At 68.3% G+C, this 97,367-nt stretch carries 123 protein-coding genes, 3 tRNA genes and 1 pseudogene (1 of these 127 only partly in view); 92 read left to right on the plus strand and 35 right to left on the minus strand.

Annotated features, from left to right (window positions below):
• Both AB0H50_RS20165 and AB0H50_RS20170 read right to left on the minus strand, forming a co-directional pair.
• A protein-coding gene (locus AB0H50_RS20165; RefSeq protein ID WP_357454580.1) for a YegS/Rv2252/BmrU family lipid kinase crosses the window boundary here: on the minus strand, positions 1 to 217 show its 5' portion. Its footprint begins 752 nt before the window's first position; only the first 217 of its 969 coding nucleotides appear in the window; the start codon lies at positions 215 to 217; its stop codon lies off the left edge, out of view.
• Positions 217 to 1,791, minus strand: a complete 1,575-nt coding sequence (locus tag AB0H50_RS20170; RefSeq protein WP_357455341.1) for an FAD-binding oxidoreductase — start codon at positions 1,789 to 1,791, stop codon at positions 217 to 219. Before AB0H50_RS20170 ends, AB0H50_RS20165 begins: the two co-directional genes overlap by 1 nt.
• Positions 1,792 to 1,930: 139 nt before the next feature.
• Here AB0H50_RS20170 and AB0H50_RS20175 point away from each other — a divergent pair, with 139 nt between their 5' ends.
• Both AB0H50_RS20175 and AB0H50_RS20180 read left to right on the plus strand, forming a co-directional pair.
• Positions 1,931 to 2,533 carry a TetR/AcrR family transcriptional regulator gene (locus tag AB0H50_RS20175; protein WP_357455344.1) on the plus strand — a complete coding sequence of 201 codons (603 nt, stop codon included), beginning with the start codon at positions 1,931 to 1,933 and terminating at the stop codon, positions 2,531 to 2,533.
• Between the two features lie 14 nt (positions 2,534 to 2,547).
• The gene (locus AB0H50_RS20180; RefSeq protein WP_357454583.1) at positions 2,548 to 4,095 is read left to right on the plus strand and encodes a glycerol-3-phosphate dehydrogenase/oxidase; all 1,548 of its coding nucleotides are present in this window, start codon (positions 2,548 to 2,550) and stop codon (positions 4,093 to 4,095) included.
• Between the two features lie 649 nt (positions 4,096 to 4,744).
• Here the strand turns inward: AB0H50_RS20180 and AB0H50_RS20185 are convergent.
• Positions 4,745 to 5,275: a GNAT family N-acetyltransferase gene (locus tag AB0H50_RS20185; protein WP_357454586.1), complete on the minus strand. Its 531-nt coding sequence runs from the start codon at positions 5,273 to 5,275 to the stop codon at positions 4,745 to 4,747.
• A 417-nt stretch (positions 5,276 to 5,692) separates the two neighbouring features.
• Here AB0H50_RS20185 and AB0H50_RS20190 point away from each other — a divergent pair, with 417 nt between their 5' ends.
• The 4 genes from AB0H50_RS20190 to AB0H50_RS20205 all read left to right on the plus strand — a co-directional run bounded on the left by AB0H50_RS20190 (position 5,693) and on the right by AB0H50_RS20205 (position 10,792).
• A complete protein-coding gene (locus tag AB0H50_RS20190; protein WP_357454589.1) occupies positions 5,693 to 6,880 on the plus strand; it encodes an FHA domain-containing protein in 1,188 nt (395 codons plus the stop codon).
• Positions 6,881 to 7,029: 149 nt separating this feature from the next.
• Positions 7,030 to 9,339 carry an FdhF/YdeP family oxidoreductase gene (locus AB0H50_RS20195; protein WP_357454592.1) on the plus strand — a complete coding sequence of 770 codons (2,310 nt, stop codon included), beginning with the start codon at positions 7,030 to 7,032 and terminating at the stop codon, positions 9,337 to 9,339.
• Complete coding sequence (gene fdhD / locus AB0H50_RS20200) at positions 9,336 to 10,175, plus strand: formate dehydrogenase accessory sulfurtransferase FdhD (protein WP_357454594.1); 840 nt, start codon at positions 9,336 to 9,338, stop codon at positions 10,173 to 10,175. Before AB0H50_RS20195 ends, fdhD begins: the two co-directional genes overlap by 4 nt.
• 89 nt (positions 10,176 to 10,264) lie before the next feature.
• Positions 10,265 to 10,792 carry a hypothetical protein gene (locus AB0H50_RS20205; protein ID WP_357454597.1) on the plus strand — a complete coding sequence of 176 codons (528 nt, stop codon included), beginning with the start codon at positions 10,265 to 10,267 and terminating at the stop codon, positions 10,790 to 10,792.
• 132 nt (positions 10,793 to 10,924) lie between these two features.
• Here AB0H50_RS20205 and mihF read toward each other — a convergent pair whose 3' ends face one another.
• The gene (mihF, locus tag AB0H50_RS20210) at positions 10,925 to 11,239 is read right to left on the minus strand and encodes an integration host factor, actinobacterial type (RefSeq protein WP_068062535.1); all 315 of its coding nucleotides are present in this window, start codon (positions 11,237 to 11,239) and stop codon (positions 10,925 to 10,927) included.
• Between the two features lie 183 nt (positions 11,240 to 11,422).
• On the opposite strand from mihF, the gene AB0H50_RS20215 reads away from it, so the two are divergent.
• Both AB0H50_RS20215 and AB0H50_RS20220 read left to right on the plus strand, forming a co-directional pair.
• Positions 11,423 to 12,034 (plus strand): dihydrofolate reductase family protein, encoded by a 612-nt coding sequence (locus AB0H50_RS20215; RefSeq protein WP_357454600.1) that lies wholly within the window; start codon positions 11,423 to 11,425, stop codon positions 12,032 to 12,034.
• Positions 12,035 to 12,309: 275 nt separating this feature from the next.
• Positions 12,310 to 12,687 carry a nuclear transport factor 2 family protein gene (locus AB0H50_RS20220; RefSeq protein WP_357454603.1) on the plus strand — a complete coding sequence of 126 codons (378 nt, stop codon included), beginning with the start codon at positions 12,310 to 12,312 and terminating at the stop codon, positions 12,685 to 12,687.
• Between the two features lie 64 nt (positions 12,688 to 12,751).
• Here AB0H50_RS20220 and AB0H50_RS20225 read toward each other — a convergent pair whose 3' ends face one another.
• The 6 genes from AB0H50_RS20225 to AB0H50_RS20250 form a co-directional block, all read right to left on the minus strand.
• Positions 12,752 to 13,156 (minus strand): STAS domain-containing protein, encoded by a 405-nt coding sequence (locus AB0H50_RS20225; protein ID WP_357454606.1) that lies wholly within the window; start codon positions 13,154 to 13,156, stop codon positions 12,752 to 12,754.
• Positions 13,157 to 13,385: 229 nt separating this feature from the next.
• Positions 13,386 to 14,666: an ATP-dependent Clp protease ATP-binding subunit ClpX gene (clpX, locus tag AB0H50_RS20230; RefSeq protein WP_067787500.1), complete on the minus strand. Its 1,281-nt coding sequence runs from the start codon at positions 14,664 to 14,666 to the stop codon at positions 13,386 to 13,388.
• 430 nt (positions 14,667 to 15,096) lie between these two features.
• Positions 15,097 to 15,762: an ATP-dependent Clp protease proteolytic subunit gene (locus AB0H50_RS20235; RefSeq protein ID WP_067787453.1), complete on the minus strand. Its 666-nt coding sequence runs from the start codon at positions 15,760 to 15,762 to the stop codon at positions 15,097 to 15,099.
• Positions 15,763 to 15,834: 72 nt separating this feature from the next.
• Positions 15,835 to 16,422, minus strand: a complete 588-nt coding sequence (locus AB0H50_RS20240; RefSeq protein ID WP_357454609.1) for an ATP-dependent Clp protease proteolytic subunit — start codon at positions 16,420 to 16,422, stop codon at positions 15,835 to 15,837.
• Positions 16,423 to 16,720: 298 nt separating this feature from the next.
• The gene (gene tig / locus AB0H50_RS20245; protein WP_357454612.1) at positions 16,721 to 18,085 is read right to left on the minus strand and encodes a trigger factor; all 1,365 of its coding nucleotides are present in this window, start codon (positions 18,083 to 18,085) and stop codon (positions 16,721 to 16,723) included.
• A gap of 150 nt (positions 18,086 to 18,235) precedes the next feature.
• A complete protein-coding gene (locus tag AB0H50_RS20250) occupies positions 18,236 to 18,790 on the minus strand; it encodes an FKBP-type peptidyl-prolyl cis-trans isomerase (protein WP_357454615.1) in 555 nt (184 codons plus the stop codon).
• 133 nt (positions 18,791 to 18,923) lie between these two features.
• Between AB0H50_RS20250 and AB0H50_RS20255 the strand changes: the two genes are divergently transcribed.
• The 4 genes from AB0H50_RS20255 to AB0H50_RS20270 all read left to right on the plus strand — a co-directional run bounded on the left by AB0H50_RS20255 (position 18,924) and on the right by AB0H50_RS20270 (position 27,720).
• Positions 18,924 to 21,395 (plus strand): phosphoketolase family protein, encoded by a 2,472-nt coding sequence (locus AB0H50_RS20255; RefSeq protein ID WP_357454618.1) that lies wholly within the window; start codon positions 18,924 to 18,926, stop codon positions 21,393 to 21,395.
• 130 nt (positions 21,396 to 21,525) lie between these two features.
• On the plus strand, positions 21,526 to 23,274 hold the full coding sequence (locus tag AB0H50_RS20260; protein WP_357455347.1) for a 3' terminal RNA ribose 2'-O-methyltransferase Hen1: 1,749 nt from the start codon (positions 21,526 to 21,528) through the stop codon (positions 23,272 to 23,274).
• The gene (locus AB0H50_RS20265) at positions 23,271 to 25,946 is read left to right on the plus strand and encodes a polynucleotide kinase-phosphatase (protein ID WP_357454620.1); all 2,676 of its coding nucleotides are present in this window, start codon (positions 23,271 to 23,273) and stop codon (positions 25,944 to 25,946) included. The genes AB0H50_RS20260 and AB0H50_RS20265 overlap by 4 nt, the downstream gene beginning before the upstream one ends.
• A gap of 526 nt (positions 25,947 to 26,472) precedes the next feature.
• Positions 26,473 to 27,720, plus strand: a complete 1,248-nt coding sequence (locus AB0H50_RS20270; RefSeq protein WP_357454623.1) for a serine hydrolase domain-containing protein — start codon at positions 26,473 to 26,475, stop codon at positions 27,718 to 27,720.
• 9 nt (positions 27,721 to 27,729) lie between these two features.
• Here AB0H50_RS20270 and AB0H50_RS20275 read toward each other — a convergent pair whose 3' ends face one another.
• Positions 27,730 to 28,122, minus strand: a complete 393-nt coding sequence (locus AB0H50_RS20275) for a DUF1801 domain-containing protein (protein ID WP_357454626.1) — start codon at positions 28,120 to 28,122, stop codon at positions 27,730 to 27,732.
• 192 nt (positions 28,123 to 28,314) lie between these two features.
• Between AB0H50_RS20275 and AB0H50_RS20280 the strand changes: the two genes are divergently transcribed.
• From AB0H50_RS20280 to AB0H50_RS20290, 3 genes are read left to right on the plus strand one after another with little or no spacing between them, the layout of a single operon-like run.
• Positions 28,315 to 28,683, plus strand: coding sequence for a hypothetical protein (locus AB0H50_RS20280; protein WP_357454628.1), 369 nt, complete (start codon positions 28,315 to 28,317; stop codon positions 28,681 to 28,683).
• Positions 28,680 to 29,264 carry a hypothetical protein gene (locus AB0H50_RS20285; protein ID WP_357454631.1) on the plus strand — a complete coding sequence of 195 codons (585 nt, stop codon included), beginning with the start codon at positions 28,680 to 28,682 and terminating at the stop codon, positions 29,262 to 29,264. The genes AB0H50_RS20280 and AB0H50_RS20285 overlap by 4 nt, the downstream gene beginning before the upstream one ends.
• The gene (locus tag AB0H50_RS20290; RefSeq protein WP_357454634.1) at positions 29,261 to 29,980 is read left to right on the plus strand and encodes an ESX secretion-associated protein EspG; all 720 of its coding nucleotides are present in this window, start codon (positions 29,261 to 29,263) and stop codon (positions 29,978 to 29,980) included. Before AB0H50_RS20285 ends, AB0H50_RS20290 begins: the two co-directional genes overlap by 4 nt.
• A gap of 25 nt (positions 29,981 to 30,005) precedes the next feature.
• Here AB0H50_RS20290 and AB0H50_RS20295 read toward each other — a convergent pair whose 3' ends face one another.
• Positions 30,006 to 30,140, minus strand: a complete 135-nt coding sequence (locus AB0H50_RS20295; protein ID WP_357454637.1) for a hypothetical protein — start codon at positions 30,138 to 30,140, stop codon at positions 30,006 to 30,008.
• Between the two features lie 280 nt (positions 30,141 to 30,420).
• On the opposite strand from AB0H50_RS20295, the gene AB0H50_RS20300 reads away from it, so the two are divergent.
• Positions 30,421 to 30,909, plus strand: a complete 489-nt coding sequence (locus AB0H50_RS20300) for an FBP domain-containing protein (protein WP_357454640.1) — start codon at positions 30,421 to 30,423, stop codon at positions 30,907 to 30,909.
• Positions 30,910 to 31,131: 222 nt separating this feature from the next.
• On the opposite strand, the gene AB0H50_RS20305 is transcribed toward AB0H50_RS20300, so the two are convergent.
• A tRNA-Pro gene (locus AB0H50_RS20305) sits at positions 31,132 to 31,208 on the minus strand.
• Positions 31,209 to 31,502: 294 nt separating this feature from the next.
• Between AB0H50_RS20305 and AB0H50_RS20310 the strand changes: the two genes are divergently transcribed.
• The gene (locus AB0H50_RS20310; RefSeq protein WP_357454642.1) at positions 31,503 to 32,816 is read left to right on the plus strand and encodes a hypothetical protein; all 1,314 of its coding nucleotides are present in this window, start codon (positions 31,503 to 31,505) and stop codon (positions 32,814 to 32,816) included.
• On the opposite strand, the gene AB0H50_RS20315 is transcribed toward AB0H50_RS20310, so the two are convergent.
• From AB0H50_RS20315 to AB0H50_RS20325, 3 genes are all read right to left on the minus strand, one after another.
• Positions 32,813 to 33,556: a hypothetical protein gene (locus AB0H50_RS20315; protein ID WP_357454645.1), complete on the minus strand. Its 744-nt coding sequence runs from the start codon at positions 33,554 to 33,556 to the stop codon at positions 32,813 to 32,815. The two genes, AB0H50_RS20310 and AB0H50_RS20315, sit on opposite strands and share 4 nt — an antisense overlap.
• Before the next feature lie 56 nt (positions 33,557 to 33,612).
• A complete protein-coding gene (locus tag AB0H50_RS20320) occupies positions 33,613 to 33,915 on the minus strand; it encodes a helix-turn-helix transcriptional regulator (RefSeq protein WP_357454648.1) in 303 nt (100 codons plus the stop codon).
• A gap of 393 nt (positions 33,916 to 34,308) precedes the next feature.
• Complete coding sequence (locus tag AB0H50_RS20325; RefSeq protein WP_357454650.1) at positions 34,309 to 34,581, minus strand: helix-turn-helix transcriptional regulator; 273 nt, start codon at positions 34,579 to 34,581, stop codon at positions 34,309 to 34,311.
• 130 nt (positions 34,582 to 34,711) lie between these two features.
• Between AB0H50_RS20325 and AB0H50_RS20330 the strand changes: the two genes are divergently transcribed.
• From AB0H50_RS20330 to AB0H50_RS20660, 67 genes and pseudogenes are all read left to right on the plus strand, one after another.
• Positions 34,712 to 34,939, plus strand: coding sequence for a helix-turn-helix transcriptional regulator (locus AB0H50_RS20330; RefSeq protein ID WP_357454653.1), 228 nt, complete (start codon positions 34,712 to 34,714; stop codon positions 34,937 to 34,939).
• Positions 34,936 to 35,232, plus strand: coding sequence for a hypothetical protein (locus tag AB0H50_RS20335; protein ID WP_357454656.1), 297 nt, complete (start codon positions 34,936 to 34,938; stop codon positions 35,230 to 35,232). The genes AB0H50_RS20330 and AB0H50_RS20335 overlap by 4 nt, the downstream gene beginning before the upstream one ends.
• Positions 35,229 to 35,441, plus strand: a complete 213-nt coding sequence (locus tag AB0H50_RS20340; protein ID WP_357454659.1) for a hypothetical protein — start codon at positions 35,229 to 35,231, stop codon at positions 35,439 to 35,441. The genes AB0H50_RS20335 and AB0H50_RS20340 overlap by 4 nt, the downstream gene beginning before the upstream one ends.
• A gap of 178 nt (positions 35,442 to 35,619) precedes the next feature.
• Positions 35,620 to 35,751 carry a hypothetical protein gene (locus AB0H50_RS20345; protein ID WP_357454662.1) on the plus strand — a complete coding sequence of 44 codons (132 nt, stop codon included), beginning with the start codon at positions 35,620 to 35,622 and terminating at the stop codon, positions 35,749 to 35,751.
• Positions 35,748 to 36,008, plus strand: coding sequence for a hypothetical protein (locus tag AB0H50_RS20350; RefSeq protein ID WP_357454665.1), 261 nt, complete (start codon positions 35,748 to 35,750; stop codon positions 36,006 to 36,008). The genes AB0H50_RS20345 and AB0H50_RS20350 overlap by 4 nt, the downstream gene beginning before the upstream one ends.
• A 113-nt stretch (positions 36,009 to 36,121) precedes the next feature.
• Positions 36,122 to 36,496, plus strand: a complete 375-nt coding sequence (locus AB0H50_RS20355) for a hypothetical protein (protein ID WP_357454668.1) — start codon at positions 36,122 to 36,124, stop codon at positions 36,494 to 36,496.
• The gene (locus tag AB0H50_RS20360; RefSeq protein ID WP_357454671.1) at positions 36,493 to 36,672 is read left to right on the plus strand and encodes a hypothetical protein; all 180 of its coding nucleotides are present in this window, start codon (positions 36,493 to 36,495) and stop codon (positions 36,670 to 36,672) included. Before AB0H50_RS20355 ends, AB0H50_RS20360 begins: the two co-directional genes overlap by 4 nt.
• Positions 36,669 to 37,043 carry a hypothetical protein gene (locus AB0H50_RS20365; protein WP_357454674.1) on the plus strand — a complete coding sequence of 125 codons (375 nt, stop codon included), beginning with the start codon at positions 36,669 to 36,671 and terminating at the stop codon, positions 37,041 to 37,043. The genes AB0H50_RS20360 and AB0H50_RS20365 overlap by 4 nt, the downstream gene beginning before the upstream one ends.
• Positions 37,043 to 37,315, plus strand: a complete 273-nt coding sequence (locus tag AB0H50_RS20370; protein WP_357454677.1) for a hypothetical protein — start codon at positions 37,043 to 37,045, stop codon at positions 37,313 to 37,315. The genes AB0H50_RS20365 and AB0H50_RS20370 overlap by 1 nt, the downstream gene beginning before the upstream one ends.
• Entirely contained in the window at positions 37,315 to 37,575 is a 261-nt protein-coding gene (locus AB0H50_RS20375) for a hypothetical protein (RefSeq protein ID WP_357454680.1), read from the plus strand. Before AB0H50_RS20370 ends, AB0H50_RS20375 begins: the two co-directional genes overlap by 1 nt.
• A complete protein-coding gene (locus AB0H50_RS20380; protein ID WP_357454683.1) occupies positions 37,572 to 38,402 on the plus strand; it encodes a PD-(D/E)XK nuclease-like domain-containing protein in 831 nt (276 codons plus the stop codon). Before AB0H50_RS20375 ends, AB0H50_RS20380 begins: the two co-directional genes overlap by 4 nt.
• Entirely contained in the window at positions 38,399 to 39,646 is a 1,248-nt protein-coding gene (locus tag AB0H50_RS20385; protein ID WP_357454686.1) for a hypothetical protein, read from the plus strand. The genes AB0H50_RS20380 and AB0H50_RS20385 overlap by 4 nt, the downstream gene beginning before the upstream one ends.
• A gap of 122 nt (positions 39,647 to 39,768) precedes the next feature.
• The gene (locus tag AB0H50_RS20390) at positions 39,769 to 40,122 is read left to right on the plus strand and encodes a hypothetical protein (protein ID WP_357454689.1); all 354 of its coding nucleotides are present in this window, start codon (positions 39,769 to 39,771) and stop codon (positions 40,120 to 40,122) included.
• 737 nt (positions 40,123 to 40,859) lie between these two features.
• Positions 40,860 to 41,132: pseudogene (locus tag AB0H50_RS20395) on the plus strand (DNA translocase FtsK); the annotation flags it as partial.
• A complete protein-coding gene (locus AB0H50_RS20400) occupies positions 41,129 to 41,365 on the plus strand; it encodes a hypothetical protein (protein WP_357454692.1) in 237 nt (78 codons plus the stop codon). The pseudogene AB0H50_RS20395 and the gene AB0H50_RS20400, both read left to right, overlap by 4 nt.
• The gene (locus AB0H50_RS20405) at positions 41,362 to 42,324 is read left to right on the plus strand and encodes a phage Gp37/Gp68 family protein (RefSeq protein ID WP_357454695.1); all 963 of its coding nucleotides are present in this window, start codon (positions 41,362 to 41,364) and stop codon (positions 42,322 to 42,324) included. The genes AB0H50_RS20400 and AB0H50_RS20405 overlap by 4 nt, the downstream gene beginning before the upstream one ends.
• Positions 42,325 to 42,681, plus strand: a complete 357-nt coding sequence (locus tag AB0H50_RS20410; RefSeq protein ID WP_357454698.1) for a hypothetical protein — start codon at positions 42,325 to 42,327, stop codon at positions 42,679 to 42,681. It abuts the gene before it with no gap.
• A complete protein-coding gene (locus AB0H50_RS20415) occupies positions 42,682 to 43,911 on the plus strand; it encodes a hypothetical protein (RefSeq protein ID WP_357454701.1) in 1,230 nt (409 codons plus the stop codon).
• Positions 43,904 to 44,296, plus strand: coding sequence for a hypothetical protein (locus AB0H50_RS20420; protein WP_357454704.1), 393 nt, complete (start codon positions 43,904 to 43,906; stop codon positions 44,294 to 44,296). The genes AB0H50_RS20415 and AB0H50_RS20420 overlap by 8 nt, the downstream gene beginning before the upstream one ends.
• Positions 44,289 to 44,873, plus strand: coding sequence for a hypothetical protein (locus tag AB0H50_RS20425; protein WP_357454706.1), 585 nt, complete (start codon positions 44,289 to 44,291; stop codon positions 44,871 to 44,873). The genes AB0H50_RS20420 and AB0H50_RS20425 overlap by 8 nt, the downstream gene beginning before the upstream one ends.
• Positions 44,866 to 45,114, plus strand: coding sequence for a hypothetical protein (locus AB0H50_RS20430; RefSeq protein WP_357454709.1), 249 nt, complete (start codon positions 44,866 to 44,868; stop codon positions 45,112 to 45,114). Before AB0H50_RS20425 ends, AB0H50_RS20430 begins: the two co-directional genes overlap by 8 nt.
• Positions 45,101 to 45,316 (plus strand): hypothetical protein, encoded by a 216-nt coding sequence (locus AB0H50_RS20435; protein ID WP_357454712.1) that lies wholly within the window; start codon positions 45,101 to 45,103, stop codon positions 45,314 to 45,316. Before AB0H50_RS20430 ends, AB0H50_RS20435 begins: the two co-directional genes overlap by 14 nt.
• Positions 45,313 to 45,546 carry a hypothetical protein gene (locus AB0H50_RS20440; RefSeq protein ID WP_357454715.1) on the plus strand — a complete coding sequence of 78 codons (234 nt, stop codon included), beginning with the start codon at positions 45,313 to 45,315 and terminating at the stop codon, positions 45,544 to 45,546. Before AB0H50_RS20435 ends, AB0H50_RS20440 begins: the two co-directional genes overlap by 4 nt.
• A 359-nt stretch (positions 45,547 to 45,905) precedes the next feature.
• Positions 45,906 to 46,175: a hypothetical protein gene (locus tag AB0H50_RS20445; RefSeq protein WP_357454718.1), complete on the plus strand. Its 270-nt coding sequence runs from the start codon at positions 45,906 to 45,908 to the stop codon at positions 46,173 to 46,175.
• A 3-nt stretch (positions 46,176 to 46,178) separates the two neighbouring features.
• On the plus strand, positions 46,179 to 46,391 hold the full coding sequence (locus AB0H50_RS20450) for a hypothetical protein (protein WP_357454721.1): 213 nt from the start codon (positions 46,179 to 46,181) through the stop codon (positions 46,389 to 46,391).
• The gene (locus AB0H50_RS20455) at positions 46,388 to 47,347 is read left to right on the plus strand and encodes a hypothetical protein (RefSeq protein ID WP_357454724.1); all 960 of its coding nucleotides are present in this window, start codon (positions 46,388 to 46,390) and stop codon (positions 47,345 to 47,347) included. The genes AB0H50_RS20450 and AB0H50_RS20455 overlap by 4 nt, the downstream gene beginning before the upstream one ends.
• A 310-nt stretch (positions 47,348 to 47,657) precedes the next feature.
• Positions 47,658 to 48,425 (plus strand): hypothetical protein, encoded by a 768-nt coding sequence (locus AB0H50_RS20460; protein ID WP_357454727.1) that lies wholly within the window; start codon positions 47,658 to 47,660, stop codon positions 48,423 to 48,425.
• Positions 48,426 to 48,458: 33 nt separating this feature from the next.
• Positions 48,459 to 49,253, plus strand: coding sequence for a hypothetical protein (locus AB0H50_RS20465; protein WP_357454730.1), 795 nt, complete (start codon positions 48,459 to 48,461; stop codon positions 49,251 to 49,253).
• A 160-nt stretch (positions 49,254 to 49,413) separates the two neighbouring features.
• Entirely contained in the window at positions 49,414 to 49,581 is a 168-nt protein-coding gene (locus AB0H50_RS20470; protein ID WP_357454733.1) for a DUF6374 family protein, read from the plus strand.
• A gap of 130 nt (positions 49,582 to 49,711) precedes the next feature.
• Complete coding sequence (locus AB0H50_RS20475) at positions 49,712 to 50,476, plus strand: DNA methyltransferase (RefSeq protein ID WP_357454736.1); 765 nt, start codon at positions 49,712 to 49,714, stop codon at positions 50,474 to 50,476.
• A tRNA-Met gene (locus AB0H50_RS20480) sits at positions 50,467 to 50,538 on the plus strand. The genes AB0H50_RS20475 and AB0H50_RS20480 overlap by 10 nt, the downstream gene beginning before the upstream one ends.
• A gap of 128 nt (positions 50,539 to 50,666) precedes the next feature.
• Positions 50,667 to 50,897, plus strand: coding sequence for a hypothetical protein (locus tag AB0H50_RS20485; protein ID WP_357454739.1), 231 nt, complete (start codon positions 50,667 to 50,669; stop codon positions 50,895 to 50,897).
• Between the two features lie 141 nt (positions 50,898 to 51,038).
• Positions 51,039 to 51,344, plus strand: coding sequence for a hypothetical protein (locus AB0H50_RS20490; RefSeq protein ID WP_357454742.1), 306 nt, complete (start codon positions 51,039 to 51,041; stop codon positions 51,342 to 51,344).
• Positions 51,344 to 51,607 (plus strand): hypothetical protein, encoded by a 264-nt coding sequence (locus AB0H50_RS20495; RefSeq protein ID WP_357454745.1) that lies wholly within the window; start codon positions 51,344 to 51,346, stop codon positions 51,605 to 51,607. The genes AB0H50_RS20490 and AB0H50_RS20495 overlap by 1 nt, the downstream gene beginning before the upstream one ends.
• A gap of 108 nt (positions 51,608 to 51,715) precedes the next feature.
• Positions 51,716 to 52,318 carry a hypothetical protein gene (locus AB0H50_RS20500; protein WP_357454748.1) on the plus strand — a complete coding sequence of 201 codons (603 nt, stop codon included), beginning with the start codon at positions 51,716 to 51,718 and terminating at the stop codon, positions 52,316 to 52,318.
• Positions 52,311 to 52,667 carry a hypothetical protein gene (locus tag AB0H50_RS20505; RefSeq protein ID WP_357454751.1) on the plus strand — a complete coding sequence of 119 codons (357 nt, stop codon included), beginning with the start codon at positions 52,311 to 52,313 and terminating at the stop codon, positions 52,665 to 52,667. The genes AB0H50_RS20500 and AB0H50_RS20505 overlap by 8 nt, the downstream gene beginning before the upstream one ends.
• Positions 52,660 to 52,854 (plus strand): hypothetical protein, encoded by a 195-nt coding sequence (locus tag AB0H50_RS20510; protein ID WP_357454754.1) that lies wholly within the window; start codon positions 52,660 to 52,662, stop codon positions 52,852 to 52,854. The genes AB0H50_RS20505 and AB0H50_RS20510 overlap by 8 nt, the downstream gene beginning before the upstream one ends.
• Positions 52,854 to 53,168, plus strand: a complete 315-nt coding sequence (locus AB0H50_RS20515; RefSeq protein ID WP_357454757.1) for an HNH endonuclease — start codon at positions 52,854 to 52,856, stop codon at positions 53,166 to 53,168. The genes AB0H50_RS20510 and AB0H50_RS20515 overlap by 1 nt, the downstream gene beginning before the upstream one ends.
• Before the next feature lie 268 nt (positions 53,169 to 53,436).
• Positions 53,437 to 53,907, plus strand: coding sequence for a hypothetical protein (locus tag AB0H50_RS20520; RefSeq protein ID WP_357454760.1), 471 nt, complete (start codon positions 53,437 to 53,439; stop codon positions 53,905 to 53,907).
• Positions 53,908 to 53,990: 83 nt separating this feature from the next.
• Positions 53,991 to 54,377: a hypothetical protein gene (locus AB0H50_RS20525; protein WP_357454763.1), complete on the plus strand. Its 387-nt coding sequence runs from the start codon at positions 53,991 to 53,993 to the stop codon at positions 54,375 to 54,377.
• Entirely contained in the window at positions 54,361 to 56,139 is a 1,779-nt protein-coding gene (locus AB0H50_RS20530) for a hypothetical protein (protein ID WP_357454766.1), read from the plus strand. The genes AB0H50_RS20525 and AB0H50_RS20530 overlap by 17 nt, the downstream gene beginning before the upstream one ends.
• A gap of 26 nt (positions 56,140 to 56,165) precedes the next feature.
• Positions 56,166 to 57,596: a phage portal protein gene (locus tag AB0H50_RS20535; RefSeq protein WP_357454768.1), complete on the plus strand. Its 1,431-nt coding sequence runs from the start codon at positions 56,166 to 56,168 to the stop codon at positions 57,594 to 57,596.
• Between the two features lie 6 nt (positions 57,597 to 57,602).
• Positions 57,603 to 58,640 (plus strand): hypothetical protein, encoded by a 1,038-nt coding sequence (locus tag AB0H50_RS20540; protein WP_357454771.1) that lies wholly within the window; start codon positions 57,603 to 57,605, stop codon positions 58,638 to 58,640.
• On the plus strand, positions 58,633 to 59,220 hold the full coding sequence (locus AB0H50_RS20545) for a hypothetical protein (protein WP_357454774.1): 588 nt from the start codon (positions 58,633 to 58,635) through the stop codon (positions 59,218 to 59,220). The genes AB0H50_RS20540 and AB0H50_RS20545 overlap by 8 nt, the downstream gene beginning before the upstream one ends.
• Before the next feature lie 15 nt (positions 59,221 to 59,235).
• On the plus strand, positions 59,236 to 59,607 hold the full coding sequence (locus AB0H50_RS20550) for a capsid cement protein (protein WP_357454777.1): 372 nt from the start codon (positions 59,236 to 59,238) through the stop codon (positions 59,605 to 59,607).
• A gap of 15 nt (positions 59,608 to 59,622) precedes the next feature.
• On the plus strand, positions 59,623 to 60,531 hold the full coding sequence (locus tag AB0H50_RS20555) for a major capsid protein (RefSeq protein ID WP_357454779.1): 909 nt from the start codon (positions 59,623 to 59,625) through the stop codon (positions 60,529 to 60,531).
• Positions 60,528 to 60,878, plus strand: coding sequence for a hypothetical protein (locus AB0H50_RS20560; RefSeq protein ID WP_357454782.1), 351 nt, complete (start codon positions 60,528 to 60,530; stop codon positions 60,876 to 60,878). Before AB0H50_RS20555 ends, AB0H50_RS20560 begins: the two co-directional genes overlap by 4 nt.
• 3 nt (positions 60,879 to 60,881) lie before the next feature.
• Entirely contained in the window at positions 60,882 to 61,277 is a 396-nt protein-coding gene (locus AB0H50_RS20565; RefSeq protein ID WP_357454785.1) for a Gp19/Gp15/Gp42 family protein, read from the plus strand.
• A 119-nt stretch (positions 61,278 to 61,396) separates the two neighbouring features.
• Positions 61,397 to 61,645: a hypothetical protein gene (locus AB0H50_RS20570; protein ID WP_357454788.1), complete on the plus strand. Its 249-nt coding sequence runs from the start codon at positions 61,397 to 61,399 to the stop codon at positions 61,643 to 61,645.
• On the plus strand, positions 61,645 to 62,013 hold the full coding sequence (locus AB0H50_RS20575; protein WP_357454791.1) for a hypothetical protein: 369 nt from the start codon (positions 61,645 to 61,647) through the stop codon (positions 62,011 to 62,013). Before AB0H50_RS20570 ends, AB0H50_RS20575 begins: the two co-directional genes overlap by 1 nt.
• Positions 62,010 to 62,504, plus strand: coding sequence for a hypothetical protein (locus AB0H50_RS20580; RefSeq protein ID WP_357454794.1), 495 nt, complete (start codon positions 62,010 to 62,012; stop codon positions 62,502 to 62,504). The genes AB0H50_RS20575 and AB0H50_RS20580 overlap by 4 nt, the downstream gene beginning before the upstream one ends.
• Positions 62,505 to 62,571: 67 nt before the next feature.
• Positions 62,572 to 63,477, plus strand: coding sequence for an Ig-like domain-containing protein (locus AB0H50_RS20585; RefSeq protein ID WP_357454797.1), 906 nt, complete (start codon positions 62,572 to 62,574; stop codon positions 63,475 to 63,477).
• A gap of 79 nt (positions 63,478 to 63,556) precedes the next feature.
• Positions 63,557 to 63,988 carry a hypothetical protein gene (locus AB0H50_RS20590; RefSeq protein ID WP_357454799.1) on the plus strand — a complete coding sequence of 144 codons (432 nt, stop codon included), beginning with the start codon at positions 63,557 to 63,559 and terminating at the stop codon, positions 63,986 to 63,988.
• 77 nt (positions 63,989 to 64,065) lie between these two features.
• Complete coding sequence (locus AB0H50_RS20595) at positions 64,066 to 64,422, plus strand: hypothetical protein (RefSeq protein ID WP_357454802.1); 357 nt, start codon at positions 64,066 to 64,068, stop codon at positions 64,420 to 64,422.
• On the plus strand, positions 64,423 to 68,601 hold the full coding sequence (locus AB0H50_RS20600; RefSeq protein ID WP_357454804.1) for a transglycosylase SLT domain-containing protein: 4,179 nt from the start codon (positions 64,423 to 64,425) through the stop codon (positions 68,599 to 68,601). It abuts the gene before it with no gap.
• The gene (locus AB0H50_RS20605) at positions 68,598 to 69,509 is read left to right on the plus strand and encodes a hypothetical protein (protein WP_357454807.1); all 912 of its coding nucleotides are present in this window, start codon (positions 68,598 to 68,600) and stop codon (positions 69,507 to 69,509) included. The genes AB0H50_RS20600 and AB0H50_RS20605 overlap by 4 nt, the downstream gene beginning before the upstream one ends.
• Positions 69,506 to 71,212, plus strand: coding sequence for a hypothetical protein (locus AB0H50_RS20610; RefSeq protein WP_357454810.1), 1,707 nt, complete (start codon positions 69,506 to 69,508; stop codon positions 71,210 to 71,212). Before AB0H50_RS20605 ends, AB0H50_RS20610 begins: the two co-directional genes overlap by 4 nt.
• 11 nt (positions 71,213 to 71,223) lie before the next feature.
• The gene (locus AB0H50_RS20615; RefSeq protein WP_357454813.1) at positions 71,224 to 71,748 is read left to right on the plus strand and encodes a hypothetical protein; all 525 of its coding nucleotides are present in this window, start codon (positions 71,224 to 71,226) and stop codon (positions 71,746 to 71,748) included.
• A complete protein-coding gene (locus tag AB0H50_RS20620; RefSeq protein ID WP_357454816.1) occupies positions 71,732 to 72,511 on the plus strand; it encodes an N-acetylmuramoyl-L-alanine amidase in 780 nt (259 codons plus the stop codon). Before AB0H50_RS20615 ends, AB0H50_RS20620 begins: the two co-directional genes overlap by 17 nt.
• Complete coding sequence (locus tag AB0H50_RS20625) at positions 72,508 to 72,729, plus strand: hypothetical protein (RefSeq protein WP_357454819.1); 222 nt, start codon at positions 72,508 to 72,510, stop codon at positions 72,727 to 72,729. Before AB0H50_RS20620 ends, AB0H50_RS20625 begins: the two co-directional genes overlap by 4 nt.
• Complete coding sequence (locus AB0H50_RS20630; protein ID WP_357454821.1) at positions 72,729 to 73,016, plus strand: hypothetical protein; 288 nt, start codon at positions 72,729 to 72,731, stop codon at positions 73,014 to 73,016. The genes AB0H50_RS20625 and AB0H50_RS20630 overlap by 1 nt, the downstream gene beginning before the upstream one ends.
• Complete coding sequence (locus tag AB0H50_RS20635; protein ID WP_357454823.1) at positions 73,017 to 74,156, plus strand: hypothetical protein; 1,140 nt, start codon at positions 73,017 to 73,019, stop codon at positions 74,154 to 74,156.
• Complete coding sequence (locus AB0H50_RS20640) at positions 74,156 to 74,758, plus strand: hypothetical protein (RefSeq protein WP_357454826.1); 603 nt, start codon at positions 74,156 to 74,158, stop codon at positions 74,756 to 74,758. The genes AB0H50_RS20635 and AB0H50_RS20640 overlap by 1 nt, the downstream gene beginning before the upstream one ends.
• A 3-nt stretch (positions 74,759 to 74,761) precedes the next feature.
• Complete coding sequence (locus AB0H50_RS20645; protein WP_357454829.1) at positions 74,762 to 75,088, plus strand: hypothetical protein; 327 nt, start codon at positions 74,762 to 74,764, stop codon at positions 75,086 to 75,088.
• A complete protein-coding gene (locus tag AB0H50_RS20650) occupies positions 75,085 to 75,414 on the plus strand; it encodes a hypothetical protein (protein WP_357454832.1) in 330 nt (109 codons plus the stop codon). Before AB0H50_RS20645 ends, AB0H50_RS20650 begins: the two co-directional genes overlap by 4 nt.
• Positions 75,415 to 75,470: 56 nt before the next feature.
• Positions 75,471 to 75,815: a hypothetical protein gene (locus AB0H50_RS20655; RefSeq protein WP_357454834.1), complete on the plus strand. Its 345-nt coding sequence runs from the start codon at positions 75,471 to 75,473 to the stop codon at positions 75,813 to 75,815.
• Positions 75,815 to 76,924, plus strand: coding sequence for a hypothetical protein (locus tag AB0H50_RS20660; protein ID WP_357454837.1), 1,110 nt, complete (start codon positions 75,815 to 75,817; stop codon positions 76,922 to 76,924). The genes AB0H50_RS20655 and AB0H50_RS20660 overlap by 1 nt, the downstream gene beginning before the upstream one ends.
• Here the strand turns inward: AB0H50_RS20660 and AB0H50_RS20665 are convergent.
• The 5 genes from AB0H50_RS20665 to AB0H50_RS20685 all read right to left on the minus strand — a co-directional run bounded on the left by AB0H50_RS20665 (position 76,917) and on the right by AB0H50_RS20685 (position 78,828).
• Positions 76,917 to 77,393 (minus strand): hypothetical protein, encoded by a 477-nt coding sequence (locus AB0H50_RS20665; protein ID WP_357454840.1) that lies wholly within the window; start codon positions 77,391 to 77,393, stop codon positions 76,917 to 76,919. The genes AB0H50_RS20660 and AB0H50_RS20665 overlap by 8 nt on opposite strands.
• Positions 77,394 to 77,483: 90 nt before the next feature.
• Positions 77,484 to 77,663 carry a hypothetical protein gene (locus tag AB0H50_RS20670; RefSeq protein ID WP_357454842.1) on the minus strand — a complete coding sequence of 60 codons (180 nt, stop codon included), beginning with the start codon at positions 77,661 to 77,663 and terminating at the stop codon, positions 77,484 to 77,486.
• 183 nt (positions 77,664 to 77,846) lie between these two features.
• Positions 77,847 to 78,023, minus strand: a complete 177-nt coding sequence (locus AB0H50_RS20675) for a hypothetical protein (protein WP_357454845.1) — start codon at positions 78,021 to 78,023, stop codon at positions 77,847 to 77,849.
• A complete protein-coding gene (locus tag AB0H50_RS20680; protein WP_357454848.1) occupies positions 78,020 to 78,229 on the minus strand; it encodes a hypothetical protein in 210 nt (69 codons plus the stop codon). The genes AB0H50_RS20675 and AB0H50_RS20680 overlap by 4 nt, the downstream gene beginning before the upstream one ends.
• Complete coding sequence (locus AB0H50_RS20685; protein ID WP_357454851.1) at positions 78,226 to 78,828, minus strand: MarR family winged helix-turn-helix transcriptional regulator; 603 nt, start codon at positions 78,826 to 78,828, stop codon at positions 78,226 to 78,228. The genes AB0H50_RS20680 and AB0H50_RS20685 overlap by 4 nt, the downstream gene beginning before the upstream one ends.
• On the opposite strand from AB0H50_RS20685, the gene AB0H50_RS20690 reads away from it, so the two are divergent.
• Entirely contained in the window at positions 78,717 to 79,937 is a 1,221-nt protein-coding gene (locus AB0H50_RS20690) for a helix-turn-helix domain-containing protein (RefSeq protein WP_357455384.1), read from the plus strand. The genes AB0H50_RS20685 and AB0H50_RS20690 overlap by 112 nt on opposite strands.
• Here AB0H50_RS20690 and cutA read toward each other — a convergent pair.
• The 7 genes from cutA to AB0H50_RS20725 all read right to left on the minus strand — a co-directional run bounded on the left by cutA (position 79,918) and on the right by AB0H50_RS20725 (position 82,789).
• A complete protein-coding gene (cutA, locus tag AB0H50_RS20695) occupies positions 79,918 to 80,247 on the minus strand; it encodes a divalent cation tolerance protein CutA (RefSeq protein WP_357454854.1) in 330 nt (109 codons plus the stop codon). The two genes, AB0H50_RS20690 and cutA, sit on opposite strands and share 20 nt — an antisense overlap.
• Before the next feature lie 22 nt (positions 80,248 to 80,269).
• Positions 80,270 to 80,557: a hypothetical protein gene (locus tag AB0H50_RS20700; protein WP_357454857.1), complete on the minus strand. Its 288-nt coding sequence runs from the start codon at positions 80,555 to 80,557 to the stop codon at positions 80,270 to 80,272.
• 21 nt (positions 80,558 to 80,578) lie between these two features.
• Entirely contained in the window at positions 80,579 to 80,803 is a 225-nt protein-coding gene (locus AB0H50_RS20705) for a DUF6221 family protein (RefSeq protein ID WP_357454859.1), read from the minus strand.
• Positions 80,800 to 80,982, minus strand: a complete 183-nt coding sequence (locus AB0H50_RS20710; protein WP_357454861.1) for a hypothetical protein — start codon at positions 80,980 to 80,982, stop codon at positions 80,800 to 80,802. Before AB0H50_RS20710 ends, AB0H50_RS20705 begins: the two co-directional genes overlap by 4 nt.
• Positions 80,979 to 82,022, minus strand: a complete 1,044-nt coding sequence (locus AB0H50_RS20715) for an alpha/beta hydrolase (protein WP_357455349.1) — start codon at positions 82,020 to 82,022, stop codon at positions 80,979 to 80,981. Before AB0H50_RS20715 ends, AB0H50_RS20710 begins: the two co-directional genes overlap by 4 nt.
• Complete coding sequence (locus AB0H50_RS20720) at positions 82,022 to 82,552, minus strand: hypothetical protein (RefSeq protein ID WP_357454864.1); 531 nt, start codon at positions 82,550 to 82,552, stop codon at positions 82,022 to 82,024. The genes AB0H50_RS20715 and AB0H50_RS20720 overlap by 1 nt, the downstream gene beginning before the upstream one ends.
• A gap of 163 nt (positions 82,553 to 82,715) precedes the next feature.
• Positions 82,716 to 82,789, minus strand: a tRNA-Gly gene (locus AB0H50_RS20725).
• Between the two features lie 705 nt (positions 82,790 to 83,494).
• Between AB0H50_RS20725 and AB0H50_RS20730 the strand changes: the two genes are divergently transcribed.
• Entirely contained in the window at positions 83,495 to 84,451 is a 957-nt protein-coding gene (locus AB0H50_RS20730; protein WP_068062495.1) for a GGDEF domain-containing protein, read from the plus strand.
• Positions 84,452 to 84,509: 58 nt separating this feature from the next.
• On the opposite strand, the gene AB0H50_RS20735 is transcribed toward AB0H50_RS20730, so the two are convergent.
• A complete protein-coding gene (locus AB0H50_RS20735) occupies positions 84,510 to 85,310 on the minus strand; it encodes a DNA-formamidopyrimidine glycosylase family protein (protein ID WP_357454867.1) in 801 nt (266 codons plus the stop codon).
• 14 nt (positions 85,311 to 85,324) lie between these two features.
• Positions 85,325 to 85,798 carry a ribose-5-phosphate isomerase gene (locus AB0H50_RS20740; protein WP_068062489.1) on the minus strand — a complete coding sequence of 158 codons (474 nt, stop codon included), beginning with the start codon at positions 85,796 to 85,798 and terminating at the stop codon, positions 85,325 to 85,327.
• Between the two features lie 529 nt (positions 85,799 to 86,327).
• On the opposite strand from AB0H50_RS20740, the gene AB0H50_RS20745 reads away from it, so the two are divergent.
• Positions 86,328 to 87,224: a M48 family metallopeptidase gene (locus AB0H50_RS20745; protein ID WP_357455352.1), complete on the plus strand. Its 897-nt coding sequence runs from the start codon at positions 86,328 to 86,330 to the stop codon at positions 87,222 to 87,224.
• A 48-nt stretch (positions 87,225 to 87,272) separates the two neighbouring features.
• Here the strand turns inward: AB0H50_RS20745 and AB0H50_RS20750 are convergent, their stop codons facing one another.
• Positions 87,273 to 87,914 (minus strand): disulfide bond formation protein DsbA, encoded by a 642-nt coding sequence (locus AB0H50_RS20750; protein WP_357454870.1) that lies wholly within the window; start codon positions 87,912 to 87,914, stop codon positions 87,273 to 87,275.
• 190 nt (positions 87,915 to 88,104) lie between these two features.
• On the opposite strand from AB0H50_RS20750, the gene AB0H50_RS20755 reads away from it, so the two are divergent.
• From AB0H50_RS20755 to AB0H50_RS20770, 4 genes are all read left to right on the plus strand, one after another.
• Positions 88,105 to 89,337, plus strand: a complete 1,233-nt coding sequence (locus AB0H50_RS20755) for an FAD-dependent oxidoreductase (RefSeq protein ID WP_357454873.1) — start codon at positions 88,105 to 88,107, stop codon at positions 89,335 to 89,337.
• 106 nt (positions 89,338 to 89,443) lie between these two features.
• The gene (locus tag AB0H50_RS20760) at positions 89,444 to 89,845 is read left to right on the plus strand and encodes a YciI family protein (RefSeq protein ID WP_357454876.1); all 402 of its coding nucleotides are present in this window, start codon (positions 89,444 to 89,446) and stop codon (positions 89,843 to 89,845) included.
• Positions 89,846 to 89,847: 2 nt separating this feature from the next.
• Positions 89,848 to 91,074 carry a DUF6596 domain-containing protein gene (locus AB0H50_RS20765; RefSeq protein ID WP_357455355.1) on the plus strand — a complete coding sequence of 409 codons (1,227 nt, stop codon included), beginning with the start codon at positions 89,848 to 89,850 and terminating at the stop codon, positions 91,072 to 91,074.
• A gap of 162 nt (positions 91,075 to 91,236) precedes the next feature.
• Entirely contained in the window at positions 91,237 to 91,776 is a 540-nt protein-coding gene (locus tag AB0H50_RS20770) for an NUDIX domain-containing protein (RefSeq protein WP_357454879.1), read from the plus strand.
• A 6-nt stretch (positions 91,777 to 91,782) separates the two neighbouring features.
• Here AB0H50_RS20770 and AB0H50_RS20775 read toward each other — a convergent pair whose 3' ends face one another.
• On the minus strand, positions 91,783 to 92,613 hold the full coding sequence (locus AB0H50_RS20775; protein WP_357454882.1) for a phosphoribosylaminoimidazolesuccinocarboxamide synthase: 831 nt from the start codon (positions 92,611 to 92,613) through the stop codon (positions 91,783 to 91,785).
• A gap of 332 nt (positions 92,614 to 92,945) precedes the next feature.
• Between AB0H50_RS20775 and pepN the strand changes: the two genes are divergently transcribed.
• Positions 92,946 to 95,534 carry an aminopeptidase N gene (gene pepN, locus AB0H50_RS20780; protein WP_357454885.1) on the plus strand — a complete coding sequence of 863 codons (2,589 nt, stop codon included), beginning with the start codon at positions 92,946 to 92,948 and terminating at the stop codon, positions 95,532 to 95,534.
• Positions 95,535 to 95,726: 192 nt separating this feature from the next.
• Here pepN and AB0H50_RS20785 read toward each other — a convergent pair whose 3' ends face one another.
• The 3 genes from AB0H50_RS20785 to AB0H50_RS20795 all read right to left on the minus strand — a co-directional run bounded on the left by AB0H50_RS20785 (position 95,727) and on the right by AB0H50_RS20795 (position 97,234).
• Positions 95,727 to 95,927 carry a DUF6186 family protein gene (locus tag AB0H50_RS20785; protein ID WP_357454888.1) on the minus strand — a complete coding sequence of 67 codons (201 nt, stop codon included), beginning with the start codon at positions 95,925 to 95,927 and terminating at the stop codon, positions 95,727 to 95,729.
• On the minus strand, positions 95,924 to 96,340 hold the full coding sequence (locus AB0H50_RS20790; RefSeq protein WP_357454891.1) for a hypothetical protein: 417 nt from the start codon (positions 96,338 to 96,340) through the stop codon (positions 95,924 to 95,926). Before AB0H50_RS20790 ends, AB0H50_RS20785 begins: the two co-directional genes overlap by 4 nt.
• A gap of 90 nt (positions 96,341 to 96,430) precedes the next feature.
• A complete protein-coding gene (locus tag AB0H50_RS20795) occupies positions 96,431 to 97,234 on the minus strand; it encodes an NAD(P)H-binding protein (protein ID WP_357454894.1) in 804 nt (267 codons plus the stop codon).
• Positions 97,235 to 97,367: the final 133 nt, after the last annotated feature.

Raw genomic sequence — 97,367 nt, forward strand, 5'->3', positions numbered from 1 at the left:
CGTCGGGGCGAGCCGCGGGATCCGGATTCGCCAGCGAATCACGTACCAGCCGAACGGATTCGGCCGCCGACGGCGCCCGGACCTCGGTGACCTCGACGCCGCGCTCGGCGAGCCGGGCGATGGCCACCGTCGCGGTGTCGTGTCCCTTGCCCGCGCCGGACAGCCGGTTCGTGACGACCAATGCGGAGCGGACACTGCTCGACGCCTCGCGGTTCATCAGATCAGTTTCCCAGGGTTGAGGATGCCCGCGGGGTCCAATTCCCGTTTCACCGCGCGCAGCACCCGGATGCCGAGCTCGCCGACCTCGGTGGGCAGCCAGGGCCGGTGGTCGGCGCCGACCGCGTGGTGGTGGGTGATCGTGCCGCCCGCGGCCATGATCGCGTCGCCCACCGCGCGTTTGGCGGTCTGCCACTGCGCGATCGGATCGTCGAGCTGCTTGGCGACGACGGTGAAGTACAGCGAAGCGCCGGTCGGATAGGTATGCGAGATGTGGCACATCACCAGCGCGGGCGTGCCCTGCGCACCGAGCGAATCGGTCAGCGCCGCAGTCGTTTTCGCCTTGAGCTCGGCGACGTTGGACCAGGTCGTCGCGGTCTCGAGGGTCTCGCACAGCACTCCGGCATCGAGCAGCGCGTCGCGCATGTAGGGTGCGGCGAACCGGCCGTGCTCCCATTCGCGGGCGGGCTGTTCGCCGAGCGCGGTGCCGCCCGCGGCTGCCAGCAGCGCGGTCGCCTCGGCCGAGCGGGCCGCGACGTGCTCCGCGCTGCCCTCGAAGGTGGTGATCGCGAGGCAGCCCGACACCGCTTGGCCGCCGATGTCGCCCGAGCGGGCCAGGTTCATTCCGGTCTCGGCCTCGTCGGAGAGCCGGAGCACCGTCGGGGCCGCGCCCGCCTGCACCACGGCGCGCAGCGCGGCAGCGCCGCTGGCGAAGTCGGGGAACGACCACGCCTGGTAGGCGGTGGTTTCTGGGAGCGGGTGCACGCGCAGCGTTACCTCGGTGATCACGCCGAGCGTGCCCTCCGAGCCGACGAACAGCTCGCGCAGGTCCGGACCGGCGGCGGAGGCGGGCGCGCGACCCAGCTCCAGCGAGCCGGTCGGCGTGGCGATCTTCAGTCGCTGCACCATGTCGTCGAACCGGCCGTATCCCGCCGATGCCTGACCGGAGGATCTGGTCGCCGCGAAACCACCGATGCTGGCGAACTCGAAGCTCTGCGGGAAGTGCCCGAGCGAAAGTCCTTGCGCGGCGAGCAGTTCCTCGGCCCGTGGTCCGGTGAGACCCGCGCCGAGGGTCGCGGTGCCGCTGACCGGGTCGACTTCGCCGATCGAGTCGATGCGGCGCAGGTCGAGGGCGATGACGGTGTCGAATTGCCCGCGCACCGGGTCGACGCCGCCGACCACGCTGGTGCCGCCGCCGAAGGGCACTACCGCAATGCCGTGCTCGGCGCAGTAGGCCAGCACCGCGAGCACCTGCTCGTGGTCGGCGGGAAAGACGATGGCGTCGGGAGCATCCTGCGGCTCCTCGGCTCGGCGGCGCAGCAAATCGAGGGTGCTCTTGCCGCCCGCGCGCCGCAACCGATCGTGATGGTCGGCCGACACATTGTCCGCACCGACCACCGCGACCAACCCGTCCCGCTGCGCCTGCGTCAGCGCCGACGGGCGGAGTGGCACGTCACCCTCATCGCGTCGCGCCACCGGTTCGCCGGACACGCCGAAAACCTGCGCGAGCAGGCCGCGGATCTGTGCCGAAAGTGGCTTGTGTCCGGCCGGGATACCCCAGGCGTCCCACACCATACTCGGTACCTGCGCGTGCGCGCCCGGCTTTGCCGCGGGCCCGGAATGCCCGCCTTCGTGCTGCGTCTCGACCATGCGTTACAGTTTGACATAGACTGTCAAGCAGTAACTGCCCGTCCCCGCACTCAGCCCGGTGGTGATTCACGTGACCGACGACCCGGACGCCGAACTTTCGGCCATCGACCTGGCGATCTTCGACGCCGCGCGCGCCTGCGTCGAGGAGTTCGGGGTCCGCCGGACCACGCTCACCGAGGTCGCGCGCCGCGCGGGCGTCAGCAGGCCGACCGTATATCGCCGGTGGTCCGACACCGGCGCACTGGTCGCCGAACTACTGGTGCGCGAACTGCGCGGCATTCTCACCGCCGCCATGCCCGAGGCGGGGCCCGCGCGGACGCGGCTGGTAGAGGGCGTGGTCGAAGGCGCGGGGATGGTGCGCTCGAACCCGTTGTTCGGCAAGATCTTTCGCACCGATACCGACCTGATGCTGACCTATGTGTTCGGCAGGCTCGGCCGCAATCAGCGCATCCTCATCGAGCTGTTCGCCGCCGCGATCGAAGACGGCCAGGAGGACGGCTCCATCCGGCCGGGCGATCCTCGCCAGCTGGCCACCATGATGCTGCTGATCGTCCAGTCCGCGGTGCAATCCGCGGGAACCGTCGCGCCCATGCTGCCCGCCCCCGAGCTGGATACCGAACTGGCCCGCGCCATCGACGGCTATCTCCGCCCCGGCGACTCCGAATGACGAAAGGCTTTGCCATGACCAATGATCCGGCGACCCACGGGGATTCCGCGCTCAATGCCGAGCGCCGCGCGCGCGAGCTGCGCGCTCTCGGCGACGGCGGCGAGATCGACGTGCTGGTGATCGGCGGCGGCGTGACCGGAGCGGGCGCCGCGCTGGACGCCGCCGCGCGCGGGCTGCGCACCGTACTGGTGGAACGACACGACCTGGCATTCGGCACCAGCCGGTGGAGTTCGAAGCTGGTGCACGGCGGTCTGCGATATCTGGCGAGCGGACGGATCGGGATCGCGCACGAGAGCGCGGTCGAGCGCGGCATCCTGATCGGCACCACCGCACCGCATCTGGTGCGTCCACTGCCGCAGCTGGTGCCGCTGCTGCCGAATGTCGGTGCGGCGCAACAGGCCTTGATCCGCGCGGGCTTCCTGGCCGGCGATGCGTTGCGGCGCGGCGCAGGCACGCCGGCCGCGACACTGCCGCGGTCGCGACGGGTCGCCGCCGCGGAGGCGCTGCGCTTGGCCCCGACCGTGCGCCGGGCAGGTCTGCGCGGCGGGCTCGAGGCATGGGATGGACAACTGGTGGACGACGCGCGGCTGGTCGTCGCGCTGGCCCGCACCGCGGCCGCCCATGGCGCGACCGTCCTCACCAGGGTGGAAGCAGTCGACGTGACCGGGGATTCGGCCACGCTGCGCGACACCCTTTCCGGCGAGACCCTTTCTGTGCGCGCCCGAGCCGTCGTCAACGCCACCGGCGTGTGGGCCGACCAGGTCGACTCGAGCATCGAACTGCGACCGAGCCGGGGCACCCACCTGGTGTTCTCCGCCGAGTCCTTCGGCGGGCTCAGCGCCGCGCTGACGGTGCCGGTTCCCGGCAGCACCAGCCGGTTCGTCTTCGCCTTCCCCGCCGCGCACGGCCGGGTCTACCTCGGCTTGACCGACGAAGACGCGCCGGGCCCGGTGCCCGACGAACCGCAGCCCACCGAGGCCGAGGTGGACTTCTTGCTCGGAACCATCAACACCGTGCTGCGAGAACCGTTGACGCACACCGATATTCGCGGCCGGTACGCGGGCTTGCGTCCCTTGCTGAAGACCGCCGACGGCAGCACAGCCGACATCTCCCGCGAGCACGCGGTGCTGACCTCTCCGGTCGGCGTGATCACGATCGTCGGCGGCAAGCTCACCACGTACCGCCGGATGGCCGAGGATGTCGTCGACGCGGCGGTGCGCCACGCCCGCCTCGCCGCGGCGCCTTGCACGACCAAACGGCTGCCCCTGGTCGGCGCGGTCTCCGGTGCGGCACGCGATCGCCTCGCCGCGGCCCCGCTGCTGGTGGAACGCTACGGCAGCGAAGCGCCCGCCGTCGCCACTCTCGCCAACCTCGACCCGGCCCTGCGCGAGCCAGTCGCCCCCGGGATGGACGTCATCGGAGCCGAATTCGCCTTCGCCCTCTCCCACGAGGGCGCGCTACACGTCGACGACCTGCTCGATCGACGCACCCGCATCGGCCTGGTTCCCGAGGACCGCGCCGCCGCCATGCCCGCGGCCACCGCGGCCCTCGCCACGACCTGATCGTCAGGCGATCTGGGGTGTACGGCCCTCGCACATCCAGGGCAAGGCAATTGCGGTGCCTGTATGCTGGAGCTCGTCACGCTAGTGATGCCGAGAGGGTGGAGCGTCGGCTTCCGACGACGCCCCACCCGGTGGGTCAGATAGCCCGCGCTCGGCGGACCAGGACGAGTGCCCCGGCGGTCACGACAGCAACGGCCAAGATGATGCCGTAATCGACCGGGGCCTCACTCTTTTCCCGGCGATGTTTCGCCATTCCCCACCACCTCCTCCCTGGGCGCGGTGTCTGGACCAATGTCCACCGCCCCTCGGCAGGAGGTGAGCACACCTTACGTCAGGCCACCAACCGGAAGCATTGGCCCCCAGGCGATCCCGGCGCACCAACCGATGCGGGCGACAACGCCGATCCGGATGTGTAGCGGGCTACGCTCGCACTGCACTCGGTCGCGTCAGGCGAAGGGGGCGCATGGAGTCGTCCAGATCCGACAGGATCCAGCGGTTGCCCTCGCCCGCGTCCAGCGGAAGCAGGTCGAGCGGCGTTCTGCCAGGCCGCACCGGATCGGGCGCGGCCGAAAACCGGTGTCCTGCCGGTGGCCATGCACCTGATGCGGGGATTTCCGCACATCAGCGATGGGCTCTCTCTAACGAAAACTCAGTCGAAGACCCACGTGTCGAGTTCGGCCCGCATGCAGGCGCGAGGCCAGCGGTCGAGTCCGTGCTCGGCTTCGGCGGTGCGCAGGGCGCGAAGGCCCGGCGTCTCCTCGGCCGCCGACAAGTACCGGAAGCCGAGGCGCTCGTAATACGGACCGTTCCACGCCACCTCGGTGAACGTGGTGAGGGTGAGGATGGCGGGCAGCCCGTTGGCCTGTGCCCAGCGGACGGCGTGGTCGATGAGTCGCTTGCCGAGGCGTCGCCCGGCGTGCCCCGGGTCGACCGAAACCTGATCGACGTGCGCGTTACCGTCGACGATGCCGAGGACCAGATAGGCGATCGGCCGGTCGGCGGCGTCGGTCGCGACCCAGGCCCGCCCGGCCCGCTGGAATTCGCGCAGCGTGGCGAGCGTCGGCGGCTCGTCGTCGGCGACGGCCGTCATGCCGATCTCGGCGAACGGTTTTCCGGCCGCCCGTTCGATGTCTCGCAGAACGGGCAGGTCGGTCTCGGTCGCCGGTCTGATAGATCGCATGGAGGGAGTATCGCCGGATCGTCGGGCGAAGTCGCGTGATTTCCATGCCTGCCCACGACGACGCGCTCGGTGCGTGTCCCGGGATCCACGCGGAACCGCTCGCCGAGCCGATCAGCAGGGGTTCCTCAGGGACTGGAGGGCGCGAGTGTCCGAAGGGTGAAATCCCCGCCCGTCACGTGATCGCGACGACAGCGGCGAGCCCGAGAACACTCGACGGCCGCGAAGTCGGCTAGATCACGCCCGACCGATCCGCAAGGTGCCCGACTTCGCCCGACTCTGCGCGCTGCCCTGCGGATTCCCCGGCCGGAACGACCGGTCGGGCGATTCCCAGCGGTCCCTTCCTGTCCCGATGCGCCCCATCACGTCCTGTGCAAGCCTCTATGCTGGACGCCGGTAGTGCGCGGGAAGGAGGCGCGGGTGCGCAAGAACCCGTCGACCATAGGAATCGCGCCGGGCGATGGTCTGATTGCACGCTTCGGCGCGGTGGTGGTGTATCTCGCGGGTGAAACCGCTTCCACCGACCGGATTCTCGGTGCCATCGAGGCCGTCGCCGAGGGCGATCATCCGGGGGCCGCGATCGCCCAGCGGCTGGCCGCCGTGGTGTTCGGCAGCGGCTCCGAGCCGCCGCCGTTCGGCGTGGTCGCCCCGACCGACGATGGCACGGTCATCCTGCTGCGCGGACCGGTCGCCGCCGAGATCCACGGTGCGGAGGGCGCCCGCAGGCTGTCCGGCGCGCGGGCGTTCACCTGGGTGGACGAGATCGTGCGCGAACCGGTGCGCCGGATCACCGTGGGCGCCGACACCGGCGTTCCGATCACTCCGCTGCCCCGTACCGATCTCCGCGCGGGCACCGTCCCCGGCGGTGGCTTCGAATGGCGCGTCGCCGTGCGCAAAGCGGGCGCACCGAAGACTCCGCAGCGCGTCGCCGCCACCGCGACAGCCCTATCCGACGAACCACCGGCGACCGCGCCCGCGGGCTTCGAGGCGCTGACGGACGACTCCGACGACATCCGGAAGGACGCCGACTCCCCCGTCGAGCCGAGCGCCGGATCCGGCCGCCCGCCTACTGCAGCTCGCCCGCAGGACGTCGGTACGAGGGCGATGCCGCTCGCTTGGTCCCAGACCGCCGGATTCGGCTCCGCACGCCCCGAACCCGTTGCCTTGCAGAAGAATCCGGCCACCCACGGGGTTCGCGTCCCGCCGCCGCGCCCGCCGAAGGGCTCGCCGCAGGCCGAAGCCCCGACGGGCGCGCTGGTCTTCGAGGACACCGCGTACCCGCTCGACCGTCCGTACGTCATCGGCCGCAGCCCGACCGCCGACGATTCGGTGCGCAACGCCATCGCGTCGCCGCTGGCGGTGCCGAGGGACCGGCACGTCTCCCGCGTGCACGCCTACGTCTCGCTCAACAGGGGCAAGGTCTTCATCCGCGACGCCTCCACGCCTGCGGGCACCTATGTCGCGGGGCCGGGCACGGACTCTTGGACCCGCATCGGCACCGCGCCCGTCGAGCTGCCGCCCGGTTGGCGCATCCGCATCGGCGAGAAGGTCCTCACCCACAGAGCCGACGAACGTCACCCTGCCACCGCCCAGACGCGTCGTTCCTGAGCGGGTCCTGCGCTTCGCCCGGCCGTTGCTCGGCTCTGCGCCGCGATTCGCCCCGACGAGGTGTCGCACCCCGCGCCGCGGCCTACGATGCGAAGAGCGCGGCAGCAGTCCTGCTGAGACAGTCAGCGTGCGGAGAGGACAATAGGGACATGCATCGACACGGCCCCACCGAGGACATCGATGAATCCGCGCTGACCGTCACCGCGCCCAAAGAGCAGGCCGCGGGCGTCACCGCCGTGGCCGTCGCGCTGAAGCGGTCGGTCGAGGAGATGGGCGTCGTCCGCACCGCCCGCACGCTGGCCAGGGTCAACCAGGTCAACGGCTTCGACTGCCCAGGCTGCGCCTGGCCGGAACCCACCGGACACCGGCGTCCCGCCGAGTTCTGCGAGAACGGCGCCAAGGCCGTCGCCGAGGAGGCAACCCTGCGCACCGTCACGCCGGAGTTCTTCGCCGCCCACTCCGTCGCCGAGTTGGCAGGGAAGTCCGGATATTGGCTCGGTCAGCAGGGCAGGCTCACCCATCCGATGGTGCTGCGCCCCGGTGACACCCACTATTCGCCCATCTCCTGGGACCAGGCGTACCGGGTGATCGCCGATCAGCTGCGCGAGCTGGCCTCACCCGACGAGGCCGTGTTCTACACCTCGGGCCGCACCGCCAACGAGACCGCCTTCCTCTACCAGTTGCTGGTCCGCAGCTACGGCACCAATAATCTGCCGGACTGCTCGAACATGTGCCACGAGTCCTCGGGCGCCGCGCTCATCGGCTCCATCGGCATCGGCAAGGGCTCGGTCTCGATCGACGACTTCGGCAAGGCCGATCTGATCGTCGTCGCGGGCCAGAACCCCGGCACCAACCACCCCCGCATGCTCAGCGCCCTCGCCGACGCGAAGGCCAACGGCGCCAGGGTCGTCGCGGTCAACCCGCTGCCCGAGACGGGGCTGCTCGGCTTCCGCGATCCGCAGACCGTGCGCGGCGTCACCACCGGCGTGGCGATCGCCGACGACTTCCTGCAGATCCGGCTCGGTGGCGACATGGCCCTGTTCCAGGGTCTGGGCAAGCTGCTGTTCGAGGCCGAGGACCGGGCGCCAGGCACCGTCGTGGACCGCGCGTTCGTCGACGCGCACTGCGCGGGCTTCGCCGAATACGAAAGCCACACGCGCGCGGTGGATCTCGACGTCGTCGAAACCGCAACCGGACTGTCGAGGGCGGAACTCGAACGCACGGCGCGGCTGCTCGCCGAATCGCGCAACACCATCATCTGCTGGGCGATGGGCCTCACCCAGCAGGCGCACGGCGTCGCCACCATCGAGGAGGCGACCAATCTGTTGTTGCTGCGTGGCATGATCGGCAAGCCGGGCGCAGGCGTGTGCCCCGTGCGCGGCCACTCCAACGTGCAGGGCGACCGCACCATGGGCATCTGGGAGAAGATGCCCGACTTCTTCCTCGACGCGCTCGACCGCGAGTTCGGCATCACCAGCCCCCGCGAGCACGGCCTGGACACGGTGCATTCCATCCGCGCCATGCGCGACGGCAGGGCCAAGGTGTTCTTCGGCATGGGCGGCAACTTCGTCTCGGCGACGCCCGACACCGAGGTCACCGAGGCCGCGCTGCGCAATTGCGCACTGACCGTGCAGGTTTCGACCAAGCTCAACCGCAGCCACGTGGTGCACGGACGCACGGCGCTGATCCTGCCCACCCTCGGGCGCACCGACAAGGACATCGTGGACGGCGTGAAACAGCATGTGTCGGTGGAGGATTCGATGTCCATGGTGCACCTCTCCACCGGTCGCCTCGAACCCGTCGGCGATCAGCTGCGCAGCGAGGTCGCCATCGTCTGCGAACTGGCCCTCGCGCTGTTCGGCGCGGACCATCCGGTGCCGTGGGCGCGCTACCGGCGCGACTACGACAAGATTCGCGACGCGATCGCGCGCGTGGTGCCCGGTTGCGCCGAGTACAACACCCGGGTCCGGCAGCGCAACGGCTTCGTGCTGCCGCATCCCCCGCGCGACAGCCGCGAATTCCGCACCGCCACCGGCCGCGCCAACTTCGCGGTCAACGAGCTGACCTGGGTTCCGGTGCCGGAGGGCAGGCTCGTGCTGCAGACCCTGCGCAGCCACGACCAGTACAACACCACCATCTACGGCCTCGACGACCGCTACCGCGGCGTGCACGGCGGACGCCGGGTGATCCTGGCGAACGCCGACGACATCGCTGAATTCGGTTTCGCCGACGGCGATCTCGTCGATCTGATCTCGGAGTGGACCGACGGCGTCGAGCGGCGCGTCCGCGCCTTCCGCGTGGTCGCCTACCCGACGCCGCGCGGCAACGCCGCCGCGTACTACCCCGAGACGAACGCGCTGGTACCGCTGGATCACGTTGCGGCGCGGTCCAATACACCCGTTTCCAAGGCAGTGACCATCCGCCTGGAGCGGCACGTGCACGTCGGAGCCGAATCGTGAGCGAGCGGGTTACCGCGCGCCGACGCACGCTGCGCCTCTCCCCGTCCGGGGAGATCCAGCGACCCGACACGCTGGCCGTGGAGGAGCCGCTGGAGATCCGGCTCGGCGGGCGGTCGCTGACCGTCACCATGCGCACCCCCGGCGCCGATGTCGACCTGGTGCACGGATTCCTGTTGAGCGAGAACATCATCGAATCGGCCAAGGACGTGGTGAGCGCCCGCTACTGCGCGGGCACCGACGCGGAAGGCCGCAACACCTACAACGTGCTCGACATCGAGCTGCGCGCCCCCAAGCCCGCCCGCGCCCGCAGCTTCTTCACCACCAGCTCGTGCGGGCTCTGCGGCAAGACCGCCCTCGACGAGGTCAAGGCCCACAGCCGCTACCCGCTCCCGGAGAACGCGCCTGCCGTCGACCCGGCCGTACTCGCAGGCATGCCCGAGACGCTGCGCGCGCGGCAGTCGGTCTTCGACGCCACCGGCGGCCTGCACGCGGCGGGCCTGTTCACCGCCGACGGGACGGTGCTCGCGGTGCGGGAAGACATCGGCAGGCACAACGCGGTGGACAAGGTGCTGGGCTGGGCCCTGCGGGAAAACCGCGTCCCCGCATCCGATCTGGTGCTCATCGTGAGCGGGCGGGCGTCCTTCGAGCTGGTCCAGAAGGCGGTGCTGGCCGGTGTGCCGATGCTCGGAGCGGTGTCGGCGCCGAGCTCGCTCGCGGTCGACCTGGCCGAGGAATCCGGCCTCACCCTGGTCGGCTTCCTGCGCGGCGACACCATGAACGTCTACTCCGGCGCGCACCGCGTGGAGCGGCGATCCACCGCGCGCCCCGCGAGCTGATTCGGCTCGACGCCTATTGCCCGTTACTCGATGTCCGTTCTACCGTGACTGCACGCCCGAACACCCTTCGGCGAGGAACGGAGCGATCGATGCGGATCTCGGTGGAAGGAAAGTCCGGCGGCGTGCGCGTCCGGATGCGTTTCGAGCAGCACCGCCACCGGTGGCTGGCCGTGCGAATCATGTTGGCGATACTGACGTTTCAGGGCGCGGCGGTCGGCCTGTGGGCGGTGCTGGCGCCACACTCCTGGTATACGAGTTTCCCCGGATTCGGGATGCAGTGGGTCGCCGCCGACGGCCCCTACAACCACCACCTGACCGGCGATGTCGGTGCCTTCTTCCTGGCCCTCGCCGCGGTGAGCGGCTTCGCGCTGTGGCGCGGGGGCAGCGCGCTGGCGCAGGCCGCTGGGCTGGGCTGGCTGGTCTTCGCCATCCCGCATGTCATCTACCACGCGTTTCACAAGCCGGACGCGATGAGCGGCGTCAACTTCACGCTGAGCCTGCTCGCGGCCGCGACCCTTTTGGCGCTCGGCGCGGCTTGCCTGCTGGTGACTCCGGTGCAGGCGCCCGACCCCCGGCCCATCGAGTTCCACTTCCCGCGCCGCCGTCCGACGCGCTGAGCACGCCCACCGGAGGTGCCTGGCCGGAGGCGTCGCACGAGAGGCCCGGGCGACCGTCGGCGCGGAGCCGGGTAGGTCGCCTCGGGCGTACTGGCGTGCGCCTCCGGCTCGAGCCAGGTCGCTACGACGCCGTCAGGCGTCGAGGGCCTTGAGCAGTGCCTCGCGCTGCCGGGCGCCCAGGCCGCCGATGCGGCGGTCCTCGGGGATCTCGGCCTGATCCATCAGCTTCGCTGCCTTCACCGGACCGACGCCGGGCAGGGCCTTGATCACCGCCGCCACCTTGGTCTTCTTCACCAGATCATCGGACTCCGCTTTCTTCAGCAGGTCGGCGACCGACACCTTGCCGGCCTTGACCTTGCCGATCAGTTCGGAGCGCGCCTTGCGCACCGCAGCCGCTTTGGCCAACGCCTCGGTGCGCTGCTCGGCGGTCATCGTGGGCAGTGCCATGTCTCCTCCGCTTTCACTCGTCACTCGAACATCTGGTTGACCGCACCGAGTAAACAGCACGGCACCGGCGGCGGACCGCCGACACACCGGTCAAATGTTGCGATGAGTTTTCTGGCGCGTCGCCGTCAGAACAGGTGAACGACACGCGCGACACGCGCGAAACCGACGAAAGGAAGCCCGCTCATGGAACTGTCGCTCACCCAGTTCGTCACCATCGATGGCGTCTGCCAGGCGCCGGGCGGGCCGCGAGAGGACACCGACGGCGGCTTCACGCACGGCGGCTGGACGGCGCCGTACTTCGACGAGGCAGGGGCCGAGTTCGTGAGCGAGGTGTTCGCTCGCGCGGACGCCTTCCTGCTCGGCAGGCGCACCTACGAGATCTTCGCCGGATACTGGCCGGAGCACGACGACCCCGCCGACCCGATCGCCTCGAAACTCAATGCGCTGCCGAAATACGTTGGCACCCATACCCTCGAGCGCGCGGACTGGGCGGGAACCGAATTGCTGCGCGGCGACCTCGTCGAACACGTCGCCGACCTGAAATCCCGCGCGGGGCGCGAACTCCAGATACACGGCAGCGGCAACCTCGCCCGGACACTGCTCGCCGCCGGCCTCGTCGACACCCTCTACCTGCTCACCTTTCCCGTGCTCCTCGGCACCGGCAAACGACTCTTCGCCACCGAGGCCAGCCCCGCCGCCTTCCACCTGACCGACTCCCGCACGACCGCGACCGGCATCCACATCGGTGCCTACCGCATCGCGGGCGCCCCGGAATACGGCACCGTCGGCGAGTAGCGTGGTGTGATCGACGTAACACATCGAGCGACGGGGGCGAAAATAATTACAACGGCACCCGCACGGGACCAAGGTTCAACGGCGAACCAGGGGGAGCAACGGCGCTCCCCATCTCGGGCGCGATTCGTCCACGACGAATCGTCACCGCGTCCCGGCGGGAGCAGGCACAACCGCACAGCGATCCGCATCCCGATGAACGACCTTCGGGCTACCCGGCGCGGGCATGGACTGCTAGCCTCCGAATTGGAACACGTTTCAATTCATCAGGGGTTGACATGACACAACAGATTCGCGATGTCGTCGAGCAGTACGTCAAGCTGGTCGGCACCGGGCCCACGGAATCCATCGTGGAGCTCTACGCGCCCGACGCGACCGTCGAGGACCCCGCGGGCACTCCCGTCCGCCAAGGCCACAACGCCATCCGCGAGTTCTACTCCGTGTTCGACAATCTGGACCGGTCCACAGCGCTGCACGCCGACACCGTGCGAGTCGCGGGCAATCACGCCGCCTTCATGTTCGATGTCGTCACCAAGATCGGCGATCAGCGCTTCACGCTCACGCCGATCGACACGATGGAATTCGACGAGCAAGGCAAGATCATCAGGATGCGCGCCTACTGGAGCCAGGACGACATGCGCGGCGAGCCGATCTGAGCCACCGACGACGACGACGCCGCCCGGGAATCGCAACCCGGGCGGCGTCGTGGTTTCTCCAGAGCTATGCGGCGCCGAGCAGAGCGCCCGCCAGAACGTTCGTCGTCTCGAAGGCGACGTCGTCGGCAGCCACCTGAAGCAGCCGGTCCACGCATGGCGGTCCGGTGACCAGGAGCAGCCTGCCCCCGGCCCGCGCGATGCGTGAGCGCGCCTCGAACAGCACCCGCAGGCCCGCGATGCCGAAGAACGACACCATGGACAGATCGACGACCACGCGAGGCGCGGCCGTGTCGAGCGCACCGATCAGATGTCGACGCAACTCGTCGACGGTGAATTGGTCCACCTCGCCCGCGACGGCGCACAAGGTGATCTCGTCGCTCGGGGAGGTGATCGAAACCCGCACCCGCGCAGCGGGATCGGGCCGATGCGGTCGGACTTCGGTGAGGTGAGTGGAAAGTATGGTCGACATGAGGAACCTGGTCCCGTCGCGCCCGACAGCTCAAACCGCTCCGGGCGATGTGTCGCGCCGGACGCCAGAGGCCCGGAGCTGGGCTGGCTACTCAACCCTGGCTATCGAGTACCCAAACGCTCGAGCCGATACACCTCGAATTACGAGCAAATCTCGACAATTCGGACATTTCTAAAACAAATCCGGGCCCGCGGGACAATTCCCACGGGCCCGGATCTCGACTTCGGAATTACGCCGACTTCTCCCGGCGCTCGGCACGCTGCTGTTTGCGCGGCACGATGGTCGGCAGCACATTGTCGTTGACAGTGTCGGCGTTCACGACCACCTTGGCGACGTCGTCGCGGCTGGGAATGTCGTACATCACCGGCAGCAGGACTTCCTCCATGATGGCGCGCAGACCGCGAGCGCCGGTGCCGCGCAGGATAGCCTGGTCGGCGATCGCCTCCAGCGCGTCCTGGGTGAACTCCAGCTCGACGCCGTCCATCTCGAACAGCCTGATGTACTGCTTGACCAGCGCGTTCTTCGGCTCCGACAGAATCTTGACCAGCGATTCCTTGTCCAGGTTCGTCACCGAGGCGACAACAGGAAGGCGGCCGATGAACTCAGGGATCAGACCGAACTTGATCAGATCCTCGGGCATCACTTCCGCGAAGTGGTCGGTGGTGTCGATCTCGGCCTTGGAGCGCACCTCGGCGCCGAAGCCGATGCCGCGGTGACCGGTGCGGTCGGAGATGATCTTCTCCAGGCCCGCGAACGCGCCAGCGACGATGAACAGCACGTTCGTGGTGTCGATCTGGATGAACTCCTGGTGCGGGTGCTTGCGCCCGCCCTGAGGCGGCACGCTGGCTTGGGTGCCCTCCAGGATCTTCAGCAGCGCCTGCTGCACGCCCTCACCGGAGACGTCGCGGGTGATCGAGGGGTTCTCGCTCTTGCGGGCGATCTTGTCCACCTCGTCGATGTAGATGATGCCGGTCTCGGCCCGCTTGACGTCGTAGTCGGCGGCCTGGATCAGCTTCAGCAGGATGTTCTCGACGTCCTCGCCCACGTAGCCCGCCTCGGTGAGCGCCGTGGCGTCCGCGATGGCGAACGGCACGTTCAGCATCTTCGCGAGGGTCTGCGCCAAGTAGGTCTTGCCGCAGCCGGTGGGGCCGAGCATCAGAATGTTGGACTTGGTCAGCTCGACGGTCTCGCCCCGGCTGTCACGGCCCTTGTCCCCCGCCTGAATGCGCTTGTAGTGGTTGTACACGGCCACGGCGAGGGTGCGCTTGGCGGTGTCCTGCCCGATCACGTAGTTCTCCAGGAACTCACGGATCTCGGCCGGTTTCGGCAGCTCGTCGAGTTTGACCTCGCTGGACTCGGCGAGTTCCTCCTCGATGATCTCGTTGCATAGATCGATGCACTCGTCACAGATGTACACGCCAGGTCCCGCAATGAGCTTCTTGACCTGCTTCTGGCTCTTTCCACAGAACGAGCACTTCAGCAGATCGCCGCCGTCTCCGATGCGCGCCATCTCGTGGGTCCCTACTTCCTTGTCCGCGTGCAACCGTCTGTCCAGGTTGCCAGCAATCCGCCGAACTCGGGTGTAATCGCGAACACTTCGAGTAATTCGGGCGGGTCGAGCTATGCCGTCAACCGAGAGCAAAGGTCCCTAGGTCGACCGTACCCGGTGTGCGCGACGGAGGTCGACAACTCGAGCATGTTTCTCGCCGGGGTTGTGCGAGTTCTCACGACATAGAAACACGTTCCGCTCGTGAGAGGCCGGTCCCGGCATCCGGCCGACCGCCACGGTGTTCGCGCCGTTCGCCACCCTCGCGAACGGTCGATGTCACCGTAGCGGAAGCTGCCGGACAGTGTGTTGTCGGCACGCTGTCCGGCCGGATTCGCCTGACGCACAGCAACTTGCGAGCGATCGCCGGATTCGGCGCCGCCCGCGAGCATCTCTACTTCTGCGCGCTGAGTTTGCGGTAGTCGAACACCGTGTCGATGATCCCGTACTCCTTGGCCTCCTCGGCCGTCAGGATCTTGTCGCGGTCGGTGTCCTTGCGGATGGTGTCCGCGTCCTTGCCGGTGTGCCGGGCCAGCGTGGTCTCCATCAGGCGACGCATGCGCTCGATCTCGGCGGCCTGGATCTCCAGGTCCGACACCTGACCCTGGATGCCACCCTCCAGCGAAGGCTGGTGGATCAGCACGCGGGCGTTGGGCAGGCAGGCGCGCTTGCCGGGGGTGCCGGCGGCGAGCAGCACGGCCGCGGCGGAGGCGGCCTGGCCGAGGCAGACCGTGGCGACGTCGGCGCGCACGTACTGCATGGTGTCGTAGATGGCCATCAGCGAGGTGAACGAACCACCCGGCGAGTTGATGTACATCGTGATGTCGCGGTCGGGATCCAGCGATTCCAGCACCAGCAGCTGCGCCATGATGTCGTTCGCCGAGGCGTCGTCGACCTGCACGCCGAGGAAGATGATGCGCTCCTCGAACAGCTTGTTGTACGGGTTGGATTCCTTGACACCGAAGCTCGAGTGCTCGATGAACGAAGGCAGGATGTAGCGCGACTGCGGCGAGGCAGGCGCGATGCCGGAGAGGCCGGCGCGTGGGTCGATCAGAGCCATTTCGTCTCCAAAGTCTGTGTGTTCAACGACGGTTCACTGACGGGGCGGGCCGGAACTAGTGCGGCCCACCGCTCACTTGGCTGCGCCGTTGGCCTGGTTGGCGTGGCTGATCACGTGGTCGATGAACCCGTACTCGAGGGCATCCTTCGCCGTGAACCAGCGGTCGCGGTCGGCGTCGGCGGTGACCTGCTCCACCGACCTGCCGGTGTGCAGCGCCTGCAGCTCGTTGAGCTCGCGCTTGGTGTGGGCGAACTGCTCGGCCATGATCGCGATGTCGGCCGCGGAACCGCCGATGCCCGCCGAGGGCTGGTGCATCATGATGCGCGCGTGCGGCAGCGCGTAGCGCTTGCCCTTGGTGCCCGCGGTCAGCAGGAACTGGCCCATCGAGGCGGCCAGGCCCATGCCGTAGGTCGCGATGTCGCACTCGGCGAACTGCATGGTGTCGTAGATGGCCATGCCAGCCGTCACCGAGCCGCCGGGCGAGTTGATGTAGAGCGCGATGTCCTTGGTCGGATCCTCCGCCGAGAGCAGCAGAATCTGCGCGCACAGCTTGTTCGCGATGTCGTCGTCCACCTGGGTGCCGAGGAAGATGATGCGCTCCCGCAGCAGGCGCTCGTACACCGAATCACTGAGGTTGAGACCAGCAGTCGCGGATGTCATGACCCCTGCCTGGTTGATTGTCACGGATACCTGCCTTCTCTTCTCACCGGCTTGTCACTGAAAGCTAAACAGCGCTGAGTGCCACACAGCCATCACTGGTTCGTCTGTCACAAACATTAACGAAGAAGGGCGGCACCGAACTCCCGGTACCGCCCTTTCTTCGCTCACAGCGCAACTTCGCTGGCGCTCAGCCGCACTGTGCGCGAGGGCGCGCTGCGATTCTGGTTCACTCGCTACGCTCGCTCACGGCGCAATCACAAAACCACACGGCCGTAATCTGCGCTGCTGTTCCACGGATTTACTCGGCGCTCTCCGCGGCCTCGGTCTCGTCGGCGGAATCCGCAGGCGCGCCGAACATTTCGGCGGTGTCCACGGCGTTGCCTTCGGAATCGGTGACCTTCACCTTACCGACCACACCGGCCAGCGCCTTGCCGCGGCGAACGTCGGCGAACACGGCGCCGAGCTGACCGGCCTGCTGCACCTGCTGGATGAACTGCTCCGGCGACAGGCCGTAGCGCTGCGACTGGAACAGGATCCGCTCGGTGAGCTCCTCCTGGCCGACCTGGGTGTTCTCCGCCTCGGCGATGGCGTCCAGCAGCAGCTGGGTCTTCACCGACTTCTCGGCGGCTTCCTTGGTGTCCTTGTCGAACTCCTCGCGGCTGGAGCCCTGGGCCTCGAGCGCCTCGGCCAGCTTGTCCTCGTCGTGGTCGAAGCCGTGCACGGCGTCGTGCAGCACGGCGTCGATCTCGGCCTGGACGACCTTCTCCGGCAGCGGCACATCGGTCTGCTCCAGCAGCGTCTCCAGGACCTTGTCGCGGATCTCGCCCGCCTGCTGCACCTTCTTGCCCCGCTCGACGCGGCTCTTCAGGTCTTCCTTGAGCTCGTCGAGGGTGTCGAACTCGGAAGCGAGCTGGGCGAACTCGTCGTCGGCCTCGGGCAGCTCGCGCTGCTTCACCGACTGCACCGTCACGGTGATGACGGCATCCTTACCAGCGTGCTCGCCTGCGACCAGCGTGGAGGTGAACTCCTTCGACTCACCGGCCGAGAGGCCGATGATCGCCTCGTCGAGGCCCTCGATGAGCTGGCCGGAGCCGACCTCGTGGGACAGGCCGCTGGTGGCGGCGTCGGCCACCTCCTGGCCGTCCACCGTGGCGGCCAGATCGATGGAGACGAAGTCGCCGTTCTCGACCGCGCGCTCGACGCCGGTCAGGGTGCCGAAGCGCTGACGCAGTGAGGTGAGCTGCTCCTCGATGTCCTCGTCGCCGATGCTGAACGCCTCGACGGTGACCTCGATGTCCTCGTAGCTCGGCAGGTCGATCTCGGGGCGCACGTCGACCTCGGCGGTGAAGGCCAGCTCCTGGCCGTCCTCGATCTTGGTGATCTCGATATCGGGCTGGCCGATGACCTTCACCTCGGAGGTGGTGACGGCCTCGCTGTAGCGGCCTGGCAGCACGTCGTTGACGACCTGCTCGAGGACGGCGCCGCGGCCGAGGCGGGCTTCGAGGAGCTTGGCGGGGGCCTTACCCGGGCGGAAGCCGGGGATGCGGACCTGCTTGGCGAGAGCCTTGTAGGCGCGGTCGAAGTCCGGCTTCAGTTCCTCGAAGGGCACCTCGACATTGATCCGGACCCGGGTCGGGCTCAGCTGCTCGACGGTGCTCTTCACGGACATGCTCCTTGGTTCGTTGTTCTTCGGGTTGAGGCGCGACTCCCAGCGGGGTGCGCGTACGCATCCCTGCCAGGGTAGTTGACCGGCCGATGCGGCCTGCAATCGGTCACGGCGCGGCACCCCCGGTCGTGCCGTGACCGGCCGCGTTCAGTTGCCGACGCCCACCGCGTCGGTGACGAAGACCAGCGTCTCGTTGGGTTTGATGCCGCCGCTGCCCGCGCCGTAGCCCAGGTTCGGCGGGATGATCAGCAGCCTGCGCGCGCCCTGCTGGACACCGACGAGGCCCTGGTCCCAGCCGGGGATGACCTCACCGGCGCCGAGGTCCAGCTGGAAGGGCTTGCCGCGGTCGAACGAGCTGTCCAGCTTCTTCTTGTCCGACCAGGTGACCAGCACGTAGTTCATGGTGAGCGGCTGGCCCGCCACCGCGCCGGGACCGCTGCCTTCCACCAAGTCCTTCGTGATCAGTGTGGTGGGCGGGTCGCAGTCGCCAGGGATGGTCACGATCGGCGTCTCGCCGAAGCCGCCCGTCACCCCGATGTCTTCGGCGGTGCATTCCCGGCCGTACTTCGCCTGCGCGACGGCGCCGGTGCCTGCCGTCGTGGTGGTGGCGGCGGTGTCCTTGTCGTCGGAGCCGCAGGCGGCCAGCGTGAACGCGGCCGCGGCGATGGCGCCGACACCGATGATCCTGCCGAGTGTGTGCATGCGGCGGACCCTAGACCACCGGACGCCCCCGCGCCCAGCGACGCTTTCCGGCCGTGTCGCGGTGTCACGGCAGGGAAACTGGTAATGCCGCCGGTGAGACGGATTTCCCAGCGAGCGTGAGGAGAGTCGGCGAATGACCCAGATGGCCAGTGCCGGGGGCGACACCTCGGCGGACAATGTCGGCGCACAGGGGGGCGTCTCCATCGCGCCACGGCCCTATCGGCTGGACGAGGCGCCCGGCCCGCTGGATCGCGCGGAGCTGACCGCGATCGACGCCTGGTGGCGCGCGGCGAACTACCTCTCCGTCGGCCAGATCTATCTGATGAAGAATCCGCTGCTGCGCGAAGGCCTGCGACCCGAGCACATCAAGCCGCGGCTGCTGGGCCACTTCGGCACGGTGCCCGGGCTGAATCTGGTGTGGGCGCACGCCAATCGGGCGATCCGCCAGCGCGCGCTGAGCGCGGTGTTCGTCGCGGGGCCCGGGCACGGCGGGCCGGGCCCGAACGCGTGCGCCTGGTTGGAGGGCACCTATTCCGAGCTCTACAGCCACATTCCGCGGGATGCCGAGGGCATGGGCGCGCTGTTCGCCCAGTTCTCCTTTCCCGGCGGTGTGCCGAGCCACTGCGCGCCCGAGACGCCCGGCTCCTTCCACGAGGGCGGCGAGCTGGGCTATTCCCTTCTGCACGCCTACGGCGCGGCGCTGGACAATCCGGACCTGACCGTGTTCTGCGTGGTCGGCGACGGCGAGGCCGAGACCGGCCCGCTCGCGGCCAGCTGGCACGCCAACAAGTTCATCAACCCGGGGCGCGACGGCGCGGTGCTGCCGATACTTGCGCTCAACCAGTACAAGATCGCCAATCCGACCATTCTGGCAAGGATTCCGGAGAACGAGCTGGTGGAACTGCTGCGCGGATGCGGCTATCAGCCGATCGTCGTCGCGGGCGACGACCCGGCGACGGTGCACCAGGCGATGGCCCGCGCGATGGACGGCTGCCTCGACCGGATCGAGCGCATCCAGCAGGCCGCAAGGGCAGGCGCCGACGGCGGTCCGGTCAGCTGGCCGATGATCGTGTTGCGCACCCCGAAGGGTTGGACCTGCCCACCGGTCGTCGACGGCGACCCGGTCGAGGGCACCTTCCGCGCGCACCAGGTGCCGCTGCCCGCCGCGCGCGGCAACGATTCGCACCGCCAGGTGCTCGAGCAATGGCTGCGCTCCTACCGGCCGGATGAACTGTTCGACGCCGAGGGCTGCCCGGCGCCGGAACTGCTCGAGCAGGTGCCGGAGGGTGATCGGCGGATGAGCGCGAACCCGGTAGCCAACGGCGGCATGCTCGTTCGCGATCTGCGCCTGCCGGACTGGCGCGATTTCGGCGTCGAGGTGGCCGCGCCGGGCGGCACGAAACACGAGGCCACCCGGGTGCTCGGCGGCTGGCTGCGCGAGGTGACCCGCCGCAATCCGGACAACTTCCTGACCTTCGCGCCCGACGAGCTGGCCAGCAACCGGCTCCAGGACATCCTCGAGGTCACCGGACGCGACTGGCAGGCCCAGATCGGCGAGTACGACGTCGGGCTCGACCGCACCGGCCGGGTGATCGAGGTGCTCTCCGAACACATGTGCCAGGGCCTGCTGGAGGGATATCTCTTGACCGGCAGGCACGGCGTGTTCACCTGCTACGAGGCGTTCATCCATATCGTCGACGCGATGTTCAACCAGCATGCCAAGTGGCTGGACGCCAGCGCGGAGGTGCCGTGGCGGCGGCCCATCGCCAGCCTGAACTATCTGCTGTCCTCGCACGTCTGGCGCCAAGACCACAACGGGTTCACCCACCAGGACCCCGGCTTCCTGGACGTGGTGCTGAACAAAAAGCCCGAGATCGTGCGGGTGTACCTGCCGCCGGACGCCAACACGCTGCTCTCGGTCTACGACCACTGCCTGCGCTCGCGGCACTACGTCAACGTGGTGGTGGCGGGCAAGCAGCCGCAGGAGGATTGGCTGTCGGTCCCCGACGCGGCGATGCACTGCGCGCGCGGCGTCGGCATCTGGGACTGGGCGGGCAACAACGACACTCTCGGCAGCACACCGGACGTCGTGCTGGCGTGTGCGGGCGACGTGCCGACGCTGGAGACGCTCGCCGCCGCGGCGATTCTGCGTAACCTGTTGCCGGACTTACGGGTTCGTGTCATCAACGTGGTCGACCTGATGCGGCTGCTACCCGCCGACGCCCATCCGCACGGTCTGCCGGACAGCGAGTTCGACACCCTGTTCACCACCGATCGTCCGGTGATCTTCGCCTTCCACGGCTATCCGTGGCTGGTCCACCGACTGACCTACCGGCGCACCAACCACGCCCAGATGCACGTCCGCGGATACCAGGAAGAGGGCACCACCACAACGCCTTTCGACATGGTGATGCTCAACGACCTGGATCGCTACCACCTCGTGATGGATGTGATCGACCGGGTTCCCGACCTGCGCGAGAAGGCGGCGGGGCTGCGTCAGGAGATGGTCGACGCCCGCTGGCGGGCGCGCGCCTGGACCAGGGAGAACGGCACCGACATACCGTGCGTCGCGGAGTGGGCCTGGCCCGAACCCGGTCTCCGATAATCGCACAGCGCCGGCCGCCGCGGCCTGTTGTCCACAGGCCGGCGGCCGATCTTTTTGTGCCGTATGGAAATACGTGGCACCTGTGGAAAACTTCCTTGCGGGTGCCGGGCAGGTCGGCGACGATCGCAGCATGCTGTTGACGATCACCTGCACGCGACCCGAGGGCGCGGCCTGGCCCGCGACCGATCTCGGCTTCTTGCTGCACAAGAACCCCGAGCGGGTGCAGGCGTTCGAGCAGTCGTACGGCACCGCGCACGTGGTGTACCCGGAGGCCGATCCGGCGCGCTGCACGGCGGCGTTGGTCCTCGAGGTGGATCCGATCCGCCTGGTGCGCGGACGTTCCCGTGGCACACCGGATTTCAGCCTCGGACAGTACGTCAACGACCGGCCGTACGCGGCGTCGTCGCTGCTGTCGGTCGCGATCGGCGCGGTGTTCCGCACCGCACTGCACGGGCAGTGCAAGGCGCGCCCCGAACTCGCGCTCGCCGCGCTGCCATTGCGCATCGAACTGCCCGCGGTGCCGTGCAAAGGCGGGGCCGAGGTAGCCGAGCGGGTGTTCGCGCCGCTCGGCTGGACCGTGTCGACAACCCCGATCCCCCTCGACCCGGCCTTCCCGGAGTGGGGCGATTCGCACTACCTGCGGCTGGCGCTGAACGGTGAGATGCGGCTCGCCGACGCACTGTCGCACCTCTACGTTCTACTGCCGGTTCTCGACGGCGCCAAGCACTACTGGATGGCCGCCGACGAGGTCGACAAGCTCATCCGCGCCGGCGGCGGGTGGTTGGCCGAGCACCCCGAACGGGGGTGGATCACCCGGCGCTACCTGGCCCGGCGTCAGTCGCTGGTCCGCACGGCGCTGGCGCGCCTGGCGGAGATCGATGAGACGGATCCGGACGAACTCGGCGCGGTGGAGGACTACGTCGAGGCGGAAAACGCGGTGGGCGACACCGTTTCCGGCTCGCCGCTCGACGCACCGGCGAGCGGGTTGCATGACGCGGACTCCGCCGGTTCGCCCGACAATCCAGCGATCCCGGCACGCTCCTCCGGTTCACCAGGCGATCCGCCAGTGCGGACCAGCGCACTCGCCGGGTCCGACACCGCGACCGAGGAGGCCGACGGGCGCGGCCGGTCGCCCGGCGACGGCGCATCCCCAGGTGCGTGTGCCGCAAATTCGATGACGGCCGAGCACGGCGGCGCCGATCCGGACCGCGACGAAGCCGTGGGCCGGGCACCGTCCCTGGCCGTGCAGCGGCGGGCCGCTGTCCTCGCCGCGCTGGCGGAGGTCGGCGCGCGGCGCGTGCTGGATCTCGGCTGCGGTGAGGGCGCCCTGCTGCGAGAGTTGCTGGCGGACAGGATGTTCACCGAGATCGTCGGCATCGACGTGTCGATGCGGGCGCTGCACATCGCCAAGCGCAAGCTGCGGCTGGATCGGATGCCGGAGCGCGCCGCGCGCAGGCTCACCCTGCTCCAGGGCTCGCTCACCTATACCGACGCGCGACTGCGTGGCTACGAGGCCGCGGTGCTGATGGAGGTGATCGAGCACGTCGACCCGCCACGGCTCGGCGCGCTGGAGCACGCCGTATTCACGACGGCCGCACCGCGTTCCGTCGTCGTGACGACGCCGAACTCGGAATACAACACCGCCTACGAGACCCTGCCCGCGGGCACGTTCCGCCACGACGATCACCGGTTCGAATGGACCCGCGCTGAATTCGCCGCCTGGGCGACCGGCGTCGCGCAGCGCACCGGCTACCGCGTCCGGCTGCGGCCCGTCGGCGCCGAGCATCCCGAGTTCGGCGCGCCTACGCAGCTCGCGCTGTTCACCAAGACCGAAGCACCCGGGCCCACCGGCGAGGACACGAAAGGAGCCGCGCGATGACCGAACTATCCATCCCCGAGCTCTCGCTCGTCGTACTCATCGGCAGCACCGGCTCAGGTAAATCCACCTTCGCGCGCAAGCACTTCCCGCCCACCGCGATCGTCTCGTCGGATGCCTGCCGCGGCATCGTCAGCGACGACGAGAACGACCAGTCGGCCACGCCGGAAGCCTTCGCGCTGCTACACCACATCGCGGGCATCCGGCTGCGCCGCGGACTGCGCACGGTGATCGATGCCACGAACGTGCAGCCGCGGGCCCGTCAGGAACTCGTCGCGGTGGCGCGCGCCCACGACGTGCTGCCGGTGGCGATCGTGCTGGATGTGCCGGATTCGTTGTGCCTGCACCGCAATTCGCTGCGCCCGGATCGGTCGCATCTCGCGGCACACGTGGTACACCGTCAGCAGCGCGACCTGCGCCGCGGCCTGCGCGGGCTGGAACGCGAGGGCTTCCGCAAGGTGTACGTGTTGCGCGGGGTCGACGAGATCGACGGCGCGACCCTCGTCGACGAGAAGGCGTGGAACGACAAGCGCGAGCTGACCGGCCCGTTCGATGTGATCGGCGACGTGCACGGTTGCCGCGCCGAACTGGAGACGCTGCTCGGCGAGCTCGGGTACGCCGTGGAGCGCGACGCGGCCGGACGCGCGGTCGGCGCCCGTCATCCGCGCGGACGCACCGCGGTGTTCGTCGGCGACCTGGTGGACCGCGGACCCGATACCCCCGGTGTTCTACGGTTGGTGATGGGCATGGTCGCCGCGGGAACGGCGTTGTGCGTCACCGGTAATCACGAGAACAAGCTGGTGCGCGCCCTCACCGGGAAGAAGGTGACGGTCGCGCACGGCCTTGCCGAATCGCTGAGCCAGCTCGAGGCCGAGGACGAGGACTTCCGCAAGGCGGCGCTCGACTTCTGCCGCGGACTGATCAGCCACTACGTGCTCGATGGCGGCAACCTCGTAGTCGCGCACGCGGGCTTGAAGGAGGAGTACCAAGGCCGCGCGTCCGGCCGGGTCCGAGCGTTCGCCATGTACGGCGAATCCACCGGGGAGACAGATGAATACGGCCTGCCGGTGCGCTATCCATGGGCGCAGGACTACCGCGGCCGGGCCACGGTGCTGTACGGACACACGCCGGTGACCGAGCTGCGCTGGGTGAACAACACGCTCTGCTTGGACACCGGTGTGGTGTTCGGTGGCCGCCTCTCGGCGCTGCGCTATCCCGAGCGGGATCCGGTTTCGGTTCCGGCCGAACAGGTTTGGTACGCACCAACGCGCCCGTTGGCGCCTCCAGAGGCCACCGATACGGTGGCACACCGCGATCCCGGCGTGCTGGATCTCGATGACGTGATCGGCCGCCGCGTCGTGCACACCCGCAGGCACGGCCGCGTCGGCGTGCAGGAGGAGAACGCGGGAGCGGCCCTGGAGGTGATGAGCCGCTTCGCCATCGATCCCCGCTGGCTGGTGTACCTGCCGCCGACGATGTCACCGTGCGCGACCTCGCCGCTGGACGGCTACCTCGAGCACCCGGCCGAGGCGTTCGCCTACTACCGGGGCGAAGGTGTGGACCGCGTGGTGTGCGAGGAGAAGCACATGGGCTCGCGCGCAGTCGTTCTGGTGACCCGCTCGGCCACTGTCGCGCGAGACCGTTTCGGCGTCGAGGACAACGGCACGGGCGCGATCTACACGCGCACCGGCAGGCCGTTCTTCGACGATCCCGCCGCGACGGAGACGTTGCTGGCGCGCGTCCGTGCGGCGGCCGAGGCCGCCGGGTTGTTCGAGGAGCTGCGCAGCGAATGGCTGCTGCTCGACGCGGAGCTGCTGCCGTGGTCGGCGAAGGCGATCGGTCTGTTGCGGTCGCAGTACGCGGCGGTCGGCGCCGCAGCCAAGGCCGCGCTCGACGGCACCGAGGCGGTGTTGACGGCGGTCGCCGCGCGCGGCCACGACGTCACCGAGCTGGCCGAGCGCACCGCGGGCCGACGCGCGGACGCCGCGGCCTTCACCGCCGCCTACGGTCGCTACTGCTGGACGACCGACGGCATGGACGGGCTGCGCCTCGCGCCATTCCAGCTGCTGGCCGCGGAGGGCGTCAACCACGCGACCCGTGATCACGCCTGGCACCTTGCCGTGATCGATCGCCTGGTCGGCGCGGATCCGGAGCTGTTCACGCTCACCCGCCGAATGGTGGTGGACCTGGCGGATCCCGGCGACGAAGCCGCCGCGACGACCTGGTGGACCGAACTCACCGCCGCGGGCGGCGAGGGAATGGTCGTGAAGCCGCTCGACTCTCTGGTCAGGAGCCGAGCGGTCGACCACCCCGGAGCCTGTGCGCACACGAGCGACCGTCCGGATGCCGACGGCAACGCCTCGGTTTCGGACGCTCCGGGGCCAGGTAGTGCCGCGGCTCGGGACGAATCCAGTCGTCTCGTCCAGCCGGGCGTGAAATGCCGTGGACCCGAATACCTTCGGATCATCTACGGCCCGGAGTACCTGCACGAGCCGAACCTGCGCCGCCTGCGTACCCGCGGTCTCGGGCGCAAGCGGTCGATGGCGCTACGCGAGTACGCGCTCGGACTGGAGGCGCTGGACCGCTTCGTCGCGGGCGAGCCGCTATGGCGGGTGCACGAGGCAGTGTTCGCGGTGCTGGCCCTCGAATCGGAGCCGGTGGACCCGCGCCTGTGAACGGCGACGCTCATGCCTCGTCGTCGGAGTGGCCCTGGGCGGCGCCGATATCACTGGCCAAAAGATGTGCGCGCGCAGGTCTCCGCCTGGAGATGGTCAGTGAGCTGACCGCACGGTCGGGTCGGCACTCGGACTTCGCCGACGAGGTCCGGGCCGACGAGGGCAGCGGCCCGTGAACGCGGTGTCACCGGGCCGCTGGCTTCGGTACGCGATCACGGGGGCCGCGACGGCTGGATGACTTCTCGCGTGCGGTCGACGCCTCCCGGGGTGCTGTTCGAGACCCTTTGCCAGCGGTGACCGGCTGCTGATCGCCGCAGGTCGCGGCGGTTGAGTAGGTCCCTCGAGCGGGCATCGAGAAGCGCCGAAGCGTCGAACGGTTCGCGCTGGGTACTCACTCACTCAGCGGGAACGACCGTTGCGGACGAACCATAACCGTCGTTACAGTCTGCTAGCAATGCGCTTGCAAGAGCAAGCGCTGGCATGCGCGGTTCGACCGCGTGCAGCCGACAGACAAAGGAGTCTGACCATGCCTGCTGCCAGCACAGACGGCGCGGAGTACGAGGCCGCCGACGCACGGACGATGCTGATCGATGACCGGTTCACCGGGCTGGCCGCGAAGTTCTTCGGCATGTTCCGCCGCAGGAGCCAGGGCGGCGGCGCGCTTGCGGTCTACCTGGACGGCGAGCCGGTGCTCGACGTGTGGGCGGGCTGGGCGGACCGCGACCGACGCTGGCGAGCCGACTCCATGGCGCTGTCGTACTCGACCAGCAAGGGCGTGGCGGCCACCGTCGCCCATCGGCTCGTCGACCGAGGACTGCTCGACCTGGACTCCCCGGTGGCCGACTACTGGCGCGATTTCGCGTCCAACGGCAAGGCCGACATCACGCTGCGCGACGTGCTGAACCATCGCTCGGGCCTACAACGCATCCGTGGCCTGCTGCCCGATCCTCACGACCTGCTGAACCACGACGCGGTCGCGGCCGCGATGGCGGCTTCCGCGCCGGACCCGTTGCGGCTGCGCGCATCCGGGTATCACGCCATCACCTTCGGCACCCTGGTGGCCGAGATCGCTCAGCGCGCGACGGGGCGCGACTTCACCGACCTGGTCCGGTCGGAACTCGCCGGACCGCTGGGCGAGCGCGACTTCTTCTTCGGCGTCCCCGAACACGAGCGGCCCAGGGTGGCCAAGCTCTCGCCGCGACTCGGCGTCGGCAGGGTCCCGCTCGATCGCCTGATCGCACCGCTCGCGCCGCTGCAACTGGTGTATGCCGCGCGCGGCGCGGTCTACGACGGCTGGGCCGACATGTCGCTCGGCACCCGCCCCTACGACGCGATGATGCCCGGCTGGAACGGCGTGTTCACCGCCCGCGCGCTGGCCAAGATGTACGGCGCGATCGCCAACGACGGCATGGTGGACGGCCGCAGGCTGCTGCGCGCCGAGACGACCCGCCGCCTCGCGGAGATGCCGCCGAACAGCCGCTACGACTACGTGCTCGGCGCGCCGCCGCACTTCGCGCTCGGCTACCACCGCGCCATAGTCGGCCCGCGCCTCACCCGAAGGGCATTGGGCCACTTCGGGATCGGCGGATCCGGTGGCATCGCGTTCCCCGGGCTCGGTCTCTCCGTCGCTTTCGTCACCAATCACCTCGGCAACCACGCCATGTCGGTCGGCGATGCCCGCCTGCCGATGCTGGCCGCCCGTGCCGAGCGCATCGCCCGCACCGCCCGCGGCCGAGACTCTGTTCCGGAAAAGCCGAAGGCTGCGGCAAGCTGACCGGAAGGGTCAGCGGCCCTTCAGTTTTCGCCACCCGCCCGCGCGATTGTCGGCGATGATCCGGCGGAACATGGCCGACAGCGCGCGGGCGTTCACGGTCTCGCCCTCGCGGATGGCGACCGTTCGCGCGGTCTTGTTGTCGTGCCCGCCGGTGATGATGCCCTCCGGATCGGGGACGATGCCCCCGTCGTAGAGGAACACGTTGACGTGGGTTTTCGCGGCGAGCAGCGCGCAGATATTGCCGTCGAGCACGAAGTACGGCTGGACCCTGCGCTTGACGGTCTCCGTGACCTCCGGGTCCGCGGCGTGCACCAGATCGCGGACTTCGCGGCAGATCGTCCGCTGCCAGTCGGGTAGGGCGTCGATGTAGGCATCGACACGCGGGTCGGCTACATAGGACATGTGCCGATCCTGGCACAGATACCGGCCCGCCGACAGGTCCGCGGCGCACGGATGACCCGGCACAGCGCCTCGCCGACGGTGTTGTGCGATCGACGAAATCGAGCACCATTCGACGCAGCGGCACGGCCGGGCGCTGATAGGCTGCTGTGCTCACGACCGTCGTGCCGAGCGACAACTAGGGGGCCGAATCCAGTGCAACCGGAACAGGCACGGGCCGCCGGACTGTTCGACGCCGCGCTGACCGGCGAACTACGCATGTCGGAGCAGACGGCGCTGCGACTCGCCTCCGCCTGCGACGCGCTCCTGGACGGATTGCGGCAGCTGCGCACGGCCGACCTCGGCGAGGTGAACGGCTTTCCCGAGCTGCCCTCCGGCATCGCGCTCGCTCGCGGGTTCGCCGCCAAGGGAAGGGAATTCGCGGATACGCTGTCCGCGCTCCAGGAGGCGACGCTGCGCTACAAAGCCGGATACCTGGCGGCCGGACAGTTGGTGTCCGAAGCCGACGCCGCCCACCGCGCGGCGCTGGAACTGGCCGCCGACCGCTTGGACGACCGCGCATGAACAGCGCGCCCGACCGCGTCGATGCGGCGGCCGACCCGCCGTACGTCACCGATCGGGAGTCCTTCGACGCCTATACCCATCGGGAGATCTGGGAACTCGTGCACGAGGCGCTGCGCCCCGCCGAACTCGGCCGCGTCGCCGAGGGCTGGCAGGCGAGCGCCGAGGCGCTCGACGAGTTGTTCGCGGCGTTCGCGGCCGCAGTGCGCCGCGAATTCGCGGAATGGCACGGTGAGGCGGCCGCGGCCGCGCGCGAATCGACCGAACAGTTCATCCACGCCGGCGCGGCCGTCCGCGACGTCTGCGCCGAGCTGCACCGGCTGATGGAGGCGAATTCCACGGCCGCGCAGGCGATCCGAGACGCCATCGCGCCGCCGCCCGAACCCTACGCACCGAATCCCGACCCGGTGCTGGAGGCCATCGAGGGCGGCCCGCGCAAGATGGCGCACGATATCGCCGCCGCCGAGGCGCTCGCCGACGCCCAGGACACCCTGACCTTCGGCTACAACTCGACCCTCGTGGCGTCCGGCGACGCCGTGCCCGTCTTCGGCACGCCCGATCCGAGCGGTGAGGCCGCGCGGTGAGGTGGGTCTTCTCGCCCGACGAGTTCACCTACGTGTGGTCGGCGGAGACCGGTCTCGACCGTCGCCCCTACCCCATCAACATGGCCTATCGCGGCACCGTCCGCAGCGAGAACGACTGGGACAAACTCAAACTCGCCGAACGCTTCGGGCGCAACGCCGACCCTGACCTGACCGGCGCGCTCACCCTCTGCGCCCGCGGGGACGTCACCACCATCACGGTCTCCGGCGACCGCTACGCGCCGGACGGGCGTGCCGACGAACCCATCCTCGCTTTCGGCGCCACCCACCTGGTGTGGGGCACCGTGATCGTCGCGGGCGCCTGCGACGTCACCGTGATCGCCTGCCACGCAAAGAATGTCGCGCAGCATTTGGTGGCCGCGATGGGCTCCGCGCCCGCGGGCAGGCTCGCCCCGATGCGGGAACCACGCGAAGCCGTCCTCTACGACGACCCCAACCACTGGCGGCAGCAGTCCGAGGCCGCGCTGCGCGCCGCCGCCCTGCGCCGGACGCTGCACCGGCCGATCGACGCCCGCGGCTTCATCACCGTCACCGTCATGCCGGAAGACCCGATGTCGCCGCCGACCCGCCACCGCACCTGGCTCGACTTCACCGACGATGGACGCTACCTGCTGACCACCAGCACCGATCTCACGCTGGCCCCCGTCACCGAACCCGCGCTCGCCACCCACCTGACGCGGTTGGCCGCAATCCGCTGAGAGCGAGTCGCACGCCGCGTGCGTCTCAGGAGCTGCCGATTCCGAGGTCTTCTCGTGCCTGTGTGAGGAAGGACGTCAGGAAGTCCGTGACCCCGGTTATCATCCGGTCGATCTCGATGATCCGTGGCGGGCCGTCCCGGCGCAGGCCCTCATCGGTCATGCCGCCAGCATCGCAATCGCGTGGGATCAGTTCCGCGCCGGGTCGGCCGATTCGTGCCCGCGGAGGCAGCCGGTCGGAAGAGTGCGATATCAGCGCTGGACGGCTGGATTCCTGCCCGGGGCCGCGACGGAGACGTGAGGCTCGGCCGACGAGCTTGGTCGCCCAACGCTTCAGCCGTGCGTCGCAACCGCGTCGGAAAAATCCGTTGTCCGCGGGCAGCAGGGTCCGTAACGTCACGTCGGTTTGTCCGCCATCGACCGAAAAAGGAGTCGACACTGCCATGAAACCTGTCACCGAACGCGACATCAGGTCGTCGTTCGTCAACTGTTCCAAGGGAGACGCGAAGCGGTTGTCCGTGCCGCGCGACCTCGAGGAGCGGCCATGGGACGATCTCGATTTCCTCGGCTGGGGCGATCCGTCGCTGCCCGGCCGTTGCTACCTGGTGGTTCCTCGGGACGATCAGCTGATCGGCGTCGCCCTGCGCCACGAAACGGGCGGGACCGGCAAGCCGCAGATGTGCGCGATCTGCCTGACCACGCACACCGGCGGCGACGTGGTCCTGATGACCGCGCACAAGGCGGGCGATTCCGGCCGCCGCGGCAACTCGATCGGCACCTACATGTGCGCCGACCTGGCCTGCTCGCTGTATGCGCGCGGTAAGAAGCGCCCCGCCCTCGGCAGCCGCTACCGCGAAGACTTGACGCTCGAGGAGAAGATCGACCGGGTCCGCGAGAACATCGAGGCCTTCCTCACCAGGCTCTACAGCTGACCCGCCCACCACCTATCCGAAAGGAGGTAGATGCTATGCGCCGACACTCAGTACCCCCGCACCCGGCAACGCCCCGAGTACCCCTCTCCCCCAACAGAACTCGGGGCGCCGGGATTCCTCTTCGGTCGAGACGCGCCGACAGCGGACGGACCGCCCCGTCCGGCGAGGAATCCGAGGCTTACGAACCGAACCGAACACGATCGGGTCGGGAAGGTCGAAAGATGGTCGGGGTGACAGGATTTGAACCTGCGACCCTCCGCTCCCAAAGCGGATGCGCTACCAAGCTGCGCTACACCCCGTGGCCTCGCGGTGGCGGGCGCCGCCGACGAGTATGAATCGTTTTTTGAGCGGGTGACGGGAATCGAACCCGCACCATCAGCTTGGAAGGCTGAGGCTCCACTCAAACGAACGTGGATCATTTTGAGTTTTCCCTGCTAGTAGCCGATTTGGCCGTTGGTAGAAACCTGCACAGGACTGTACCATTGGCTACAGTAATTGGCTACACCAGGATTCGCCAAATCCCGGAGACACTCCCCGGCATCCGCGATTCCCAGCTATCACGCAATCCACGATAGACGTTCGAGGTGTCGGCGATGACAACCCCCAAGAAGCAGACCTTCAAGACGCCCGGCAAAAAGCGCAAGCGCCAGTATGGCGAGGGCGCGATCTACCGGCGCAAGGACGGCATGTACGTGGGTACCGTGTCGCTGCCCGCGGGCCCGGACGGGAAGCGCCGGCGCACGCCGCCGGTCTACAGCTTGGACCGCGGCGTCGTCGCCGACGAGCTGGAGAAGGTGAAGGAGAACCTTCGCAACGGCATCATGCCCGTGCCCAAGATGAAGATCCGCGTCGAAGACCGCATCAAGCGCTGGGCCGAGAAGAAGAAGCGGGGGTGGAGTCCGAACCACTACAAGAACGTGCTCGCGACGATCAACTCGCAGATCACGCCGTCCATCGGCGGCGCCGACTTCAAGGCCCTAAACACCGGCCACATCGACTACCTGCTGTCCTGGATGGACGACCAGACCAAGCAGATGAAGATCACCCACCCCGACGGCACCGTCACCATCGAGGATGTGCCGAAGTGGTCGAGCCGCACCAAGCAGATCGCCTACGACCGGGTGCGCGACTGGCTCGACGACGAACTGAAGGAGCGGCCGCGGTACATTCGCGAGAACGTCGCCGCGTTGGTCGAACGCCCGGCGGCGGTGAGCAAGGAGCGCGGCACCCACACCCCAGAGCAGGCCCGCGCGGTACTCGAGACCGCACTGGAGTGGGGCGACCCGCTGGTGACTCTGTGGGCGACGCGCTACCTCACCGCCAAGCGGCAGGGCGAGCTCCTCGGCTTGACCGAGGACCGCGTCGACATCGAGAACATGACTCTCGATATCAGCTGGCAGTTGCAGCAGCTGCCACTCAAGCCGGGCATGAAGAACTCCGACGACCCTAATCGCTTCGAGGCGCCCGAGACCTACGAGATCAAGCCGCTGTACAAGAACCTCGCCCTGGTCAAGCCGAAGACCCGCAAGTCGCACATCATCTCCATGCCGGTCGAGCTGGCGATCATGCTGCTGATCTACCTGGAGAACCGGATCCCGAACGAGTGGGGCCTGCTGTGGGTGACCGACCAGTTCCGGCCGATCCGCCGCGAGTATGAGAACGAGGCATGGGCGGACGCGCAGGCCCGCGCCGAAGTGCCGATCATCCAAGGCCACGGCACGCGGCACACCGCGAATACGCTGATCCCGGTCGACGAGGCGCATCGGATGAAGTTCCTTGGCCAGTCGACCGCGGCGGCCAATCGGCTGTACCTGCACGAGGATCTGCAGAAGCTTCGCGAGGGCCAGAACGCGCTCGCCGGGATGCTGCTGCCGGAGAAGCTCGTGCCTGCGAGCCAGCGGCGTTAGCTACTGCTGGAAGGCGAGAGCTGGCGAGTCGACCGCGACGGCCGAGCGCCCCATAGGCCCGCTATTACCAAGCACACGATGATCGGCCCGCTCGTGCCCGCGGTGAATGCGGCGATGTGGTCGGCCAACATCTCCGGATCCACGAGCAGCAGCACGAGGGTGACTATCGCCGCGGCGCAGCCGTACACGGTCGCCGCGGCCAACGCCAGGAAGGGCAGGCGCCCCGGGCGTTGGTCGAGCAGCGCGGTGATCGCGGCCGCCGCCAGTAGCGCGCACGTCAGGCCGAAGGGCACGGCCGCGATTGCGTTGTAGGCGCGCGTCGTCGCGTCGATCAGCGCGAACTCGTGGTCGACTGCGCGCGTGCGGCTTTCGCCGAGGCGAGAGGTCAGGACGAGGCCGACGGCGGCCGCGCCGAGAGTGATCGACCAGGCCAACGTGCCGCGTGGATGCCGACATTCGCGCCGGTCGGCGTCGCCGGTTGAGTCGAGCGCGCGCAGTGCGAGCCGCCCGTACAGCCAGCACGCGGCGATGACGCCGAGCGACAGCAGCAGGTCCGAGATGTTCTCACCGAGAAGGCCGGCCAGCCGCGGATCGAGCCAGGAGTCGGCAGGAGGGAGCGCGAAAATGTATGCCGCGCCGACGGTCAGCATCGCCAGCGTCATCAATCGCGTTCGCTTGGCCTTCCAGTTCCAGAGCCGCACGACTGCTACAGCCAGGATGGAGAAGACTACGGCGAACACAATTCGCAGCGTATCCGGCGTGTCTGACATGTAGCGCAAAGTTCGCCCGATTGGTTCTAATCGAAACCGATTGCAGCACGGAGCTCGTCAGCTGCACGCTCGGAGCGCGTGCGAATCTGGCCGCTTTCGATGCGCTTTCGAGCGCCTTGGTAGATGTCGTTGAGATCTGTTTCGAGCGCCCGCGCGATCGCCTCCAGCTGTTCCACGGTCATGGACCGGGTACCGGCTTCGAGTCGAATGAGCACGTTCCTGGCGGTGTCGGCCGCTTTGCATACCTGTTCACGTGTGAGGCCTGCGGCTTCCCGACGGGCTCGGATCTCGACTCCGAGCGCCGCGTTCAGCAAACCTCTTCGCGCCACAGAGTTCAGCCTAACCCGCGAGTAGGCAACACGCCTTGGCCAGCGGGAAACGGACCGAAGGCACGAAATACCCATACCGTCAGCAACCTAAACCCCCTAATCGGCAATCCGCAGCTAATCAGACCTTGCGGTACCCCATTTGGGGCACTACGCTCCAGATCAGATGTTCGATTTGCGGGAACTCTATCCATATTATTCGCGTGCACGGCCATCCCGGGGGAGGACCTACTCGCGGCAACCTTCCAGGGGTGAAACGTGGACGGTGCAGCACACCGAAACGGTGCGGCGGAACGGGATCTGCTAGGCGGCCTTCGGGCTGTCGTCGATCGACACGCCATGTCTGTATCGCAATTCATCATCGAAGCGCGCCGTCGCGGCCAAAGCGCCGGCGCGCTACTCGATTCCGACTTCCGCCTCGACAGCGTTGATCAGCTGGCTCGGTTTGATACGTAGGGCGCGGCACAGCTTGTAAAGCTGGTCCATGCCCATCGGCCGTTCGCCACTCTCCAAGCGCACGATCGTGCGCTTGGAGATCCCCGAGGCTTTCGCGAGCTCATCCTGACTGAGCCCCCTCTTACTGCGCAGCCCGCGCAGCTCTGCGCCGAGGGCGATGTCTATTCGCTTCGCCTCGGCGTCACTGCCACTCTCGGCGGCTCCTGTGTCCATACGGTCCATTCTGGAGACCGAATGGGTGCGAAATCAAGTCCAAGGCCGACTGTGGTAGCGACTGGGCGGTTTGCTGAAACGTGCCTATTCGTTCTTGAAAAGTGACCAGACGGGCACTAGTGTGGCCCGCATGGACACTACTAACCGCGCCGTTGCGGCGGCGGTTCGTGACGCCATATGGCGTGCTGGAAAGACTCAATCCGCAGTAGCTGACGAGATCGGCATGAACCGCACCACCTGGCAGCGGCGCATAACCGGGAAGCGGGCGTTTCAGGTCATCGATTTGCTGCGCGTCGCTCGCGTTCTCGGCGCAGACGCGGGCCGCTTCCTCGACACCATCACGGAGAAGGTGTCATGAGCGCCGGACTGATCAACACCGAGGCGCTCGAAGATTTGGTGCGCCAGGTCGCGGGGCGCGCCACCGTCGACCGCGATCTGCTGCGCCAGCTGATCCGCGAGGAGCTGCCCGAGCCCGCGATCTCATTCGACCTCAAGGGCGCAATCGCCTACACCGGCCTCTCGAAGTGGCGGCTGGAAACCCTTGCGCGCGAGGAGAAGATCATCACCCGCAAGGAGGGAGCCAAGACCCTCTACATGCGTGAGAGCCTCGACCGCTACATCCGGTCCCTGCCGACGTGGGGTGAGGCATGAACGCCACCCCTCTCGTCGTGCGCCTCGCCGCTGAGGCCACGGATCTCGCCACCACATCGAGGCTCGTCGCCAAGCTCCAGGACGACACCGAGCGCCTCGAGCAGTTCTCGCACCTCGGCCGGGCCTACAACGACGCGTACAAGCGGGCGCTGTACCAGCTCACCGCGGCGCGCACGCGACTCGAGCAGCTGAAGCGGGGCCGGTCGTGATCGTCACCACCGTGGTCGCCGCCGCCGCCATCCTCGCGTTCCCCGCTGCCCTTGTCGTCACCGCCTGGCGAGGGTGGCGATGACCGGGCAGGGCAGTGGCGTGCTCGCCCTCATCGCTCTCGGAACCGTCGGCGTCGCCGGTCTCGGCGTCGCACTCCCTCTCGCGGAAGGTGCAGCCATGAAATCACGTGTGAAGCAGCCGAATCCGGCACCGGGCGTATTCTTCCCCGTCCTGGCCGTCGCCGCGCTGCTGCTCGGCGTAGCCGGCTGGTTCTGGCTCCTGGTGTGGATGACGGCGGCCGCGGTATGAGCGAGATCGAGGTACCTGCCGCTGTCGCGGCACGGATCGACAGCTACGTCACCGCGCTGGTCGACCTCGCCATGGGCACGCCCACCCAGACTGCCGAAGACTGCATAGCCCCGACCGCGTTCCTCGCTCTCGCCGAGGCATTCGCCGCGGTCGCGATCCAGCTCGGTCAGCGGCAAGAGCAGCTCGACGCTGCCCGAATCGTCCCCGGCGGCGACGGCCGACTTGGGGATCACGAGGCCGGACCGGCGGAGGAATAGCCCGCCGGTCCGGCCTCGCGCCAACCACTCGATCGCCCCACAGCTGCGGTGCCGAACGTCTCGAACACGCTCGGCGCCGCGGCCAACGGGCACCCTACAGGAAAGACAGATCCATGAATCCCTGGAAGTTCCGCCCCGGCGACCGCGTCCGATTGCGCGCCACCGGCGAGATCCTGACCGTCGAGAAGATCGCTGGCTCCCTGGACCGCCCACGCCTCGCGTGCATCGACAACCGCCCGGACTCGGACTGGCGGATCTGCGCACCGGCCGATCTCGAGCTCGTCACCGCCGAGCCTCCCGTAGACGTGGCGGCCGCCGCCGGTCTCGTCGAGCTGGCGCGTGATCTCGAATTCATCGGCGAACGCGACCTGGCCGCCCGGGCCCGCGCGATCATGGCCCAGCTCGGCTACGAGGCCGCCGCCGTCGACCAGCTGCACGCCGACGTCGTTGTCGAGGCAGCGGCCCGGCTCAAGGCGGTGACCCGATGATCCTGACCGGCCATCTCATCCAGTCCGCCTACCTGCTCATCCTCAGCGGCATCGCGGTCAGCATCGCAGTGTCCGGCCGCCGCGACCCGGCCGTGCGTGACTGCACCTCCTGTCACCGCCGCGGCTGCGAGCTGTGCGGCTGGTCCGGCGAGACCGACAGCGAGGTGTCGGCATGATGATCGAGCAGCCGGTCATCCACAAGCGCACATCACGCACCGAGATCCGCAGTGTCACAGCCGCTTTCGCGGCGGAGGACATCGATTGCCCTGTCACCCTCGGTGAGCTGCGCGCCGCCCTAGTCGCCATCGACCTCCCTGACGACGCGGTTGTCGAGATGCAGGTGTGCGGAGTCTGGTACACGCCGGGCCGCATTCGCGCCGAGCAAACGCTGTCGGAAGAGTTCGACCCGTCCGCGCTGGACCCGGTCGACGCCGACGAGGCCGAGGCGGCGGACGAATACGACGACACCCCCGCCCGGCCGGGCTCAGTATCCGACCCTGACGCCGCACGCGACCGCAGCACTGCCGTCGAGATGGGCGCGCTGTGATGGCACAACAGCCCAATCTCGACCAGATCCCCGCGCTCCCCGTCGGCGAGGCTGAGCGCGCCGCAGCTCGGCGGACCGTCGCCGCCAACTGCGTTGGCGCCACCGACGCGCGCCAGCTGCTCGACATGCTCGGCCTGATCGACCGGCCACGCCAGAGCGGATGCCGTAGGTGTGGCGGGCCGCTGCCGCTGGAAGCCCTGTCGCCCAAGTGCGGACTGCGCGGGTGCTGCAGCCGGGCGTGCCGCACCAAGCTGGAGAGAGGTGAGTCCTGATGCCTCGCCACACCGATCACGACGAACTCGCGCGCGAAGCGCTGAGTATCTGCGCCTCGGTGCGCGAGGTCGGCCCGCAGCAGAACTACCAGCACTTGGCCGTGGCATGCGCACGCGACCCGGAACGCATGGCGCAGCTGCTCATGTGCCTCGCCGTGTGGGTCGATTTCGAGGGCCCGACGAGCGTGCTCACCCGGCGCGCCGCCGGGGTTGTCGAGGGCCGCGTGCAGGCGGCGGCACGAGTGGCGGCGACCGCATGAGCGCGCCGACCGAGCCCGGCCTATACGCGGGCGTGCCTGAAGACGTGTACCACGGCGACCGCAACTCGATCTCCTCGACGCAGATCCGGCGCTGGCTCGAGGTGACTCCGCACCGCTGGCGCTACGAACGAGAGCACCCGCGCCAGCCCTCGGACGAAATGATCTGGGGCAGCGCCGTGCACACCATCGTCCTCGGCGTCGGCGCCCAACCGGTGAACACCGGCTACGACAAATGGCAATCGAACGCGGCGAAGGCCGAGGTCGCGCGCATCCGCGCCGAGGGCGGCATCCCGATGAAGCCCAAGGACTTCGACCGCGCGCACGCCGCCGCCGCCAAGGTGCTCGCACACCCGGACGCCGCCGCCGTGCTCGCCTCCGGCGTCCCGGAGCTGTCCGCCTACGCCCGCGACAAGCCTACCGGCGTGATGATGCGGGCCCGCTTCGACTGGCTGCAATGGCTCGACCCGCGCACCGCGCTGGTCGGCGACCTCAAGACCACGAGCAAGCAAGGCCCGGACGAATGGATCTGGTCCGCCGCCGACTTCGGATACCACCAGCAATGGCCCTGGTACGTGGACGTACTTGCTCTGCTCGGCATCGACGTGCCGACATGGCTGTGGCTCGTCGTCTGCTCCGACCCGCCACACGAGGTGTGGGTCGTCGAACTGCCGCAGCCCGCCGCCGATCTCGGCCGCCGCCGCAACCGCCGCGCCCTCGACGGCTACGCCGAGTGCCAGCTCACCGACACCTGGCCGTCACACCCCGGCGGCATCCACCACATCGATCTGCCCGAACGCATCTACCGCCAGGAGGAGTACGCCAGATGACCGCCGAACTCGCCACCATCGACGACAGCCAACTTTTGCCCACGCTGCCCGTCGACCCGTTCGACACGCTCAACCGCTATACCGACATGCTCGCGAAGGCGCTCAAATTCGCGCAGGACATCTGCCGCACGTCGCTGGTTCCGAAGATCTACCAAGGCAAGCCGGGCGATGCCGCAGTCGCGATCCTGCACGGCGGCGAACTCGGCCTGCACCCGTTGCAGGCGTTGCAGAACGTGTTTCCGGTGCACGGGATGCCGTCCATCTACGCCAAGACGATGGTCGCTCTCCTGCGGGCGAAGGGCTACAAGTTCAAGACCGTCGAGGCCGGGCCGGAAACGGTGACGTTCACCGGCTGGTGGCCCGGCGACGATCCCGAGACCAGCACGTGGACGATCGAGCGCGCCCGCCAGGCCGGGTTCATCCCGACGATCGACCCGGCGACCGGCAAATACAAGACCAAGAAGTTCGACGGCCCGAAAGGCCCGTACGAAAAGCTCATCGGCAACGAGAAGTACATCACGCAGCCCGAGGACATGCTGTGGGCGAAGGCCGCGACCACCGTCTGCAAGCGCCTCGCACCTCATATCCTGCTCGGCCTCGCCGTCGCCGAGGACCAGGAGGACCGCAACGACGATCCCGAGCCGGTGCGCGTCAGCTCCGAGCGCGTCACCGTCGCCGACTTAGCGCCCGTCGACGCCTCAGCGGCCGGCCCGGTCGTGCAGCAGTGGCAACCGCCCGCCGCCGGGGCCGAAACCGAGGCCGAGACCGCCTCCAAAGAGGGCGCAAAACCGGACACATCGCAGGTAGAGGTCTCGGCTAAGGCCTCTCCTGAACCGGCCGTCGAGCTGGCGACGCCCGCCGACCAACGCACCCTGTCGGCCGAGTTGGAACGTCACGGCCACAAGACCCCGGCCGCAAAGCGCAAATGGCTCTCGCTCGACACCGGCCGCGAGATCACCTCCGCGAAGGAACTCACCGTCGACGAAGCGACCGACATCATCGCCCGGCTCAACCAGCGGGAGGCGGGCGACATGCCGATCCTGCGCGCCCAGTGGACGCAGGCCGCGCAGATGCTCGACCAGCTCGGCGCGGACGACGACGAGAAAAAGGTGATGTTCCTGCGAAATTTCTTCGGCCGCAACGACATTGCCGATCCGCTCACCCTCACCGAACGCGAGGGCACCGAAGTCCTCGCCGAACTGAACCAGCTGATCGTCGACGAGGCGAAGGGGGCCGACCAGTGAGCTGCCCACGTGGATGCCCCGAAGGCGAGTGCTACTGCGCCGAACCGACCTACGCCGACTTCCTCACTTGCCGCGACTGCGGCAGTGATGACGGCGCGTGCTACTGCGGGGAGGACTGAGCCGTGACCCCCGAAGAGAAGATCCTCCGCAGCGAGGGCACGCAACCCGAAAACCTGTGGTTCATCGGGTACGAGCATCTCACCGATTCAATGCGTCGCGACACCGACGACACCCCTGCCGAGCGGGCGCAGGCCGCGCAGACTGCCGCGCTGATGTTTGCCTCCGCGCAGGCGCGCGCCCTCGCGCAGATCGCCGACCGCCTGGCCGAGATGGTCGAGCACCAGCGTGCAGCGAACCTGATCGCCGCGTTCACCGGCCGGGCAATCACGAACGACGCCGAGTGGCACGCCGCCCGGGAGCTGGTCAACGACGTCCTCTTCCCGAACCGACCCACACGCGAAGGGGATCGCTCATGACCACTGTCACGGTCGGCACTGCCGACTTCCGTAAGGCGCTCAACGCGGTTCGCGTGCACGCGTCCACCGATAGCGAGATCCCGACCATCCACCGCATCCGGCTCGCGTTCGACCGGCAGAACGTCGTCGTCACCGCGACCGACATGTTCACCGCCGGGCTCGCCATCGCCAGCGTCTGGGAATCTGACAACGAGCCCGGACACTTCCCGGTCACCGTCGACGTCGCGCCCAGCGACGTCAAGAACATCCTCGCCATCTTCACCGCCGGGAAGGAGAAGGGCGACACCCCCGAGTTCGAACTGCGCCTGGAGATCTCGAAGGACCGACTCACCATCACCGACAGCAGCGGCCTGGTCGACGGCCACAGCTTCACCGTGCCGCGGCTGCCCACCGACGGCGGCACCCTGTGCACCATCCCCGGCCTGATCGCCCGCCAGCACGGCAGCGACGCCACACACCTGACGGACATGTCGGTCGGCGGTGAGATGATGGCGCGCTTCAGCGCGGCATCCAACGTCTACGGCGAGGCACTCGACATCGAGACGCACTCGGCCAGCCGGGCCCTGCTGATCCGTTGCGGTGAAAGCTTCCTCGGCCTGATGATGCCGCGCCAGCTGCTCGACGACGATCGCGACAACCGCCGCGAATGGTCCGCCGGATGGGAGCGGCGCCTGCCGAACATCGCCGCCGCCGCCGAGGCCGAACGCGTCCAGCAGCACGCGCGCGTCGACGTGGTCGACCTCGATGCCGACGAGATCGGCGACGACCGCGACGTGTTCCTGCAAGCCGTCGACCTCGTCGTGCGGACACAGTTCGGATCGGTGTCGATGTTGCAGCGCCGGATGCGGATCGGGTTTGCCAAGGCCGCGCGCCTGCTGGATCTGATGGAGCAGGCCGGCATCGTCGGCCCGGCGGACGGGTCGAAGGCGCGCGATGTGCTGGTGCGCGCCGAGGATGCGGACTCGCTGCTGGCAGACCTGCGCGCCGCGGGGACGGAGCAGCAGTCGTGACCGCCGTCGTCAGTCGCGTCGTGACCAGCACCGTCTACGAGTGGGTTGTCCCGGTCCCATACGGGACCGGGGCGGTCGTCGGCGAGGTTCGGGACGCGGTCGCCATGGCCGCCTCGCGGTACGAGGAACTGACCGGCGACTCGAAGGCGACCAGCTACGACGACTGGCTGCTGATCCGCGTCACCGACGAGGAGATCGTGTTCTGGTTCGAGCGTCGGGAGCCCAAGCCATGACGAAGATCGAATGGACCGACGAGACCTGGAACCCCGTCACCGGGTGCGACAAGGTCTCGCCCGGCTGTGACAACTGCTACGCCGAGGGCATCGCGCACCGATTCGCTGGGACACCGCAATTCCCAAACGGGTTCGGTGTCACCTTCCATCCGGAGCGCCTGGACCAGCCGCTGAGGTGGCGCAAGCCGCGTCGGGTGTTCGTCAACTCGATGAGCGACCTGTTCCACGACGCGGTGCCGGACGAGTTCATCGCCAAGGTGTTCGCGATGATGGCCCGCGCCGAGCAGCACACCTTCCAGATCCTCACCAAGCGGCCCGCCCGAATGCGGTCGCTGATGGCCATCGGCGGCCAGAGGCTACTGGAGGCAACGACCGACGAGGAAACGGCGGCCGTGCTGTACGACGCGGTGTGGCCGCTGCCGAACGTCTGGCTGGGCGTCAGCGCGGAAGATCAGCGATGGGCGGACATCCGAGTCCCCACACTGCTCGACACGGATGCCACGGTCAGGTTCATCTCCGCCGAGCCGCTGCTCGGGCCGATCGACCTCACCGCCATCCCCGGCGCCCGACACGACTGGGTGCCGTGCGAGGACATCGACACAGGAGACCGTGGCGGCATCGACTGGGTGATCGTCGGCGGCGAATCCGGTCGAAAAGCGCGGCCGATGCATCCCGACTGGTCGCGCCAGCTGCGCGACCAGTGCACCACCTACGGTGTCGACTTCTTCTTCAAGCAGTGGGGCGAATGGGTGCCCGAGTCCCTGTGGCTCCACGCCGACTCGGCGCCCGCCGCGTTCCTGTCGACGGCCGGAGTCGTCCGGCCGCTGGTCAACGGCAAGCCGACCGAGCCGCCGATGAGCCGGGGGCGGGACATCACGATCCGCCGCGTCGGCAAGAAGGCCGCCGGGCGCGAGCTCGACGGCCAGCTGTGGGACGAGTTCCCAAAGGAGGTGCCCTAGTTGGCGAACCAATCCGACCACCCGTCGCGGCCGATCTTCCGTGGTGACCCGGGCGAGTGGGCCCGCGGGATTCTCGCTTGGGGTGCGCCGCCGGAGCTGGAGCCGGTCACCGCGCGTGCCCGCGCCGTCGCGGTCGCGGTGTTCTATGCGGCCGCCGATTGGAGCCAGATCTTCGGGGCGCCGGTCGAGTTCCAGATCCACGCGTGGGCAGTCATTTTCGACCGGTTCGACTGGCTGACCGTGGATCTCGCCGAGCGTGCGGTCCACGCCCACTTCCGCGAGTCCATCACCGGGCAGATGCTGCCCGCTCACGTAATCCAGGGTGCTGCGGTGCTGAAGCTCGAGGAGGTGCCATAGATGGCGAGCAGGTACGGACGAACCCCGCTGCTGGTGTGGGACGAGGACGACTACACCGACCTGACCCCGGCGGCGCAGCATCTCGATTACGTGATGCGCCATGACCCGACGCTGTCGCCGTGCGGCCGTGTCGACTGGCGGCCAGCGCGTATCGCCGCGAAGGCCCGTGGATGGACCGTCGCGCAGATCGAGGACGCAGCCGCGGAGTTGGAGGCGGCTGGGTTCGCATGCTTCGACGCGGTCACCGAAGAGGCGGTGACACGGCGTCACATCCGCTGGGACGAACCGCTGCGCAATCCGAAGATGGCGATCGCGCTGTGCCGCGCGTACGGCGCGGTGGCGTCCAAACGGCTGCGCGCCGCGGTGGTGACCGAGGTTCGTCTGGCCCGTGAGTTGCATCCCGAGTTCTCGTCGTGGACGTCTCCGCTGTCGGCGGAGCAAGTGACCCGGCTGCTCGGTCTGCCGTCGCTGGAAGACCTCGGGATTACCAACGGGATTGGTAATCGGATCGGGTTTCCGGCGACAGGCGATATCGCCGATGCGGATCGGTTCGGATCACCAATCGGATCGGTAATCGAAGACGACGATTCGAATACCAATCCAGACGACTCGATTACCAACGGTATTGCCAATCGGATTGGTAATCCGATTCGGTCCGGATCCCCAGCCACCATCCACCAGTCACCAGTCACCACTGGGGGTTACGTAACAGGGGAACGTCACCAAGCGCCCGAGCCCGAACGCAACGACCCCCCACCCAATCCGCCCAGCGATCACGACGACCCCGACGGCGAGCCGTCCCCCACCTGCCCGCGCCACCCCGACGGCAACGACACCGGCGAGCCCTGCCGCGGCTGCCGCACGGCTCGGGAGACCGCCGAACACCGCCAAGCCGACCGCGACCGCGCCACAGCAGCCAAGCAGGCCGCCGACCGCGAATCCGCCGCCGAGCTACGCCGTGCCGCCATCGCTGCCTGCCCCCTCGGCTGCGCCGAGACCGGCGGCTACATCGGCACCCGCGTCTGCGACCACGACCCGGGCACCCTCGACCGCGCCCGCCGCGGCTCCGCCGCCGTCCGCGCCGCCCTGGCCGCCAAACGCGGCGAGACCGCCACGCCCACACCCGAACCCGCCGCCGACCCCGAACCGCCGCCGACGGCCACCACAGCCACCGACAGCGGCGCGCCCAGCACGCAACCCGACAAGACCCAGGAACCCGCCAATGCCTGACCAGACCGCCATCCAGACGCCGCTTCAGAAGGCGCTCGCCGAGGCCTGCGCGTTCGCTCTTGCGCACGGCGTCGAGGGCCCGCTCCGCCCGTCCGACTTCGGCATCCAACGCAGCGACGCCGGGGTAACGAACGCCACCTACGTCGACGCCAGCCACGCCGTGACCGCGTTCGTGGACCACCACGGGAACGTGAGATTCGCTGTCGCCGAGCTCTATTGGGTGCACAACGAGTCCGACGAAGACCGCGAGCCGTGCGGCAACTGCGGCGAGTGCGCTAACTGTGGCGAGGTCGAATGCGAATGCGAGCCGTCCTACCGCCCACGCCCGGAGACCGTCGTCTACCTGCCCGGCGACGCACCAGCGGAGGTGAGCGCGCATGTCTGATCAGCCCACCGAACCGTCGGAGTTCATGTCGCTCGACGAGTACCTCGCGGGCACCGGATCCGACGACCGGCTGACCGACGACCAGCTGCGCGAGCTTGTCCAGTTCGCGGCCCCCGACCTCTGCGGACGCCTCGCCGACGAACTGCTCGACGCTCGTGGCGAGATCGCCGCCCTGCGAACCGATCTGGAGGCCAAGCGCTCCGATTTCGACGCCGCCCTCCACCGCCTCAGCCAGGCGCGCGCCCGCATCGCCGAGCTGGAGCCGCAGCAGCCCTACCGCGCGGTGTGGTCGGACGAACTTCCACCCGGCGGGATGGTTTGCAACATCTGCAGGCAACCGGTCGAGACCGAGCCGTGCGCGGAGCACGCACCACCCGGATACGTCGTCGGCTGGCAGGAGTCTGACGGCCGGGTGTACATCGCGCTGGACGAGGCCGAAGCGACATTCGGCGAACCGGACCGATACGCATGCGCCGATCTCGGCGACGCGCGGATGTTCCTCGCGGAAATCGCGCCCGAGGACCCGGACACCACGTTCCACGTCTACGAGCTTCGGGAGGTGAGCACCGGTGGCTGACAACTGGATCGAGCCCCGCGAAGTGATCGAACTCGTCGAGCGGTACGTGAGCGAAGAGCTGGCCGACGCCGAGCGCTACGACAACAGGACCCCGCTCGACCGCTCCGGCGTGTGGTCGCTGCACCAGCTCGCCCGCGACATCTACGCGCACGGCGTCAAGGACGGGACTATGCAGGAACAGATGCGGAACGTGCACGCCAGGGAGCGCGCCGCCGAGGCGGTGCGCGATGGCGCTCGATAGGACCGGCGAGCCCATGGAGCCGCACGAGTGCCCGTACGACTGCCGCGACGGGTGGCTGTCCCCGCCCGACGCTGACGTGATGCGCGCCTGCCCGCAGCATCGGCCGCCGCGCCAGGGCAACGGCATCGATTACGACCCGGCGCGGCTCAGCGACCGGGCCCGCGCCGCGATCGCGCGCGCCGACTGGGAGGACCGCCCGTGAGCGCCCTGCACTCCGCCCGCAGTGTCAAGACGCTCGGCGAGGCACTCGCCTTCGCCGAGACGGCACTCCTGAACTTCTACCCCGACACCGACCAGCGCAGACGCTACGCCGAGGTGATCGCCGAACTACTGGCCGACGTTGAGCGACAGCGCCCCACTGGGTCGGACGGCAAACACGGTGAGCTGCACACCCCCACATGCGGATGCGCCGACAAAGAGGACCGTCGTTGAACACCCCCGAGCCCGCTCGCTGCGAATGCTGGCACCGGCGCAGCTCGCACTGGAACCGGGAGGGGCAGTGCATGCACGTCGGCGCGCTCGGCGGCACATGCAGGTGCACCGCCTATGAGCGCGCCGAACGAGAGGACCGACATGGCTGAAATCACCGGCTGCACATGCGATGTCACGACCGGGTGCGGCGAGTACGACGAGGCCGGGTGCCCGGCTTGCCGCGACAGCGACGTGTACTCGCCGTGCCCGGCATTCGGGTTCATGTGCGGTCTACCCGGCGACCCGCCATGCGACTGCTGCACGCCCGCACAGCAGGAGATGACACGCCGCTACTACGCCCGAGCCCAACAGGAGCACTGATGTGGGATAACCCGTGCCTGCCGGGGCCGATCGACCCTGCGCTGACGCCGTGGGTGAGTCCTGGCCGCGTGAATCTCGCGCCCGACCCGACCGAATCCGAGGCAGCGCTGTGGGCTCACGCGGCCTGCGGCGCCACGCCCGAGTTGCAGTTCCCGCGAAAGCTATGGCCGGACTGGACTGACGTGCTCAATGCCCTGATCGCGATCGAGTGGCGCCGCGCCGGAATGGGCGTGCCCGAGGACCCATTCGCCGACCTCGAGGAGGTTTGACCCATGTCCTGGTGGGATCGACAGCTGACGAGTTCTCCTGCGGTGCAGCAGCGCCTGGTGGACTACGAGGCGACCCTTCACGCCCGTATCCGTGCCGAGCTCAGCACCTGTTACACGCTGCCGCGCAACGCAATTGATCCGGCCCAGTGGCAGCCGCCGCGCCACGGGCCGCGCGAGCGCCTCATGGCCGCTGTCCGCCGATGGATCCGGCTATGAGCGGCCCCGAGTGCCTCCGGTGCGCGCGCCCGAGCGCCGACGGCGCACCGCTGTGCACAACGTGCGGAGGCTCGCTCGTCGACGAGCTGCGCGCCGTGCCCGCGCTACTGGCGGAGGCCGAAGTCACCCGCGCCGGCCTCGCCCACATGACTGCCCACCAAATCGGCGGCCGCAGCGCCGACCCGCAGCTGCCGATCCGGCCCGCGCGCGGCCGCGGCGCCGTCCTCGAAGGCGACCGGGCCCGCGCCCAGCTCGTAAACACCATCACCACGTGGGCGCGATTGATCGCCGAGGAGCTGGGCGTCGAGATCTACATCGGGGGACCGCATCTCGTTGCTCGCACCACCGAGCTCCGCGGTCCACTCACCGCCGACCGGACCGCGGCGGCCCTGCCCGATGCGCCGCCGGACGCGACCGCGCAGGCTGCCGCCTGGCTGGCCGAGCAGCGCCACCAGCTGCGCGCGCATCCCGCCGCGGAGCAGCTACACGACGACGTGCGCGCGGCCGTCGCCGCGCTGCGCCGCTACGTCGACAGGCCGATCGAACGCCGATACCTCGGCGCCTGCCCTGCGGTGCTCGACGACCGCACGGTGTGTCAGTACGAGCTGCGCGCCGAGATCGGCGACGACGGCCGCACCGCGCCCTGGGTGCGCTGCGGCCGGTGCCGAACACAGCACGAGGTCGCGCGGATCGAGGCCGACGCCCGCGCCCTGGCCGAGCAGCAGCTGTACACGCTCGCCGACCTGGTGCGGGTCACCGCGGTGATCGGCGCGGCGATCCCGAAACGGACGCTCTACCACTGGGCGCACGGGGCGCGCCGCCTTGAGCCGCGGGGCTGGCAGCACCTCGATGACGACGGACGCGTGCGCATCACCGATCACCGTCTGGCCGACTGCGACCCGCAGGTTTACCGCCTCGGCGACGCGCTCGAACTCGCCCGCCGGCCCACTAGGTAAGCCCTGGCGGTCAGACGGTTGCGCCGCAGGTCAGACACCGCTTGTCGCCCAGATCCATTCCACCTGCGTATTCCTTTGCCAGAGTGTGTTCTTCGCACGGGGGCCTGCCGGCGGCCTCCCACCGCACACGGATCTCATCGGCCGCTGCGCTCTGAATCTTTCTCACGGCGCCGAGCGTAGCGGTGCCGGCGGATGGTGCACCTGATCACAGTGCGGGATTTCGCCTCTTCCTCGCACGGATCGGCGCTACCGTCACCCTAGTGAGGGGTCGGAAGCTGAGTGTGGGTGGCGACGATTCGGTGGTGGATGCATGAGTTCGACGAGATACCGTGAGCCTGGCATCGAGATTCACAGCTTGGACGCGATCACCGACGAGTACGGCGGAGCTAACGACTCCTGGTGGGGGATGGCGACCGTTCACGTCAAAGCGCAGGATGGGGACGCTCCGTACTTGGTTGCAAACGAGCTCATATGTTGCCGCTTGGCCGCTGCTCTGGGGCTGCCGGTATTGCCTGGGGAAGTCGCGCTTCTTCCCGACGGTCGTAAGTGCTGGGCCACTCCACAGCTTCGCCACGGTGGGAACGCCTTGCCTCCCACTCGACACAGCGAGATCCTTGCGATCTACAGCTCAACCGTGGCAGGGGCCCTCGTGTTCGATTGCTGGGTTCACAACGACGACCGACACGAGGACAACTTCCTGTTCCACCCCAGACTCGGAATGTGGCTCATCGACCACGAGCGCTCGCTGGCCGGCCGTAGCGGCGAGCACTTCTCCGCTACATCCAATCTGGCTCCTCTGCGTTACCACGGATTCAGCACTGCACCGCTTTCCATGGATGATTTGCAGTACTGGATACGGCGAGTCCGCTCGACGCCCGTGGCAGTAATCGAGCTCGCGCTTGAAGAAGCGTACGAACGGGGGCTTCTGGTGCCGAAGCCTCGGGTGAAGACTTTGAGGAGTCTCCTCATAGACCGGCAAGGGAAGATAGAGTCGCTGGTAAGCGCATTGCGAAATAACGAGAAGCCCGCTAGCTCGGGCCCATCCTTGAAGCTGTTCTCAACCGAGGGCAGCCGGTAGTCCGTTGCCCCAAGCGCGAGGAGGTGCTGTCCGTTGGATGCAATGTGGCACCTGATTCAGTTCACACCGGACATGCGCCGGAAGGAACCCCGCAACATCGGCGTTGCGGTAGCAGTAGAAGGGCAATGGGCGATCAAGCTCTACGCGGTCGACTCGCGCGGCCAGATCAACGGGCGAGCGCTTCGCCGCTTCGGCCTCACCAAGGACGGATATAGCGGGTGGGTCGATTACTACACCGACATGATCCTTGAAGGCTCCTGGGAGCAGGTCATCCGCTCGCAACAGCGGCGCCCAACCGAGTTCCGTCTCATCACAGGCGGATACGTGCCCGCCAGCGGCAACGCTCACGAGGTCGCCGAAAACCTCTACGCCGACTTGGTTGCCCGAGAGGAACAACACGGCGAGCCATGGGCGAAACTGCTGCGCCAGCGGGTGGAGAACGCCCTCGCGATGGCCGAGATCCATCCCCAGCCCGACGTCGCGGTCCCGGCAGTATGGGGTGATTCCCAGGATGCAGACGAGCAGGAAACGGTCAAGTTCGATTACCAGTACACCAACGGGCAGCTGCATCTGATGGACAGGCTCCAACTGCATCAAGCATCGGTTGACAACTCCAAGATCATCGCCCGGGAGTTCCACGCGCGCGTCACTGCAGCACGCACCGCTGGTGCCTCTCGGAGCTTCATCGCGTTCTACTCCGGAGAGGCGCTCAATGAGATGAACACCGACTCTATGCTGACGCCGATCTTCAAGGTGGCGGGTATCGTCGATGTTGATCACGCCGATCACGCTGCTGATGAACTGCTTCGATTGATATACAGCCGCTGAGCGCAGCCTTCCGGTCCATCGCTCGTTGACACTTCCCGATAAATGCGAGCGGAACCTCGTAACAGGATGGCCGCGCCGCGCCTGAACCGCCACTACCCAGAGTGCTACTGCTACCGCTCCGTTATCGAAAACATGTTCGACTCGAGGTAGGGTCTCGCGCATGCCCGAGACGACCGCCCGAGACTTCGCAATCCTTTGGCTGGACCAGGTGAAACAGCAGCTCAACGATGCCGCTGCGTTCGGCAAGTCACTCACGCCCGAGCAGCTCGAGCACGCGGCCGGAAAGATCGCCGAGGCTCGCCGGATCCTCGCTCAGATCACCGGTTGATCTTCCTGGTGTACTCTTGCACCAGAAACCGCTACTGACGACGCGACCCCAAGTCGCGGCCGGTGGCGGTTTTTTCATGCCCCAGACGGGCCGCGGGGGCCTCGTCTGACGGCAGGAAGGCGGTCTGGTCATGACCGAGCCGATCACCCATCTCAAGATCGAACACTTCCGGATCATCCACGGCGAAGCCCTGGCGACCATGCGCGGGTTCGCAGCGCACCAGTTCGATGCGCTGATAACCGATCCGCCGTACTGCAGCGGCGGCACCAGCACGGCCGAGCGCACGAGCCGAACCGCGCAGCAGAAGTACGTCAGCACCGACTCGGCTTCCGGACACGCGATGCCGGACTTCGGCGGCGACCAGCGCGACCAGCGTTCGTTCACCCTGTGGTGCACACTCTGGCTGGGCGAGGCGCTGCGCCTGGTGCGCCCGGGCGGCCAGGCGCTCATCTTCACGGACTGGCGGCAGCTACCGGCGATGTCCGATGCGCTGCAGGCCGCCGGGTGGCGGTGGCGAGGAATTGTCGTGTGGGCCAAGCCCGGGGCGCGGCCGCAGCCCGGATTCGCCAACGGCGCCGAGTATCTCGTCTGGGGCTCTCACGGTGTACTCGACCGCGACCACAAGCCGCCCTGCCTGCCCGGCGTCTACAACGTCACCAGGCCGGTCGGCAAGCAGCGCCAGCACATCACCGCCAAACCGGTCGACCTGATGCGGCACCTGGTGCGCACCGTCCGCGATGACGGGCTGATCCTCGATCCCTTCGCAGGCTCCGGCACCACCGGAGTCGGCGCGCTTGTCGAAGGCCGGCGCTTCGTCGGCATTGAAGGCAGTCCCGACTACGCCGAGGTCGCTCGGCAACGGCTGGCCGAAACGGCTGGCCCCAACGCGGTGTAGCGCAGCGGTAGCGCGCCAGCTCCATGTGCTGGAGGTCGTCGGTTCGAGTCCGGCCACCGCAACGGACAACCCGTCCACCATCCAGCACAAGGAGTTTCGCCATGCTGTCCACCCTGTCCGCCGCCGCGTCCCTCGTCCCTTGGGAGCTGCTCGGCCGCATCGCCCTCGCGGTGCTGCGCGAGATCTTCTGATGGGACACCACGATCCGGCCAGCACGGCCGACATCAACCACCGGTTCGACTACCACCGCCCCAGCACTGCGAAAGTCACCGCGTACGAGGGGGTCCGCGCGGGCTGCCGCGAGCTGGCGCACCAGTTCGACCGCGACCTCCCGCCCGGCCGCGAGAAGGCGCTCGCCATCACGCAGCTGGAGCAGGCCATGTTCTGGGCCAACGCCGCAATCGCGCGCAGCCAGAACTGACCACCCGCAGACTTCGCAGCGCGTCAAACCGCAACGGGAGTCGGCAAGCACCCCAAAGAGCCTCCCGGCTCTGCAAGCCCGGACTGATCCAGCCGGGTGGGCCAGCTGCGCGCTGCGAACCCCCTTCTTGAAGGAGACACCATGACCCCGTTCAGCGCGAAGCGCATCCTCGTCCAACAGGGCCAGGCTCCGGTACCGGCCGCCACGTGGACGCGTAGTGACCGCGAGTTCCGCGTCACCATCCGCAACGACGACAGCTCCGGCGGCCGGATCTACGTGACCAGCAACCCAGCCGGAGGCGTCGACGACGCATACGAGCTCCGCACTGGTGACGTCATCGACTTCATCGTCCCGGCCGCACAGCCGTACACGCAGCCGGTAACCGAGACCGCGTACGTGTTCGCTGATGCGAACAGGTTCGCGCACATCTTCGTCGGGCCGCACTGATGCGGCTGCGGGTCCTCGAGCTGCCCAAGCAGCAGCTCGGCCACGCCGTCTCGACCCCGTACGCCCTGGTGGTCGACAACTGCACTGCCGAGCAGGCCGACATGCTCCACAACGCGGAAGGACTCGCGAAGACGATCGGCGCCATCGGCGTGCTCGTCTTCGCCGAACCTGTCGTCCTCGCCGCGCCTCTCGCCTACACCGAACCCGAAGCGCGCGCCATCATCGAGGCCGCGGCCGCCGCGCTCGGAACCGAGGAGCCCTGATGGATCTGTACGCGATCGTGCACGCGCTGCTATGCCACCCCATCGGCCACGCGCCCCAGCTGAAAGCGCTACCGCTGCGCATCCTCTCGACGTGGTCGTGGTGAGCGCATGACCGTCATCGCCGCGATGGCCCTACCACTGCCCAACCGTGTGATCATGGGATGCGATACCGCCACAGACCACGGTGGCACCTTCGTCTACAGCAAGCGCGGCAAGATCGGCGTCCACCAGGCCAGCAACGGCGAGCGCGTTCTCATCGGCTCTGCGGGCAACGCCTCCGCTGGCCGCATGCTCGACCGCTGTCTCACCATCGAGGCCACGCCCGAGGATCCCGACGACATCGACGCGGCCGACCGGTGGGCTGGCGCGCTCGCCGAAGCGATCACCGGAATCCTCGCCGACGCCAACCCGCCCCTCACCGTGTCGCACTCCGACAACGCCAGCGGGATCGACGCCGACGTGCTCGTCGCCTGGCGCCACCACGTGTGGCTGCTGTTCGCGCACGCAGCCATTCGCCCGACCGGCGGCATAGTCGCCATCGGATCAGGCCGCGACATCGCGCTCGGCAGCCTGTACACCGCAGCCCGATCCGTCACGAACCCCAAAGGGATGATGGCCGACGCCATCGAGCTCGCCTGCAAGTTTGACCGAGGATGCAGCGTCGACGAGCGCGGGCCGATCGTAATCAGCACGGTGGACGACGATGCATAACCAAGATGTGGCGCAGACGAGCGACGGCTACCACACCTTCGCCGAGCTCTACCGCTACCGGATGCTGTACAACGCGGCGCTGTTCAACGAGTGGGCGCGCGCCGGACTCTACGACGTGCATAAATCAGTCCGGCATTCCGATGGTGAAGCGTGCTTCGACGGGCGCTGGTTCGTCGTCGTCGCCCAACTGCCGACCGGGCAGATCAGCAACCACTACCTGATTGCTGACGACTGGTACAAGTTCCAGATCCCGATCCGGCAGACCGCCGCCGAGTACGACGGTCACACGTCCCAAGAGGCGGCGGAGCGTCTCGCCCGCATGCTCACCGATCGGCCAGCCGATGCGTAGCTGGCTACTCGACTGGTATGACCGACTGATCGACGGGCTCGCGCAGCGCATCTCGGACCGGATCACCGAGAGGCCGGCCAGCACGCCGACCGTCACGCACCACGTCCACCTCGGCGCGCACACCACCGGTGACCGCCTGGCCGAGCATGTGGCCAGAGCGCGCAGCCACATGCAGCACTACCGCTGATGCCCTGGTCCCGTGAGCCCGGTCGGTACCGCGGTGTGCCACGGCCGCAGGCCGAGCGGATCCGTCGGCGCGACAACAACACCTGTCAGAAGTGCGGCAAGCCAGGCCACGAGGTCGACCACCGGGTCAACGTCGCCCGGGGCGGCAGCGACGACGACGTGAACCTGTGGGTGCTCTGCGACAGCTGCCACCAGGCCAAGACTCAGGCGGAGGCAGAGGCCGGCCGCGCCCGGCACAGCCGGTACCGCGAGCCCGAGCCGCACCCTGGACGGTTGCGGAGGAGTAGCCCCCCGGGATGGGGGGGTACCCCATAGGGGTACGGAGCGCGGCGGAAGGCATAGCACTTCCGGCCATGCGTGCGGCTCGCCCCTGTTTTTTCGCAGGTCAGAGCGCCGCGCCCGATGGCCGGCCTCGACGGCCCCCGGCAACCGATCGGCATACACGCTGTTGAGTGCCTATTACTCGTTACACGCTCCAGGTAGGCTGTGGCGCATGGGGGTTCGAGTTTGCGTGAGATGTGGTGGCAGTCTGGGTGTGCCGCGCAAGGGCCCGACGCCGCGGTTCTGCTCGACGAGGTGCCGGGTGGCCGCGCACCGGGCGCACCAAGTGCTGCCAGAAGAGCTTCGGCGGCGCCGCCGCTGGGTGGGCTGGACACGGGACAAGATGCCGATCCAGCCGGATGGCACCCCGGCGTCGAGCGTCGACCCTGAAACCTGGACGAGCTGGACCGTGATTCGCTCCAGCGGCCGCCGCGGATTCGTGCTCGGCGACGGCGTGGGCTGTATCGACCTCGATCATTGCCTGGTCGACGGTGTGCCTACCCCGGCGGCCGCAGCGTTGCTCGCTGAGCTTCCGCCGACCTACATCGAGATCTCGCCTTCCGGCGAGGGCCTGCACATCTGGGGCCGCAGGCGCGAAAAGCCCGGCCGCCGATTCGTCACCGCGGACGGGTTGTCCGTCGAGATCTACTCCGTCGGCCGCTACATCACGGTCACCTCGCGGCCATACCCCGGCTCGGTGTCGCACTTGGCCGACCTGCCCGAATTGCGCTGACTTCCGGCCGGTGACCTGCCGCTGGTGGCGGCGGTTGATTGCTGGCCAGCCGTCCTGGTGGCGGTCGAGACCCTGGAGGTCAGATGGCGACCCGGAAGAAGCCTGCCCCGCCAAAGGGTTTGAAGCCTGGCGGCCGGAAGTTGTGGAACGACGTGCTCAGCAACTACGCGCTGCGCCCTGACGATCTGCGCGTGCTGAAGGACGCGTGCTTCGAGTCGGACCTGATCGACGACCTGGTCGCCGCGATGCGAACGAACCCGCTGATCATCCCCGGCTCGATGGGCCAGGACGTCGTGCACCCGATCGTGACCGAGCTGCGCCAGCACCGGGCGACGCTCGGCGGCCTGCTCCGTCAGCTCAAACTGCCGGACCTCCCCGCCGAGGGCGGCGAGACCGTGCCAGGTGCGACGCCGAACCAGCATCGCGCTGCGGCGAATTCGCGGTGGGCCACCCGTGGCCGTAGCGCTTAGCGCTGGCCCCGCCCTACTCACCACACCCGACTCTGAGTTCGCGGAGATCATCGCGTGGTACGAGGACCAGCTCGCCACGACGGTGCCGCCGGTCGACCTCGAATGGGAGCCGATCCGGATCGGGCCGGTCTGGCAGTGGGACAACGGCTGGGTGCTGCCTGAGCTCACGCTCGGGTGGCGCGTGCTGGCGTGGTGCGGAAAATGGCTGCGGGATAAGAAGGGCCAGCCCTGGCAGTTCACGCCTGAGCAGACCCGATTCGTGCTGTGGTTCTTCGCCGTCGACCCCGACGGCGATTGGCTGTACCACTCGGCGGTGCTCCAGAGGCTGAAGGGCTGGGGCAAAGACCCTGTAGCCGCCTGCTTGGCAATGGCGGCGATGTTCGCCGAAGTCGCGTTCGACCACTGGGAGAACGGGCACCCGATCGGCCGCGAAGAGCCGAACGCCTGGGTGCAGATCGTCGCGGTCGCCGAAGCGCAGACGAAGAACACCATGAAGTTGTTCCCGAGCCTGGTGCCAGCGGAGACACGGCGCCACTACGGGATCCAGATCGGCAAGACCAACATCTACGGTCTCGGCGACTCCCGCCAGATCGAGGCCGTGACTAGCAATCCGCTGACCATCGAGGGCGGACGCCCCACCTTGGTGATCAGGGCGGAGACGCAGAACTGGAACTCGTCGAACTCGGGCCACGACATGGCCGGCGCGTTGGAAGGCAACGCCGCCAAGAGCGAAGACGGTGCGGCGCGAATGCTCGATATCTGCAACGCCTACCGCCCCGGCGAGGACTCCGTCGGCGAACGTACACGCGAGGCCTGGGAAGACACACAAGGCGAAGACGCCGTCGCAGCCGAGTACGGCCTGCTCTACGACAGCCTCGAAGCACCACCAGACGCACCCCTCACCGCCGAGGACGCCCCTGCGGTGCTGGAAGCCGTTCGCGGCGACTCGTACTGGCTCAACACCAAGCCCGGCGGCCGCATCGTGAAGTCCATCCTCAACGGCGCGAACCCGCCGAGCGAGAGCCGCCGCAAGTGGTACAACCAGGTCGTTGCCACCGCCGACGCGTGGGTCGTGCCGCAGCACTGGGATGCCCTGGTGGACGCGGGAGCCCGCCCGGGCGAGGACGAGCGAGTCGCGCTGTTCCTCGACGGCTCGAAGAGCGACGACGCCACCGCGCTGATCGGCTGCCGAATCGACACCGGCGCAGTGTTCTACGTCGGAATCTGGGAGCGCCCGCCGCGCTGGAACGTCGAGCAGCAAGGCCAATGGATCGTTGACCGCGACGCTGTCGACCACCGCGTTCGATGGGCGCTGGAGTACTGGGACGTCGTCGGCCTGTGGGTCGACCCCAGCGACGCGAGAGACGACGACACCGGAGAACGGTTCTGGGAGAACCTCGCCGACGAATGGGCGGCGCTGCAGGAATGGCAGTTGCCCGCGGTGCCCAACGGCGACCGCAAGCATCCGATCCTGTGGGACATGCGCTGGCCGCGCCACACCCAGCTGTTCACCGAGCACGCCGAGCGCACCGCGACCGACATCAAGGACCGCGCGATCCGCCACGACGGACACAAGCGGTTCACCAAGCACGTGCACAACGCCCGCCGTCGTCCTGGCAAGTTCGGCGTTGGCCTGGGGAAGTCGGCGCGCGGGTCGGCGAAGAAGGTTGACGCCGCGGTGAGCATGGTCGGCGCCCGGCTGATGAGGAAGACGTGGCTGATCAACAACCCCGAGGTCAGCAGCGAAGCGATGTTCGTGTGAGGTGGTGAGCGTTGAGACGCGAGGCGGTGATCGATGCCGTGCGGGAGATGCTCGCCGGCCCGCGAGCCTACGAGCAGCAGCGGCTAGACCGACTGGAACGGGCAATGCGCCCATGGGATGCGGCAGAAGCATTGGGCGCACTGGAGATCCGCGGCGCCTCGTCTACGCAGATGGCCGGCCCAATGCCCGGCCTGGCCCGCAAGAGCCAGACGAACTTTCTGCCGCTGATCCTCGACGTCTACGGGCAGGCGCTGAAGGTCGACAACTACCTGACCAACGTCAGCACGAACCCGCAGGGGCTCCGCAGGGGCGATCAAGCGGGACCGTGGAAGTGGTGGCAACGCAACCAGTTCGGCGCGAAGCAGACCGGCGTCAATCGCGCCACCATCCACTACGGTGCGTCCTACGTGACCACCTTGCCGTCGCTGCGTTCGCGGGACGAAATCGAAGGCGACGAGGTGCCGGTCATGCTGCGCGGAGTCTCGCCGCGACAGATGACCGCCCTCTATGGCGAGCCGCTGGAATGGGACCCTCGCAGGGGTGGGCCGGTAGACGATGCATGGCCGGTCACCGCGCTGGAGAGCAAGGGCCCGATGTTCCGGTTCTACGACGAGGAGAAGGTGCACTGGATCGGAGCGAAGACCGTCCCACAGTCGGCACTCGGCTGGACGGATCCAAGCTATCTGCGCGCCAGTAACTTCGACTACATCGAGGGACGATCACACGGCCTCGGCGTCTGCCCGGTCGTCCGATTCCAAGACCGGATGCTCCTAGACGGTGAAGAGGTCTTCGGAATCGTCGAGGGCTTGCTGACCATCCAGGAACGCATCAACGAAACGAATTTCGAGCAGCTCGTCGCCCAGTACTGGAGCGCATTCAAACAGCGCTACGTCATGGGATGGATGCCGAAATCCGAGGCCGAGGCGATGCGTCACGCTGCCTCCGATACCTGGTTCTTCGGCAGTAAGGATGTGAAGGTCGGCCAGTTCGATGCGACCGAGCTCCGCAACTACATCGACTCCAAGGACAGCGCGCTGCGTGACCTCGCCGCGATCGGTCAAGTGCCCGCTCAACAGTTGGGCCTGACCGGCATCTCGAACATCTCCGAAGCCTCCCTGGCCGCCCTCGAAGCGGGCAAGGACCGCAAGGTATCCGAGATCGAAGCGTCCCTCGGCGAGAGCTACGAGCAGATGCTGCGCACTGCCGCGCACATCAGCGGCGACACCGAGGCGGCGAGCGATTTCGCCAGCGAGGTGATCTGGCGCGACCAGACCGCGCGCAGTCTCGCGCAGACCGTGGACGCCCTCGGCAAGATGGCGACGATGCTCGGCGTGCCAGATGAAATTCTCTGGGAGGACATCCCCGGCTGGACGCGCGAGAAGGTGAACCGCGCCCTGGCAGCACGCGACAAGCAAGACCGGATGGCGACCGAACCCCTCGAGCCGATCGAGGCGTAGCCCGCGATGCTCACCGCGGCGCTGCGCGCGCTGCACAGGCTGCTCGGCGCGGCGCTCGCCAGGATCATCCGGCGCCGCATGACCGTCGACGGCGTGCCCGTCACCGTCGAGCAGCGTCAGCAGATGGCGCGCGTGCTGCACCGCGAGGTTGTGGCCCGCCGAGAGCAAAGCCACCAGGCCGCCCGCGAAGCCATCCGAGAGTTCGACCGGACACTGCCCGTCGCGCCGGTGCGCGACTACCCAGTCGCCGCCGTCGAGCACGCCATCGAACGCGCCATCGAACCACCACCGCAGCGACGCTCACCAGAACCCGCCGCGCCGCCGCGCCGGTCGCGGGCCCGCGTCACCGTCCGCGCCGCGCCGGCGGAACTCGACCCGCAGTCGCGGCGCCGATCGCGCGCCCGCGTCACCGGACCGACGACGGAGAACCGCACCGACCCTGTCGTTGTGCGCGAGGTCGCCGAGCGCGTCTTAGCGACCCTCGCCCGGCACGTGCAACAGGCCGCCCGCGACACCGTCGTAGACACCGCCGAAGCCGCCGGTGAGGAGATCGGTTGGGCGCGTGTGCTGTCCGGTGCTGAGTCGTGCGCGTTCTGCGCGATGCTGGCGTCACGGGGCCCGGTGTACAAGTCGGACAAGAGCGCGCTCACGGTTGTCGGCCGTAAGACCGCGGGCGGCTCGCGCCCACGCGGGACGCGCGAGCTGGGCGAGTCCTACCACGACAACTGCGACTGCGAGGCCGTGCTCGTGCGGCGTGGCGAGGACTGGGAAGGCCGCGCGGATTTCGAGCGCCTCGAGCGGCTGTGGATGGCCGCCGACAGCACCGGCAGCGGCGAGGAGACACGGAAGGTGTTCAATCGCGCATTCCGGCGCATCGAGCGTGACCCGGATCTGGGCGAGGAGATCGAACGGATCTGGGCCGACGCGACCGAAGGCCTGACCGGCGGCGACGCACTACGCGCGTTCCGCCGCGCGATCAAGGAAAACCCACCAGCCGCCCTGGCGGCGGCCCGACGCCCCAGGAGGGCAAACACAGATGAGTGACAACCCGACACCTGCCGTCTCGGAAGTGGTCCTCGTCGGCGATGCGCTGACGTCACCCACCGCACCTGCGGTCGGCGAACGGCCCGCGCCAGCCCCAGCGGACCCGCCGGCGGAACCCGCGAAGCCAAAGACCGACTGGACGCCCGAAGAGGCCACGGCCGAGATCGCAAAACTGCGGAGCGAGAACGCCGACTGGCGCAGGAAGTACCGCGACGCGGAACCGATCATGAAGGCGCACAACGAGGCCCAGGAAGCCGCCAAGACCGAAGTGCAGCGCGCGACCGACCAGCTCACCGCCGCGCAGCAGACCATCGCCAACCTCACCCGCGAGACGGTCGCCGCCAAGTACGGCGTCCCCGAAGAGGACTACGACTTTCTCGGGTCCGGCACCCGAGAGGAGATGGAAGCGAAGGGCGCCCGGTATCAGGCGCGGTTTGCTCCAGCTCCCGCACCGACCCCGCCGCCGAGTGATCGGCCGGTCGAGGGTCTGAGGCCGGGAGCCTCGCCCACCCCGCCGGCGCAGCCGGACAACTCATACCCCGAGTCTTGGCGTCCCGCGCCGCCTCGGGGACGAACCTAGGAAAGGACTGCTCTCATGGCGAATGAGTGCACACCCCTGTTCCGGCCCGGCAAGGACGTCACCGTCCTCACGACCGGCGCCGTAACCGGCAAGACATTCTTGGCGATCTCTGCCGCGCCCGACACCTACGGCCAGCTCAAGGCCGCCACCTGCACCGCAGCCGCCAAGGCATTCGGTGTGGCGGCCCGTGACGCCGCCTCCGGTGCCCGCGTGCTGGTCATCAAGCAGGGCATCGTTCCCGTCACCGCGGGCGGCACCATCGCCGTCGGTGCCGAGGTCGAGGTCGGCTCCAGCGGCAAGGCCGTCACCCTCGCCAGCGGCAAGGCCGTCGGGATGGCAGTCAGCGCCGGCACCAACAACGCCGACGTCCTCGTCGACCTGTACTGAGAAAGGGGATAAGTCATGGTTGGAACACCTGTGGCGCCGCAGTATCCGCTCGCGCCGCCGACCCTCAGCGGCAACCTGATCACGGTCGACTTGATGCTCAAGGAGCCGAGCCGGATCACCGCCTACCTGTCCGACATCACCCTCCAGAACTTCTGGGCCGACCGCGTATTCAGCGGTGCGGGCGGGGTGTCCGGCGGCGCGCTGCTGTACTCGCAGCTGATGGCGAACGACCTCTACACCGAGCGCGACATCCAGAACGTCGAGCCCGGCGGCGAGTTCCCGATCGTCACCACCGCGCGGCCCGAGCCGAAGCTCGCCTACGTCGAGAAGTTCGGCGGCAAGTTCGGCGTGACCGACGAGGCCCGGGATCGCAACGACCCCGTGCTGCTGCAGCAGCAATCGCTGAAGCTGGGCAACACGATCAACCGCGGCATCCATCGACGGGCCATCGCCACCCTCGACGCCTCGATCGCTGCGATCGGCTCCGATGTGCAGATGACCGGCACCTCGTGGGCCGACGCCGCCGCGCTGACGCTGACCACCACGAACAACGCGGCACTCCCGGCGGCCGACTTCGCGAAGACCCAGCTGAAGGCGGACACCTTCGAGCTCGGCGGCCGCTTCAACCTGTGGTTCGTCAATCCGCAGGAGTACTACAACTTCCACGTCATCTACGGCGACAAGGCGGCGGCGGTGCTCGCGGCCAACGGCGTCGAGCTGGTCTCCACCAACCGCGTCACCGCTGGCGAGGCGTACGTGGTCGTCGAGGGCCAGGTCGGACAGCTGCGACTGGAGAAGCCGCTGTCTACCGAGACATGGCGGGAACCGGGCGAGCAGCAGACCTGGGTGCAGGCCGATGTCCGTCCGCTGTTCGCGGTCACCAACCCGTACAACGTGCTCAAGGTGACGGGGCTCGCGGCATGAGCATGAGCAACGAACGCACCGTCGTTCTCGGCTTGATGTCCTACATCGACGAGAACGGCGCTCACCGCACCGCCTACGAGGGCGAGGTCGTGAAGGTGCATCCGGACAAGCTGGAGCGCTTCGACCGGCTGAATGTCCTGATGCCGCGTCCCGGCGCCGAACCGGAACCGGCCGTTGTCGAGCCGGAGCCCGAGCCGGAGCCGTACCCGGAGGGCGAGCCGTCGGATACCTGGAAGGTGCCCGAGCTGCAGGCGTACGCCAAGGCCAAGGAGATCGACCTCGGCGACGCGAAGGTGAAGGCCGACATCCTCGCGGCCATCGAGGCCGCCGCAGGCAAGGGCGACTGACCGATGGCCTTCGCCACCGCTGCCGATCTCGAAGCCCGCTGGCGTGCCCTCTCCCCGGAGGAGGAGGCCCGTGTCGACGTTCTGCTCGCGGATGCGGCGTGGTGGCTCGGTGTGTGGTTCAAGACGTACGGCGATCTCGTGGCCCTGGCGGCCGCCGACGAGCAGCTCGCCGACGGCCTGAAAATTCTGTCGTGCAACATGGTTCGTCGCGCCATGACCAGCGCGGCAATCGAGGGCGCGCAGAGCGTGTATCAGGTGATGGGTCCGTTTACGTCGCAGATCGCGTTCCGCAACCCGGACGGCACCCTGTTCGTCTACGACTCCGAGCGCGACGCCATCCTGTCCCTGCTCGGCGTCAACGTCTCCGGCGCCGTCTCGATGTCAGGTCCAGGGCTGTAATGCAGCCGCTCGTAGTCCCTTTCGGCGAGACCTGGACTATCCTGCGTGGCACTCGCGACCGCACAGGCGACCGCACCGGTGCTGGGAGTCCAGCCCCGGCCGGAGTCCTTGAGCGCTGCGTGTACTGGCAGAACATCCCGACCGAGCCAGGCGGCACGTACCCAGCGACGGCGCGTGATTCCGCGACGCTGCTCGGCACCCTGGCGGTGCCGCGCGACTCCGCCGAGATCCGTCAGTCCGATCAGGTTCGGCGCGAGGCAACCGGCGAGGTGTATCAGGTGCTCGGCCCGGCGCAGTGGGACCAGGTACACCCGATGACCGGCTGGGACACCGGATACAAGACGTACTCAGTGAAGGCGGTGAGCTGATGCGGAACGACATCCCGTATCGCGACGCCGGCGGCGCAGGCAGCAATCCCGCGATCGCTGGGCTGCTGCTGGCGGCGCGGATGCGGGCGCTGATGTTCGAGCGCGCCGAGATGGCGCAGGCCATGTATCGAGACGTGGTAGCGAAACGCAGCGGCCGCCTGGCGCGTTCGGCGCGTCCCGAAACTTTCCTCGGCGGACGGCTCAAGGATCGATGGCGCGGACGACTCACCATCGGCGGCAGCGAAGCCCCGCACGGACTGGGGCACGAGTACGGCTACGAGGTGCACGACGACGAGGGCAACGTCACCGCCGTCGTCGCCGGTGTGCACGACCTCAACACCGTGCTGAACATGCTGGGGACGCTGTGAGCGTCCAGTTTCCAGCTTGGTACGCGGGCGGCTGGCCCGACCGTGAACTGGTCGTACTGGACCTCACGCAGCGCTGGCTGGACCTGCTGACCCCGCAAGGGCTGGCAGTGACCTGGCTGCCGGATGACCTCGACACGTTGCTCGACGCCGGGCGCGTCGTGGTGCGCGTTTACCGAGGCGGTCTCGGCGCTGACGGACTGATCGACGCCGCGGCCGTGCAACTGGGCGTCATAGCCCAGACCCGTGCTGATTCGTGGGCGGTCGTCGAATACCTGCGCCAGATGCTGCTGTCCTATGAGCACGGTGGCGAAGTCCGGCACGAAGACGGCTCGATCTCCTACGTCTCGTTCGTCGAGGAGATGATCGGGCCGCAGCAGCTTCCCGAGCTGAACCCTGACCACCGCCTGGTCCCGGTGACCTTCCGGGTGGAATGTCGTCTCCCTCGAGACGTCCCGGACTACGCGCGCATCCGCGAGTCCCTCCCTCTCTGACCCACCCCTGACGCCACCGCGCCCGCCCGGGCCGCGGTAGTTCGTCATGTCCGAAAAGGAGTTGGCCATGGCCCCTACTGATTTCCTCACCCTCAAGGACAAGCAAGACCCGCTGGTGATGTCCGCGACCGATTGGCTGGTGCTGCTGCACCTGTGGACCCCGGGTGCGCCGTACATGCCGACCGATCTGTGCGACTCCAGCGGCGTCCTGCAGACCCTTCCCGCCGGCTGGAAGACCTCCGGCGAAATCCAGAAGGCCGCGGGCGTAAGCCTGGCACCAGACACTCAGACCGCCACCATCGACGGCTACGGCTCGCCGATGCCGCGGCGCGAGGTCGTCACCGGTGAGTCGTTCAAAATCGACTGGATCGCGCAGGAGTGGCGCAAGATCAACCTCGAACTCGCGCACAACACCGATCTGTCGACCGTGAACGCACAGCCCGGCAAGGGATTCCGTGCGCACAGGGTTTCGTCGCTCGATGTCCGGTACTACTCGGCGCTGGTCATCGCGAAGGATTCCAATTCCAGCGGCAACCTGTACCCGTACTTCATGTACCCGAAGACCTCGGTGTCGAAGCGTGCCGCGATGCAGGGTCAGATGGGTAAGGAACTCGCCCTCGGCTACACCCTGACCGTGCTGGACGACGCCGACTTCGGCGGCCCGTACGACTTCGGTGTCGCCGGTGCCGGATTCGACTCGATCGCCACCACCGCCGGATTCCTCGGCGCCCCAGCGTCGATCACCGTCAGCCCCGGCGCGGCATCGATCGCGGTCGGCGAGCAGGTGCAGCTGCTTGTCATCGACAACAACGGGTTCGACCGCACCGCCGAATGCGCATGGACCACCTCGAACGCAGGCCGGGCGACGGTCTCGACCAGCGGTCGCGTCACCGGTGTGGCCGTCGGTTCGGCTGCCACGATCACCGCCACTCTCGGCGCGCTGACCGACACCGCAGCGATCACCGTCGCCTAACCCCTAGCGCCGTCCCCGCGCCGTCCTGGCGGAGCGCGGGGACGGCTTCCGCCAGGACCGCCAGAACTCAGGAGGAATCATGGCCGCCAACACCTCTCGCAGCACTCCCCGTAAGGCTGCACCGAGAAAGGCTCCCGCGCGCCCGACGACCATCGAAGAGAAGGCCGACGTGTTCGAGGCATACCGTGCCCGTGCCGCTGGACTTTCACTCGGCGAGCAGTCGGTCACGCCGTTCATCCTCGGCCGCGAGTGGGGCTTCGATCCGCCACTCGAGGTCCCGTTCCCGGCTGCCGCCAGCGACCGATTCACCCTCGACATCACGTTCAGGAACCGCGATCACCGCCCTTTCCTGCTCTCCGCGCTCTCGGTGCAGCAGCTCGCTCGCGTCTTCGCCGCGGTCAACGCGGAGCCGGACGCCGACAAGCTGCTGCACGTGCTGATGCTGAAGATGGGTGAGCACTTCTTCGGTCAGGGGATCGCTGATGTGCCGGGGGGTACGCAGGCCTCGTAGACGTCATCGGCGGCTACGGGGTCGAAATCCGCCGGGATTTCCAGATCCTGCTGAACGGCCTGGACCTCGACGACTGGTTGCGCGGCGAGCGGCACTGGGCAACCTTCTTCGAATTCTTCGACCACATCCGCCACAGGGTCGGCGGCGCCTACTGGTCGGCGCGCATCCAAGACCCTGAGGTGGTCGCCGAACTGGCCGCGCAGAAGGAACCGGATTCACCGCAGCCACCGCCGATCGAAGGGTTCGGGCATCTCGAGGCGACGCTGGCCAACCTCGTCGACCGCGTAACGCAGGTGGTGTACGCCTCGATGCGCGCCGACCCGAGTGTCGCGCCGCTCACTCCCCGTCCCGACTACCCGCATGTCGCGGCCCGCGGGCAACTACGCCGCGCGTCCCTCGACGAGATGTCCATGCAGCTGACAGGGGGTGAGTAGGTGGCGAACTACTCGGCAGGTACCGCATCGGTCGAGATCACTCCGGACTTCTCGAACTTCGTTCGGGACCTGCGGACCGACCTCGAACGCGTCGAAGCGGAGTACGGCGTCGAGATCAACGCCGACACATCTGGTTTGGCCGAGGATTTGCGGACCAAGCTGGCCCTGATCGACGCCGAGCTCGGCGTCGGCGTCGGCGTCGATCAGACTTCCCTCGACAACCTCGAGGCCGTGATCCGGGCGAAGCTCGCCGAGATGGACCTGCGGGTCGACGTCAAGGTCGGCGCCGATACCCGCACTGCCGCTGATGATCTGGCTGCGCTGAAGGCCGCCTACCGGCAGATGACGATGGACGTCGATGCCGACACCACCGCCGCGGCGGCGCAGATCGGTGCACTCAATAACATTCCGGTCACCGCAAACGTGCGCGCGAACGTCGATCGTGGCGGCATACTGTCCGGCCTGATGTCGGAGCCGCTGATGCTGAATGTCGGCGCGCTGGGCCTCGCTCAGCTGCCCGCTGTGGCCTCCGCGGTCGCCACGATCGGCGCCGATATCCAGTCGCTCGTGCAAGGTGCGACCCTGCTGCCGGGCATCTTCGCCGCGGCCGGTGCCGGGATCACGACCCTAGCCGTCGGACTCGACGGAATGAAAGATGCTTTCGGCGACGGCAAGAAGGCGCAGCAAGCCTACGAGGGGATGTCGGCGAGCGGCCGCCAGCTCGTCGACACCGTCAAAGCCGTTGGCCCCGAATGGGACCGCATCGGCAAGCGGATCCAGACCATCACCCTCGATGGCCTGAGCAAGCCGACGGACCACCTACTGAAGACCCAGCTTCCCGCCCTCGACCGCGGAATGGGCGCCGTCGCGGACAGCATGAACCGCGGGTTCGGCACACTCCTGACCGACCTCGCCTCCGACAAGTCCGTCGGCACGGTCGACCGCGTGTTCGGCAACACCGCGCGGTCGGCGGACAAACTCAACGGGGCGATCAAGCCGATCATCTCCAGCATCGAAACACTGGCCGGTACGGGCTCGGACAAACTTCCACGCCTGTCGCAGGGATTAGCCGATGCGGCAACGAGATTCGACGCGTTCCTGACTCACGCTGACCAGTCGGGTGACCTGTCGCGCTGGATGAACGAGGCCATCGACGCAGGCAAGAACCTCGTGTCGGTGGTCGGCAACGTCGGCTCCATGGTCGCCAGCGTCTTCCGCGCGGCGAAGATCGACGGCGAGGGATTCCTCGAGACCGCCGACCGTCTGACGGAAGGGTGGGCGAACTGGCTGAAGTCCTCGGACGGTCAGGCCACGCTGATCACGTTCCTGCGCAGCGGCCGTGAGCAACTCGACCAATGGAAGCCGGTCCTGTCCGACGTCGGCTCGATCCTGAAGTCCGTCTACGAGGCATCTCAGGCATGGTCGGCGATCTTGCTCCCGTTCCTACAGGCGGCGTCCTCTCTAGTCGGCGAGCATGACGGCCTGGTCAAGACGCTGCTCGTCTCGTACTTGGCATACCGAACGATCGGCCCAATCCTCACCCTGCTGCAAACAGGTTGGTCCTCAGCGACCGCCGCAGTCGGCCGATACACCGCAGCACAGGCGGCGGCCACAGGCGCGGGCGCCGGTGCATTCCGCTCCGGCATCGCTGGCATCGCGGGCATGCTCGGCGCGGGTGGCATCTTCGGGCTCGCGCTCGGCGGCGCGGCACTGGGGCTCGGCTTACTGGCGACCAAACATCAGGAGGCTGCGGCGGCGGCCGACGATCAGCGCCGCAAGCTCGAAGCTCTGCGTGAGACGCTCGACGAGCAGACCGGCTCGGTGACGAAAGAGACGATCAGCGCGACGACAAAGGATCTGGAATCCCGGGGGTTCCTGGAGCGCGCGGAGACTCTCGGCGTCAACCCGCAGGACTATGTCCAGGCCGGGCTCGGGCTCGACCCGGCTGGCAAGGCTGCGATCAACGACCGGATCACGCAAATCATCCTGGAGCAAGTGCCGCAGAAGCGCGAGAGCTCGTTCGAGTTCGAGCAGGTCCGGCTGCAGACGAAACTCAGCGACACCGAGATCGCGCAGGCACTGCAAGGTGTGCCCGAGGCCGTCGAGAAATACGCCGCGGCGCAGAAGACCCTCCAGGATCAGGGCATCACGATCGTCGATCTCACCGAGCTGAAGGACAAGCTCAACGATGTCGCCGAGTCCGCGGCGACGCTCGGCGGCGAAATGAACGGGTACGCCACCAACACCGGGCAGGCAGCGGAGGCGCAGCGACGGATCAACGAAGTCGTCACCGGCACGTTCCAGCTGACCGAGCAGGGGCGAAAGTCCTTCGAGGAGCTGGGTGCGGCTGTTCTGCAGGTGCCGAACGAGAAGACGGTGTGGGTCAAAGCGCCTCCCGGCCAGGATCCAGCCGACTTCAAAGCACGCCTGGAGGAGATGGGCCGCACTGTCGAACTCCTCCCCGACGGCACGCTGAAGATCATCCTCGACGACGTGCAGGCCAAGGCGTCGATCGCCGAAATCGTCAAGCCCGCGGTCAAACCCGTCACCGTCACCTACACCGGAGAGTTCAACAAGCCCGAGGGGATGCGGCAGGAGATCCCCGGCCGCGCATCTGGCGGCCCGATTACCGGCGGCACAGCTGGCATGGACAGCGTGCCGATCCTCGCGATGCCCGGCGAGCACATGCTCACCACCTCCGACGTCGACAAGCTCGGCGGACAGGCCGGTGTCTACCGTTTCCGGGCCGCGCTCCAGGCTGGCCTGGTCCGGCCGATGCGTGACGGCGGTGCAGTCAAGCCGTGGGACCAGGGCGACCAGATCGACTTGCAGCAGGCGCAGAACGCAATCGCCGAGGCGGAGGAAGATCTGCGCGCGCTGGACTTCAAGAAGAACGTCACCCCGGCCGAGCGCCGCAAAGCTGAGCTGGAGGTCGAGGAAGCGCGGTACAAGGCGCAGCAGCTCGAGGACCGCAAGGCGGGGCGTACCGGGTCGGGTCCGTCGGCGGAGATCCTGCCGCAAGCCGAGTTGCCAGGGCGCCGCTCGAATGTGGACCTGGATAAGGAGGACGCCGACGCCGCGGTGGATCAGGCGAACACCAAGCGCAACCGAATCTACGACGACCCGACCTCGACCGACGAGCAGAAGCGCGCCGCCGACCGCGATTACCAGCGGGCGCAGAACGCGCGGGCTGAAGCGTACAAGTCGAAGGGCACGGGCGCCGATGGGGACGTTCCTGAGATCAGCCTCCCTGGCATCGCGGCCTCGGCTGCGGGCATCCTCGCCGAGGGCTTCCTGTCGGCGCTGGGCCTCGAGAACAGCATCTTGTCCGGCAACAACGTCTACACGAAGTCGCTGAACAAGGTCATCGACTTCTACGGCAACAAGGCGAAGGAAGACGGCCAGACCGACGCCGCCGGCGGATACGACTACACGCCGAAGAACCTGCCCCAGGAGCGCGAGAGCGAATCGTCGAGCAGCGGCGCCGAGGGAACGAAGTCGGGCGATTCGTACGACGCAAACGGCGGTGTCGAGCAATGGCGCGGCACCTTCGCCCAGGTGCTGCGCGCGCTGGCCATGCCTGCGGGCTGGCTGGATCTCGGCCTGGCGCAGATGAAGACGGAGTCCAACGGCAACCCGAAGGCCATCAACTTGTGGGATAGCAACGCACAGAAGGGGACTCCCTCCAAGGGCATCATGCAGGTCATCGATCCAACGTTCGCCGCGCACCGAAGTGCGTTGTATCCCGACGACATTTGGGATCCCTCGGCCAACATAGCCGCCTCCCTTCGCTACACGGTCAACCGCTACGGCTCGCCCGTCGGCGTGTGGGGCCAGGGCCACGGCTACAAGGACGGCGGCTGGGTGCGGGGTATCGGCGGACCGCGTGACGATCTGAATCAGGCATGGGTCAGCCCCGGTGAGTTCGTCGTCCACGCGGCCGCGGCCGCCGCGAACGCACCCGCACTGGAGGCGATGAACGCCGGACTCCCGGTCCCGCTGCCGCCGCTGCCAGCCGGGCTCGGTACTGCGGCTTCACGGCCGAGCAGCGTCACGCGCGACCACTCGGTCAATTTCCATGCGCCGCTGCAGCTCAACGATCCTCACGAACTCATCCGCGAGGTCGACCGATGGCAGGCGATCCAGGCCCAGGGCGCGATGGCGGGGCTGCCGGGATGAGTCGCTACCTGACGCTCTACCTGATCGGGCAGGACGGTTCCCGCTGGAATTTGACCGACGAGACCGAGGGCGTGCTACTGCGTCCGGGGCCATCGAAGTTGATCGATGCTCCGGCGAGGACGTTCTGGCTGGAGACCTCGACCGGATCGCACTACCAGGGCATGCGATTCGAGCGGCGCGACCCCGTTTTCAGCGTGCAGATCCACCATCGCGATCCCGACGTCTGGGCAGACATCGACTCCCGGTTCCGGAGGGCGCTCGGCATGGTCGGCGAGGATACCTTCTGGCTCGAGGCACGCACCTCTTACGGAATCCGCAAGATCGCGATGCGCCTGCTCAATGAGCCGACCGCGTACGAGACCGCACAGTACGAGGGCAAAGACCCGTGGCTCACCCACGATTCGACGCTCGCGATTTCGGCGGCGTGTGAGCAGCCGTTCTGGGAGTCGACCCCCCTCTTGCTGGAATGGGAACTCGAATCCGGCTCCAGCGGCACGGGCACGCTGATGTTCGAGAACCGCGGCGATGTGCCGGTGTGGTGGTACGGGTTCGCGACGGCTCCAGCGCGCTGGCGGGTGCCGGATCGCAGCTGGGGTCAGAAGATCTACGCCAAGCCCACATATCCGTTCCACCGTGCCGACGACGACGCCGCGCGTATGGAGTGGCTGCCTGAGCTGGTCGCGGGTGAGGACACCTCGATCGACACCGACCCGGATAAGTCGACGCTGGTCGCGGCGAACGGTGCGCCGGTGCAGAACCGGTGGCAGTCGCGCGGGCTGCTGTATCCGATCAAGCCCTGGACGAAGCCGACCCCAGTCACGGTGCAGGTGGAGGGTGCGAACCCTGGTGCGGGCATCCGTATCTGGATTCCGCGGCGTTTTTCGCGGCCGTGGGGGGTGACGATTTGACGACCACCCTCGCCGACATCCCGCGGCTGATGGAGCAGACCGACGAGATCCGCGACAACCTCGCTCGGCTGCGCAGGATGCCGCCGCTGATCCGGCTGTGGACCAACCAGCAGGACGGCTCACCCGGCCTGACTTTGCGCGGCCGGGTCAATGAGACCGTCGCCGGGAAATTTCCGTGGCGCAACAACCAATCTCAGGGCGGCCTGCTCCGCCTGCGTCTGGACCACCATTTGGCGCGGTGGCTTACCAGCATCCCTGATGATCCGGATGCGAAAAAGAATGTGGTCATCACGGTCGACTGCATGGGCGGCGCGAAGCGATGGTCCGGGCTGCTGGCCGACTGGAAGGTAGTCACCAAGAATCGAATCCACTACCTCGATGTGGATTTCGTTGACGACCTCCAATTCCTGCAATTCATGCTGGGTCCGCCCAATCCAGCGCTGCCGATCCCGGTCTTCCAATTCCCGCGCGTGCTACCGATTTTTGGTCCCGCGAAGTGGGCCGTGAGCATGATGATCCTGATAAATCTCATCAGGCTCAACGGGCACCCTTGGACGTTGCCGGACGATCCTTTCAATACCGAAAGCTGGGACGATCTAATCGACTGGAGCGATTGGCAAGTCTTCGTCAAAGCAAAGGCTTTCGACCTCGATGACAGCTCGCTGTGGACGATCCTCGCGACGAGGATGAATCGCCTGGACCAGGTGTTCGCCGACGCGCTCGACGACGCGCAACTGACGCTCACCTACCGGCGCATCCTGACCGTCGACGGCGAGGTCTCACCGATCGACGGCGTGCCCGACATCGCCAACGGTGCCTTGGTCTTGGAGGTCGTCGACAACAGCGGATACTACGGAACGGGCGGCACCGGCACCGGTGGCGGAATCGCGGCTGGCCTGCAACGATCCGTCGCGCAATTCCTGTCAGGCTTCGTCGAGGACTACCGCGTCCTCGTGTCAGATGACCAGACGATCTGGCCTGACGAGTACTACCAGGAGCACTACCACGGCACCGTCCCGCCGGTACCGCATGTCACCATCCGTGACAGTCGTTACTCGCAGATCGAAACCGGCCAGCTGACGTGGTCGCCTGCGAAGGCGGTATCGGTCATCGTCGGCGGCGATAATCCCCTGGCTGACAATCTCGCTCGGCTCACGATCGAGAGCATCGCCGCGCTCATCGGATATTTCCTACTCGGTGGATTCTCCGGCCTCGGCTCGATTGTCGCCGACGTGGTCATGCCATTTTTGGTCGGCACGATTTTCGCTTGGCTGCAATGGACCAACCACAGCCGCGCTCACAATCTCGGTTGGGTGCATCTGTACGAGGTGTATCAGCAAGGCGCGGAAAACAATTCGTGGTCGCTATCGGCGATTGCTGCGCTCCGTGCAGGATTCCTAAGCACACGCAGCGAGACTGCGCATCAATTCACCCTGCGATTCGGTGGCGAATATCTGCCCGGCTTGGACTACGACATCGGCAACCGCATTGCCTCCACCGCCTCGCACGTCACGGACAAGCTGTTCGTGGACCAGGTCGAACACATGGAAATCGACTGGGATTTCGAAGCCCAGAAATACTTCGGCTGGGGCACCACCGTCGGAAAGGCGCAGGCGGCAATGACCATGGCCGAGCGCAGCGCCCGGCTGATGGCCAAGACCCTGACGACCCTGCAAAACATCGGCGTCCACCTCATCTCCTGAAAGAGAGCGCCTTGACCGATCATCCGATCTTCCGGCCCGACGGCGACCAGCTGACGATGCTGACCGCGCTGCTCGACAGCTTCCCGGGGCAGTCCGGAGCTCCGGACGTCCTGGTGCCGATCCATCCCCGCGTCCGGCAGGCGTGGGCGAAGGCGCTGATCAAGCGCGGCGTCGTCGTGGTGCCAGACCTCATGCGGGAACTGCCGGTGCCGACCGGCGAGCATCCCGAGGCCGGCTGGCTGCAGCCGATGCAGTGGGTGCGGCGCGAGGACTACGAGCAGCAGCGCAGCGCGCAGGCGGCCGAGGCTCCGCCGTCGACACCGGAGCAGCAGACCGAGCAGGCGCGGCAGATGCTGCGCGCGGTCAAGCCGAGCCTGCTCGCCCAGATCGACGCGCTGACCGACCCCGAGCAGCGCGCCGCCATGGCCGCGCGTCTGGAGAAAGACATCCCAGCCCACATCGACGCGGTGCGCGCGGCGCAGGAGCAGATCGACCGGGCACGCACGAAGGAGGAAACCAATGGCATGGAGAGGTGACCCCGTCTGGCTGGCAGACGCTCTACGCGAGGAGGGCCTGCGGGTCGTCGAATTCCCTGGCTGGCGGGAGCGCGGCCACGGTGACTTCCGCGAGATCTGGGGCGTGATCTGCCACCACACCGGCGGCTCGGCGACGCCGCCGTCCGAAATCGCGTACGGGTTCCCGCATCTCAAGGGTCCGCTTTCGCAGATCCATCTCGCGAAGGACGGCACGGTGACCGTTGTCGCGGTCGGCGTCGCCTGGCATGCCGGGGTCGGGCGCTGGCCCGGCCTGCCCGAGGACGACGCGAACTTCCACACCATCGGCATCGAGGCCGTCAACAACGGCACCGAGGGCTGGTCGCGCGAGCAGTACGACGCGTACGTCGGCTGCTGCGCCGCGATCCTGCGCAGGCTCGGGCACGGCGCCGACCGGGTGATCGGACACAAGGAATGGGCCGGACCCAAACAAGGCAAGTGGGATCCCGGCGCCATGGACATGGACAGATTCCGCGCGGATGTCGCGGAACGATTGAAAGGCGGTGGCCTCGTGGCACTTTCGGACCAGGAGCAGCGCGAGCTGCTCGACAAGCTCAGGCGCATTCACTTCGAGCTGACCTACGGATTCCAATCTCGGGTAGCCGATTCCGAATACAGGGACACTCTCGCCGGGTACGTCCTCAACTCCGACGCAGCGGACTACCGCAGCGAGCAGCGGCTCAAGGCGCTCGAGTTGAAGGTCGACCAGCTGCTCGCCGCGCTCGCGCCGAAGGCAGGTGCATGATGCGCATCTCCCGCGTCCCCGAGCCCGCGCTCGTCCGCTCGGTGCTGGTCGCCATCACCGGCGTGGTCGCCTTCGTGGTCGGTCGCGAGATCGACACGGTCTGGATCGAATCCGTGCTCACCCTGTACGGGCTGCTGACTCCGGTGCTGGCCGGTGTGTTGATTCGTCCAGCGGTCAGCCCGGTGGACGCACGGCCAGGTGATGCCGAGGGCCGCTGATGACGTGGCTCAATGCGGAGCTGGTCCAGGCCATCGGCATCGCGATCGCCACGGTGATCGGCGCGGTGACGGCCTGGCAGGCCCGGCAGGTGAAGCAGTTGCAGGCGCGCGTGGCGACCCTTGAGGAGCAGATGGCCCAGGAGCACAAGCGATTCAAGTCCGCGGTGCGCCTCATCCGCGGGCTGCTCCGCTACATCGACGACCTGACCGCCGTGCTCCGCCGCGCGGGCCAGGATGCCCCGCCGAACCCGGTCACGATCCCGGCCGAGCTGGAGGAGGAGATCTAGGTGACCTTCCCCTCCGGCGCAGGCGGCTGGAATGCGACCGAGTGGGGGCTGTCGTCCAACGGCTCGATCCCCGGCATGGCGAACCGCACCCAGGACGTGGTCCAGGAGCAGTTGAAATCGCAAGTCGGCGACGGGAACTGGGGCGGCCTCGGCGGCGGCCTGATCAACCTGATCCTGTCGTTGATCGCTGCCGGGATCGGCGCGATCCTAGGCGGTTTCGCCACAATCGTCGACGCAATCCTGGGCGTCGTCAGCGACGACTACATCGCCCAGATGCCCACGATCAACGATCACACGCAGCAGTTGGCGAACCTCGAGGCCGCGTTCAATCAGCTGATCCTTCAAGGCAATGCGCTCGTGTTCACCGACGGTGAGATGTATACCCCGTCCGAGGGCGTGCTGTCGCTGGACGTGATCCTGATCGGCGCGGGCGGTGGTGGTGGCGGCGGCCGCGGCGACGTGATCCCGGCCAGTCGTGCAGGCGGCGGAGGTGGCGGTGGCGGCGGCGAGATCCACACCACCATCCCGGCCGCGCTGCTGCCCACGGACGGCAACGGGGCCTTCCTGCCGATCGCGATCGGAATCGGCGCTGGCGGCGCTGGCGGCGCGTCGGCCACCAACACAAATGCCTCACCTGGCAACGGCGGTGGTAACACCACGTTGGGCACGTGGCTCACCGCGGGCGGCGGCAAAGGCGGCACCGGTGCGACGCAGGAGATCGGACCTCCGGGAGGGCCGGGCGGCGCCGGGATGATCGTCGGCGGCAATGGCGGCAGAGGCGGTGCTGGCACCGCTGGCGGCGGCGGCGACTCCCTGCCAGGCGGGCACTCGACCTCGGCGTACGACCTGCATGGCGGTGGCGGCGGTGGCGGCGGGGGCGGTGGCAACGCGAACATCGGATACGGCGAGGGTTCGCGCGGCGGGATCGGTGGCATCTCCCTGGGCGGCGAGCCCGGCCTGCCCGGTGAGGCTCCCTCATCGGTGGTCGCTGCCGGTGGTGGTGGCGGCGGTGGCGGTAATTCCACCAATGCTGGTGGTGCGGGCGCCTATCCAGCCGGTGGTGGCGGCGGTGGCGGCGAGAACGCCGCAGGCGGTGGCGGCGGCAACGGCATCGCGTTCGTGATCGAGCGTTTCAGCTAGTGGTCAACGCCGTCGCGATCATGCGTGTCTACACCGCTGCTGCCTCGTGGTCGAAACCCGACCGGCTGGTGCGTCTCGACATCCTCGTCCGCGGCGCGGGCGGGGCCGGGAACGCGACGACCGGTGGTGGTGGCGGGGCCGCCGTCCTCGTGCAAAAGATTGGTCCCTCCGAGCTCGCCGACACGGTGGCGATCACCGTCGGACTCGGCGGCACTGCGGGGGGCGACGGCGGCGACTCGGCCTTCGGCGACGTCGTCGCGCCCGGTGGCCGCGGCGGCGGCAACGGCGGCGCGGGCGGCCTGGCCGCCGGAATGCGCGGCGGCGACGGCGGTATTAGCGGACAGCCCGGCCAGCCCGCGACCAGCGGCGTGGTGCGCCTGCTCGCCGCAGGCGGGGGCGGCGCGGGGGCGGGGTCCACGGGCGGCAAGTCCGGTCTCGTCGCTGCGGGCGTCTCCAATCCCGCCTTCTGGCAGTGGAACCAGAGCGGAGGGGGAGGCAACAGCGGGCAGGCCGGCGGATTCCCGAGCGGCGGCGGCGGCGCTGGAGCGTCCGGCGCGGGCGGCTGCGTCGTGGTCATCGAGTACCTGCAGGAGATCGGATAAGAAATGGCTACTGCCACAGTGCATATCGAGAACGTCGGCGGGTTCTTCGGGACCGCGCGGTGTTTCCGCTTGGACCCGCCGCGACGGTTCGACGGCATCGAACGCGAGTACGTGACCATCTGCGTGCAGCCTCGGATCGGGCAGCAGGCAGCGGAGGTGCGGCTCTACCCGGCGCTCGAAAGCGGCGCCAGCGCCACCCCGCAGCTGCTGCGCCGCGTCGGCAGTTTCACCGTCGACGACCCGCTCGACCTCGAGGGTTGCTACTGGATGGCGTTGCAGCTGGTCGGCGGCTACCAGGCCACCACTCCCGAGCCACAGGACGAGCAGTGAGCGCGCTCGGCCACGACGCCCCGCAGCGCCCGCTCGTGCTCGCCCGCGGCCGCGCCTTCGTCCACCGGATCACCCCGCAGACCACGCCGTTCCCCGTGGGCATGACCGCGCAGATCGAGATTCGCGACAGCACTGAGACCACGCTGCTCGACACCTGGCCCGGTAACGTCACCACCACCGCAGTCGACTGGGTCGTCCCGGCCGCCACCGCCGACGCCATTCCCGCCGGTGCCCGCTACACGCTGTCGGTTGTCATGCCCACCGCCCCACCGACGCCGTACGACTGGTACTTCGGGCCTGTCGTCCGCCGCCACCGCCAGCAGTAACACCCACTCCGCAACCCCCTGCACCGCTGGGGGTTTTCGCATTTCAGGAGGCAACCATGGCCATCGCAGTCGGCACCACCCGGCAGTCGCTCGCGGACAATTACAAGACCCTCGGCACCTGGATCAGCGTCCACACTTCGGATCCCGGCAGCACCGGCACGGGCGAGGCGAGCGGCGGCACACCCGCCTACGCGCGCAAGCAAACGACGTGGACTAGCGCGACAGGCGGCGTGGTCAACGGCAGCCAGGTCACCATCGATCTCCCCGCGGGCACCTTCGCCTGGATCGGGTTGTGGTCGGCCTCGAGCGGCGGCACGTTCATCGACAAGTGCGCCATCACCTCGACCACCCTCGGCGCCCAAGGCCAGCTGCTCGTCACCCCGACGTTCACCCAGAGCTGATGCGCGCGGACCTGCCGGGCCCCGGCCTCGGCAGCGCCGACCCGCCGGGCTCGGCGTGGGCGGCCGACGTCCCGGCCGTGCCGGTCATCGTCGTACCCGCCGACTGGATCCCGGCGGTGCCCGACGGTGTCGTCGGTGTCTTCGCCGGCTCCGGCGCCCTGGTGGCGGTGGTGACGGTGAAGCCTGGCGTCTGGCCGGAGCTGACCGGCCGTGGCGCTCTGAGCGCCGCGACCATAGCGAAAGCCCAAGTGCTCGCGCACCTCACGGGATCTGGCGCACTCTCCGCCACGGCGGGATTCGCCGCGCGCCTGGCGGGATCCGGCACTCTCACCGCAGTCGCCAGCCACCCTGCCCGCTTCGGCGGCAGCGGCCAGCTGTCAGCGGCGGTGACTGCGCATGTGCAGGCCGCGCCTGCGTTCACCGGATCCGGCACGCTCACGGCCCCGACTCGCATCGCCCTGCCCGCGGCTCTCGCGGGATCCGGCGAGCTGTCGGCCGTGGTGATCGGCGGATACCCGGCGGCTGCCGCGTTCGCGGGATCCGGCGCTCTCGCCGCAGTCATCGTGCCGAAAGCCCAAGCCGCAGCGGCGCTCACCGGATCCGGTGAACTCACCGCTCAACTCGCAACGTTCACCGCTGCCGCCGCGCTGACCGGATCCGGCACGCTGTCCGCCACAGCGCAGGCCGGGTTCCAACCTTCGGGTATGAACAAGAACGGCAACTCCGCCCAGCTCAGCACCAGCTACACGGAGGTCACGAGCTGGACGGCCGACACGACCGGCTATCCAGGCTCGACAGTGTCGAGCAATGCGCTGGTCGCGAACGGCAGCAAAGCGGCCGCGATCGTCAGCGCTTCCGTCATCGTCGCGAACTCGCAGTTCGGTACCGTCTGGTGCCGCCTGGCCCTGTATCGCAATGGGGTGTTGTTGCATGAGGGATCCGAGACCACGGTGCCCGCGGCGGGTACAGCCACTGTCACTGTCAACGTCACGAGTCCGGTGACTACCTCTATCACCTCGGGCGATCTGATCACGCTACAGGCGCGCGCTCAAATGGTCTCATCGATCACGGTCCAGGGCGGCACATCATCGTGGGTGCACATCACCTGACTGCGGTCAATGTTGCGTTCATCAGTCGCACCGCGCCATCGGTGGGCAGGATGTTGATTACGCTGGTGTAGCCGCGTCCAAATCCACTGTCGGCGTCGAGGAAATTATGCGACTCCGAGCAAGGCAGGTCCGAACAGCGGATGACCGACACCGCTTCCATGTCGGGGTCGGTCATCGTAATGGTGTAGCGCCCTGGTGGAATAGCCGCCTTCGCACCGCCGCTCGGCGCATTCCCAACGCTGAACACACCGTTGCCTGACCACCGGGACTCGCCGCGCCGCGGCGACGAGGTTGCAGGCAACACCGTTATCGGTGCCGCCGAAGTGAAGGTGTGTTGGTAGGGCACTGCGGTCGATCGGGCCATGCTGTCACGGGCCTCGCTGTGGTCCTTGACGTTGCCGATCACGACGGCAGCGGCGGCCGCTACGCCGAGCGTGCCGACGGCGATACGGGTGCTTTTTCGGATCAACGCAGTCCCCTCGTCAATGTGGCCGAGACCCTACCGGGTGCGTCGTCCGAAGGGATGGGATCCGTTACGCCGCGCGCAAGGCGGTTGGGTCTACCGGTGGTTGTTGATCGCGGTGAACACCCTCACGCTGCCGACGAAGGCGAAGGTGTATAGGGAGAAGGGCAGATCGAATATGTGCCGCCACGCCATCGCGGTCAGTATCAGTAGGTAGACGCTGGCGGCGGTCACCGCGACCAGCTGAAGGATCCGCGAATCGTTTTCTTCGTACATCGCTCCCCGTCTCGTGGTACACGAAGCGCCCGGCCCCGCTGGGGTCGGGCGCTTTTCGTGTCTGTCCATCTCGCTACAGCTACTTCGTGGGTCGGGCGCCGTCCTGCCCGTCATCGAGACGGTTGGGCCGCTCGTTCCAGAGATCGCCGGCATTCCCGTCCGCGCCAGGGTGCTCTGCCATGTTCACCTCCCTTCAATTGGCATGAAAACGGTGATGCGTAGTGCCTCGGCGATGTGGTCGGGCAGCGGGTCGGACATCCGCCCGTCGGCGAATACCACTCGCCATGACCCGTCTTCCATCTGGCTCCAGGCCGTGGGGTCCTCTTCGACGAGCAGCGATAGCGCGTCATCGACCGTCATTCCCGCACCCGACTCGAATCAGGAATCAGGCGCCCGGCGTCCTGCAACGTCGTGTGGGCGGCCGTCTTCGCCGAGCACTCGCCCACACGACATTCGAGGTGGACCTGCATAGTCCGGTGCGCGGCACGGAGGCTCGACGCAGGGTACGTGGTGTTGTGGCAGCCGAGATTGTTGATCAGCACCGCGTCGTCGTGGCCGTACATCATCGCCCCCGCGGTACGTCGAGTGCGTTGCGCCCGCGTGGGGTAGCCGCGTAGGCGCGGCCTCGCTCTGAAAGTGCCCATTCGTCGTAGCGGTCCTCGATCAGGCCGTTGAACGCAAGGGTCCGGACGGCTGGCCGGACTGTTGGCCTTCGCAGTCCTGTCTCTTCGACCAGGCGCGCCATCGTCAGCGGCCCGTGCTTGTGCAGCGCAGCCATTACCCGCGCCTCCGTCAAGGTCATCGCGGTACCCCTCCGCGTCAGCGTGCTTGGTGTGCACCCGACGCCGGGGATGCAGGCTCGCCCGGCCTCGATTTGCGGAAAGCGACCGGGCGAGCGCCCTGCGGACCTCCGGGGGAGAGGAGCGCAGAGCCCGGGCTTTTCAACCCGGCGTCGGGGGCTACTACAGCGTTGCGCCTTGTGACCTGGTCCGAACAGCGCAAAACTGTAGGCAAATAACGGCATCGACTGCGGGGGCACCGACGAACGAGCTGTTGAAATCTCGCAGGCTGGCGAAGGGCTGGACGCATCGCGAGCTGGCCGAGCTTGTCTGCGTGGAGATCGAATGCGAGACCGGCCGCGCACCGGGATTCGACGCGCAGGCATACGGGCGCATCGAGCGCGGCGAGATCAGTTGGCCGCGTGCGGCCACCCGGCGCGCTCTGGTAGCACTGTTGGACGTAGGGAGCGAATCCGAAATCGGTCTGTTCCCGAAACGAACGCAGCGCGACGCCGAGAAGGACGAGGCCACGAGACGTAGGAACTTCCTAGCCTTGGGCATCGCTGCACCAATGCTCGCTGAGCCGCCCCGCCGTGCGGGCGCGGCCGATCTCGACGAGATGCGGGCCCGATTCACGCGTTTGCAGGATCTCGACAACTTCCTCGGCGGCGGCGACACCTTCCGGCTGTATTTCGCCGAGCTGGCCCAGACCGAGCAGATTCTCCGGCGCTCCAGCTGCAGCGGGTCAATCCAGGCGGCGCTCACCCAGCTGGCGGGAGAGCAGGCCCAACAGGCAGGCTGGGCGGCGTTCGATGCCGGCTTTCCCTCCGAGGCGCTGGGCCTGTACGGATACAGCCATCGCGCCGCGGACGAGTTGGGCAACCGAGAGCTCGCCGCCAACGCGCTGATCCAAATCGCCTACACCACCGGGGACCGGGTAGCGGTCGACGCCGCTGACGCGGCGTGCTCGACCGTCGGTGATGATGCACCGGCCAAGGCGCGAGCCTTACTGGAATCCCGGCGCGCATGGTCGCTGGCAACTGCGGGCGAGCGAGATAAGGCGGCGCGGGCGCTCGACGCAGCGCACACCGCGCTCGACGACACCGAGTCGGCCCCGGCCGCAAAGTGGTTCGCGTGGATGAACCGCACCGAACTGGACATCATGACCGGCCGCGTCTGGTCGGTGCTGCGCGATCCCACCAGGGCGACCGCGCCCCTTGAGCGCGCGCTCGCCAGCTACCCAGATCACTGGGCGCGTGACAAGGCGCTCTACATGACCTGGCTCGCCGACTCGCTACTCGACGCGGGCGACACCGACGGCGCACTCGCGACGGCCGATGATGCTCTCGCTCTTGCGGTTCGAGTTGCCTCGGTGCGACCGCTCGCTCGGGTGGCTCAGATCGCCCAGCGATCGATCGGACTCGGCATCACGGGTGCCAGCGACCTTGGGTCGCGGGTCGCTGCGGCGCGCGTGCCTACTCCGCCGCGCCTGTAGATTTCTCGATCCACTCGACGTATTCCGGTGGGCACCATTCGATCCGGTTGCCGGTCAGCTCTGGGTTATCCCACGGGTGCAGGTCCTTGATCCGCGCGGCAAGGCGGTCGCGTAGAGCGTCGGAAGTGCGCAGCTCGACCTTCCACTCCTCGCCGGTGCCACTCTCACCGAGGTGCCACCACGCGGACGTCACCGGGCCGGATATCCATGCACCGGCGGCGACTCGTTCGGCAACAGTGGTGTTCGCGATTTCCAGGGCAGCGTCTTTCGTCGGCGTCGTGGTAGTGATCGCCCAAACGGTGGAAGCCATGGCGCCAGCGTAGGCCAGGGCGTCAGTAGCGGTCGTCTACTTCGGGCGCAGGCTCGTCGAGCAGCTCCCCAGTGAGTACCCGGATCCGCGCCAGCACCGCGGTCGGGGGCTCGCCCGGCTTGAATTCGAGACGTGGCTCGCGCAGCAGTCGGAGCACCTGCGCGATCGTCTCCGGCGCGACTTCGGGATCGTTTTCAGCGACGACCCGGTGCACGCCGTCGACGGTGACCGCCGCGCCCGGCTCGATCGCCTCGACCACCGCGGTGATCAGCGACTCGAGGTCGTCGTCGAGCAGCGGCTCGTCGGACATGTCCCACCTCTCGCAGTGCGCCTACATCGCCCACTCGGGCTGGAAGTCGATGTGCACAGCGTAGGTGTGCGCCAGGCTACGCAGCAGGCCGTCGCCGAGTTGGCGGTCCGGCGTGCTCAACGCCAGCGCCAACATCTGCCGCTTTCCCTCTAGCTCGCGGACGACTCGATCCGACTCGGCCGGTGTCGGCACGGCGTGCTCGTCGTCCCAGAGCCTGGCGCGTACGAACTCGGTGATGGTGGTCATACAGGCTTGGACGCGAAAAGGACCGCGGCGGTTCCAGTGCCGTCGCAGTGGAACCGGCCACCATTCTTCTTCAGCCAGGCCAGCATCGGCTCGGCGGTGTTCAGCACGAGATCAAGTTCGTGATCAAAGATCTCGCGCAGTTCGTCAGGGACATCGAATTGCAGCGTGACCGTATTCATCTCACCCGCCATCGCAGCTTGGGATCGTCCGGCATCACGCTATCGGCGTTGAGCAGCTGCTCGTCGAGCCACGCCGAGACGACTGATCGCGTGATCGTCGCGCCGCGGGTCGGGTCGATGGTGCCGCACAGCTCGACACCACATCCGAACGCGGGCAGATCGGTGCCGGTGTAGTGCCCGGCGTCGGCGATCGTGGCGATCGTCGCTCTCGTGCTGGCCCAGGACGCGTGCAGCGTCGCACCGGACGCGAGCAGCAGCACCGGCCGGTCGACGTCGGGCGCCGCACTGGTGCCGTCCCACACGGCTGGCCCGTCGAGAACCACGCCGGTGCGGATCCGGGGATCGGCGGCCATGGCCGACACCGTGGTCTGCCCGCCGTAGCTGTGGCCCGCCATTGCCACGCGGCCGAGGTCGGCACGGGACCCGACGACGGGCAGCGTGGCGAGCCGGTCCAGAACGAGGCGCGCGTCGGCGAGACGCATGTCGAACGCACGCTGCATGAACGCTGTGTCGCCCGCGTCCGGTGGTGATCCGGCCTGGACGCGGCCGGAGACCTCGACGGCAGGCGACTCGCCGGTGTGGTCGATGGCCACGACTACGTACCCGCGCGAGGCCAGATCCATTTGCAGGCCAGAGGCGAGCCAGCGTGGCGTGCCGAGCGCGGGCGACCAGATCACCACCGGCAGACCATCATCGGCGACGGGGGCGCCCTCGGCGACCGGCAGGACTGCAGCGGTCATCGCCGGGGCGGCGGTCGGAGTGTGCAGCCACAGCGCCGCCTGCCCGGCCAGCTGCACGCGTGCCGCAGGCGAGGACGCTGGAATGTATGGCGCCACACCGGCCGTCGTGGTCGGGTACCAGACCGAGACCGGAATCGAGCGAGTGCCGGCCGTCAGGATGGCCTCGGCGCGGCCGACCATGTGCGGCCCGGTCGGTGCCGGTATCGGGGTAGCCTCCGCCCGTGCGGGCCCGGCCGCCCAGGCCGCACCCGTGCACAGCAGGACCGCGGCGGTGAGGGCCGCGGTGATGACCCGGCGCATCACTGGACGGCCCGCAATCGTCGTCCGCCCGAGGCGATCTCGTCGAGCCAGGCGAGCACGCCGGTCCAGCTGGCCGCGCGCAGCTGCTCGTCGATCGCGATGCAGGCCGCGCCGTCGAGGTGCGTGCCGCCCGACAGAGACAGCAGCGCCTCACCGCGGCGGCGCCACGGTTCGGCGGCCCGCTCGGCATAGCTGATCTCGTCGACCGCGTACTGGCGCCAGACGCCCGGGTAGTAGTCGGCACGACTCTCGTCGCCGTCGAGCCAGACGAGGATCGAGACCGCTTCGGAGAGCGCGGTGTTCGCCCGGGCGGGGTGCAGCTGGGTCACGTCGATGCCCGGCACCTGATCGGCGAGCCCGGCGGCGAGGGCGAGCATCTGCTTCCAAGTGGGGCCGTCGGTCCAGTGGACGTGCCAAGCACGCCCGCGAATGTGGACGCTGTCGTGGTAGTCGAGAGTGACTCGGGTGCTGGCACGTTCGGTCAGCAGCGAGGCCATCCGGCGAGCCTGGCGGGTGCGGTTGAGGGTCATCGCCACCGCCGCAGCAACATTGGCGTGCGGTCTGACCTGGGGCGATTCGCCCGATTTGGTTGCGGACTACCGGGAGATCCATTGGCTACAGTTTTGGCAACAGTGGCCGCTCCCCCGGTTCGACCGGGAATTGCTCCGCCGCTGGTCAGAGACCATTTCGGTGTGGAGCGGGTGACGGGAATCGAACCCGCACCATCAGCTTGGAAGGCTGAGGTTCTACCATTGAACTACACCCGCAGGCATACGACATCGATGGGATCGCCACGATGTCGTGTGCACCACGCACTGTACCGAATCCGGTTCCGGAAACGCCAATCGCCCCGGTCCGCGCGGTACACCGTGAGCCGTCGGCCCTGATCATCCGGTGCGCGGAAATCACGACGCCGACCGCGGCGCACGCAGGCCGACGTTCCCGCGCCGAACCGGCACCGACCTACCCTGTGCGCACAAGGATCCGGACGGCCACTACGTAGGGCCCTGGACGGAACAGACCGCGAGCCGATCCACGCGACTCGCCCCCGGCGACACACCGGACGCACCACCGACGCCAACCGGCCGATCCCGGCACCTCGAACCACACGGCCCGCACCTTGCCCGACCCCGAAGCGCCCTCCCGGCCGAGTGATCCAGCACACTTCCGGCGTGTCGACTCGCGACGCTCCAGCGAACCCGAATCGTTGTGTAACGCCAGGGCCGCTGTAACGATCACACATCCGATCGCCATTCGCGAGGCATCGAAAACTCGTTGTAAAACGCCGTTTTTCAGTGCCGAGTGGCTTGCTAGGATCCTTTTTGCCGGACGGGGGTATCTGGAAAGGGGGCGGTGAGCGTGCGCCGAGCGAGGTGGACACAACCGCGTAGCAGTAGTGATCGGGGTGAGGCCGGCACCTGTGTGCGCACAGGGCACCCGGGTACCGACGTTGCCCGCGATCGGTGACGACGATGGCGACCGACATCGAACCGCCAGTCGCCGCGATGTGTCGCGCCTGGGCACGGGCCGTGTGCTCGGAGCCGGGCTCGCACACGACACCACACCAGCTGGAACCTGTTCTCATCGAACTGGTCGAACGGCTGCTGTATCTGGCCAAGCACGAACCCTTCCCCGTGCCGGAGGCGCGGATGCTCGGCGCGCGCCTGGCCGAGCCGCCCTTCGAGCGGACCAGGATGCTGGCCCAGGCCAGCCGCTGGCTGCTCGGCTTCCCCTCGGGCAGGCCGGGCTCACTGGTGGCGACCCGCTGGCCGTTCGTGGCGAGCCAGGCCATCGACAGCTATGCCCAGGCCTTGCAGGAGCGGGCGCTGGCCCAGCAGGAGCAGAGCCTGTCGGCCAAGGTGTCGCTGCGCGTGCAAGAGATCGCCGCCCTGCAGCACCGGCTGCGTCACGAGGCCACCCACGACGCGCTCACCGACCTGGCCAACCGCACGCTGCTGCAGGACCAGGTGCGCCGGATGGCCACCGATCCGAACAGCTGCGTCGGCCTGCTACTGATCGACCTGGACCGGTTCAAGCAGATCAACGACGGCTACGGGCACGCGGTCGGCGACGAGGTGCTGGTCGAGCTGGCCAACCGGCTGCGCGAGGTGTGCCCGCCCGACACGGTGATCTGCCGGTACGGCGGTGACGAGTTCGTACTGGCGGTGAACCGGGACGGCAAGACCCTCACCGAGATCGCCAACCGCATCGTGGGCGCGCTGCGCGACCCGGTGTGGTCGTCGGCGGGCCCGGTGCCGGTCTCGGCGAGCGTGGGCACCGCCTACAACCCGCCGGGCGCCCCGTGCGACTTCACCGATCTGCTACGGCGCGCCGACCGGGCGATGTACACGGCCAAGACGGCGGGTGGGCGACGGTTCGCGTTCTCCGACTCCGACGAACCGGAGATAGACGCGGCCGTCGCCGGCTGAACTCGCAACCCCGTGCGCCCGCGGGCGCACCGGGGCCCGGCAGCCGCACGGAACCAGCTCAACTCGGCTGGCAGGTGGGACACCAGAAGAGGTTGCGCCCCTCCAGTACCGCGTGAGCAATCGGCTCGGCACACACCCGGCAACCCGCGCCGGGGCGGCGGTAGACATATGTCCGCGGACGATCGGGGGCGTAGGACGGCTCGCCGTGATCGTGTTCGGGGCGCACCACGTGCATGCGCCCGGTCGCCACGCCGACCGGCATCAGTTCGACCAGATCCGCCCAAAGGGCGCGCCACTCTTCGGCACTCAGATCGACGCCAGGACGGTACGGCGAAATGCCGTGCCGGAAGAGCACTTCGGCGCGGTAGACGTTTCCGACACCTGCGATCACGCTCTGGTCCATCAGCAGCGCGCCGATCGGCCTGCGGGAACGGCGGATTCGCGCGAAGGCGCGGTCCGGGTCGGCGTCGGAGCGCAACGGGTCGGCCCCGAGGCGGTCGGTCAACGCATCGACCTCCGGCGGGAGCAGCACCTCGCAGGCCGCGGGGCCGCGCAGGTCGGTGCCGACTCCGGCACCGCCGATCATCCGCATCCTGACCTGCCCGACCGGCGCGCCCATCGGCAGCTCCGAGTCGTAGAACTTGCCGTAGAGCCCGAGGTGGACGTGCACCGCGAGCCCGGATTCGTAGTGGTGTAGCAGGTGTTTGCCATGCGCTTCCGAGCGCACCAGCTGTTGCCCGTCCACCAGGGCGGCGCCATCGGCGAACCGGCCCTGCGGACTCGACACCCGCACCACACCGCCGACGAACACCCGCTGGTGCTGGTTCGCCAGGCGGTGCAGCGTATGCCCTTCAGGCATCTGCCGACGCGACCTCAGTACGCCGGGACGGCGGGGGCGACACCGGTCTTCTCGTACTCGGCCAGGATGTCGATGCGGCGCTGGTGGCGCTCCTCCTCCGACCACGCGGTGGAGACGAACGCGTCGACGATGGCAAGCGCCTCCTCGGTGGAGTGCATGCGGCCGCCGATGCCGATCAGCTGCGCGTTGTTGTGCTCGCGGGCCAGCTTCGCGGTCTCCACGCTCCAGGCCAGGGCGCAGCGGGCGCCGGGCACCTTGTTCGCGGCGATCTGCTCGCCGTTGCCGCTGCCGCCGAAGACCAGGCCGAGGCTGCCAGGGTCGGCGACGGTGCGGCGCGCCGCCTCGATGCAGAAGGCGGGGTAGTCGTCCAGTGCGTCGTACTCGAGGGCGCCGCAGTCGACGACCTCGTGGCCCGCCTGCTGGAGATGAGCCTTGACGTGATTCTTCAGTTCGAAACCGGCATGGTCGGCACCCAGGTATACGCGCATGGCTGCGATTGTGTCAGGCCACGCGACGGCGGATCCGAGAGGGCGCCGTCCGCCATTAACACTGGGGCCGCTCGGCGCGAATCTGCTGACACGGGAGGCGCCCGCGGACGCCGACCAGGTGTGTGTCCGACAGCACAGCGTCGCCGGCCCCTCGGACACGAGAAACCCGTCCCCACCGATGAATAGAGTGCACCTCATGCAGCCGCACGAACCGACGCCGCCGGACCGAGCCGACCAGCCGGAGCCAACGGACGCGCCGCCGAGCGGGTGGGGGTACACACAGCAACCGCCGCAGCACGGCTCGGCGATGCCACAGCACACCGGTGCCCACCCGACCTACGGCACGCCATCTTTTGACGCCACATCATCAGCGCCCCATGGGGATGCGTCCTCGAGGCCCTACGGCGCTGGACCCTCGGTACCCTACGGCGCCGGCTCTTCGGCGCCGTACGGCACGGTGCCCACGTCACCCTACGGATCCGCACCGATGACGCCGTACGGCACTCCGCCGCCCGTGCCGCCGCAGAACATGCCGCGCGGCCTCTCTCCCTTCGGGATGCCTGCCAGGCACAGCTGGGAGATCCCGCTGCTCGTCGTGGTCGTGGTGTGCACGGTGGTCGGGTACCTGATCGCCCTCGTCATGCTCGTCGTCGCGCTCGCCGACGGCGCGGTGCCGAGCGACTATCTGCTGCTGCTGGTCTTCGCGCCGCTACTGGTCTGGGCGGGGCGCGGTTTCAACTACGCGACACAGCGGGTGAACGGCGTGAGGATGTCGCCGACGCAATTCCCCGAGGGCTATCGAATGGTGGTCGACGCGGCCGCCAGGTTCGGCATGGCGAAGGTGCCCGACGCCTACGTGGTGCTCGGCAACGGCCAAATCAACGCCTTCGCCTCGGGGCACGGCTTCCGGCGCTTCGTGGTGGTCTACAGCGACCTGTTCGAAATCGGCGGCAAGGCACGCGAACCCGACGCGCTCGCCTTCATCATCGGCCACGAGGTCGGCCACATCGCCGCCGGGCACACCTCGTACTGGCGACAGCTGGGCATGTTCCTGGTGCCGTTCCTGCCGATCCTGGGCAGCTCGCTGATCCGCTCGCAGGAGTACACCGCCGACAACCACGGCTACTGCAACCGGCACACCGGCGCGGCCGCCGCGATGGGCACGCTGGCGGCGGGCAAGTACATGAACACCCTCGTCGGCTTCGACGAGATGGCCGACCGCGCCGCCACCGAGAAGGGCGGATTCGTCTGGTTCGTCAATGCCCTGTCCTCCCACCCGGTGCTGACCTGGCGGATGTGGGCGCTGCGCGACCGCAGCAGGCACGGCAGGCTCTTCCTGCGCCCGAGCCCGCGGCCGCCGATGGGGGCAGCGCCGTACGGCCAGTACGGCGAGGTGCCGAGTCTGCCGCCGAAGCCCGTGCCATGAGCCGACATGCGACCGGGCGCCGCGAGCACGCGGCGCCCGGTTTCGCGTTCAGTCGAAGACCGGGTCTTCGGTCCTGGTCCGCTTGAGCTCGAAGAAGTGCGGGTAGGAGGCCAGCGCGACGACGCCGTCCCAGACCTTGCCCGCCTCCTCCCCGCGCGGGATGCGCGAGAGCACCGGGCCGAAGAACGCCACGCCGTTGACGTGAATGGTCGGGGTGCCGACGTCCTTGCCGACCTTGTCCATGCCCTCGTAGTGGCTCTTGCGGAGCGCCTCGTCGTACTCGGCGCTCTCGGCGGCCTGTGCGAGCTCGGCGGGCAGGCCCACCTCGGCGAGCGCGTCGGCGATCACCGCGGCCAGCGTCTCTTTGGTGGTCGGGCGCTCGTATTCGGCCTTGCGGTCGTGGATACGGCTGCCCATCGCGGTGTAGAGCGGGGCGAGCACCTTGTCGCCGTGGTCCTTGGCCGCGGCGATGGCGACGCGCACCGGGCCCCAGCCGCTGTTCATCAGCTCGCGGTACTGCTCGGGCAGATCGCGGCCCTCGTTCAGCACCGCGAGGCTCATCACGTGGAAGCGCGCCTCGATGTCGCGGACCTGCTCGACCTCCAAGATCCAGCGGGAAGTGATCCAACACCAGGGGCACAGCGGGTCGAACCAGAAATCGGCGACGTTCTTCTCGGCCGTGTCGGTCACGGGTCGTTCCTCTCGATCGCATACAAGAAGCACGGCGCGCAAGCGCCGTTATCGGGAACCAACCACGCCGCCCGGCGATTCGTTCCCGGTTCGCGCGCCCCGGATCATGTCCGGATACCGCGTTGCGAAACCCATGCCGACAGTAGGCTCGAGTGGGCACGCGTTCCCTCTCCCGAGAAGGAGTCCGCAAATGACCTCGGATCGGCGTTTCGTGATCGTGGGTGGCGGCCTCGCCGCGGCCAAGCTGGCGGAAGCCCTGCGCGACAACGACTTCGACGGCACCATCACCCTCGTCGGCGCCGAGGAGCATCTCCCCTACGAACGACCTCCGCTGTCCAAGGAACACCTGTTCGGCAAGAAACAGCTCGCCGATTTCACCGTCGATCCGGCCCAGTGGTACCGCGACCACCGCGTGGAGTTGCTGCTCGGCACCACCGTCACAGGGATCGATCGGGAGGCGAAGACGATCACGCTGCCGGACGACTCCACCCTCCCCTACGACAAGCTCGCGCTGGCCACCGGATCGACGCCGCGCACCCTGCCGCTGCCGGGCGCCGACGCTCCCAACGTCTACACGTTGCGCTCCATCGAGGACTCTGACACTCTCATCGAGCTGTTCGGCCAGAGCAATCGGCTCGCCATCATCGGCGGAGGCTGGATCGGTCTCGAGGTCGCGGCGGCGGCACGGGCCGCAGGGGTGGCGGTCACCGTGGTGGAGACCGCCGAACAGCCGTTGCTCGGCGCGCTCGGGCCCGAGATGGGCGCGGTCTTCGCCGATCTGCACCGCGCGCACGGCGTCGATCTCCGCTTGGGCGCGCAGGTCGACGAGATCACCACGCACGAGGGCATCGCGACGGACATCGCCGACGGGATTCGGCTGGCCGACGGGACGACCGTCGCCGCCGACGCCGTGCTGGTCGCGGTGGGCGCCAAGCCGAACCTCGAGATCGCCGCGGAGGCGGGGCTCGCGGTGGACAAGGGTGTGCTCGTCGACGAGAGCCTGGTCACCAGCGATCCGGACATCGTCGCGGTGGGCGACATCGCCGAGCAGCAGCATCCGGGACTCGGCCGGCGCATCCGGGTCGAGCACTGGGCCAACGCGCTCAACCAGCCCGCCGTCGCGGCCGCGACCATGCTCGGCAAGTCGGCGACCTACGACCGGCTGCCCTATTTCTTCACCGATCAATACGACCTGGGCATGGAGTACACCGGCTACGCCGCGCCGGGCGGGTACGAACGCGTGGTGGTGCGCGGCGATCTGGCGGGGCGCGAGTTCGTCGCGTTCTGGCTGGACCCGCAGAACCGGGTGCTGGCCGGCATGAACGTCAACGTGTGGGACGTGACCGATCGGATCAAGGAGCTGATCACCGCGGGTGCGCCGGTCGATCCAGACCGCCTCGCCGACACCTCGACTCCGCTGTGATCCAGATCACTTGGGATCGTGCGCGCGATATGTCGAGGCGTGCCACTCCGTTCCGACCTACCTGCGAGAGCGCCGAAGGGGCGCGCCGATCCACGAGGAGCCGACCGTGAAGTACATGTTGCTCAAGACCTACAGCGAAGCCGCGTTCTGCGACACACCGATATCGGAGTGGGCGCCGGAGGACATCAAGGCGCACATCGACTTCCAGCGCGCGCTGTGCGAGGAACTGGCCAAGTCGGGCGAACTGGTCGACGCGCAGGGCTTGGCGGGACCGAATGAGGCGCGGGTGGTCAGCGCCGACGGCCGCTCCGCCCCGGTGATCACCGACGGCCCGTTCCCCGAGACCAAGGAATTCCTGGCCGGATACTGGATCGTCGACGTGGACAGCCCCGACCGCGCGTTGCAGATCGCCGCCCAGGCCTCGGCCGCGCCCGGCCCCGGCGGCAAGCCGATCGGCGAGTACATCGAAGTGCGCGCGGTGATGAGCGCTCCCGCAACCGAACAGTGACGATCACACCGGACGCCGAGGCCTTGCTGCGCGAACTCGCGCCCCAGGTCCTCGGCGTCCTGGTGCGCCGGTTCGGCGACTTCGACGCCGCCGAGGACGCGGTGCAGGAGGCCGTGCTGGCGGCGGCGACCCAGTGGCCCGCGGAGGGACTGCCGGACAATCCGCGCGGCTGGCTCATCCAGGTCGCGCAGCGCAGGATGGCGGACGCGGTGCGCGCCGAGGCGGCCCGGCGACGCAGGGAGACAGCGGTTTTCGAACGCGAGGTGCCGGACGTCGAGACCGTCGACCGGGACGACACGCTGGCAATGTTCTTCCTGTGCTGCCATCCGGCGCTGTCCTCGGCGAGCGCGATCGCGCTGACGCTGCGGGCGGTCGGCGGGCTCACCACCGCGGAGATCGCGCGCGCCTTCCTGCTGCCGGAACCGACCATGGCCCAGCGCATCGCGCGGGCCAAGAAGCGCCTCGCCGCGCTGGATCGCCCGTTCGACCGGCCCGGCGACGCCGAGTGGCGGGAGCGGCTCGGCTCGGTGCTGCACGTCCTGTATCTGATCTTCACCGAGGGACACACCACCACCTCGGGCGCCGCGTTGCAGCGCACCGACCTCTCGGGCGAGGCGATCCGATTGACCCGCGCCGTGCATCGTCTGCTGCGGGAGGACATCGAGGTCACCGGACTGCTGGCACTCATGCTGCTCACCGACGCCCGCCGGGCCGCCCGGGTCGGACCGCACGGCGAGCTGATCCCGCTGGCCGAACAGCAGCGCGGCCGCTGGAACCGGACCATGATCACCGAGGGCGTGCGGCTGATTACGGCGACACTCCCGCAGGGGCTCACCGGCTCCTACCAGGTGCAGGCGGCCATCGCGGCGGTGCACGGGCAGGCGCTGCGCGCCGAGGACACCGACTGGCCGCGCATCCTGGCTCTCTACAACGTGCTCGAACGCATCGCACCGAATCCGATGGTCACCCTCAATCGGGCGGTCGCGGTCGCGATGGTGCACGGTCCGTCCGCGGGGCTGGCACTGATCGACACCCTCGATGATCCGCTCGCGGGAGCGGGTCACCGGCTCGACGCGGTACGCGGGCACCTGCACGAGATGGCGGGTGAGTACCCGCCCGCCATCGCGCGCTACACCGCGGCGGCCCGCCGGACCACGAGCGTGCCGGAGCGGGACTATCTGACGCTGCGTGCCGCGCAACTGCACCAAGCGATGGTGGCGCGGCACTGAACTCCTTCCGCGCTTCTGCGTCGAGCCACACGAACCACCGCATCGGACGGCGTCGCAGCAAGTGACGCGGTGAGCTGCCGGACCGGGACTATTCGATGCTGCGCGCGGCGCGGTTGGACCAGGAAACGGTCACGCGGCGGGGCGGGGAGGCAGACTACGCATGTGACAGCGACATTCAGCGCGGGCGTTCTCCTGTTTCGCCGCACCACGGCGGCCGGTCCCGAGGTCCTGCTCGGCCACATGGGCGGACCCTTCTGGGCGCGTAAAGACAACGCCGCTTGGTCGATCCCCAAGGGCGAATACGACCCGGACACCGAGGACGCCGCGCTGGCTGCCCGCCGCGAATTCACCGAAGAGCTGGGAGTGCCCGCGCCCGAAGGGGAATGGGTCCCGCTGGGCGAGGTCCTATACAGCAGTGGGCGAAAGCGACTCATCGCGTGGGCAGTGGAGGGCGACCTCGATCCGGCCGACATGAACCCGGGCACCTTCGAGATGGAATGGCCGCCGCATTCCGGCCGCCTCGTCGCCTTCCCGGAGATCGATCGAGCCGAGTGGTTCGATCTGGCGGCCGCCAACGACAAACTGGTCAGCGGGCAGCGGCCCTACCTCGACCGGCTCGCCGATCATCTGCGCGCCGAAGCCGACCGAGACCCGAACCAGCCCAACGGCTTCGGCCCTGAGCACGCAGGGCCCGACGCCTGACAACGCTCAGGCGGACGCCCACTTCACGCCGGTGATGAGCTCGTACGCCTCCTGGTACTTGCGGCGGGTGGCGTCCACGATGTCGGCCGGAATCTCCGGGCCGGGAGGCTCCTTGTCCCACCCCGTCGAGGTGGACCAGTCCCGGACGAACTGCTTGTCGAAGGAGGGCTGCGGACGACCCGGCTGCCACTGGTCGGCGGGCCAGAACCGCGAGGAGTCGGAGGTGAGCACCTCGTCGCCGAGGGTGAGAACGTCGTCGTCCCAGCCGAATTCGACCTTGGTGTCCGCGATGATGACGCCCTTGCCCGCGGCGTGCTCGGCGCCGCGCAGGTAGATGTCGAGGGTGCGGGCCCGCAGCTGTTCGGCCACCTCGCGGCCCTCCTGGTTCACCACGTCGGCGAAGGTGATCGGCTCGTCGTGGCCCTCGGACGCCTTGCTGGTGGGCGTGAAGATCGGCTCGGGCAGCTTGTCGCCGTCGCGCAGGCCGGGCGGCAGCGCGACGCCGGACACGGTGCCGGTGCGCTCGTACTCCTTCAGGCCCGATCCGGTGAGGTAGCCGCGGGCGATGCACTCCACGTGCACCATCTTCAACGGCTTCACCCGGACACCGCGGCCCGCGAATTCCGCCGGGACGTCGGTGGTGGACAGCACGTGATTGGGCACGTCGGAGAAGAACTGGAACCACCAGTTCGACAGCTGCGTCAGCAGCGCGCCCTTCTCCGGGATCGGCGTCGGCAGCACCACGTCGTACACCGAGACCCGATCGGAGGCCACCAGCAGCAACGTGTCGCCGTCCTCGTACAGGTCGCGCACCTTACCGGCGTGCACATGCTTCAACGTGGAGCCTCCGAATCCTTGGATGTGTGTCTGCGCTGCACAGGAACGATACCGCCGCCGTCCGCCTGTCCCCCTGCCCCCACCTGCGCAGCCGTAACGGGCGATCAGGTCCACTTCGCAGAGGATTCGTACGCTTCACAATGGCCGCAACGTCTGCGAGGCGTACGAAACCTCTGCGAAGTCAGCTACTCGCGGGCGGCGATTAGGGTTGGCGAGAAAGTTCCGCGCGGGCTGACCCGCCCGGTGGCATTGTGGACGCTGTCGCGCTCCCGGTGGGCGATCCCGCCGCGAGCTCGCACCGTGCCGTGTTCGTCGAAGAGCGAAGGAGTTCTATGTCTGCCCCGAATCTCACCCGCGACCAGGCGGTCGAGCGCGCCGCCACGGTCGGCGTCGAGAACTACCGCATCGAACTCGATCTCACCGGCCAGCCGACCAGCGTCGACGCCGCGGTCGACGAGACATTCGGCTCGAAGACCACCGTGATCTTCACCGCGACGCCGGGCGCGAGCACCTTCATCGACATCGTCGCCGCGGGCGTGCGCTCGGCGGTGCTCAACGGCGTCGCGCTCGATGTCTCCGACTACGACGAAGCCAAGGGCATCGCGCTGCACGGCCTGGCCGAACGCAACGAGCTGGTCGTCGAGGCCGACTGCGTGTACTCGCACACGGGCGAGGGCCTGCACCGATTCGTCGACCCCACCGACGACAAGGTCTACCTGTACTCGCAGTTCGAGACCGCCGACGCCAAGCGCATGTTCGCCTGCTTCGACCAGCCGGACCTGAAGGCCACCTTCGACATCACCGCCACCGCGCCCGCCGACTGGGAGGTCGTCTCCAACGGCGCGGGCAGCCGCGAGGAGGCCGGCGGGGTCGCCGTGCACACCTTCGCCACCACGCCGCGGATGAGCACCTACCTGGTCGCGATGATCGCGGGTCCGTACGCGAAGTGGACCGACGCTTATACCGACGAGCACGGCTCGATCCCGCTCGGCATCTTCTGCCGCGCGTCGCTGGCCGAGCACATGGACGCCGACCGCCTCTTCACCGAGACCAAGCAGGGTTTCGGCTTCTACCACGCCAACTTCGGCGTGCCCTACGCCTTCGGCAAGTACGACCAGCTGTTCGTGCCGGAGTTCAACGCCGGCGCGATGGAGAACGCGGGCGCTGTGACCTTCCTGGAGGACTACGTCTTCCGGTCCAAGGTCACCCGCGCGTCCTACGAGCGCCGCGCCGAGACCGTTCTGCACGAGATGGCGCACATGTGGTTCGGCGACTTGGTCACCATGCGGTGGTGGGACGACCTGTGGCTGAACGAGTCGTTCGCCACCTTCGCCTCGGTGCTGTGCCAGTCCGAGGCCACCGAGTACACCAACGCGTGGACCACCTTCGCGAACGTGGAGAAGTCCTGGGCGTACCGGCAGGATCAGCTGCCCTCCACGCACCCGATCGCCGCCGACATCCCGGACCTGGCCGCGGTGGAGGTCAACTTCGACGGCATCACCTACGCCAAGGGCGCGAGCGTGCTCAAGCAGCTGGTGGCCTACGTCGGGCTGGAGCCGTTCCTGGCCGGTCTGCGCGCCTATTTCGTCGAACACGCCTACGGCAACGCCACATTCGACGACCTGCTGAGCGCGCTGGAGAAGTCCTCCGGACGCGACCTGTCCACCTGGGGAGCCCAGTGGCTCAAGACCACCGGCCTGAACATCCTGCGGCCCGATTTCCAGGTCGGCGCCGACGGGAAGTTCGCTTCCTTCGCGGTGATCCAGGAGGGCGCGGCGCCCGGCGCGGGTGAGCGGCGCGTGCACCGGCTCGCGGTCGGCGTCTACGACGATCAGGACGGCAAGCTGGTCCGCACCCACCGCGTCGAACTGGACCTCGACGCCGCCGAGCGCACCGAGGTGCCCGAGCTGGTCGGCGTGCCGCGCGGCAAGTTCGTGCTGGTCAACGACGACGACCTGACCTACTGCTCGGTGCGGCTGGACGCCGACTCGCTGGACGTGCTCGTCAACCGGATCGCCGACATCGCCGAACCGCTCCCCCGCACGCTGGCCTGGTCGGCGGCGTGGGAGATGACCCGGCAGGCCGAGTTGAAGGCCCGCGATTTCGTCGCGCTCGTCCAGCGCGGTGTCGGCGCGGAATCCGAGATCGGCGTGGTGCAGCGGCTGCTCATGCAGGCGCACACCGCGATCGGCAGCTACGCCGAGCCCACGTGGGCGAACTCGGTCGGCTGGCCCGAATTCGCCGACCGCCTGCTGGAATTGGCGCGGGAGGCCGAGCCGGGCTCCGACCACCAGCTCGCCTTCGTCAACGCGCTGACCGGCGCGCGGCTGTCGGCCTGGCACACCGAGGTGCTGCGCGAACTGCTCGACGGCGACCCGGCCGCGCTCGGCCTGGCCGGGCTCACGATCGACACCGATCTGCGCTGGCGACTCGTCACCGCGCTCGCCGCGGCGGGCGAGATCGATGCCGAGGGCGCGGCCACCCCGGCCATCGACCGGGAGCTCGCCAACGACCCGACCGCCGCAGGCAAGCGCCAGGCCGCGGCCGCGGCGGCCGCGCGGCCGATCGCCGAGGTCAAGGAACAGGCGTGGAGCCGGGTGATGGAGGACGACTCGCTGCCCAACATCACCGCCCGCGCGATCGTCGGCGGCTTCGCCCCGGCGGGCCAGGGCGAGCTGCTCGGCTCGTTCGTGGAACGCTACTTCTCCGAGATCCCCGCGGTGTGGGAGCGGCGCTCCAGCGAGGTCGCGCAGACTGTCGTCGTCGGCCTGTATCCCGCTTGGGAGATCACCGACGACGCGGTCGCCGTCGCGGACAAGTTCCTCGCCGAGAACCACCCGCCCGCGCTGCGCCGCCTGGTCTCCGAGGGCAAGGCGGGCATCGAACGCTCGCTGCGAGCGCGAGCCTTCGACGCGCGGTAGTCCTGGTCCGTCCGGAGGGGAACGCATCCCCTCCGGACACCGCCCCCACATACCGTTTGAACGCCTCACAGAGTCAGCGGCTCTGTGAGGCGTGTGATGCGTGTGTGGGACCGGGTCGGTCAGTGCCGAGTCGCCTCGCACGCTTACGCCCTCTGCGGGCATGTGAGGCTTTTGCGAAGCTGGCGGACGGCTTCAGCGTGCGAGGAAGTGCCAGCCGAGCCAGGCCCAGCAGAGCACCGCGATGATTCGCACCGGGCGGCGGCCGAGGGCCGCGGCGGCCACCTTGCTCAGCGGGGCGAGCAGGTCGGGGCGGAGGTGGGCGAGGGCTGTCAGGACCAAGGCGACCCCGAGCAGGGCGGCGAAGCCGACGATGATGACGGCGCGCTCGGTCATCGCGTCACCAGCCAGTAGCCGACGGCCAACCAGACCAGCCAGCCCGCGAAGCGCAGCGCACCCTGTTCGAGACCCGGATCGAGCAGAGTCGAGAGCGTCGGGTGCTGGTCGCTGGGTTTCGTCCAATCCGGTTGGCGCACAAACGCGTACGCCTCCCACCCGGCGACGGCGAGCAGCAGCGCGGACCACACCGCCGTACCCCGGCGCAGCGGCCGGTTCCTCGGCTCGACCGAATTCGGGGAACGCATCGCCCACACCAAGGCGGCGGCGCTGAGGACCAGCACCAGAACGGTCGCGGCCCAACCGAACGGCCGGGTTATGAACCCGACCGCCGCCACCGCCACCACGCAGACGACCGCGAGCGCGCGCCATCCGCTCGACGGACGCGCGGCGGACATCGACTCCGCTGCCACCGTCGCAGAATACGACCGCGCCAGACCCTGAGTACCTCGGTCAGCGGAATCCGATGCCGGGCCGGTGCCGCCGCCGAGCGCGACCCCGAGTCAACGAAACTGTTCGACGTTGTCCCGCGCCCACTGCGCGAAGGTGGTGGCTGGTGCGCCGGTGACGTCCGCGAGCGTGGTCGTCGGCCGTTGCGGGTGGTCGACCATGCTCGCGATCCCGTCGACGTACCACTCCGCGTATGGCCCCATCGCCGGTTCGAGCAGCCGGATGGCTTCGTCACGTGGCGCCTGGACGACGGTGAGGTCCCGCCCGAGTGCGGCGCCGATAGCGCGGATCTTCTCGGCCCTGGTGAGCGTCTCCGGGCCGGTCAGCTCATAGGTTTTGCCCGCGTGTCGCTCGGTGAGCAGGACCTTCGCCGCGACTCGGGCGATGTCGTCCATCGTGATGGGCGCGTTGGCGGCCTCGGGGTGCGGATCCCGGATTTCGTCGGTAGCCCTGATCTGGTCGGCCCAGATGGCGGCGTTCTCGCTGAACTCGCCGGCGTAGAGATGCGTCCAGTCCAGGCCGGAATCCTCGACGGCCTTCGCGATGGGCTGCCAATCGGTGGACGCGTCACCGGAAAGGTCCACGATGTGCCGGACGCCAGCCGCCTTCGCCAGCTCGACCACCTCGCTCACGGTCTCCAGCACTGGCGCGAGGTACATGCGGTCGACGCCATCGAAGGCGGCGGGCAGCGAGGACAGCCGCCGCAGATAACCGTGCGCGACCTCGACGCCCGCGGGGAATCCGGCGCGCTCGGGGTGGTTCGACAGCGCCCGCACATCGGTCGCGCCGCCGGTCAGCAGATGGTCGACCACCATCCGTCCGATGTTGCCGGTGGCTCCCGTGACAAGAATCTTCATCTTCCCAAGATGCTCGCGGTCCGCCGCTCCCGACAACCCCCAATGCGTCTGCGCCGCAAGCGCACCCGGAACGCGAGCGGCGCGCTCACCCGCAACCCGGAGTGGGCGCCGCCCGCCCCCGGGTGGCGGGTGG

It is taken from the genome of Nocardia sp. NPDC050793 (genome assembly GCF_040654065.1).
In the GTDB taxonomy this organism is placed as follows: domain Bacteria; phylum Actinomycetota; class Actinomycetes; order Mycobacteriales; family Mycobacteriaceae; genus Nocardia.

Coding starts and splice junctions, on each gene's coding strand:
- AB0H50_RS20170 (WP_357455341.1), bottom strand. CDS start 1,791: ATGGTGTGGGACGCCTGGGGTATCCCGGCCGGACACAAGCCACTTTCG.
- AB0H50_RS20180 (WP_357454583.1), top strand. CDS start 2,548: ATGACCAATGATCCGGCGACCCACGGGGATTCCGCGCTCAATGCCGAG.
- AB0H50_RS20185 (WP_357454586.1), bottom strand. CDS start 5,275: ATGCGATCTATCAGACCGGCGACCGAGACCGACCTGCCCGTTCTGCGA.
- AB0H50_RS20195 (WP_357454592.1), top strand. CDS start 7,030: ATGCATCGACACGGCCCCACCGAGGACATCGATGAATCCGCGCTGACC.
- AB0H50_RS20205 (WP_357454597.1), top strand. CDS start 10,265: ATGCGGATCTCGGTGGAAGGAAAGTCCGGCGGCGTGCGCGTCCGGATG.
- mihF (WP_068062535.1), bottom strand. CDS start 11,239: ATGGCACTGCCCACGATGACCGCCGAGCAGCGCACCGAGGCGTTGGCC.
- AB0H50_RS20215 (WP_357454600.1), top strand. CDS start 11,423: ATGGAACTGTCGCTCACCCAGTTCGTCACCATCGATGGCGTCTGCCAG.
- AB0H50_RS20220 (WP_357454603.1), top strand. CDS start 12,310: ATGACACAACAGATTCGCGATGTCGTCGAGCAGTACGTCAAGCTGGTC.
- AB0H50_RS20225 (WP_357454606.1), bottom strand. CDS start 13,156: ATGTCGACCATACTTTCCACTCACCTCACCGAAGTCCGACCGCATCGG.
- clpX (WP_067787500.1), bottom strand. CDS start 14,666: ATGGCGCGCATCGGAGACGGCGGCGATCTGCTGAAGTGCTCGTTCTGT.
- AB0H50_RS20235 (WP_067787453.1), bottom strand. CDS start 15,762: ATGGCTCTGATCGACCCACGCGCCGGCCTCTCCGGCATCGCGCCTGCC.
- AB0H50_RS20240 (WP_357454609.1), bottom strand. CDS start 16,422: ATGACATCCGCGACTGCTGGTCTCAACCTCAGTGATTCGGTGTACGAG.
- AB0H50_RS20250 (WP_357454615.1), bottom strand. CDS start 18,790: ATGCACACACTCGGCAGGATCATCGGTGTCGGCGCCATCGCCGCGGCC.
- AB0H50_RS20255 (WP_357454618.1), top strand. CDS start 18,924: ATGACCCAGATGGCCAGTGCCGGGGGCGACACCTCGGCGGACAATGTC.
- AB0H50_RS20260 (WP_357455347.1), top strand. CDS start 21,526: ATGCTGTTGACGATCACCTGCACGCGACCCGAGGGCGCGGCCTGGCCC.
- AB0H50_RS20265 (WP_357454620.1), top strand. CDS start 23,271: ATGACCGAACTATCCATCCCCGAGCTCTCGCTCGTCGTACTCATCGGC.
- AB0H50_RS20270 (WP_357454623.1), top strand. CDS start 26,473: ATGCCTGCTGCCAGCACAGACGGCGCGGAGTACGAGGCCGCCGACGCA.
- AB0H50_RS20275 (WP_357454626.1), bottom strand. CDS start 28,122: ATGTCCTATGTAGCCGACCCGCGTGTCGATGCCTACATCGACGCCCTA.
- AB0H50_RS20285 (WP_357454631.1), top strand. CDS start 28,680: ATGAACAGCGCGCCCGACCGCGTCGATGCGGCGGCCGACCCGCCGTAC.
- AB0H50_RS20295 (WP_357454637.1), bottom strand. CDS start 30,140: ATGACCGATGAGGGCCTGCGCCGGGACGGCCCGCCACGGATCATCGAG.
- AB0H50_RS20300 (WP_357454640.1), top strand. CDS start 30,421: ATGAAACCTGTCACCGAACGCGACATCAGGTCGTCGTTCGTCAACTGT.
- AB0H50_RS20310 (WP_357454642.1), top strand. CDS start 31,503: ATGACAACCCCCAAGAAGCAGACCTTCAAGACGCCCGGCAAAAAGCGC.
- AB0H50_RS20325 (WP_357454650.1), bottom strand. CDS start 34,581: ATGGACACAGGAGCCGCCGAGAGTGGCAGTGACGCCGAGGCGAAGCGA.
- AB0H50_RS20330 (WP_357454653.1), top strand. CDS start 34,712: ATGGACACTACTAACCGCGCCGTTGCGGCGGCGGTTCGTGACGCCATA.
- AB0H50_RS20335 (WP_357454656.1), top strand. CDS start 34,936: ATGAGCGCCGGACTGATCAACACCGAGGCGCTCGAAGATTTGGTGCGC.
- AB0H50_RS20340 (WP_357454659.1), top strand. CDS start 35,229: ATGAACGCCACCCCTCTCGTCGTGCGCCTCGCCGCTGAGGCCACGGAT.
- AB0H50_RS20345 (WP_357454662.1), top strand. CDS start 35,620: ATGAAATCACGTGTGAAGCAGCCGAATCCGGCACCGGGCGTATTCTTC.
- AB0H50_RS20350 (WP_357454665.1), top strand. CDS start 35,748: ATGAGCGAGATCGAGGTACCTGCCGCTGTCGCGGCACGGATCGACAGC.
- AB0H50_RS20355 (WP_357454668.1), top strand. CDS start 36,122: ATGAATCCCTGGAAGTTCCGCCCCGGCGACCGCGTCCGATTGCGCGCC.
- AB0H50_RS20360 (WP_357454671.1), top strand. CDS start 36,493: ATGATCCTGACCGGCCATCTCATCCAGTCCGCCTACCTGCTCATCCTC.
- AB0H50_RS20365 (WP_357454674.1), top strand. CDS start 36,669: ATGATGATCGAGCAGCCGGTCATCCACAAGCGCACATCACGCACCGAG.
- AB0H50_RS20370 (WP_357454677.1), top strand. CDS start 37,043: ATGGCACAACAGCCCAATCTCGACCAGATCCCCGCGCTCCCCGTCGGC.
- AB0H50_RS20375 (WP_357454680.1), top strand. CDS start 37,315: ATGCCTCGCCACACCGATCACGACGAACTCGCGCGCGAAGCGCTGAGT.
- AB0H50_RS20380 (WP_357454683.1), top strand. CDS start 37,572: ATGAGCGCGCCGACCGAGCCCGGCCTATACGCGGGCGTGCCTGAAGAC.
- AB0H50_RS20385 (WP_357454686.1), top strand. CDS start 38,399: ATGACCGCCGAACTCGCCACCATCGACGACAGCCAACTTTTGCCCACG.
- AB0H50_RS20405 (WP_357454695.1), top strand. CDS start 41,362: ATGACGAAGATCGAATGGACCGACGAGACCTGGAACCCCGTCACCGGG.
- AB0H50_RS20415 (WP_357454701.1), top strand. CDS start 42,682: ATGGCGAGCAGGTACGGACGAACCCCGCTGCTGGTGTGGGACGAGGAC.
- AB0H50_RS20420 (WP_357454704.1), top strand. CDS start 43,904: ATGCCTGACCAGACCGCCATCCAGACGCCGCTTCAGAAGGCGCTCGCC.
- AB0H50_RS20425 (WP_357454706.1), top strand. CDS start 44,289: ATGTCTGATCAGCCCACCGAACCGTCGGAGTTCATGTCGCTCGACGAG.
- AB0H50_RS20435 (WP_357454712.1), top strand. CDS start 45,101: ATGGCGCTCGATAGGACCGGCGAGCCCATGGAGCCGCACGAGTGCCCG.
- AB0H50_RS20445 (WP_357454718.1), top strand. CDS start 45,906: ATGTGGGATAACCCGTGCCTGCCGGGGCCGATCGACCCTGCGCTGACG.
- AB0H50_RS20450 (WP_357454721.1), top strand. CDS start 46,179: ATGTCCTGGTGGGATCGACAGCTGACGAGTTCTCCTGCGGTGCAGCAG.
- AB0H50_RS20455 (WP_357454724.1), top strand. CDS start 46,388: ATGAGCGGCCCCGAGTGCCTCCGGTGCGCGCGCCCGAGCGCCGACGGC.
- AB0H50_RS20460 (WP_357454727.1), top strand. CDS start 47,658: ATGAGTTCGACGAGATACCGTGAGCCTGGCATCGAGATTCACAGCTTG.
- AB0H50_RS20470 (WP_357454733.1), top strand. CDS start 49,414: ATGCCCGAGACGACCGCCCGAGACTTCGCAATCCTTTGGCTGGACCAG.
- AB0H50_RS20475 (WP_357454736.1), top strand. CDS start 49,712: ATGACCGAGCCGATCACCCATCTCAAGATCGAACACTTCCGGATCATC.
- AB0H50_RS20485 (WP_357454739.1), top strand. CDS start 50,667: ATGGGACACCACGATCCGGCCAGCACGGCCGACATCAACCACCGGTTC.
- AB0H50_RS20490 (WP_357454742.1), top strand. CDS start 51,039: ATGACCCCGTTCAGCGCGAAGCGCATCCTCGTCCAACAGGGCCAGGCT.
- AB0H50_RS20495 (WP_357454745.1), top strand. CDS start 51,344: ATGCGGCTGCGGGTCCTCGAGCTGCCCAAGCAGCAGCTCGGCCACGCC.
- AB0H50_RS20500 (WP_357454748.1), top strand. CDS start 51,716: ATGACCGTCATCGCCGCGATGGCCCTACCACTGCCCAACCGTGTGATC.
- AB0H50_RS20505 (WP_357454751.1), top strand. CDS start 52,311: ATGCATAACCAAGATGTGGCGCAGACGAGCGACGGCTACCACACCTTC.
- AB0H50_RS20510 (WP_357454754.1), top strand. CDS start 52,660: ATGCGTAGCTGGCTACTCGACTGGTATGACCGACTGATCGACGGGCTC.
- AB0H50_RS20515 (WP_357454757.1), top strand. CDS start 52,854: ATGCCCTGGTCCCGTGAGCCCGGTCGGTACCGCGGTGTGCCACGGCCG.
- AB0H50_RS20525 (WP_357454763.1), top strand. CDS start 53,991: ATGGCGACCCGGAAGAAGCCTGCCCCGCCAAAGGGTTTGAAGCCTGGC.
- AB0H50_RS20540 (WP_357454771.1), top strand. CDS start 57,603: ATGCTCACCGCGGCGCTGCGCGCGCTGCACAGGCTGCTCGGCGCGGCG.
- AB0H50_RS20545 (WP_357454774.1), top strand. CDS start 58,633: ATGAGTGACAACCCGACACCTGCCGTCTCGGAAGTGGTCCTCGTCGGC.
- AB0H50_RS20550 (WP_357454777.1), top strand. CDS start 59,236: ATGGCGAATGAGTGCACACCCCTGTTCCGGCCCGGCAAGGACGTCACC.
- AB0H50_RS20555 (WP_357454779.1), top strand. CDS start 59,623: ATGGTTGGAACACCTGTGGCGCCGCAGTATCCGCTCGCGCCGCCGACC.
- AB0H50_RS20560 (WP_357454782.1), top strand. CDS start 60,528: ATGAGCATGAGCAACGAACGCACCGTCGTTCTCGGCTTGATGTCCTAC.
- AB0H50_RS20565 (WP_357454785.1), top strand. CDS start 60,882: ATGGCCTTCGCCACCGCTGCCGATCTCGAAGCCCGCTGGCGTGCCCTC.
- AB0H50_RS20575 (WP_357454791.1), top strand. CDS start 61,645: ATGCGGAACGACATCCCGTATCGCGACGCCGGCGGCGCAGGCAGCAAT.
- AB0H50_RS20585 (WP_357454797.1), top strand. CDS start 62,572: ATGGCCCCTACTGATTTCCTCACCCTCAAGGACAAGCAAGACCCGCTG.
- AB0H50_RS20590 (WP_357454799.1), top strand. CDS start 63,557: ATGGCCGCCAACACCTCTCGCAGCACTCCCCGTAAGGCTGCACCGAGA.
- AB0H50_RS20605 (WP_357454807.1), top strand. CDS start 68,598: ATGAGTCGCTACCTGACGCTCTACCTGATCGGGCAGGACGGTTCCCGC.
- AB0H50_RS20620 (WP_357454816.1), top strand. CDS start 71,732: ATGGCATGGAGAGGTGACCCCGTCTGGCTGGCAGACGCTCTACGCGAG.
- AB0H50_RS20625 (WP_357454819.1), top strand. CDS start 72,508: ATGATGCGCATCTCCCGCGTCCCCGAGCCCGCGCTCGTCCGCTCGGTG.
- AB0H50_RS20630 (WP_357454821.1), top strand. CDS start 72,729: ATGACGTGGCTCAATGCGGAGCTGGTCCAGGCCATCGGCATCGCGATC.
- AB0H50_RS20645 (WP_357454829.1), top strand. CDS start 74,762: ATGGCTACTGCCACAGTGCATATCGAGAACGTCGGCGGGTTCTTCGGG.
- AB0H50_RS20655 (WP_357454834.1), top strand. CDS start 75,471: ATGGCCATCGCAGTCGGCACCACCCGGCAGTCGCTCGCGGACAATTAC.
- AB0H50_RS20660 (WP_357454837.1), top strand. CDS start 75,815: ATGCGCGCGGACCTGCCGGGCCCCGGCCTCGGCAGCGCCGACCCGCCG.
- AB0H50_RS20670 (WP_357454842.1), bottom strand. CDS start 77,663: ATGTACGAAGAAAACGATTCGCGGATCCTTCAGCTGGTCGCGGTGACC.
- AB0H50_RS20675 (WP_357454845.1), bottom strand. CDS start 78,023: ATGACGGTCGATGACGCGCTATCGCTGCTCGTCGAAGAGGACCCCACG.
- AB0H50_RS20680 (WP_357454848.1), bottom strand. CDS start 78,229: ATGATGTACGGCCACGACGACGCGGTGCTGATCAACAATCTCGGCTGC.
- AB0H50_RS20685 (WP_357454851.1), bottom strand. CDS start 78,828: ATGCCTGCGCGTCGAATCCCGGTGCGCGGCCGGTCTCGCATTCGATCT.
- cutA (WP_357454854.1), bottom strand. CDS start 80,247: ATGGCTTCCACCGTTTGGGCGATCACTACCACGACGCCGACGAAAGAC.
- AB0H50_RS20700 (WP_357454857.1), bottom strand. CDS start 80,557: ATGTCCGACGAGCCGCTGCTCGACGACGACCTCGAGTCGCTGATCACC.
- AB0H50_RS20705 (WP_357454859.1), bottom strand. CDS start 80,803: ATGACCACCATCACCGAGTTCGTACGCGCCAGGCTCTGGGACGACGAG.
- AB0H50_RS20710 (WP_357454861.1), bottom strand. CDS start 80,982: ATGAATACGGTCACGCTGCAATTCGATGTCCCTGACGAACTGCGCGAG.
- AB0H50_RS20715 (WP_357455349.1), bottom strand. CDS start 82,022: ATGCGCCGGGTCATCACCGCGGCCCTCACCGCCGCGGTCCTGCTGTGC.
- AB0H50_RS20720 (WP_357454864.1), bottom strand. CDS start 82,552: ATGACCCTCAACCGCACCCGCCAGGCTCGCCGGATGGCCTCGCTGCTG.
- AB0H50_RS20730 (WP_068062495.1), top strand. CDS start 83,495: ATGGCGACCGACATCGAACCGCCAGTCGCCGCGATGTGTCGCGCCTGG.
- AB0H50_RS20735 (WP_357454867.1), bottom strand. CDS start 85,310: ATGCCTGAAGGGCATACGCTGCACCGCCTGGCGAACCAGCACCAGCGG.
- AB0H50_RS20740 (WP_068062489.1), bottom strand. CDS start 85,798: ATGCGCGTATACCTGGGTGCCGACCATGCCGGTTTCGAACTGAAGAAT.
- AB0H50_RS20745 (WP_357455352.1), top strand. CDS start 86,328: ATGCCGCGCGGCCTCTCTCCCTTCGGGATGCCTGCCAGGCACAGCTGG.
- AB0H50_RS20755 (WP_357454873.1), top strand. CDS start 88,105: ATGACCTCGGATCGGCGTTTCGTGATCGTGGGTGGCGGCCTCGCCGCG.
- pepN (WP_357454885.1), top strand. CDS start 92,946: ATGTCTGCCCCGAATCTCACCCGCGACCAGGCGGTCGAGCGCGCCGCC.
- AB0H50_RS20785 (WP_357454888.1), bottom strand. CDS start 95,927: ATGACCGAGCGCGCCGTCATCATCGTCGGCTTCGCCGCCCTGCTCGGG.
- AB0H50_RS20795 (WP_357454894.1), bottom strand. CDS start 97,234: ATGAAGATTCTTGTCACGGGAGCCACCGGCAACATCGGACGGATGGTG.